We start from the raw sequence: 108,179 nt of genomic DNA, 5'->3' as shown, positions 1-108,179 counted from the left end.
TAATCAGCGGTCACGTTGGACCGTTTTTACTGGTCACGATGGGCCATAATACCCACAATAGTTGATGACGGGCGCTTTGCAAGGGGCTTGCCACTCCCCTACCCGACATAACAAATTCGCGATAGCCAAGTAGTGCATTGCTCCGTTCAGTGCCGAATTGACCAAGCAACCAATCCATATCCAGCCACACGGGTGCAGCTTCATGTCCTGTGACGATGGGGTAGCTGCTCCAGAGCCAATCTTCGAGGATATTCACCATGTTGGCGCGAAGCGGGTTCAACACGATATAGCGCGACAGTTCCAGCAAATATGTGGCTTTTTTACGTGATTATAGGTGGCCTTTTTGGATGATTATGGGTGGCTCTTTTGGGCGAGAATACGCAATTTAAAGACATACTGCGGCTGAATTTTGACCAAGTAATCCACGTATACTGCTTAATTTATGAGCATCAATATTTTGTATGGGCTGATCATTAGCCAGATTTACGTGACGTTTTCAATTTTTGATCGTGCTTTTTTAAGGCTTTGGCAACATTTTGTCTCGAAATTTTAGTTCCAGCAGCTGTAAGAATTTTGCTGATTTCAGCTAGATTAGTTGTTTTATCTGGATACAGTTCAAGAATTAAATCGATTGAATTTGATTTCCGGCCATCGGGTTTGAGGTTTTCTTCAGCGAAAAACCAATCTTCCGCATCTTCTAGCATGTAAATTATCCAGAGAGGATATGTGGATTTTTCAGATTCATCATCCAATGCACATATAATTTGATTAGCAAATTTCTCCCAACTTGGAAACTTAACTGCCTCTGCCTGAAGTTTGTTACATACAAAGGGGAAGTTGATTTGCATCATTGCCTGCCAACGCGGCGCTACTTCAGCCCATTCCAAATCAAGAGTTTCCGTGATCAACTCCTGAATTTCTGCAGCAATCCCCAGATAGTTACCTATAACTATCTCATGGGTCTTGGCACTTGATGCTTTACTATGCAAGCCAACACATACAGCTCTTCTTCTAGCCTGCCGCTGTGCTTTTGCTTCCCATAGTTCAGGCGGCAATGACTTTTGGGTCTTAACTCCAGCATCGCGCCTATGCTGATTTGTAACGTTGGTAGACCGCGCTAGACGGTTAGAAGTATGCTTAACACAAGGATATCTCCGAAAACAAACACTACACCACTTCAATTGCTCTCTTTGAGGCAGTTGTGGTGCGACTGAAGCCAAAGCTGAGATAAAATCCGAAATTAGGCCGAGAGTGGCACAAGTCATATCGAACACTTCCCTTTCGTCACGATCAAAACAAATTTCAGCGTAGACTTCCCCTACCTTGTTAATCATATTTACCAAGCGCTGATAACTTACCTTTTCATAATTCAAATACTTAGAAAGCGGGAAAGGATATCCCAATTGATAAAATTGCGAATCTACAAATGATCCTTTTGGAAAGATCTTTCGAATTGCTGGGTCTGCCAACTCTTCAACCAACTCTTGAGTGGGGGTAAATCCGCGTGCGCATGTTCTACCAGGTGAATATTCCGAAAAGGCAATCCCCTTGGTTCTAATCATACCAGCAACGTTATTAACCGCTGTAATCATTAGCGGATTCGCACCATAGCAATCAGCCAAGATTGCATCGAATTGATTAAGTACGTAATCAATTCGATTTTGTTTACCTACTACTAAGGAAACATATTTGAATATCCGCCTACTGCCAGGTAATCGATAACTAGCCTCCAGTTTGGCTGCATCTCTAATCGACAATTGACGTTCTGCCTTAATTCCATTCATTTTTTGGCCTTTAGAATCTGTCACCCTATTTCCTAACTTTCTGCTTCGATTGTTATTTTTTTAACATATAGAATAAGTTCAATAAAACGCAATTTCGCTTTTATTTTAAACATTATAGAAAGAAATACATATGAAAAAACCATTGCAAACAAATAATGAAAAGCCAATTACTGCAGCCATCCGAACGATGGGCTCCGGATCGGAGAATTTGATGGGGCATCCAGAACCATTGGATGATATTGAGGTTACACCAAAAAAATCTGCAATCATTAGCTTCTACTGAGTTAGTAGATGTTAAACAACTTCCTGGCGTAGACCAATAATGTCCTTAAAAGAATCTGAAACTACTGTTCTAATGTCAGTCAGTCTTGGTTTTAAACCAAGCACAGAGTTCACACTAATAAATGGTTAAGTACGTCACTATTAGCAAATTTCATGAGATGACGGGGTACACCGAGGATGCTATTCGGACTAAAATTCGTGATGGTGTTTGGTTCGAAAATAAAGTTTGGATCAAAGCTCTGGATGGAAGAATTTTAATTATTATTGAGGGGTATAACGAATGGGTGGAATTAGCACTGGCATCAAGGTGGCGTCCGCAACGAGCTATGAAATCGCCTTTACCTACAAAGGTGTTAGGTGTCGAGAAAGGGTTAAACTCAAGCCCACTCCCGCTAACCTAAAAAGAATAAAAAATCATCTTGCTGCAATTAACGATGCAATCGATAAAGAAACATTTGATTACAGCATTACATTTCCTGAATCAAAACTTAGATTTAAGTTTACATCTCACCAAGGTGAGACCCTCTTAGTTGAAGATTACTTAGATAATTGGCTCCAAGAAAAAGCTAGAAAACTGAAGGCGTCTTCTCTCCTAGACTACACAAAAGTAGTCAACAACTTAGTTATTCCTAAATTTATCGGTAAAACACTGACGGAGATCAAACGACCCGCTATAAAAAAATGGCTACTAGAAATGACATGTGGAAATAAGCGGTTAAGTAACATTCAAAGCATACTTAGAACCGCACTTCAAGATGCAGTCGATGATGAATTAATCGAAACCAATCCCATGTATGGCTGGAAGTATGAAAACAAAGAAGCACCAAAGAAAGAGGATGACGTTCAGCCATTCAGCCAAATAGAACAAACTGCAATTTTAAGCGCACTTGAGGGGCAAGGTAAAAATATGGTGCAATTTTTCTTTTGGACAGGATTACGCACCAGTGAGTTAGTTGCATTGGATTGGGGCGACATTGACTGGAAGCGTGGCACTATAGTTATAAATAAGGCACTTACTCAAGCTGCCGATGATTGTGAGCAACCAAAAACAAGGTCTGGAAATAGGGAAGTTAAAATACTCGCGCCAGCGTTGCAAGCATTAAACCAACAAAAACAGTACACTTATTTGAAAAATGCAGAGATATTTCAGAACCCAGCTACCTTTGAGCGCTGGAGTGGGGATCAAGCCATCAGAAAAAATGTTTGGATTTACGCTTTAAAACGCGCAAAAGTTAGATATCGCAGACCTTACCAAACCAGACACACCTATGCCAGCATGATGCTTACCGCTGGTGAGTCTATTACTTGGTTGGCCTCGCAAATGGGACATAGCGATTGGGGAATGTTACGCAAGGTATACGCAAAATTCATCAAAGACTCAATCCCAGATGCGGGCAACAAAGCCGTTCAAATGTTTAGCGCAAATGTTGTCAAAAATGTTGTCATTTCAGCCCTAAATAGCACCAAATAATGTCATATTTTTTGACAACATAAAACACTAAGTCATTGATTTTATTACAATAAAATGGTGGAGCTGGCGGGAATCGAACCCGCGTCCGCAAATCCTCCACAGACAGTTCTACATACTTAGCCTTGTTGTTTAATTTAACGTGCAACACACCAACAGACAAGCAGTTTGCACGCGAGTTACATTAAGGTTAATGCAGTGCTAAGTAACCCAACACAACACGTATCCCGTGTATATGACACTACGTATGGGTTACCCCAATCCAACCCACGGGAGAGCTGGTGTAGCGTCCAGCAGAACTAAGCTGCTAGAGAGTAAGTTTCGTCGTTTGCGACTATACTTGTTTCAGCTGTATTTACGAGGTAATCTGAGCCTCGGTATGCCCTGCACTGCTTTGTAACCCACGTCGAAACCTGGTCAGCCCCAAATCAGTCTTACTATGACGTACTTACATAACGCTAAGTTCATCAATGAATGAATTATACGCTTAAAGCCGCGCCTCTAAAAGCACTATGCGTATTTAAGCAAATTCACTAGCTTGATTTACGCAGCACGCATAGGGTTGATTTTTAAGGGCGGCGCATAATGCAACAGATGGAGCGAATCATTCTGAATCGCCAAACTGATAAAAAGGATTAATATCATGTGGACAACACCAGCAGCTACAGAAATGCGTTTTGGCTTTGAAGTTACAATGTACGTAATGAACAAATAAGCTTTAACGCTTAATCAAAAGCCCGCTTAATGCGGGCTTTTTTGCGGCTATGAATCTTGTAGAATGTTATCCACCTCTGCCATTAAGCGGTAAGTTTCATAGAGGTCATAAATAGTTTTTTGGTAATGTTCCGTACTATCCAGATCAACTAAAAAACACCGTGCAAGTCAATAGGGACGGGCTTTGCAGGGTGGGTGTTTTAAGCTAACTGGTTAACGTGTTATCTATTTTCCAGCACTTCTAAAAACGCATCGCCATATCGCTCAAGCTTAGCCTGCCCAACCCCTGTAATTTGGCTCATTTCAGTGAGGCTACCTGGTTTTTGATTGAGTATTTCTAGCAGCGTACTGTCATGGAATATCACATAGGGCGGCACGCCTTGTTCTTTGGCCAGCTCCATACGCTTGGCTTTCAGTGCATGCCATAATGGGTCATCAGCCACCTCTTCGTAGCCTTCTTTGGCACGAGTGCCACGTTCTGCCTTGCTGACTTTACGGGTAGCAACGACTTCTACATCTTGGCGTAACCAAACTTCCGCCTCGCCTTTTAGTACAGGTTTTGCAGACTCGGCTAACTTCAAACCGCCGTATGCTTCAATATCGCTTTCCAAATAACCACCTGCGACTAACTGCCGATAAACACTGCTCCATTGTGATTGCGTTATGCCTTTTCCAATGCCAAATGTGCTTAAGCTTTGATGATTGAATTGTTGAATTTTTGGCGTACTTTTGCCCAATAACACATCGATTAAATGTACGACGCCAAAGCGTTGCCCTGTGCGATATACGCATGAAAGTGCCATTCGAGAGGCTTGTGTGGCATCCCATGTATCCACTGGGCTTAGACAGTTATCGCATTGCTCGCAATGGCCAGCGTGGGTTTCGCCGAAATAGCGCAACAAGGTTTGGTGGCGGCAGCTGGTAGACTCACAAAAGCCTAATAAGGCATCTAGCTTTTGTCGCTCGACAGCTTTGCGTTCTTCTGGCGCATCGCCTGAGTCTAACATTTTGCGCATACTGACTACATCGCCCAAGCCATAAGTCATCCAAGCATTTGCTGGCAAGCCATCGCGTCCCGCACGGCCTGTTTCTTGATAATAGCCTTCCATACTTTTAGGTAAATCCAAATGCGCAACAAATCGAACATTGGGCTTATCTATGCCCATGCCGAATGCCACAGTAGCGACCATAATCACGCCTTCTTCACGTAAAAATCGGCGCTGATTTTGATTGCGCACACTAGCATCTAATCCAGCATGATAAGGCAATGCATCCCAGCCGCGTGACTTTAGCCACTCGGCAGTTTCCTCTACTTTTTTACGACTTAAACAATAGATAATGCCAGCGTCATTGGCATGTTCGCTATCTAAAAAAGCTTCCAATTGTTGCCGTGCGTTAGCCTTTTGCGTGACGCGGTATTTAATGTTTGGGCGGTCAAAACTAGAAACAAACTGCCGTGCTTCTTCAAGCTTTAGCCGTTCAACAATTTCAGCGCGCGTCGGTGCATCCGCCGTGGCAGTCAGCGCAATACGTGGCACATGCGGAAAACGTTCGTGCAATACAGTAAGTTTACGATACTCGGGACGGAAATCATGCCCCCACTGCGAAACGCAATGCGCCTCATCAATCGCAAAAAGCGCAATGCCAGCGCCCTCTTCTATTTCGTCTAACAACGATAAAAAACTAGACATTAAAAGTCGCTCAGGCGCTACATACACAATCTGCAAGTGTCCACGCATCAGCTGCGCTGTGATTTCGCGCGCTTCATCGGCATCTTGACTAGAATTCAAAAACGCTGCGCGTACGCCTAACTGCTTAAGCGCATCGACTTGGTCTTGCATTAAGGCGATGAGTGGCGAGACCACAATACCAACGCCCTCACGCAGCAAAGCTGGCAATTGGTAACACAAAGATTTACCGCCGCCAGTTGGCATCAATACTAGCGCATCGCCACCAGTCGTAACATGTTCGACAATGGCCTGTTGCTCACCGCGAAAAGTTGAATAACCAAAAACGTCTTGTAGGGTTTGTAATGCGGGAATATTTGACATGGGCGGTATTGTACACCGCGCAGGATTGACGTTAGCCGACGATTCTACAAATCGTGATCATAAAAAAGGTGAGTAACAAGTTACCCACCTTATAAGGTTATATCTAAGTCTGTTGCTAATAATAGTTATTAAGCCTTCATATTCCACACATGCGAGTTGGTATGCCACTGTCCGTCAGAACCCTGCTCCAGCACACTCATTGTAATGCCACCGAAAGAAGATGACTCTGCGCCGCTGGCACTCCATTTAGAAATTTGGTAGATCACTTTATCTGATCCACCAAACTCAATAATCTCTAAAGTATGATTATGCACACCATTTTCCAAAAAACCATTAAACAACGCCTCTATTTCGCCGCGCCCCGCAAGGGTTATGCCGTTGCCTGGAGATACCGTAGCATTTTCAGTATAAAAACTAGCGAGCGTCTTTATGTGTCCGCTGTTTAATGCTTTATTCCATGCAGCATTAGCTAATTCGATGATTGATTTAGTGTCTATTGGCATTTCAATTTATGTAGTGACTGATCATTTTAATGATGATGCAACGTTGCTTAGTAGCATCATCATTATGTTAACGGCTAAAACCGCGAATTTAGAAGCAAGCTAAAACTTAATTACATGCTGCTTGACCTTCAACTTTATGCTGCTCTTCATCTAAAATTACAACACGACGGTTAGGCGCTAAACATTCAACCAATTTTTTGCCTTTAACGCCTTTACAGTCAACTACTGGCTCTGACTCACCTTTACCAATTACTTGTAGGCGACTTGCATCAATACCTTGCGAAACGATGTACTCTTTCACTTGATTAGCACGTTTTTCAGATAGTTTTTGGTTGTAAGCTTCTGAACCAATACGGTCGGTATAGCCGCTCACCATCACTAATTTGAATTCTGAATGCTCTTTAAGTTTAGCCACAACGCCATCAAGAATTGGCTTAGAGCCATCTTGCAATTTAGACTTGTCAAAACCAAATAGCTTTTCAGCTGAAATTGTTACCGTTTCAAATTTAGGTTTACACGGCTCTGCCACTGGCAAAGGAGCTGGTGCTGGAGCCACTTCAGCCACTGGCTCAGGTGCTACATATGGGGCAGCTACTGGTTCCGCCGCTGCAACCACTGGCATAGGCGTTGGCGCACCAAAGCGGAAAATACCGCCTAAGCTTAACAAGGTATTGCTGACTGTTTCACTGTGGCTAACATTCGTTCCGTCTAAATTATTATCCAAGCCGCCTTTAGCGCGACTCCATTGCTGACGTAGGTCAGCTTGCAAACCAAAAGTGTCGCTCACTAAATATTGTGCGCCTAAACCCACATTCGCCATCCAGCCAGTTTTAGTGTTACTCAAGTCATTGTTGGGAGCAGGAATAGAATAGCCAAGTTTATTGCGCGCTACGCCAGCACCTACTAATACAAACGGACGGAATTTATCACGACTCAGCATGTATAAAGCATCCAAACCCAATGTAGTTTGTTTGTATCGACCACTCGCGCCAGTAATGCCGTTTTCATTTGAAGTGTTATAGCCTAAACCACCTTGAATATCCCAGCTAGGACTTACTTCTTTACCAAACTTGATAAATGCACCACCGCCATTACCAGCATTTAGGTCATTGTCAGTATCCATATAACTAATGCCTGGTAAAGCATACCAAGCACCGCGATACATATCTTCCGCTGAAGCAGAAAGTGCAGTTAAACCTAATGTAGCTACGACTGCGATTTGAATAAGCCTGTTGTTCATATTAATTTGCCTTTATTTTAAAGTGATGGTGTTTGTGTTTAACTCAGCATGAGTAGTTGTATGCATAATACTTACGCATGCTTAAACACTCTGTGCGGCAGGCAACATAGGCATTGATATTCTTAGTTTAGTTTTTAGTTAGGTATGTGAACAATAATGCTAATAAAAAAAGCCTAGTCATTTCTGACTAGGCTCTATATATTTACCAGCAAACTCTACATGCTACTGAAATCTAGCTCACTGAAGATTTGTTTGCTGAATACCTGCTAGTAACCATTTGGCATTTTCATCATGCAGATGTTTTTGTATGTGCCACACTTCATCTATGTTTTCTGGCGTACCGTTATTCTCACTGAGCTGACCGGTGAAGCGTACGCTAGCGACTGAGAATACCGCATCATCATTCACTTCGAGTAGCTCAGCTTGAATGGCTATGACTTCAGTTTTTTGTACCGCATTGCCACGTTCTTGCATTTGCATAGTAATTTCGGCAAACACTTCAGGCGTGGTGTACTCACGAATATCGTTACTATCTTTGTTGTCATTTGCCGCTTGCAGGCGAATAAATGAGGCTTTTGCACTACGAATAAAACTATCTACAGGAAAGTTTTCTGGGATATTACTATTAACAGAATTAGCTGCACCAAAACCTGACGCTCCGCTTCGAGCCTGTGACTGCGAATCCTGTGTTTGATAAGCAGATTCTCCAGCATACTGCATCACAGTTGAAGGATTAAAGCTATTTGCTGGCTGAGGTTTTTTGAATTTGGAAATCAAAAACATCACCACGCCTGCAGCAAGCAACGCCATTAAAATGCTGCTGAAACCACCGCCCATGCCACCCATTCCGCCCGAAAACATCGACATTAAACCCGCACCAATGGCCAAGCCTGCTAATGGGCCCATCCACTTATTGCCTGCTGGTTTAGTTGCTGGCGCAGCTTGCGCGTCTTGTGTATTTTGCGCTTTACGCGGCTGTTGGCTTTGCATAGAGCGCTGTTTACCAAAACTACTTCCACCACCAAAACGCTTAGCCTCTGCTACCGTTGCCAGTAGGCTCGTGGCCATCAGTGCAATCATTAAGAACGTTAAAAACTTTTTCATGGTTACCTTAATTCAATTATTAAACAAAAATATGTGCGAATTTTAATACAGCACTTTTATCATGGGGGCTAATGTGGCGCTATCAAGTGTTGGACTAAGCTATTTAAAAACCCGACTGCCGCATAGTTAACTTAGCAAGTTTGACTGGGTTTAGAAGCCTTAATGAGTTTTACTTATTATGCGCTCGCATAATTCTGCCTTTTTCGCGTTCCCAATCACGCTCTTTTTCTGTATCGCGTTTATCGTGCTGCTTTTTACCTTTGGCTAGGCCAATTTGTAGTTTTACGCGGCCTTTTGAAAAATGCATATCTAGCGGCACTATGGTGTAACCTGCACGCTCAACTTTAGCAATTAATTTTAGAATTTCTTCACTATGTAACAATAGCTTACGGGTTCTAATAGCATCTGGACGGATATGTGTAGACGCTGCACCTAGCGGCGTGACATGGCAGCCGATGATATAAATCTCACCACGCTGAATAATGACGTAAGCCTCTTTAATATTGACGCGGTTTTCACGGATGGCTTTAACTTCCCAGCCCTCTAAAACAACGCCCGCCTCGTACTTATCTTCAATAAAGTAATCAAAAAAGGCCTTTTTATTTTGTGCAATGCTCATAAAACTAAATATTTCTTGTCGAATGACTTAAAATAACATTTTACTCTAGTTCTGGTTTAGAACTAATCCGATTTATTTGTCAATTTTACGTAACAGCTTGATTTAACATTTAGGAAACTTTTGGAAACATATGGCGCAAGTTCAGAAATCAGTACTAATCAACCACTCTGCAAGCCGCATGTATGCGCTGGTGGATGACGTGACCAAGTATCCTGCATTTTTGCCATGGTGCGGCGGTGTCGATTTAATCAAGCAAGATGAAGTATCAACCATTGCCACTCTGCATATTGCTTATCATGGCATACACCAAAAATTCACCACAGAAAACCATAAAACCTACCCTAGCGCGATGGACATTAAACTTAAAGATGGTCCATTCAAGCAGCTTGAGGGCATGTGGCGTTTTATAGAATTAAGTGAAGACGCTTGCAAAATAGAGTTCATGCTCAGCTATGAGTTTGCCAATAGTTTTTTAGAGAAAATCATCGCGCCAGTGTTTAGCCATATTGCCAATACCTTTGTCGATAGCTTTGTAGCACGTGCGGATGTCGTGTACAAAACTAAATAGTATAAAAATCAATCAATTAGAATCAACGTATTAGAAATATTGGGAAAATGAAATGACCAACAGTGAAATGATTGTAGAAGTCGCTTATGCGCTGCCTAAAGAACAATTAATCATACCGATTAAGGTCACTGAAGGCATTACTGCCGAGCAGGCAATCAAATCTTCTGGAATGATGGCTAAGTACCCAGAAATTGATTTAGCCGTCAACAAAATCGGCATCTTTGGTAAGCTAACTAAATTAGACACACCATTGCGTCATCTAGACCGTGTGGAGATCTACCGCGTATTGATTGCCGACCCAAAAGAAGTGCGTAAACAACGTGTTGCCGATGGGAAAGTAATGAAAAAAGGCGGCGGAGATGCACAGCCAGAAGTTTGATGGTGATTAATATAAAGCTTTTAGTTTATAAAATTCAAGCTTAATATGACTACTACGCAATAGCATCTCGCACTATCGCGCTATCTACATACTGCTCCATTTGGATGATTTTGCTATCTCTGAGCTTGTAGAGGTGCGCAAAGGTCGCCGACATGGATTTTCCCGTTTTTCGGTAGGTTCCCGAGTACACACCAAAGGCCGAGACTTGATCACCGTCTGCCAAATAGGTATGCACCTGAGCTTTATAGTCTATCCATTCTGTCGCTAGCCTTTGGAACACGTTAGCCATAATCTCATCTGGGCCTGTGTAGGTTCCTGCATATGGGAAACCTGCTGCCTCGGTCCACTTAACATACGGATCTAGGGCAGCGAGAAGATTTTTGCCATTCTCTTCTGAGACTCCTTCGTAGGTTGAGCGAATGATGTCTAAGTTGGTTGGCATGGTATTAACCCCACTTCATTTCACCTGTGGCGACTTTTGCGCCAATTTGTAACGCAATCCCCATACCTGCATCTGGATAACGTTTGGTCATTGCTACGATAAGATCGGCACTGTTCGCTGCTTTTGCTAGCTCTTCTTCAAAAGCTAATAGATAGTTCTTGGTATAAGTAATCGCGAATACGTCGATCGATGCACCTATGTTCATATGCCCAGGAATCACAACCACTGGCTTGTGTCCGGCCATCGTATCCAGTGTTTTTATCCATGCAGCACGGGCTTCAGCACTGTTGGTATCAGCTGTCCATACATGCACGCCTGAGAACACCATCACACCGCCAAAAATGGCATTTATTGAAGGTACCCAGAGATAACGGCGATTAGCTAAACCATTGGCATTAATAATCTCAATCGCTTTGCCCTCCAAGTGCAGTTCTGTACCATCAAATGCTTCTGGCATCACAACGTCAGCTAAGGTTTGTGGGCCATTTTCCTTAAGTTGTGGCCCCCACGTCGCCAATTTCTTATCTATACTGGCTTTAATTGCCGCAATAGTTGCTGAAGCCGCAATCACTTTCGCATTTGGGAATGCTGCTTTAATCGGCAGCAGGCTGAAGTAATAATCAGGATCACTTTGACTGATGTAGATAGTCGTTAATGTTTTGCCTGTGGCTTTGATCGACTCAACTAAAGCTTTACCGTCCGGGAATGTGAAGCCAGCATCGATTAATATTGCGTCACTTTGACCTGTAATTAACACTGGCGCACGAAAGAATCCATGCTCTCCCGCAGGAAAATGCTTCCAGCTCAGGCCTGTATTTGCGGCAAAGACACTTTCGCTGGCTGTCATGGCCATCGCAACACCTGTTGCTGCTATAGTTTTAAGCACATCACGTCTTGTTGTCATGGTTTTCTCGCTTTCTATAATATTAAAATATGTTAATAAGTGTGCTAACCAGCACTTAATGCAAGTTCTGTTGCATTCAATTGGTTAATCAATGCCTCAGAATTTGTGTAGATTTCTCTCGTATCGATCTTCCAGCGTTCTTTACCTGAGTCCGCAATAAAAGTTGGAACACCGCGCGCGCTAAATGTTTGTAAAAGAACTTGCGCTCGACCAATACGTATACTCTTAGCTTCGAGTAAGTTTGAGTTAACATTCGCCATCATCATAGCTGCCTCGTTCAGCTCAAGCCTTTCCAAGATAGAAGCGAGTGTTGATAAGTTAGTTATATCTTGACCATCCACGTATCGTGCATGCTGTATTGCTTTTAGGGTTTCAAACTCTCTAGTGGGTTCTGTTAATGATACTGCGGTAAGTGCTAGCGTAGCTGGACCGCTATCGATACGTTGTAGGCGATCACCAAGAACAAGCTCTCGATAGCGCTCAGTGAATGTTTGCCCCGTTAAGCGGGCAATGCGCTGATCATTGCTCCATGCAAATGCAGCAAAGTCATCATCTATTAATTTTGGCTGTTTACTAGAAAACAGGCCTGTCGGTAGCATTTCAATCGCAATGTCTGGATCATTGGCAATACTTGAAAGCGTTGGTGTGATGCCGTAACACCAACCACATAATGGATCATACAAGTAGATTAGGGTCTTTTTCATAGCAATTCCTATATTGATGTGACATATTATAGGTGTTGCCTATTGATATTTAAATACATACATGGTAAATATACTGTATGTTAAATGCATACAATAAGGCTTCTGGTAGTTTGGGTGATTTAGGCAACCTAAGGCGCCTTGTTTACTTTGTAGCGGTGGTTGAGACGGGCTCCTTTACGGCAGCCGCAGATAGGCTTGGTATCACCAAAGCTGTGGTTAGCCAGCAGGTCGCTAGGCTTGAACAAGAGTTCAGAACCTCGCTACTGATTCGTACTACACGAAAAGTACAAGCCACTGAAGCGGGCTTGGCTTTTTATCAACGTTGTATGCTGATTTTACGTGATGCTGAAACTGCGTTTGATGAACTGTCTGACGGAGTTGCGGAGCCATCTGGTGTGTTACGTTTAACGGCCCCATTTGATTATGGCATCAATATTATCGTACCTGCGATAGTCGCCTATACCCGACGCTACCCTGACTGTAAAGTAGATGCTGTATTTAGTGATAAAACGCTAGACATGATGTCGAGTGAGTTTGAACTTGCAATCCGCGTTGGGTGGCTGACGCAAACTGGTTTACAAGGGCGAAAAATAGGCTCATTCCGACAATTATTAGTTGCATCACCAAGTATGCAATCACAGATCGAACAACTTAGTGACCCAGAAGACCTTACTAAACTTCCTTTTATTGCCAACTCGGCTTTGCGTGAGCCGTTGCGTTGGAATTTCTCGTTGAATGATATTGAGCACAAAAATGTCAGTATGCAAACTTCTATCTTTTTGGATGCTACGCTTGCGGTGCGTGAAGCTGTGTTAAAAGGTGCAGGACTCGCTGTATTCCCTGACTATGCCATCGCAGACGATCTCAAGTCTGGCAGACTCATGCACGTGCTACCCCAATGGAGCTTACCTACTGGTGGCATTCATGCCGTTTTTCCGTCAGCACGATTTAGGCCAGCAAAGGTAAGAGCTTTTGTTGATTTGTTGGTGAACAATAAGCATCAGTGACATACCAACTTACTAATTCATTCGCATTTAATAGCTCAAAGTAGAAAGTCACCATTCGCATACATGGCCATCATAACCACTTCAGATGATGGTCATGCTTAACCTAGGGTTAGATTTTTATAAAATTACTCATTGCCAACGCACCAAACGGTAGTTGCATCAGTGGGCCGCCTACATCTAGTGCACCTAAATCAACAGGGAAATAGCCTGTGGTTTCAAGTAAGTTTCTAACCTCCGCTTTTGCGTCAGCATTGTCACCTGAAAGGAACAATGTACGATGCCCACCTGAAGTTTCTGGTGTTGATAATAAGTTTGCATCTAAGTGATTGAACGCCTTAACCACGCGTGCGCCTGGCACTAAATCGCGGAATACTGCGCTCGAATACTTATCAAGGTTAATCGCCTTGATGCCATAAGCAGCGAGTGGGTTAGTTGGGTCTTTTGCATCAGCCGAGTTAGGGTCTAAGAAAAGTACTGGATTTGTTGCATCGATCACAATACGATTATTCCATGCAGGCAAGTTACCTAATAACGATTCAAGCGCCACCCAAGGCACCGCGATAACAACGATGTCTTGACTTGCTGCTTGTTCAATTGTAACTGCTGTAATAGTAGGGCCAAGCTCAGCGACTAGTGATGCCAAAGACTCAGGACCAGATCTGGTCGCGATTGTTGCCGAAAGACCTTTCTTTGCAAGGGCGCGAGCCACGTTAGAACCTAGAGCACCAGAACCAATAATACCGATTTTCATTTTATTTTCCTTTAATAAATGGGGCATTCATATTTAAGCGATCAGTGCCCCTAAGACTGACGCTTGCAAAAAGCTAAAATCTGACCTGCTGCTTTAAGTTTGTGTGTTAATTACATAGTTACATATTGCTATAAAAAAAGGTCCTACCACACCAAAGGAAGTGTGAACTTCCCTAACCTTGCCACTTCTGAGGCAATATCAGCGATAGTGACTTTTGAAAGCTCACTCTCCAATGCCAATCGCGCTTTTTCTAAAGTTGGTTGAATGGCTTCTTGTATATTCCCGCCAACCGCACAACCCTCGAAAGGCGCCTCACGATGTAAAGTAAATATTTCAGTATCCTCGACTGCCTCATAAACATCTAGAAGTAGAATGTTCTCACTTGGTTTTGCTAGTAAAGCACCACCGCCCACGCCCATTTGAGAGGTCGTCAGTCCCGCATTATTCAATTGCGATAACAATCTACGAATGACCACTGCACCAGTATTAGCTGAATGGGCAATATCTTCTGAACGTACTGGCTTACCTCCCATCACTGCAATGGAGACAAGTGTATGAACGGCAACGGCAAAGCGAGAACTAGTTGGCATAATTGTTTATTTATTACTGTGTAGCTGATACTATTACACATATATTTTAACCTGTCTACAATTTTCAATAATATTGACTGATCAGCACCTTCATCTTGTAAATGATAAGCTTTAATTTTATTTAACAAACCAATACCACGACCTTCTTGGCGTAAATAAACAACCATCCCGCTACCTTGTGCAGCAATGTTTTGCATAGCTTTTTTCAACTGAGCTCCGCAGTCACAACGCTGGCTAAATAAAGCGTCACCAGTCAGGCATTCGGAATGTACTCTTACAAGGACAGGGCTATCACTTGAGAGTTTGCCCAAAGTGAGCACTAAATGCTCTTTTCCAGTGTCACTCTCCAAAAAAGCATGTAAGGTAAAATTAGCCCATTTCGTAGGTAATTTGCAAGCATCAACAAACTTAAGTTTATGAATAGATTTTAATTCGGTGGCTATCAATTTAAATACGTCCTTCAGCTTTCAGTCTTTTTCCTACCTTTTTAATGCCTTCTTCGCCTATTCTCAGTGCATCTTCAGTAGTGTGCACCGAGTAGCTACCTGTAATTAATGGATGAGGATGCCGCTCTGCTGAACCAAGCACAAAGCTAACAGACCCTTGCGCTTCAATAGTCAGTGAAGTCGATTTTGAATCAAAGATTGCTATTTCATTCGATAGCTGCTCACCAGAAACACGAACACTACCCTCGTTAAGCGCTATCCATAGCACATCATGATTTGCTGGGGGATCAAACGTCCATTGTTCTCCATCAGCCAAGCTAACATGCAGATAAGTTATTGACGCTATCTTTGGTAGCGGGCTACTGACACCCTGATACTCACCAATAATCACTCTAGCTGGGCCAGTTTTTGGTATCTCGTGCGGCTCAATGTAAAGGCTTTCAGGTTCAGCATTCTCAATCGCTGCTGGTAGTGCAAGCCAAAGCTGAAAGCCTCGCAAACGTGTTCCCACTTGAGGTACTGGATCAGCAGTGTGCCATACACCACCGCCCGCCTGCATCCATTCGACAGTGCCTGCCGTCAATAATCCAGCTTTACCTGTTGAATCCTCATATTTCACATTACCTTCAATAATAACGGTCACGGTCACGATGCCAGAATGTGGATGATAACCGAATAGATTTTCTCTGCTGGCATCCATGTTAAACATATCTAAAAACACAAATGGCTTAATAAGTTCACCCAAATCTCCCGGGCTCACCAATCGAGTGACTGGTCCATGTTGATGGCCTTTAGTTCTATGGAGAACCTTACGTTCTAAGGTTTCTTTTCTTTCAGCTATATTTAACATGTTTATCACTCCAAAATCAGCACAACGTAACTTAAGATACGTTATTTAATCTATTAATAATTGAATAACTATGGCGCTTAAGAGTTGTACTTAGGCAATAAGCTTAATGGCTTTTTTAAGTTGTCCATCTGCTGTCTCCATTGCATTTTTTACAGCATCTTCACCTTTTGCTACACCTTCAGCACGGATGAATGTAACATCGTGTAAACCAATAAATCCTAGAACTGCTTTTAGATAAGACTCTTGATGGTCCATCACTTCCATTGGACCAGAGGTATAAACACCACCGCGTGAAGATGTGATAAAGACTTTTTTACCAGGAGGCAATAAACTTTCTGGCCCATTTGCGCCGTATTTAAATGTACGACCAGCACGTGCAATATGATCTATCCACGCTTTTAGTGACGAAGGAATACCAAAATTCCACATAGGTGCTCCGATCACAACTATATCAGCTGCGAATAATTCATCAACCAGCTCATCAGAAAGTTTAAGCGCTTCAATTTGTGCCTCATTACGTTGTTCAGGTGGCGTAAAGAACGCACCCACGGTTAAACCACTTAAATGCGGCAATGGCGATGTGGTTAAATCTCTCGTTACTATCTGTGTTTCCACATACTTTTCCTTGAGCTCAGCGAGAACTTTTGCAGACAGTTTGCGCGATACAGAGTAATCGCCAAGTGGACTGGTTTCAACGTTTAGAACGGTATGTGACATTTTATCTCCTCATTAGTATAAAAAAGTAACCTAATAATATATAATTACTAAATTGAAAACAAGAAGGCACATTTTGTTTACTTGGTTACGTAAAGGTAAGTGATGAAATACGCAGAAAACAATATAGATAAAGACTCAAGCCAAGACCACAGGGGTTGTCCAGTTCAAGACTTATTATCTAGATTGGGGGATAAATGGAGCATGCTTGTTATCGTCGAATTGGCGAATGCAGACAATAACTGCTTACGATTCTCTGAATTACAGCGCGGTGTAAGCGGAATTTCGCAAAGAATGCTATCAACAACGCTAAAAAATTTTGAAAGAGACGGTATTGTTACCCGTCATCTTTACCCTGAAGTACCACCAAAAGTTGAATATACGCTGACCGAGCGTGGTCAAGGTTTTTTGATTCCAGTAAAAAATTTAGTAAATTGGATGACTAATGAATGGCCAAATATAGAAGCATCTCGACAGAGTTATGATAATAAAACTCTAAAAAAATAAAGTCAGCTTAAACTTCGATATAAGTTATTAAGTCATCTTTGCCATTCAGCAATGTGCCAAGTCCTGATAACGGCTAAGACTATTGGACCGCTTAGGGGGAGTTACTCTCTAGCGGTAGTAAATTTAAATGGTAGCTTCGTGTAGTTATGGGGGCGATTTTGAACTGGAATGAGTGGCTCTCTCTACCAGAATATACACTTCAATCGCAATACTTTTCTACATCTCTTTGCGCATCCGCTTTGCCTTGACCAATATCAGCATCACCTAAATATTGCTTATTACCGTTTTCATCGGTTTTTGCAATTCTGCCACCATTCGTAAATGTCGCTAAGTTTTGTTTTGCCGCAGTACAGTTCGCTTGTTTAGTATCTAATTCGGCTTTCTTTTGTAGATCAACCTGCTTTTGTTTTTCAGCATCCTGAGCACGTTTTTGTGCAGCGTCTTCTTTGCTTAACGGCGCCTTGTCATCTTTAGTTTTAGCATCAACAGCTTTTCCATCAGACTTAGCTTTATCTTTGGCTAAAGTTGCCGCCTTATCGCGATTAAGTGCTGCAGTCACATCACCCTCAACAGGAGCTAAAGGCGCAAGACCTGTGGGCTTCGCAATTTTTTTACCATACAAGGCCTCTTGCTTTACGTTAGAAGGTGGCGGCACATCGCTATAACGAATGACACCATTTTTATCCTTCCATTTGTAGATTTCGGCCGAAGCTAAAGTCGGCAATAAAACAACACATAATAATAAAATACGTAATCTCATAGCCTATCCTTTAGGTAACTACTTTGCAGTTTAGCTCAACGCATTGCTGATACTACTCATTTAAAATAATAGTATTGCCAGTTATTCGTTCAAGCAAGCTTTATTTGAAGCATGCTGAATAAATTAAATCGAGCTACAGGATATATTTAATCGTACTTAACATCCAGCTTCATATGATGAATGTATGCATCGCCTCTAAATGCCCCTTCAACGTACTCTATCAATTTATTTTCGCCCGAATATATACGTCGCTTTTGGAGTAAACATGGTGCGCTTTCCTCAAAACCAAACGTTTTGGTTTCGACTTCTGAGCTTAGCATGGCTTCCATCGACTGCTCTGCCCAGCTTAGCCTAATTTCACACACATCTTGCAGAAAAGCATAAATTGAGCCTTTCGCATCCCAATCAGCTAACTTCGGCGCTACAGCTAAATCATACCAAGCAACTTCTCTCGTCATAGGCACTTCATCTGCCAGCCTCACCCGTACTAAGCGCAAGAATGATGCATTAGAAGGCCTCTGAAAAATAGAGGCAATTGTTCTATCTGAGATTACGTCATGGCTTTCAAGTCTACTAGAAGGCGTTTTTCCCATTTCTAGCATTTCTTCAGTGAAGCCTTTTAAGCGACCCAATGGAGTGCTCATTCCAAGCGGTTTATTCACTGAGGTTCCACCTCTACCATTTGCGCTTAACAAGCCAGCTTGCCTAAGCTCGTCATAACAACGCTTAATAGTGGTACGACTTAAGTTCAGCGCATCAGCCAAATCCCTCTCAGATGGCAAACCCAAGCCGTGAGCGATTTCTCCAGTGTCTATCAAGTGTACGATATGACGAATCAGTTGCTTGTAATAAGGCTCTGATGTTTTATCATCAACAGTTAATCTGTCAATGATTTCTCGTGCAGTTAATTTTTGGCGCTTAACTTTCATAACTATCATCAATTTTGTAAAATATTTCAAAATTGATGATACAAGCATTAATCACTGATGAATATGCAGCTAACAGTATTTAACAATTTAAGAATTTTTATAGCTAACACTCGCGCCTTTTGCCTTAAATCTGTATAATTTCGTTTTGGGTACAAGGATTTTCGCATGCGTTTACTGCAACAAGCTCTTACGTTTGATGACGTTTTATTAGTGCCAGCTTACTCTAATGTGCTGCCACGCGAGGTTTCACTCGCCACTCAACTCACTCGCAACATTCAATTAAATATTCCTCTTTTATCAGCGGCTATGGACACTGTGACCGAAGCGCCACTGGCTATTGCATTAGCACAAGAAGGCGGTTTAGGCTTTATTCACAAGAACATGACAGCCATGAAACAAGCTGCTCACGTTGCGCGTGTAAAGCGTTTTGAATCTGGCGTAGTGAATGATCCGATTACGATTCAAAGTCACATGACAGTGCGTGATGTGCTTGAACTGAATCACATGCATAAAATTTCTGGCATTCCAGTGGTAGATAACGGCAAAATCGTTGGTATTGTGACCAATCGCGATTTACGCTTTGAAACAAACCTTGATCAGCCAATTAAAAACATCATGACACCAAGAAATAAATTGGTGACCGTGCGTGAAGGCGCGCCTAAAGATGAAGTGATTCGTTTATTGCATCAACATCGCTTAGAGCGTGTTTTAGTGATTGATGCTGAAGATACACTTAAAGGGCTGATTACTGTTAAAGATATACAAAAATCAACAGACCATCCTCTCGCATGCAAAGATGCTCAAGGTAGATTGCGCGTTGGTGCGGCTGTTGGTGTGGGCGAAGGTACTGAAGAACGTGTTGCAGCCTTATCTGAAGCAGGTGTTGACGTGATTGTAGTGGATACCGCTCACGGACACTCACAAGGCGTACTAGACCGTGTGACATGGGTTAAAAAACACTTCCCTCACATTGAAGTCATTGGCGGCAACATTGCTACTGCAAGCGCTGCCTTAGCGTTAGTAGATGCTGGCGCTGATGGCGTTAAAGTAGGTATTGGACCAGGTTCAATCTGTACAACACGTATCGTGGCTGGCGTAGGAGTTCCACAAATCAGTGCGATTGCCAATGTGGCCAAAGCGCTTGAAAAATCTGGTGTGCCTTTTATTGCAGATGGTGGCATTCGTTTCTCTGGTGACATCTCAAAAGCACTTGCAGCTGGCGCGTATAGCGTGATGTTAGGCGGTATGTTTGCAGGTACGGAAGAAGCGCCAGGCGAAATCGAGTTATTCCAAGGCCGCTCATATAAATCGTATCGCGGCATGGGTTCTATCGGCGCAATGCAAAAAGGCTCTAGCGATCGTTACTTCCAAGACACGAATAGCGGTGCAGATAAACTAGTTCCTGAAGGCATCGAAGGTCGCGTGCCCTACAAAGGCAGCTCACTTGCAGTGATTCATCAGCTAATGGGTGGTTTACGCGCTTCTATGGGCTATGTAGGCTGTGCAACTATTGACGAAATGCGCAATAAAGCTGAGTTTGTACAAATCACTTCTGCTGGCATGCGTGAATCTCACGTGCATGATGTGCAGATTACAAAAGAAGCACCAAACTACCGCGTTGACTAAACAACCTTGCTTGAAATAAGAGTGGTTATTTTAACCACTCTTATTTTTTTAACCTTCTCCATTAAGCGCACGCTATGCACTCAAAAATCCTCATTTTAGATTTCGGCTCTCAAGTCACTCAACTTATCGCGCGACGCGTACGCGAAGCGCACGTGTATTGCGAAATTCACTCATGTGAAGTGTCTGACGAGTTTGTACGTAACTTTGGTGCTGATGGCATCATCCTTTCAGGTAGCCATGCTAGTGCTTACGAAGAAGAGTCTGACAGTGCTCCCCAAGCTGTATTCGAGCTTGGTGTACCTGTGTTGGGCATCTGTTACGGTATGCAAACCATGGCGCAGCAACTCGGCGGTAAAGTAGAGGCTGGCCATAAACGTGAGTTTGGTTACGCACAAGTGCGCGCTCGCGGCCACTCAGCCCTATTCCGCGACATTCAAGATAGTACAAATGCTGAAGGCCATGGCTTTATTGATGTATGGATGAGTCACGGTGATAAAGTGACTGAAATACCAGCTGGGTTTAAAGTGATTGCTAGCAATGACACTACGCCAATTGCAGCAATGGCTGACGAAACACGTAAATTCTACGCCGTACAATTTCACCCAGAAGTGACACACACTAAGCAAGGTCAAGTCATGCTTAACCGCTTTGTGTTAGATATTTGTGGCGCCAAATCTGACTGGATTATGGGCGACTACATTGCTGAAGCTGTGGCAAAAATCAAAGCACAAGTCGGCGATGAGGAAGTCATTCTTGGTTTATCAGGTGGTGTAGATTCTAGTGTAGCTGCAGCATTGATTCATCGCGCAATTGGCGATCAGCTTACTTGCGTGTTTGTTGACCATGGCCTACTTCGTCTGAATGAAGGTGATTTGGTGATGGAGATGTTTGCAGGTCGCTTAAATGTGAACGTAATTCGCGTTGATGCGGCAGATCAGTTCATGGGGCATTTAGCGGGAGTGAGCGACCCAGAAGCTAAGCGCAAAATTATTGGTCGTGAGTTTGTAGAAGTATTTAAAGATGAAGCAGCTAAACTCAAAGCTGGCACTGGCGGCCATAAAGGTGCAACATTCCTCGCACAAGGTACAATTTATCCTGACGTGATTGAGTCTGGTGGCGCAAAATCTAAAAAAGCCGTGACGATTAAAAGCCATCACAACGTAGGCGGCTTACCTGAGCAATTAGGCTTGAAATTATTAGAGCCGCTACGCGACTTATTTAAAGATGAAGTACGTGAACTTGGCGTAGCGCTTGGCTTGCCAGCTGATATGGTATATCGTCACCCGTTCCCAGGACCAGGTTTAGGCGTACGTATTTTAGGCGAAATCAAAAAAGACTTTGCTGATTTACTCCGTCGTGCCGACGCAATCTTTATCGAAGAACTACGCAATACCAAAGACGAAGCAACCGGCAAAACTTGGTATGAACTGACTAGCCAAGCTTTTACTGTGTTCTTACCAGTAAAGTCTGTAGGCGTAATGGGCGATGGTCGCACTTATGATTACGTTGTGGCGTTACGCGCAGTGGTCACTAGCGACTTTATGACGGCACATTGGGCGGAACTACCCTACTCACTTTTAGGTCGCGTTTCAAACCGCATCATTAATGAAGTGCGTGGCATTAACCGTGTGGTATACGACGTTTCTGGCAAACCACCAGCAACGATTGAATGGGAATAACTTGAGTCGCGGCTTTGTCAAAGAGGATGATGTAGAAAGAGCTGGCACTGATTTACCTGAACGTCGGGTAAGTGAGTTTCCTAACTATGTCACTCCATTTGGCTTAGCGCAGTTACAAACGCAAGCCACTGCTTTAGAACAGCAACAACAAGCGCTGCTACCTAATAAAGATGACCCTGTCACGCAGCAAACTTTGGCACCTTTAAAGCGAGATTTGCGTTATTTAGAAACCCGTTTGGAAAGTGTGATTTTAATCGACCCAGCTACACAGTCAAAAGAAACAGTTCTATTTGGCGCGACGGTGAATGTTGAAGATGAAGAAGGTAAGGCTCATTACTTCACTATTGTAGGTGAGGATGAAGCAGACATTGCATTAAATAAAGTCAGCTGGGTTTCGCCAATTGCAAAGGCGTTAATTGGACACAAGGTTGGTGAAACAGTCAGTTGGCAACGCCCAGCTGGCAATTTAAATCTAGAGATTCTAGCCATTAATTACCTAGTTATTAATGACTGAATCTCTTCAAAGAAAGTATATTAAATGAACGTGAATACCGCGATTGAAACACGTCGCTCAGTCAAGAGTTTTGACCCGCATCATAAAATGACGCAAACTGAAATTGATCAGTTAATGACTTTAGCCATGCTGTCACCCACAGCGTTTAATATTCAAAACTGGCGCTTTGTGTTAGTCACAGATGCTGTATTACGTCACCAAATACGTGCCGTGAGCTGGAATCAAGCGCAAGTGGAAGAAGCTTCTTTGCTGATTGTATTAACCGCAGATTTAAAAGCATGGGAAAAACAGCCTGAACGCTACTGGAAAAATGCACCTAAAGCGGCTTCAGATATTTTAGTACCAATGATTGGTCATTATTACGCAAATAACAATCAGCTTCAGCGTGATGAAGCCATGCGCTCTTGTGGCATGGCTGCGATGACGATTATGCTCGCGGCAAAAGAAATGGGCTATGACACCTGCCCTATGGATGGTTTTGACTTTGATGCTGTGGGTAAATTACTTAATCTGCCTGCCGACCATACACCAACCATGTTCGTGGTAGTAGGTAAAGCGTTAAAAGAAGCGCAGCCACGTAGCGGCCAACTAGCCATGAATGAAGTCGTGATTAGCAATACATTTTAGTCTAGAAAATCTATACTTTTAAAAAGTAAACTTTTAAGAAATACACTTAAGGATTCAACCGTGTTAATTAGCAACAATATCACCGTGCAATTTGGCGCAAAGCCGCTTTTTGAAAACGTTTCCGTTAAATTTGGCGACAACAACCGCTATGGTTTAATTGGTGCTAATGGTTGCGGAAAATCAACCTACATGAAAGTGCTGGCGGGCGTTTTAACACCAAGCGCAGGCAATATTTCAATTGATAGCCATGAACGTATGGCGTTTTTGAAACAAGATCAATTTGCTTACGAAGATCAGCGTGTACTCGACGTCGTGATGATGGGGCATGAGCAAATGTGGAATGCTAATGTAGAAAAAAATGCCATCTACGCAAACTTAGAGGCAACCGAAGACGACTACATGCGTGCGGCTGAGTTAGAAGGCGTATTTGCTGAGTATGATGGCTACACAGCTGAGGCACGTGCTGGCGAGTTGTTAATGGGCGTAGGTATTCCTATTGAGCAGCATAATGGATTAATGAGCGCTGTTGCACCAGGTTGGAAATTACGTGTATTGCTTGTGCAAGCGCTGTTCTCTAACCCAGACATTTTGTTACTGGATGAGCCAACCAACAACTTGGACATTAATACCATTCGCTGGTTAGAAGATGTGCTGAACAATCGTGATTGCACCATGGTCATTATTTCGCATGACCGTCACTTTTTAAACCAAGTATGTACGCATACTTGCGACATGGATTATGGCAAAATTTCGATGTATCCAGGCAACTATGATGATTACATGGAAGCCAGCACCGCAGCGCGTGCGCAAGCAACCAAAGATAATGATAAAGCCAAACAAATGGTGGCGGATTTACAAGATTTTGTACGCCGCTTCTCTGCCAATGCCTCTAAAGCTAAGCAGGCTACTAGCCGTGCCAAGAAAATCGATAAAATTAAAATTGAAGAATTTAAACCTTCAAGCCGCCAGTATCCATTCATTCGCTTTGACTACGATGAACGTGAGAAACTTTACCGCAATGCAGTTGAGTTGAAAAAACTCAGCCATGCCTTTGACAAACCGCTATTTAACGATGTGGATATGATGTTTGAAGCGGGTGAAAAAGTCGCCATTATTGGTGAGAATGGTATTGGTAAAACAACCTTCTTGCGTTGCTTGGCAGGTGATTTGCAGCCTAAATTTGGTGAAGTAAAATGGGCAGAGAAAGCCAATATCGGTTACTTTGCGCAAGACCATGAATACGAATTTGAAGATGGTGAAGAATTGTTTGATTGGATGACAAAGTTCAGACAACCTGGTGATGATGACCAAGTGGTTCGCAGCATGCTAGGCCGTTTGCTATTTGGTGGTGATGACACTAAAAAATCAGTTAAAGTACTCTCTGGTGGTGAAAAAGGCCGCATGCTTTACGGCAAAATGATGCTGGCTAGAACCAATGTCATGCTGATGGATGAGCCAACTAACCATATGGACATGGAGTCTATCGAAGCGTTAAACACGGCTTTAGATAAATACAAAGGCACCCTGTTCTTTGTCAGCCATGACCGTGAGTTTGTAAGCTCAATCGCGACGCGCATCATTGAAATTAAAGCGGATGGCATTGTAGACTTTACTGGCAACTACGAAGATTACTTGGCGAGTCAAGGCGTAGAGTAATGCCTAAAGGCCTAATCACAACGCTCTGGGTCATCTGGCTCGCTGTGATTTGGTTTTTATCTTTTGTAGCGCATGCCATAGCGTTTAAAGATGGTGGAATTGAGTGGCTAGCCATTTTGCTAGGGATTTTCTGGCTGATTTATTTGGCTGGCTTATGGCTTGAGCAATCTCGTATTAGCGATACTGCTTGGGCAATGCTACTCGGCTATGCGATTGGCTGCATACGCATGCTAGATATGATTCCAAACCAGCAGGAATACGCGCACTGGCTGCGATTCATTCCTAGAAGTGTTATTGGAGTTGTAGCGCTCGCTTTTATTCTGATATTTGTTGGCGTATTGCCCTTAATCGCAAAAAACATCATTGAATCTCATCAAGCCAAAAACCGTGTGTTGGGTCGCGATGCTTAAGTAAAGTTTGACTAGTTCATCATGCACTAAGCCCACTTAGAAATCGCCTTATCAATGTTAAGGCGATTTGACCTGTATCAATGCAAGTAAAGACCTTGAAGCGCATATTAACAACAGGAAGCTAATCAATCTAGCTTTGTTAATTTCAGCTGAAAGGGTATTCATCATGCAATTGCTCATCAATCTTTTTTCTACCGATTATGGTCTGCAAAGCCTTGCCGTTATTGTCTTTATTTTAGGAATGTGTGTTTGGTTTGCTTTGTATTTCAAACGCCATATCGATGAAGACACTAAAAAAGCTAATGCTGATGAGAAAAAAATGAGTCAGTTAAAATAGTGACCTATAAAGCCATCGATAGGCGTGATGGCTTTAGCTTTGCAAAAAGATAACCTTACTTTCTGCCCTCTTACGTCTTAAGCCTTTAACATCCAACTAAACGTTTTAACTACCTAACAATGTTACGGTTAAACTTTACACCACTTAGAATGTTTCGTCCTCACCCTGCAAATTAACAATTTTTAGATTAATATTTAGCTGTTTATGCCAGTCAACTTATAGCTAATTAGCATTAATATCCGATTGAAATGTTCATTTACACATCATTACCAACGAATTACAAACAACTTCACCTGTTAAATCTCGATTTAAATTAATACTCAACCTACTGTTTTTAAATATTAATTTAATATTTATTGTAAAAATATTAAATTTTAGTGAAAAAACATTTTGCAACATGTTCGATAATGTGCGATTATGTTTACTAATGAAACAAAGTAACATTTAAGCAAGTGCATATTTAACATTACGTGTTTAATAGCAAAACGATTAACTAATCGTTTTGTTTAATAACATTAAGGTTTAAGGAGTTGGTGATGAAAGATCATTTGGCAGAACGCAGATTAGAAATGATTACCGCTGTATTGCATGCAAGAGGTGAATGTCGCACCAGACAGCTAGCTGAGCAATTTAATCTTTCTGAAATGACTTTGCGACGTGATTTCCACACTTTGGAAAAGCGTGGTTTATTAAGGCGCGTTCATGGCGGCGCAGTTTTACTCAATAGTGATGTTAATTACTCACAACGACTTGAATATGAGCAAATTCAAAAGCAGGCAATCGGCAGAATGGCGACCACTTTACTTAAAAGCGGACAAACTATTTACATAGATGCTGGTACTACAACACTAGAAATGGCGCGTGCAATTAAACAAGGTTTGCCAAATGTCACTCATCTACAAATTGTGACGCATGGCCTGACAATTGCCTCTGAGTTAGCTGGGCAAACACCCTATAACGTGCAATTGATTGGTGGTGACGTTTATCAGAATGCGTTGAGTACGGTTGGTCCAATCGCATTAGCACAAATTAACAACCTACACATTGATACGTTCTTTATGGGTTCAGTTGCAGTCAATCAGGCGCAAGGCTGGGGTAATTCAAACCATGTGGAAGCTGTGGTTAAGCGTGCCGTTATTGAGCATAGCAAGCAAGTATGTGCATTAGTTGATAGCTCTAAATGGGGACAGGAATCTTACGCGCCAATTGTCAGCTTAGGTGCAGTTTCAAAATGGATTGTAAATCATGGTTTGAATCAGGAAGCAATTGATGCAGCAAAAACGGCAAAAATTACCATGATGTTTGCAAGTGGCACTTAAGTATTATTGATAATAAAAGTAGCGCAAATAATTTTTCGCTAATGTAATAAATTAGGAGAGACCGTGATGATTCAGTTAGGTATTCAAAGCATTCAGTTACGTGGGCAGGCAAGCAACAAATCAGAGGCTATTAAATTGGTTGCCAGCTTATTAGTGGCCAATGGCAATATGCAAGCCGCCTACTCAGACAGCATGCAGCAACGCGAAAAGATAGCAAATACTTATCTGGGGAATGGCATTGCAATTCCACATGGCCTACCAAAAGATAGAGAATTAATTTTACAAACAGGTATCGCCGTTGCGCAGTTTCCTGAAGGCGTAGAGTGGAATAGTGGAGAAGTTGTCTACTTAGTGGTGGGTATTGCCGCACGGTCTGATGAACACATTGAGTTACTTGCAAACTTAACTGACGTTTTGGACGATGAGACGATTATTCAGCGCCTAGCAAAAACAACAAATGCGATGGACATCGTTGAATGCTTAACAAAATCACGTGACAGCAACACTCAAGCAATCGAAAGTAATGCAAGCAACAACGCACATATTGATGACTTTGAGAAATCGATTGATGTTGAATTAAACAGTGATGGTGGTCTGCATGCCCGCCCTGCTACTGCGTTTGTGGAAATTGCTAAGCAGTTTCAATCAGAAATACGTGTACGCCATGGCAGTAAAATTGCCAATGGTAAAAGCCTAGTTTCGCTATTAAAGTTAGGCGCTAATAAGCGTGTAACTATTCGTATTATGGTGAGTGGTAGCGATGAAGACTCAGCATTAAAAGCCTTAGTTGATGCAGTGAAATTAGGTTTAGAAGATGAAGCTGAATCTGGACATGCGTTACCAATTAGCACATCGCAAGTGCTATTAAATTTTGCAGCGCCACCAATCGCAGGTATTGCAGGTTCAATTGGTATTGCGATCGGTCCAATTCGTCATTTCCGTCATGAGAAAATTGTTGTTGCAGTAACTGCACAATCTCCAGAAATAGAAGAGACTCGCCTAAACCATGCCATTGCATCGGCAAAAATACAATTACAAAACTTACATGATGAAGTCAAAGAACGTAGCGGCGCTGCACATGCTGCAATTTTTCTAGCCCACATAGAATTTTTATCTGACCCAGATTTACTCGAAGCCGCAATTTACAACATTAGCATTGGGCATAGTGCAGGCTGGGCGTGGCGCGACAGCTATGGCAAAAGAGCCTCTGAAGTAGCTGGTTTAGAAGATGCTTTATTGAAAGAGCGCGCCAATGATATTTTAGATATTGGGCGCAGAGTATTACGACTACTGTCAGATGCTTTAGAAGAGTCGCCCACCGCCATGACGACACCAGCCATATTAGTAGCTGAGGACTTATCCCCTTCTGACACAGCTAAACTTGATCCAAAAATGGTACTTGGTATTTGCACCGCTGCTGGAGGACCAACTTCACATACAGCTATCATCGCTCGTTCGCTTGATATTCCAGCCATTGTTGGCGCTGGCCCTGCTGTGCTTAACCATCAAGATGGCGTCATTGCAATCTTAGACGGTCATTCAGGTAATTTATATTTAAATCCAAGTGAAGACGACCTTGTGATTGCATGCAACGCACAACAAGATCAACAAGCTCAGCGTTTAGCTGAAAATCTTGCTTGCTATGAGCCGGCCATGACGACTGATGGTCATCGTGTTGAGGTGGTAGCCAATATTGGCTCTGCTGCTGAAGCCGAACAAGCCGTGAATGCTGGATCAGAAGGTATTGGTTTATTACGTACTGAGTTTTTATTTTTACAGCGTGCAGAACCGCCAAGTGAAGAAGAGCAGTACACATCCTATTGTGAGATGACTAAAGCTTTAAATGGTCTGCCGCTTATCATTAGAACACTGGATATTGGTGGCGATAAAGAAGTGCCCTACCTATCCCTTCCCAGTGAGCAGAATCCATTTTTAGGTGTACGTGGTATTCGCTTATGCTTAGCCAGACCTGACTTATTCAGGCCGCAACTACGTGCTATCTATCGTACTGGCATGACAGGCCCAATCAAAATTATGTTTCCTATGATTGCCACCGTTGAAGAACTGCTAACAGCTAAAGCCATGGCCGAAGAAGTGCGTAAAGAGATGAATGCCAACCCAATTGAAATCGGCATCATGATAGAAGTGCCGTCTGCAGTTCTGATGGCACCAGAACTAGCTCGTCATGTGGATTTCTTCTCAGTGGGTACGAATGACCTGACACAGTATGTATTAGCAATGGATAGGTTGCATCCTAGTTTATCTCGCCAAGCAGATGCCTTACATCCAGCGGTATTGCGCATGATAGACCTAACTGTAAAAGCTGCTAAATCCGCAGGCATTTGGGTAGGCGTTTGCGGTGGCATTGCGGGTGACCCAAAAGGTGCAGCCATTTTAACTGGCCTTGGTGTAACTGAGCTTAGCATGAGCATTCCTAGTGTGGCCGCCGTTAAAGCTAAAGTAAGAAAGATGTCATATGCAGAGAGTGTTGCATTAGCCAAGCGAGCATTGTCTTGCTCTACAGCCACAGAAGTCCGCGCGCTTTAATCAGTTTGCATTAAATATTCGTACAGCATACATGGAGACCGAAATGGTGCAATTAAGCAATATCGCAACAATTACTTTAAACCCTGCCATTGATAAAAGTGTAGCAATTTCAAACTTTACTGCAGGAGAAGTGAATCGCGTGAGCTGGGAGCAATCTGACCCAGGTGGAAAAGGCGTGAATGTCGCTTCTTTTTTAGCAGATTTAGGTTTCAGCACATCTGTGACAGGCTTTATTGGAATTGATAATGCCTCAATTTTTGAGAAGTTGTTTAATCAAAAAAATATGACAGATCACTTTGTGCGTATCCCTGGTAGAACTAGAGTTAACGTCAAAATTATCGATGAAGTAAAGAAAACAATCACCGATGTAAATTACTCTGGACAGTCACCCACCGAGCAGGATCTTATTGATCTAAAAAAGAAAATTCATAATCTGGTATTTGACCATGATTGGTTTGTATTATCAGGTAGCCTTCCAAGTGGCATCCCAACCGAGTTTTATGCGGCAGTAATTAAGTATCTAAAAAATGCAGGTAAACATGTCGTGTTAGACACAAGCGGCGAGGCTTTAAGAGATTCGATACATGAAGTGCCGTATGCCATTAAGCCGAATATTGCTGAACTTGAAGAATTGCTAGGAAGAACGTTAACCACTGAGCAAGATGTTTTAAACGCAGCTAGAACGTTAGTGAATACAGGCATTGAGTATGTGATTATCTCGATGGGTAAAGACGGTGCCATGTTTGTAAGTGGCGCTGAATCAGCAGTAGCAGTACCGCCGCCGATTGTAGTAAAGAGTACGGTTGGTGCGGGTGACGCAATGGTTGCTGGATTTATAGCGGCCAAAATAAAGGGATTTTCACTTGAAGATTGTGCCAGATTATCTACAGCAACCGCTATGGGTGCCTTAACCCAGCTCGGTCCTAAACTGGCAGAAACGCAAGTGCTCGAATCCTATATGCAACAAATCAGTGTGCGGAAAATAGTCGATTAGAACTATCCCACGCTTAATGTTCAATGGAGAAGCAAAATGGCTAATATTATTGCGGTAACAGCATGCCCCACAGGTATTGCGCATACCTACATGGCAGCAGAAGCATTAAAGAAAACGGCAATTACGATGGGGCACAGCATAAGGGTTGAGACCCGAGGTGCAACTGGTGGTGAAAATACCTTAAGCGAAGAAGAGATTCGAACTGCAGAGATTGTAATTATTGCATCTGATGTGCATCTCGAAATGAACCGATTCGAAGGAAAAGTAATACATGCAGTCAGCACCAGTGATGCGATTCGAGATACTGAGCAAGTGCTAGAAGCTGCACTTGCATTAACTGAAACTCAAGCAGCTAAATCTACCGTTGCAGCGCCAGCAGTTGAAGCTCCAGACAACTCAACAGCACGTAAAAAAATTGTCGCCATTACTGCCTGCCCAACAGGCATAGCGCACACTTTTATGGCCGCAGAGGCTTTGAAAAAATGGGCTAAGACTAATAACTGCGATATTCGCGTTGAAACACAAGGCTCTGTTGGCGCTAAAAGCCAATTAACTGATGAAGAAATTGCAGAAGCGGATGTCGTGGTGATTGGTGCTGATACGCATGTGGACGATGCTCGCTTTGCAGGTAAGATAGTCTATAAAACTTCAGTTGGCCGTGCATTAAAAGAAACAGATAAAGTGATTCAGGAAGCTTTTTCTGCACCTAAACAAACAGCACAGACTGCCGCTGCAACAACTGCTAAAAGCACACAAAAGGCCAGTGGTGTTTACAAACATTTATTAACAGGTGTGTCTTATATGTTGCCTTTGGTTGTTGCTGGCGGCTTGATAATTGCACTGTCGTTTATTTTTGGTATCGAGGCATTTAAAGAAAAAGGCACATTAGCCGCAGCGTTGATGAGTATCGGCGGCGGCGCAGCGTTCGCATTGATGATTCCGGTACTTGCAGGTTTCATTGCCTACTCTATTGCGGATCGTCCGGGTTTAGCACCAGGTTTGATTGGAGGAATGTTAGCAAGCCAACTGCAAGCCGGCTTTTTAGGTGGGATTCTAGCTGGCTTTTTTGCAGGTTATGTAGCACTTTGGATGCGCGACAACATCAAGTTGCCAGTTCATTTTGAAGGACTAAAACCTGTATTAATTATCCCGCTATTATCAACATTACTAGTTGGTTTATTCATGATTTATGTAGTTGGCGAGCCAGCAAAAGCGATCATGGATGGACTTACCAGCTTTTTAAAAAATATTGGCTCGGCAAACGCGGTATTACTCGGACTTTTATTAGGTGGCATGATGGCGGTTGATATGGGTGGCCCAGTCAATAAAGCCGCCTATACCTTTGGTGTTGGTCTGCTTGCCAGTAATACCTTCTTGCCGATGGCTGCAGTAATGGCTGCAGGCATGGTGCCTCCTCTAGCGCTTGGATTGGCTACCTTTGTGGCTAAAAATCGATTCACTGCAGATGAACAGATTGCAGGAAAGGCATCTGCTGTTTTAGGTTTGTCGTTTATTACCGAAGGCGCAATCCCATTCGCCGCCAACGATCCATTGCGTGTCATTCCATCATGTGTTGCTGGTGCGGCTTTAACTGGTGCAATGTCTATGTATTTTGGCTGTGAATTGCACGCACCTCACGGCGGGGTTTTTGTTCTCGCCATTCCCAATGCAGTGAGCCCATTGTTAGCGTATATCGCTGCCATTGTGTCGGGCACATTGCTGACGACTGTATTACTCGTTCTATTTAAGAAGCCTATTTCTCAAGTTGCTGTCGCTTAAAACTTGCATGAAAAACACTTCAACTATTAAAACTAAATAAACAGGAAATAACATCATGATTAAACAATTTTTCAGCTGCATAGCAGCTGTAGGGTTACTGCTTGGCTCAAATTTTGCAACGGCACTAGATATTTCACCCTACATTCGTGCTCAAGCTGGCGTCAATACTGAAGGCAGCTCTGCTGCATGCTTTAAACTAGCAGGTGCTGCAGCTAAGTATCGCATGGGTAACGAATGTGAAATTTATGCTGAGTTAATGCTGGGTCAAGAGCTCAATAAGTTCTCAGATAGTTCGTCAATCAATGCACATGTCATGCTCGCTGGGTACCAACCGTTAACGAGTAAGAAAATGCTTGATGACTCAAGTAGTGACTTCAGATTTGCTCAGTCTTACTTAAGCTGGGACAAAATATCACTGTTAAATGGCGGTAACTTATGGGCTGGTCGCCGTTATTACAAACGTGAAGACGTTCATATCACCGACTTTTTCTACTGGAACCCACAAGGACTAGGCGCAGGTATTGAAGATGTGAATGTTGGTAAGCTTAAGTTAAGTTATGCGTTATTTCGCGAAGATAATCAAGACCAAAAACTCCTAAGCACACGACATGACTTTCAGCTACGTGGGCTAGATGTTAACCCTGATGGACAATTAGAGTTTGGGTTAAGTTATATTCCTAAAAGTAACCATACAACAACAGGCGATGCAGGCTGGGCTATCACTGTACAACATAGACAAAGCAACATGATGGGCGATGGCAATAATAAACTGGCTGTGCAATATGGTGTTGGCCCTGGTATTGGTTTAGGTGGCACGGGTTCTATTGATAATGGAACCGATGTAAAGCGCTTTCGTGTTGTTGACGGTTTGTATGCGCAGATTACCCCTAAGCTAGGTGGTCAAGTGACTGCAGTGTATCAGAAAGATACCTCTAATACTGGTAACCAGACTTGGACATCTTTAGGTGGTCGTGTGAGTTATGGCGTAACAGAGCATTTTAAAATGCAAGCTGAGTTAGGTCAGGATTGGGTGTCACCTTCAGGCGGAGAAACTCGCCGACTAACTAAACTTACTATTGCCCCATCATGGGCGATTGCAAGTAACTTTTGGTCACGCCCTGAGCTTAGACTTTTCTGTACCTATGCTCAATGGAATGATGCTGCCAGCGCTGCGGCAATAGGTTCTAGTGATGCCGCAGTTTCTTCGTTAGCCCCAACCAGCGTATTTGGTGGCGCGAATCATGGTGCTACTTTAGGTTTGCAATTTGAGGGCTGGTGGTAGCGTGCAATTAAGCTAGAAAATAACTCTACTAAAAAGGCCCTCGACATGGAAAAACAAACATTTTCACAATTCTTATTAGATGAGCAGCGGCTACGCGGTATTCATGATGACGAATTTGTACTGCTATTGAATGACATTGCAACCGCCTGTAAATCAATCTCTAGAGCCGTTTGCAAAGGCGCCTTAACGGGTGTTATGGGTAGCCTTGAATCTGAAAACATTCAAGGTGAAACGCAAAAGCAGCTTGATGTGATTACCAACAATATTTTTATTGAGGTGAATCAGGTTGCTGGCTATTACGCTGGAATGGCTTCAGAAGAGATGGATGAGCCCTATGAAATTCCAGTCAATCTTCGTAAAAGTGGCAAATATCTGCTGTTGTTTGACCCACTAGATGGCTCTTCTAACGTCAATGTGAATATATCGGTAGGCACAATTTTCTCTATACTCCGTTGTCCTGAAGGTGTGGATAATCCTAAAGTAAAAGATTATCTGCAGTCTGGTATCACGCAAGTATGTTCAGGCTATGCACTTTATGGCTCTTCAACAATGCTGGTGATTACGACTGGCTTTGGCGTGAATGGGTTTACCCTGGATAACGATGTCGGTGAGTTTTATCTAACCCACCTCAATATGCGTGTTCCAGAAAATACGCATGAATTTGCAATCAATATGTCTAATCAAAAGTCATGGGAAACGCCAGTTAAAAACTATATTGAAGATTGCTTAAAAGGTCTAGATGGCCCCCGAGGCAAGCAATTCAATATGCGCTGGGTTGCATCCATGGTGGCGGAGGTTCATAGAATTTTAATACGCGGTGGAATTTTTATGTACCCAATAGATAGCAAGCTAAAAGATAAAGGTGGAAAATTACGCTTAATGTATGAAGCCAATCCAATGAGCTTTATTATTGAACAGGCTGGCGGACTATCGTCTAGTGGCCGCCAAAGAATTGTGAACATCAAACCTAGCGCGCTTCATCAAAGAGTTCCCGTCATTATGGGGTCAAAAAATGAAGTGGAAATGATGTGTAGTTACTATTAAGAATAGTAAGCAAGCATGCCATGAAAGAAATCTTCAAATTTTGACTTATAACGGCATATATGACACTATCTATGCATCATATTTTAGTAAAAATTTTACTAAAACGTAACATTCAAACCGTAAAATACTACCGTTTCTTAAGTCAACCAGTAACTTTTGGCAACTTCTAGCTTGATAGATATTGCATTATCGTTCGGTAGCTGATTTAAATAAATTATGTGAAAATTTCAGAATGGATTTGTCATAATCAAGCTAACTTTCCGTACAATAGCGTATATCAGTCAGACATATTCTAAGACTTTAATTTTGGTCGCCGCGTCATGTCAAAAAACGTAATTAGCAAGCAAGTCGCAATGTTAGAGCATTTCAATACCATTATTATCGGCTCTGGCCCAAGCGGATTGTCCGCGGCTGTGCGTGCAACTGAGCAAAAATTATCTTACTTACTGCTCGAAGCCGAACAGGAGCCAGCGAGCACTATTCGCAGTTATCTTCGTGGCAAACTCGTCATGTCAGAGCCGCGTGCGCTGCCTATTCGCAGCCCCTTACCTTTTACCGCCTCGTTGCGCGAAACCGTACTCGATACGTGGGAAAAGACGATTATTGATTACAACTTAAATATTCGTTACGGTTCAAAAGTGATTGGGATACACCGCCGCGAAAAATGGTTGGAATTAGAGCTAGTTGATGGCAGCAAAATCACCGCAGATCATGTAGTGCTAGCCATTGGTGTTCAAGGCAACTTACGGCAGTTAGAGATTCCTGGTGGCGATGTCCCGCAAGTGCAATATCAATTAGATGATCCACAAGCTTATCAGGATGAAACTATCGTAGTCATTGGTGGTGGTGATAGCGGCGTGGAAAATGCGCTCGCGCTTACTGGGCGCAACCAGATTATCATTCTCAACCGCGCAGATGACTTTAGCAATTGTAAGGAAAGCAACCTTAGCCAACTAACAGAGGCGCGAAAAAGAGGCGCTTTAGATTGGTTGCTAGAAACGAAACCTCAAGCGATTGAAGTGAATACCAAAGGTGAGTTTCCTATCACTGTGATTGCCAACACGCCCAATGGCATAGAGCGCATTCCATGCCACCGCGTCATTGCGCGGCTAGGTGCCCTGCCCTCAAGACCTTTACTTGAAGGCTTTGGCGTAGGTTTTCCAACAGATGACTATGCAGCCCTTCCTTCATTATCCTCACATTATGAGTCTAGTGTGCCAGGTCTTTACATCATTGGTGCACTGGCTGGTTATCCGCTAATCAAACAAGGGATTAATCAAGGTTATGAAGTCATTGAGTACATCTTAGGCAACCCAGTAGAACCTGCTGATACGGCTTTATTGCGTGATAAGTTCGCCAGCTTTTGCAATGACCGTGGCGTAGATGATGTGTTGGAAAAAATACGCAAAAGCGTGCCATTGCTGAAAATGCTTACGACCTTGCAGCTACGTGAGTTAGTGCTGCAAAGCAACATCTTGCAGCCAGAACCTGGCGATATTATTTTTAAACGTAATGATTACAGCACCACCTTTTTCTTTATCGTCGAAGGTGAATTAGATGTATTAATTGATGAAGACGATAAACCAGACGCTAAACTTAATGCGGGTCAATTCTTTGGTGAAATGGCACTTGTGTCAGGCCGCCGCAGAGCAGGTACAGTTCGCGCCAGTACTAAATGCGTGTTGATAGAAACGCCAAGACGAGTCATGCAAAAACTCGTTGATTCAGTACAATCCATGCGCCGCGTACTTAATGAAGTGGCTATTAAGTGGGTTGTACACGTGTGTATTGGTCTCACACTCAGTGAAGAAGATCTAAATGATTTAGCGAGCCATGCAACGCCGAAAAGTTTTGCCGCAGGTGAAGAGTTATTCCATGAAGGTGATCAAGCGGATGGGCTATATTTGATTCAAAGCGGCTCAGTCACTGTTTCGCGCATCATAGGTGGTCGAGAGGTTGTACTTTATTACGTAGCGGCAGGCAACTATGTGGGCGAATGGTCTCTGGTTTCTGGAGAACCGCGTTATGCGACCGTGCGAGCAGCCGTAGCTACAGAAGCCGTATTGATTGATGCAAGTAGAATGAGTGACATTATTGCGCGCAATCCAGAAATTCGTAGTGAGCTAGATGCGCGCTATCTTAAACATTTGCAAGAGCAAGAAAAACGTCAGCAACTCGAACCTGCTGACAACCCAAGCTCATTAAGCAATCAATCAACCCCATCAAATCTTATCTCATTTCTGATTCAACAAGGTGTGGGTGAAGCCACTGATGTATTGCTAATAGATGAGTCACTCTGTGTGCGCTGCAACTACTGTGAAGACGCTTGCGCTGATACGCACGGCGGTGCAACAAGGCTAGATAGAGATGCAGGGCCAATCTTTGCAAACATTCGCGTACCAACCTCATGTCGTCACTGTGAACATCCGCACTGCATGAAAGATTGCCCACCTGATGCAATTCACCGCGCACCGCATGGCGAAGTTTACATCGATGACAGCTGTATTGGCTGTGGCAACTGCCAACAAAATTGCCCTTATGATGTGATTCAAATGGCGGTGATACAAGACCAGCCTGAACGTAGCATATGGCAAATCTTATTGGGCATTCAGCCCAAAGCTGTTCCTATCGTCGGCGGCTCTAAAGTTGCAGTTAAGTGTGATATGTGCAAAGACATTAAAGAAGGCCCTGTATGTGTCCGTGCCTGCCCAGTTGGCGCGGCTCTGCGTGTGAACCCTGAAGAGTTACTCAACTATGCTGGCGGCTCTAATAGTGACAGCGTCACAAATGAAGTCTTTTTAACTGAATCTGACAGAAATTAGAGAAACTTCATGCAGCGCGGCAATATATTCGACTACAAAAACTATCGCTACTTCAAGCTAGCCATCATCGTCATCGCTATTGCGGTAACAGCCTATATGCTATTTGAACCCGCTGTTGGTTATTATGGTGGAAGCTGGCTGGGTTATGGTTTGGGCACAGTTTCGGCCGCTTTAGTGTTTTGGATGACATGGTATGGTGTGCGCAAACGTCGCTATCGAAGTAGCGGCTCAACACAAGGATGGTTATCCGCCCATATTTATCTAGGTACAGCACTCACAGTCACCGCCACGCTCCACAGTGGCTTTCATTTTGGTATCAATGTTCACAGTCTCACTTATGCTTTATTGATAATTGTCGTTATCAGTGGTTTTTTTGGCAACTATGCATATATGATATACCCGCGATTAATGACCGAAAATATGGGTGAAGATAGCTTAGATGGGCTGCTATTGCGGATTGCAGAAACAGATAAGCTCGCTCGACAGATTGCTTTAGTCATGCCTGACGACATCAACTTCACGGTAGATCGCGCATGCCGAGAAACCTATATTGGCACTGGTTTACTCGAGCAACTAAGAGGCTATCAACCAGATTGTCCAACCGCTGTTGCCGTAGAAAAACTGACAATACTTGGTAACCATTTAACTGGCGAGCAACGTAAGTTGTATCGCGAGCTATATTCCATCATGGTGCGGCGACAGTCTTTAGTCAAACGCGCTAGACAAGATTTAATGTACCGAGCCAGACTTGGCTTTTGGCTTTACTTTCACACACCCTTTGCAGTTGCCCTACTAGCTGCCATGGTAGTGCATATCATTGCTGTATTTCTTTATTGGTAAGTCATGATTAATTGTCTTTTAATCAAAATTTCACATAATAAGCGCGGCATGCCCGTGCGTAGCTATCGCACTCTCACCGCAGAAGAGTTATCCATTGGACGAGGTGCCGAATGTAGCATTCATTTACTCGATCCGCGTATTTCTATGCATCATGCCGTGATCAAACGCTTAGATGATGAACAGCTGCATTTGGTGGCGGTCAATGGTGAGCTTGAAGTAGATGGTGCGATATTACAAAATATTGCACTCACGCACGGTACGCAAGTGATGATTGGCCCTTTTCAATTAAGGGTCGAGCCTGCTCCGCCTGATGTGAATATTGCAGTGTCATTAACATTAGTGCATCTTTTGCCCGATGACTTCCAAGACTTAAAAGCACGAACACACGAACCACTTCGAGGCGCATCAACCTTTAAAAAAAGACTAGCGCTAGCGCTAGTAGCATTTATTGCACTTATTTTTCTAGCATTACCATTAGCGCAAAATCTGATTCCTAATCTCCATGCAACAATGGCGAAGCTCCCTTTAGGCTTTGACCGTGCATGGAGCCCTGGACATATTTCTAATTCACACCTGCATTTTGGCTCACAATGTTTTAATTGCCATGAGGTATTAACTCAACAAGTGACCGACAAAGCCTGCATAAAATGTCATAGTAATGTTGCCCCACATATTCCCAATCCAAAGTTACAAGAACAAGTATTTAATCACAATAAGCTGTTTATGGATGGCATACGCTGTGCTGAATGTCACCGCGAACATAAGTCGCCGTATCCACTGGCGCGACAAGATAACAGCACTTGTGTGAGGTGCCATGGCAATATTAAAGCGGTTGACAGCCATACCAAGCTAACGAACATTCATGATTTTGATCGTGATCACCCTGCCTTTAAACTCACGTTTTTAACAGGGGATAAAGAGAAGAAAATTGAGCGTATCTCACAAACTGATAAAGCACGACTAGTCGAGAAGTCAGGCATCAAATTTCCACACTCTCAGCATTTTGGTAAAGTTCAGGGGCCAAATGGCATTTGGGATGTACGCGAAATGACGTGTACAAATTGCCATCAGCAAGAAGGCAAGGAAATGCGCTTTAAACCAGTTTCTTATAATCGCGATTGTATGACGTGTCATGCCAACCAGCTAACAATGGGGCCTCCAGAGGCGCTCATCACTGTGCCGCATGGCTCAGAGCAAAACGTGATGAATGCCCTAAAGGTTCAAGCACCTAAACAACTTGCACATTACTCAGAGTCTTTAAAAACAGATGGTTGCGCATATTGCCATGAGATAAATGACTTTAAAGCTAAAACTAAAACAGAAGTAAAGATTGATTCTAAAGTTAAGACCAATTCTGATGATGGCTTGCCATGGCACGTAGCGCCGTTGAATATCAACCAAGATTGGTTCAGCAAGGCGCATTTTAATCACGCTTCGCATCAAACTCAAAAATGCCAGTCTTGCCATGCCGTAGAAGAGTCTGACTCCAGTGCAGATGTCGCAATGCCTGACCGCCAATCATGCTTACGCTGTCATTCTGGCAATAGCCCAAAGCCTAAACGCATTGCGAGTAGCTGCATGTCTTGCCATGACTTTCATGACTCACATGTGATGCATGAGTCTTTACCAGTACCAAAGTAAACCAACAGCTTAATCATTGGCAATTGTTTATCATTAATGGTTAAGCCGCCAAAAACTAAGACAATAAAAAACCCAGCACTCAGCTGGGTTTTTTTATTTAAAGCTAACTCTATAAGAATTAACCTTTAATTGAACGTTTACGCTCATGCTCTAACAAGTAACGTTTACGGATACGAATAGTTTTTGGTGTAATTTCAACCAACTCATCATCATCAATAAACTCAACTGCAGATTCCAATGACAACGCGATTGGTGTAATCAAACGCACCGCTTCATCAGTACCTGATGAACGAATGTTAGTCAGTTGTTTACCTTTGATTGGGTTAACAATCAAATCGTTATCGCGGCTGTGAATACCAATAATCATACCTTCGTACAATTTATCACCTGGAACTGTGAACATTTTACCGCGATCTTGCAACTTCCAAAGGGCGTAAGCAACCGCTTCGCCACTTTCAGCTGAGATCAACACACCGTTACGACGGCCTGGCATATCTGCTTTTACTGGCGCGTAGTCATCAAACACATGACCCATCAAACCAGTACCGCGTGTCATTGTTAAAAATTCACCTTGGAAACCAATCAAACCACGTGCTGGGATTCTATATTCCAAACGCGTACGACCGTTACCATCTGACTCCATATTTTGCATTTCACCACGACGACGACCTAATTCCTCCATCGCTGCACCTTGATGCTCATCTTCTACGTCAACCGTAAGGATTTCATACGGCTCACATTTTTCACCATTAATTTCACGGTAAACTACTTTTGGCTTACCTACCGCCATTTCGAAACCTTCACGACGCATATTTTCTAATAAAATCGTCAAATGCAACTCACCACGACCTGAAACGCGGAATACGTCTGCATCTTCAGTATCTTCAACACGCAAAGCAACGTTCACTAAAAGCTCTTTAGTTAAACGGTCACGAATTTGACGTGAAGTAACGAATTTACCTTCTGTACCAGCTAATGGTGAAGTGTTCACCATAAAGTCCATGGTCAAGGTTGGCTCATCCACGCCTAAATGTGGCAAGCCTTTTGGATTTTCACGGTCACAAACAGTGAAGCCGATACCAATATCATCTAAACCAGAAATAATTACAATATCGCCAGCTTCAGCTTCTTCAACCGCAACACGCTCTAAACCACGGAAACCAAGCACTTGGTTGATTTTACCTACAGCGATTTGTTTATCTTCATTCATCACTGTCACGGCTTGGCCAGGTTTGATTTTACCGTTAGTGATACGACCAACGCCTAAACGACCTGTATAAGTAGAGTAATCTAATGCAGAAATTTGTAATTGAAGTGGTGCACTGTTATCACCTACTGGTGGCGCTACGTGGCTTAAAATCGTTTCAAACAAAGCGCGCATATTGTCGCTTGGTGTTTTCATGTCCAACATGGCATAACCATTGATTGCAGATGCGTAAACCACTGGGAAATCTAACTGCTCATCAGTGGCGCCTAAGTTAGCAAACAAATCAAAAGTTTGGTTCACAACCCAATCCGTACGCGCACCTGGACGGTCAACTTTATTAATTACCACGATTGGTTTTAAACCAAGCGCTAAAGCTTTTTTCGTCACAAAACGTGTTTGCGGCATTGGGCCTTCAACGGCATCCACTAATAAAACAACACCATCCACCATGCCTAATACGCGCTCAACTTCACCACCAAAGTCAGCATGACCTGGGGTATCTACCACGTTAATATGCGTACCTTCATAGTTCAAGGCTGTATTTTTAGCCAAGATGGTAATGCCGCGTTCTTTTTCAATATCACCACTATCCATAACACGTTCAGACACTACTTGGTGTCCTGTAAACGTACCTGCTTGATGTAAAAGTTTATCAACCATAGTCGTTTTACCATGGTCAACGTGGGCGATAATTGCGATATTTCTTAAATTACGAGACATGAATTGCTACCAGTTCTATTGAAAGGCGGCGATTTTAACACAATAAACGCCTATTTCCTTTCACTAATACAATTATTATTTGACATTCTGTTTTAAATGGTTATACTGCGCGCTTCATTCGCATTACGGCAACTTTGTAATGCTTGAATCATTGCCCTGACCCTTCTGTTGCTCGTGAAATATTGAAGCAACTATTCAAAAGGTTAAATTCGCAAGTTTGAATTTAATTTTTACTGGTTAGCGGCTGTGCCCGTGCGCTGGTAAAGATTATATTAGCTTGTTTATTATTAAGTTAAAACGAAATGTCGTTCATTCGGCTTTAAGTGATTAATTTAACTAAACCAAATATTCTCTGCGTTTATATTGCTCTTGAACATATGCTCAACTAATTGCATGTGCTCAAATGATATGCCCGTTTTTACTTAGCGCCCTTTTTATTGTTTTTATGAAACAGCTTTTGAAAGGGACTACTTTGTCTTTTGAATCACTAAATCTTGATAACGCCTTACTTCGTGCAATTGAAGAATCTGGCTACACCACACCAACCGCTATCCAATCACAAGCCATTCCTGTTGTGACTGCAGGCCACGATTTGATGGCTTCTGCCCAAACTGGTACAGGTAAAACTGCAGCATTTATGTTGCCAGCGCTAAATTTATTAGCCACTCCACACGAACTAAAAAGCCGCGGCCCACGTATCTTGGTATTAGTACCAACACGTGAACTTGCTACACAAGTGAACGAAGCTGCGCGTAAATACGGTAAATTCATCCGCGCACGTACAGTGAGTATCGTAGGCGGTATGCCTTACCCATTACAAAACAAATTACTATCACAACCATTAGATATTCTAGTGGCAACGCCAGGTCGTTTACTTGACCATATGGAACGTGGTCGTATCGATTTATCACGTTTGCAAATGTTGATATTAGATGAAGCAGACCGTATGTTAGACATGGGCTTCTTGCCTGATGTTGAGCGTATCTGTGAGCAACTATCAGCTGAGCGTCAAACACTATTGTTCTCTGCAACCTTAGATGGCGACATTGCACGCGTAGCGAAACAAATTCTTAAAAATCCAAAAACAATCCAAGTAGCTGGTCAAAAAGAAAAACATGCCAACATTGAGCAACGTTTGCACTATGTTGATGACATGACACATAAAAACAAATTACTTGAGCATTTGTTGATTGCACCTGAAGTTAACCAAGTGATTATTTTCACCAGCACTAAACGCCATTGTGATGTATTAGCTGAAGATTTATACGCTGCTGGTCACAAAACAGCCGCTTTACATGGCGACATGACTCAAGGTGCGCGTAACCGTACATTGACTAAACTACGTCAAGGCGATGTAAAAGTATTAGTGGCAACGGATGTTGCTGCCCGCGGTATTGATATTAATGGTATCAGCCACGTGATTAACTATGACTTACCAAAATTTGCTGAAGATTATGTACACCGTATCGGTCGTACTGGTCGTGCTGGTAAAACGGGTATTGCGATTTCTTTCGCGTCAAATATGGATCGTCATATCTTACGTAAAATTGAGCAATTCACTGGCAACCGTATGGAGCCAGGTGTAGTTGAAGGTTTTGAGCCAAAACGTGCAATGAAAATGGATGGTCCGAGTAATGGTCGTGGTGATCGTGGCGATATTCGCCGTGATGCACATAAACCAGGTGGTCGCGGAGGCTTTAAACCACGTGATGACCGCGGTGGTAATGACCGTGGTGGTTTTAACAACCGTAATAGTGAGCCTCGTGGCGACCGTCCAAGCTTTAGCCGTGACAGCAGTAGCCGTGATGAAAATCGTGGCAACCGTGATTCAGCGCCGCGTGAAACTAATGGTAACTCAGCTAGACCTGAATTCAACCGCTCAGAAAGACCTTCTGGTGACCGTCCACGTAGCTTTGGTGATCGTAACTCAAGTGGCGATCGTAGCCGCTCTGAGCGTCCAAGCGGCGACCGCAGCTTTGGTGACCGTGCAAATGCAGGCGCACCTAACCGCAGCTTTGGCGATAGCGTAGCTTTCGGCAAAAAACCTTTCTCACGTGATGGCGCAAGTGCTCCACGTAGCGAAGGCAACCGTGATAGCCGTGGTAACCGCCCAGATGCAAACCGTGGTGATAACCGTGTGCTAGGCGCTCGTTATGAAGGCCGCAATGACGCACCTCGTGGTGATCGTTCAAGCGCACCTTCACGTGACAGCCGTCCAGCACGCGCAAATAGCGATTCACGTAGCTTCGGCAACGCGAATGCTGGTGGTAGCGGTGCTCCACGTCGCCCACGTAGCTTCGCTTAAGTTATTTGACGTCAACCTTAATTGAACAGTACCCAACCAATGACAGAAACAGTAATTTTAGACAATCTCGCATTTACAGATTTAGGTTTAGCGCCAGAATTACTTAAAGCGCTAACAGAGTCTGGTTACACCAAACCTACGCCAATTCAAGCTCAGGCAATCCCTGTGGCTTTGGCGGGGGGCGACTTAATGGCGGGCGCACAAACTGGCACAGGTAAAACTGCAGCGTTTGCGCTACCTTTGTTACAAAAATTACTGCCACTGGCAAGCGCAAGTGCTTCACCTGCAAAACACCCAGTCCGCGCGTTGATTTTAACGCCAACGCGTGAACTGGCAATTCAGGTAGAGGAAAGTGTAAAAGCGTATGCGAAACATACGCCACTACGTTCTCTTGTAGTTTATGGTGGTGTTGACATCAAAACCCAAACGCCGCATCTTAAAACGGGTGTAGAGGTTTTGGTCGCCACGCCTGGCCGTTTGTTGGATCATATTGAGCAAAAAACTATTCAGCTAAATCAGGTACAAATTTTAGTACTAGATGAAGCCGATAGAATGTTAGACATGGGCTTTATGCCTGATTTAAAAAGAATTTTGGCGTTGCTACCTAAGCAGCGTCAAAATTTAATGTTTTCTGCCACATTTTCAAACGACATTAAAAAATTAGCCGATGAGTTTTTAACAAAACCTCAGTTGATTGAAGTCGCGCGTAGCAATGCGACTAATGATAACGTGACACAAAAAGTCTACGAAGTCGCGCAAAGTGATAAAGAAACGCTGTTAATACAACTATTAAAAGCTGCCAATGCAAGCCAAGTGATTATATTCACCAAAACCAAAATTACCGCCAGCCGCCTAAGCCGTAGCTTAGCGCGTGAAGGCATTGCCGCCGATGCGATTCATGGCGACAAAACACAACAAGAACGTATTAAAGCCTTAGATGGTTTTAAAGCAGGTACTATCACCGCCTTAGTTGCAACCGATGTTGCCGCGCGTGGTTTAGATATTAGCGAATTACCGATGGTGATTAACTATGAAATCCCAAGTGCACCAGAAGATTATGTACACCGTATCGGTCGTACAGGCCGCGCTGGCGCTTTAGGTATTGCCATTTCTTTTGTGAGCCCAGAAGAAGATAAATATATCGTTGAAATCGAAAAACTGATTAAACGCCAAATTCCAAAAGAGACCGTTGCGCTTGACAAACCAAGCAGTAAAGCACGCTCAACAAGTAGCAAAGAGCCCAGTTATAAATCAAATCATGCGCAAGATGCAAGTGCGACTAAACGCATGCCTCCTAAAAAGAAAAGCAGCGACCCTTGGTTTGACAAGCCTTATGAGGCTTCAATTGCACCCACTAGTTCTGGCGTTACCACCAAACAGATTATTGGTAATAAAGCACCTGTAGCTGCACTACTAGGCGGATTAAGACTTAATAAGTAATTTATAGCACTTGTAACGATGTCCAGACTATCAAAATTTCTAGGGAATATTTTGACCAGTATGGGGCAGTTACTAAATCTCATTTCTTTGCCCCGCTGGCTGCGCAAATCGCTATACATTTGCGCTCTAGCTGGAACATTAGTTTATTTAAGCATCTTTATCACCATTGGCAGCTATGCCAAGCAACTCATCAAAACCCCACCCACACAATCCGCTGATGCCGCTCTCATTTTAGGCAATCGTGCTTATTTATACGGCAAACCTAACCCCTGCCTCACTGGTCGCGTAGATGAAGGCTTGTTGCTAGCTCAACAAGGCTTGGTAAGCACACTGTTAATGTCTGGCGGCTTGGATTACGAGGATAATCGTATTGAAGCACTAACGATGGAGACTCACGCCAGAAACAAAGGTTTTCAAGGGAGAACATTGCTTGAATCACGCTCTAGCTCTACATTAGAGAATTTAACATTTTCGCTCCCTATCTTAGAGGCTACTGGTATCAAAAACATTATCATTGTCTCTGAGCCATACCATATGTGGCGAGTAAAGAAGCTAGTAGAAGCAGGCCACTTGGGGAGGAAAATTAATGTGGGTTACGCCGCAGCACCAAGTCAATGTTGGATTAGTTGGGGCATGGCATTCAAGGGCGCATTGCGCGAACCGCTAGCGGTTATTAATAACTATGCTAAAGGCTACTTCTAGCACTTTCAATCAAAGCGGCGTCATTCAATCTAAATTAATTCGTACGTCTACGTGCAACAAACCCCATCAATATTAGCCCCGCAAACATCATGCTATAGGTTTCTGGTTCAGAACCAACTTCAATGTTTCGGCTAACAGACGATACCGCGTAATTTACAAAGTTATCGTTCCCATTTGAAGATACTCTTGAAATAGCGCTCAAAAATGCTTCATGAGTGCGCCCATAACCCAGCTTAGTAGAAGGAGTACCCTGTGAATCGTCACTCTGAAAAAAGTCACTAAGGTTGCTAGCGTCAAGTGACCGGGGTTTTGTATATCCGAACAGAGTAAGGGCATTGTTAATATTCAAACCACCATCCAACGTTATTGGATTGGCGTAATAATCGGCAAAAGGAATGAAGGTTTTGGCCCCAGAGAATATATCGTTAGGCAAATAAGCCATATCGGCAGCTTGAGTTTGATTAGCTTCGGCAACCGCGGGTAGGCTTAAAACCAAGAACAAAGTTAAGCAGAAAGTAAGAAATTTAATTCTCATGGGGTTACTCCATATATTTAAGATAAAACCCCTAATGTGTTTATATCTTTAGATATTCAAAGTAATTTTTGTTTAAGAATTAACTTAAATAAACTCGATACTAAATGATACAAACGATGTATGGCTTGTTTTTATTGAATATATTCAAATTTTCTATATTCATTTATGCCATTAACACGAAAAATACCACAAATTTGCACTAGTTATCAAGAATTTTCTAGTAGAAAGTTAAAAATAACACTAAAAATATGTTACAAAATGTTACACAAACCCTTATCTAAAGGCATATGTCTATTATAAGAACATAAAAGCCACAACCACCCACTTTTATACAAATAATTTGTATATTATCTCACTTTTACTTCATAACAATAAACATCAACCCCATTCGCTGGCGAAATTAAAGTCGCTGGAATTTTGACACCTTTACGCCAGTTATCCACAGCCTCTTGCTTACCAGCACCTGTCACCATAAAAATCACTGCATGCGTATTATTTAAGCGATTCTGACTAATGGTGATGCGTTCTGCAGGGGGTTTTGGAGAGTTAAATACTGGCACGGCATCTGCACTGTTATCGACCACATGATTTGGAAATAGAGAGGCGGTATGGCCGTCCTCACCCAAGCCTAACAAAACCATATCAAAGGTTGGTGCCCCAGCAAGTGTTTTAGCATAAGCTTTCGCCCCTTCTATAGCTCCCAATTCCGCAGGTATATCGTGAACTTGCTGTGCGGGAATATCGACATGATTAAGCCAAACCTGATTTGCCATCAGGCTATTTCGATCTTCATGGTCAACAGGCAAACAACGCTCATCGCCATGGTATACATGCCATTTTGACCAATCCATCGGTAAATCACGTAACGCCCCGTAAATTGCTTTAGGTGTGTTGCCGCCAGCGAGAACAATTAAAAACCTACCACGCTTAGCAATAGCTTCATTTGCGCTCTTTACAATAGCGTCACAAACATCATGCCTTAGCGACTCTATACTCTCAAAGGATTGCCATCTGCCAGTATTTTTTTCCTGCATTATTGCTCATTTCAATATCAAAAATTAATCAGACCGAATTGGACACGAAATCGAGAAAATTGTCATGCTTTTTATACTTTTTCCATCAAATCACTGTATGAATTTGCCTGCTTGCTTTATCATATATGGCTATTGTAAATAGCTTCTATTCGGAACACACAATGTTAATTAAAGACAGTGAAGTTGTTGACCTTAATACACCAACAGGTGAAATGCGCGCACATATATTTCGCCCTGCAGCGCCAGGTAAATACCCTGCTATTTTGATGTTTTCTGAAATATTTCAAATCACTGCACCGATTCGTCGAACAGCAGCCATGCTAGCTGGTCACGGCTTTATTGTTGCATGTCCAGAAATTTATCATGAATTTGAGCCGCTAGGTACTGTACTCGCTTACGATGAGGCTGGCACGACACGTGGCAATGAACTAAAAACCACCAAACCTGTAGATGCTTACGATAGTGACGCTAAGGCTGTATTAGATTATCTTAAATCACGTAGTGACTGTACAGGCCGTTTAGGTGTGATGGGTATCTGCATAGGCGGACACCTTGCTTTTCGAGCTGCTATGAACCCAGAAGTGCGGGCTGCAGTATGTTTTTACGCAACAGACATTCACAAAAAATCCTTAGGTTTAGGCAAAAATGATAATTCATTAGAGCGTGCTGGCGAAATTAAAGGTGAGCTATTACATATCTGGGGACGCCAAGATCCGCACGTACCGTTAGAAGGTCGTAATATGGTGAAAGCACGCCTCGATGAGGTTGGCACACGCTACACGTGGCATGAGTTTAATGGTCAACACGCATTCATGCGTGATGAAGGTCACCGTTACGACCCTGCACTGTCACGTTTAAGCTGGGATTTATTGCTTGAACTGTTCAATCGCCGTTTAGGCTGGGGTGATTTGGATATGGAGTCAGATGTCTCGGCTGAAGCGCGCCATTAGAAATAATCAGTTTTACTAATGCACTTAATTAAATACACACAATTAAATTTCACACTTTTTTAAAATCCAATTTAAGGTTTTTCTCACATCATGGTTAAAAAAATAGATCCTTGTACGCTGGTATTGTTTGGCGCTAGCGGCAACCTATCACGAGTCAAATTAATGCCTGGCCTGTTCCGCTTAGATGCTGCTGGTCGCCTGCCAGAACACATGGCTATCCTTTCAGTAGGCCGTAGCGAAGTATCACGCGAAGATTGGTTAGCAGACATTAAAGGCATGTTAGATGCCAAATTCAAAAACGGTTACGATCAACAAGTGTTTGAACGCTTTATCGCGCGTAACCATTACTTTGCGAATGCTTCTAGCGACCCAGATGCTTACAAAAAAATGAGCGCTACCTTAAATGATGCGAAGACCTTTCCGCAAAATTTTGCTTACTTCTTATCAGTACGTCCTACTGACTTTGCACCAGTTGTTGAGCAACTTTCACAAGTAGGCTTGCTGGATGAGAGCCAATACTGGCGCCGCGTGTTGATTGAGAAGCCATTTGGCACTGATTTAGCTTCTGCTCAAGATTTGCAATCTAGACTAACCAAGCACTTAAAAGAGAGTCAAATCTACCGTATTGACCATTACCTAGGTAAATCAGCAGTACAAGGCATAATGTTGACACGTTTTGCCAACGCGATATTTGAACCATTATGGAACAAAGAGCATATTGACCATGTGCAAATCACTAATAACGAAACTTTAGGTGTGGGCGAGCGTACAACCTTTTACGATGCCACTGGCGCATTGCGCGACATGATGCAAAGCCATTTATTACAAACCTTGGCGCTTACTGCGATGGAGAAACCAAAAGACTTGCAGCCAGAAAGTATTCGCGCAGAAAAAGTTAAGTTACTTCAATCGATTCGCCCCGTTGATGTTAGCAATATCAATAAACAAGCGTTCCGCGCACAATATAAAGCTGGACGTGTATGTGCTGCTGATGGTCATGGCGAAAACGTACAAGGCTATTTAGAAGAACTTAAACGTGATGGCGTTGATTTAAGCATTACTGAAACCTATGCCGCAGTGAAATTTTTTATTGATAACCCACGCTGGCAAGGCGTGCCGTTTTATGTGCGCACAGCTAAACGCATGCATGAAGGTAACACTGCAATTTCAATTCGCTTCAAAAAATCTCCATTGCAATTAGTCGATGGTCAACACCAAAACTGGCTAACGATCAATATTCAGCCGCGTGAATGCATCAAACTAGAAATCGAATCAAAAATTCCTGGTTTAGATATTGCCACACGCACTTTAAGTATTGATGCGCCTCAACGTCAAAAAGAAGATGAAACTATTGACTCTTATGAGACGCTGATGCTGAATCTAATGGAAGGCGATCCATCACAGTATCTACACATTAGCGAAGTAGAAGCGCAATGGCGTTTGGTTGATCCAATTGTTAAAGCTTGGGCTGCAGACAGTACGCCATTACACCAATACGCCGCTGGCAGCCGTGACCCTGAAGAGTCTAGCGTGATTTTTGAAACAAAAGATCAATTCTGGCGTTACAGTATTGAATTAGGTGGGGATAAGCATTAAGTGAATTGCTGATGTTTTGAGAAATCAATGGGGCTTGTAACTCATTGATTTCCATAACTGAGTGGCCTCTAAAAGCTAGGTTCAATCAAACTTAAATTTATTGCCAAAAATGCTCTTCTTGCGCTAGATTTCTGCTACGCCTTTATGCTATCTTGAAAGAATATTTGCTGCATTAGGCTCGATGGTCACTTGCATCAAAATTTTTGTTTAAATCTACTAAAAGGATAACAATGATGCATATTAAACAGCCAGAAATCAAACATAACCATAGAGTGCGCTCCATCACCAAACTAGCATCAACACTAGTATTGCTTGCAACAATTACCCAAACATTCAACGCGGTTGCAGAGCAGTTTTTCACAGTGACAAAACCGCTTATCTTTAAAGAAGGCAACGCCAAACTAAAAACTGTGCTCTCAAAAATTGAAGATGCCAGAGATGTGATGGAGGGCAGATACCTAGTAGGCTCCGCCGATTTAAACGACGATGGGCGTGTAGAAATTATCTTGCAAAGTAGTGATTCTATGAATTGTGGCTCGGGCGGCTGCCTGACCGTGGTGATTGAGCAACCTGTCGCCACCAGTACAAAAACCTATACGCTGCTGTCACAAAATTTAGGTAGCAGCCTCTCGGTAACCAATGAAAAAGTAGGTAACTATCGCGCGTTAGCAGGCTTGATGCAAGATGGCAGCATTCAAGTAGCCGATAAAAAAGGCACACCGCTTTATGGCAAGCAGATGGTGTATGCGATGAATAACGCTAGCGCCCCAGTTGATACTGCCAAAACTGAAATTGTTGCGCCTGCTGCTAATTCATCCGCATCACAAACAAACAATTCAGCAACAGATAAATCAGCGCCTAGCATTGCAGGGATTAGTTTAGGTATGACTGCCGCAGAGGCTAAGCGCATCATGACTGCTCATTTTAAAAGTTACAATAATCAAAGCGATCCAGTGTCAGAATTAGCATTTACAGGTGCCATTTCGACCAAAACAGCCCCCTTTGTTTGGCAGTTGATAGCAGAAACCCCCACTTACAACAGTGCTAGCAAAACAATTCAAAGTGACAGGTTAGACGTTAGTTTATCTCCACCACCAGATGCACGAGTAGTAAAAGTCAAACGTTTAATAAGGTTTGCTGTTGGAAATGAAGTTGATGTTAGCAATCTACATGATCAATTGAACAGCAAGTATGGGGTAGCTAATAACACCACAGGTAGATCGCTATGGTTCTTTGATTCTAAAGGAAACCTTATCAAGGCACCGAGCGCTATTAAGGCAGAAGGTAACTGTAAAGTTATTGATGCTCACTCTAAATTTAACAATATCTTCAACAATATAAATGTTTATAAAAAAGGACAGCCAATTTTTGGTTTAAATCCAGCCTGTGGAAGCGTATTAGAAATGGATCCGGCAAGTAATTTGAAAGGCCCAACTACAGTAGTAACAACTGCATTAATAGACAACAATGGATTTTTGAATGCAATTGTGGATGGCTTTGCTTATCTTAGCGGGCAATCAGATGCTGCCGCAAATCAAGATGCCACAAAAGCCAAAAGCCGCGCCGTGCCTAACCTTTAAATGGCTGATTAAATGACGCTAAAGACTTTAATCGCTCAATAATAAAAGGGTAGGAAATAATGGAAAACTTTACATGGCATGATGGTAAAACGTTTGAATTTTGGACGAAGACTGGTGAAGTGCTCAGCACCAATAAAGTGAGCGAAACGCATGTAAGCTCCAGTGGTGGCGGTGGACATGTTGACCCGCAATATGGCGGCCATGTGGCCGCTGCACAAGTCAGCAGCACCGTGACTATTAATCATGAGTTTTGGATTAAAGAAGAAGACGGTACTGAGCGTGCTGTCCAGCTGTACGACAATGATATTCCGTTAAAGGTAGGTCAAAAAATTACACTCATAGCAGGCAAACTTCTTGGTGCAGAAAAAGGCTATTACGTCGTGCTGTATAACCATAATGCTAAAAAGCATTGGATTATTTCAGATGCAACAAGATTATATAACCATATTTTTCCTAAAACGCATCTTTACGAACTAGATTTAATACTATGGCTATTTAACATTAAAATTATTGCTTACGTGATTGTCCCTTTGCTTGTGTGGTACTACATTAATGGCTATGTGGCTCTTGCCATTTTCGCTTGGGGTATTTACAGTACTTTTTCAAAACTGATGAAAGATAGCAAAAGTGCAAACGCGCTGGACGCGCAATTAGAAAAAATGGCTAAAGAAATAGCGCAGGCTAATCAAGCTTAGGTGCAAGAACCAAATATATTGCACTGAAATATAGCAGAGTTAGTCCACTCAGACTCATGCATTGATTTGTACGGGAGTGTCATTTATTTAATACTTAAAAACATTTTTAAAAGGGGCATAGTTTGGAAAATTTTACATGGCAACATAAAAAAATTGAATTTTCGAAGCAAACTGGTGAAGTGTTTAGTAATCATAAATTCAGTGAAACACATGTAAGTTCAAGTGGCGGCGGGGGATATGTTGATGCTCAATATGGTGGAAATGTAGCTGCGGCAAGCGTGCATTCAACAGTGACCACTGTTCACGAGTTTTGGATTAAAGATGAGGCGGGTAAGCAGCATGCGATTAATCTGCGCGGCAAAGATATTCCGTTAGCAGTTGGTCAAAAAGTGACGTTGGTTTTAGCAGGGTTTGTAGGTAAAGACAGATATTACGCATCATTGTTTAACCACGACGCAGAAAGACACTGGCAAATTCTCGGTGGAGCAGAGTTGATTAATCTTTTGTTTTTCCCAGAACAATCTGTGATGAAATTTCTTATAAAAGCTTGTATAGCGATAGCAATTTATATATTAATGCTTAATTTTACGAGTGGTTATGTGACTGTAGCCATTCACATTGGGCTAATTTGTTACTGTGTAAATTGGTACAGAAATAAATCTAAAAAAGCGAAAGAACTCGATGCACATTTAGAAAAAATAGCTAAAGAAATAGCACAAGTTAATCACGCATAAGTATATGCTCACTCAGCCAAGTAGGGTGGGCAGATTCTGCTCACGCGTTGACGCCAACTTCATTCCACAGCGTGTGGCAAACGAGTTGCCCATCCTACAAAAAGCCATGTAAGGATTAAATCAATGTGGTCTATGATTTTATAAATGAATGTGGACTCCATTGATTGGAAGTTCCCGGTATCCAATTCAAGGATTTTTAAACACCAAAACCACCCCCCCATATTAGCTCCGAGCGGAAAAATACCTCTGGAAGCCGCTCAGAATAAGGCTCGCAGGCTGATTAAATAATATGCAGCTTATTTTGCCTATTTTTTAAGCAGTTTTAATGCGTTTAAGTTTGTTGTACGCTAACAAAACTTACCAGCTTAAACGGTTGTTTCATGCATCCAATATAGCGTTGAGTGCGGTTTGATTCCATTCAAATATTGAGCGAATTGATTCAATTTTATCCGCGTTATTTCACACAAAATAACACAATGCACTTTATAATGCCCAACTAAAGTTGATTGGGTAATTTTATTTTTTTTGAGTATAACTATGAGCATAAAATCAGATAAATGGATACGCCGCATGGCGGAGCAACATGGCATGATAGAGCCGTTCGAGCCAAATCAAGTCAAACAGAATGCCAATGGCGAGCGTATGGTGTCATACGGCACTTCAAGCTACGGTTACGATATTCGCTGCAGCAAAGAGTTTAAGCTGTTCACTAACATCAACAGCACCATTGTTGACCCAAAAAACTTTGATCCAAATTCATTTGTTGAAGTGAATGCTGATTACTGCATCATTCCGCCAAATTCATTTGCGCTAGCACGTACCGTAGAGTACTTCCGCATTCCACGTAATGTACTCACGATTTGCCTGGGCAAATCAACCTACGCACGCTGCGGCATTATCGTTAACGTCACACCATTTGAGCCAGAGTGGGAAGGCTATGTCACATTAGAGTTCAGCAACACCACACCGCTACCAGCCAAAATCTACGCAAATGAAGGCTGTGCGCAAGTCTTGTTTTTTGAAGCTGATGAAGATGATGTGTGCGAAACTAGCTACAAAGATCGTGGCGGCAAATACCAAGGTCAAGTTGGCGTGACCTTGCCTAAGATTTAATACTTGTAGTATTCAATACCTGTAAGATTTAATTAAGGATTTCTATTTAATGAAATTTCGTTTCCCCGTTGTCATTATCGACGAAGATTTTCGCTCAGAAAACTCATCTGGTTTAGGCATACGCATGCTTGCCAAAGCCATCGAAACTGAAGGTTTTGAAGTGCTTGGCGTCACTAGTTATGGCGACCTCACCTCTTTTGTACAGCAACAAAGTCGTGCGTCAGCATTCATCCTGTCGATTGATGATAATGAATTCATTGAAGGAAATCGTGATGCGCTCGATAACTTACGAAAATTCGTAGACGAAATTCGCTACCGCAATGAAGAAATTCCTATTTTCTTGCACGGTGAAACACGCACGTCACGCCATATTCCAAATGAAATTTTGCGCGAACTTAACGGCTTCATTCACATGTATGAAGATACACCTGAGTTCGTTGCTCGCTATATTCTGCGTGAGGCTAAAGCTTATTTAGATAGCTTACCACCGCCATTCTTTAAAGCGCTGACCGAGTATGCAGCTGATGGCTCATACTCTTGGCACTGCCCAGGTCACTCTGGTGGTGTGGCATTTTTGAAATCCCCTGTCGGGCAAATGTTTCACCAGTTCTTTGGTGAGAATATGCTCCGCGCAGACGTTTGTAATGCGGTGGATGAACTAGGTCAATTACTTGACCACACAGGTCCAGTGGCGGCTTCTGAAAAAAATGCTGCACGCATTTACAACTGCGACCATTTGTACTTTGTGACTAACGGCACTTCAACCTCTAACAAAATGGTGTGGAACTCCACTGTTGCGCCAGGTGACGTTGTGGTTGTAGATCGTAACTGTCATAAATCTATACTGCACGCCATAATTATGACGGGCGCAATTCCCGTATTTTTAATGCCAACACGTAATCACTTTGGCATTATTGGACCGATTCCAAAAAGCGAGTTTGAATGGGAAAACATTCAAAAGAAAATCGACCGCAATCCGTTCATCATTGATAAAACCTCTAAACCACGTGTGTTAACCATTACACAATCTACTTATGACGGCGTTTTGTATAACGTAGAAGAAATTAAAGACATGTTAGATGGCAAAATCGATACGCTACATTTTGATGAAGCTTGGCTTCCACACGCCACTTTCCATGATTTCTATGGTGACTACCACGCAATCGGCGAAGGTCGCCCACGTTGCAAAGAAAGCATGGTATTTTCAACGCAATCTACGCATAAATTACTCGCTGGCTTAAGCCAAGCAAGCCAAATTTTGGTACAAGATGCAGAAAACAATAAACTAGACCGCGACATCTTCAACGAAGCTTATTTGATGCACACATCAACTAGCCCACAATACTCTATCGTGGCAAGTATTGATGTGGCAGCCGCCATGATGGAAGCGCCAGGCGGCACAGCGTTGGTCGAAGAAAGCTTGATGGAAGCGCTTGATTTCCGTCGCGCAATGCGCAAGGTCGACGAAGAATGGGGTACTGACTGGTGGTTTAAAGTTTGGGGTCCTGATGATTTGTCAGAAGAAGGTTTAGAAGAGCGTGATGCTTGGATGCTTAAAGCCAATGATGCTTGGCATGACTTTGGCAATCTTGCGCCAGGCTTCAATATGCTTGATCCTATCAAAGCTACTATTATTACTCCCGGCTTAGATATCAAAGGTAACTTCTCAGATAAGTTCGGCATTCCTGCCGCCATTGTGACCAAATACTTGGCTGAACATGGTGTGATTGTTGAGAAGACTGGACTTTATTCATTCTTCATCATGTTTACCATTGGCATTACCAAAGGTCGCTGGAATACCATGGTTGCCTCTTTACAGCAATTTAAAGATGACTATGACAAGAACCAACCGCTATGGAAAGTATTGCCTGAGTTCATACAAAAACAGCCACGATATGAAAAAATTGGTCTACGCGACTTATGTGAACAAATCCATGCTGTGTATAAAGCAAATGATGTTGCGCGCTTGACTACTGAGATGTATCTATCTGACATGGTACCAGCGATGAAGCCAACCGACGCATTCGCAAAAATGGCGCACCGTAAAATGGATCGTGTGCCGATTGATGATTTAGAAGGTCGCATTACCGCTGTGTTGTTAACGCCCTATCCACCTGGCATTCCGCTACTTATTCCAGGTGAGCGCTTTAACAAAGTGATTGTGAATTACCTTAAATTCGCGCGTGAATTTAATGAAAAATTCCCAGGTTTTGAAGCTGATAATCATGGCTTAGTAAAGCAGGTTGTAGATGGTAAAGCGACTTACTTTGTAGATTGCGTAGAGCAGTAAATATAGGTCAATAATAAAGTTCAACAAATATGGCTCAAAAAGTCTAGAGCTAAGTAAGGCACAGCGTATCAACACTGTGCCTTATTTACTTTCGGATGTAAGTAATATAGCTAAACGGTAAATATTGCGCCGAAATATGCAGCTCGCGCGAGGTTTCTTGCCATAAATTTAAATCAAATTCAGGGAAAAATGCATCCCCATCAACAGTTAAATCCACCTCAGTAATATAGAGTTTATCCGCTAGCTTTAAGGCATCTTGATACAACTCCGCACCACCAATCAAAAATACTTCATCATCGTTTTGGCATAAAGTGACTGCAGCTTCTAATGAATGAGCAATGAGCGCACCTTCTAATTGGTAACTTTTATTACGCGTGACTATGACCGTAGTACGCCCAGGCAGCAAGCGCCCTAGCGACTCGTAAGTTTTACGCCCCATGATGATGTGATGCCCAGTAGTTAAGGCGCGGAAGCGCTTTAAATCCTCTGGCAGGTGCCATGGCAAGGTGTTATTAATACCGATGACTTGGTTATTGGCGATAGCCACGATGATAGAAAGTTGAGTCATAGCTCTATTATACTAGATGTTTTGAAGGAAACCTTTTAGACTAGAAACATGCGATTTCAGTACCCAAGCTCATTTTTAAAGCTGTTATTAGTAGGCTTTGCCTTCGCAATTGTGCCATTGTTATGGGTATTCGCGAATGCCAATATTGCTTTTGATCACCTAGCAAAGCAAAGTCAAATTACTATTTCAAACGCGGTTATCACCACGCGCTCTGGACGCGTCTTACAAGAACAACTAAGCTTAATGGAACGTAGTAGTAAGCAGTATTTTGTACTTCAAGACAATGTTCTATTCAATAACTATAATCAAGCCCACATTAAGTTTGATGACGCCATTTCTCAGCTTGAAGCTTTGGCTAATAGCCCATCTCAGCATAAAAATCTACAGTTATTGAGCGCAAAAACGTCTCAATTACATCAATCCATTCTAGGCAGCAAGTCAACCAATAGTGCAGATTTAGGCTTTTTAAATAGCTTTAGTCAAATCACACAATTGGTAGAATCCATTGTGCAGGAAAACAATTTGGCAATAGATGCTGCATCCAGCCAACTGACGCTCACCGTACAACACACCCAAAAAAAACTGTTTATGCAAAGCTTAGTACTTATCCCACTTGCATTATTAGTGGCTGGTGCAATTACTTACTTACTCGCTAGACCTATTAAGCGCATGGATGCGGCCATTAGGCATCTAGGTAAAGGAGAATATGACCAACCCATTGCCATTGATGGGCCCGGTGATCTGCGCCTTCTCGGACAGCGCTTAGATTGGTTGCGAACCGAACTTAAAGAAGTAGATGAGCAAAAACAGCAGTTTTTAAGGCACGTATCGCACGAACTTAAAACACCACTTACCGCAATAAGAGAGGCCACTGAATTATTATACGATGGCATTGGTGGCACGCTGTCAGCGCAGCAGTCTGAGATTACTTTGATTCTGCGAGAAAACAGCATCCGCTTGCAGAGAATGATAGAAAATTTGCTTAATTACACGCGCATGGAATCAATTGAAGCCAAATTAACATTAGAGAAATTAGACTTGTCTGTAGTCATTAATAAAGTGATTCATGCCCATGCGCTCAGTATCAGAAATAAAGAGCTGTCAATAGAAACTAACTACAATGTTAAGACTGTTATTGCCGATGAAGAAAAATTGACCATTATTTTAGACAATCTTATTTCAAACGCTGTAAAGTACACCCCGCAACAAGGCTTAATTTCAGTGCAGACAAGATTTGAAAAAGAAACTTGGATGATTGATGTCAAAGATAATGGCCCAGGCCTGGCAGAGCTTGATCCAGCGCAACTATTCGACCCGTTTTATCGGGGTAACACATTGCATAAAAGCTTGATCGGTAGCAGTGGTTTAGGGCTTACCATCGCAAAAGATTTAGTGAATGCGCATCAGGGCATCATCAAACTTGCCGAGTCAAGTCAAGGCGCGCATTTTATTATTAGCATTCCTAAATTGGAGATTAAATGAGCATCAAAGTATTCATCAGTTTAAGTGTTTTAGTACTATCGCTAGGCGCATGCGTAAGTGTGACGAATAAACCCTCAGATAAAGAACCTAGCGCGACTAAAGTGTTAGAGATTAAAAAAATAGAAACGGCCGCTTCAAAACAAGACCGCGTGAATAGTTTATTGCTTTTTATTGACCGTTTTTCAAACGATACTTTGGATGCGCAACGAAAATCATTCAATGAAGCGAATCGTGCGCTTGTAGAAAATAAGTTAGATCTAACAGAGCGCATCAAACTTGCCATTATGCTTTCATTACCGAGCAGTCGTCTACGTGACACAGCAAAGGCTCAAATCCTTCTGCAAGACTTACTTCAAGGGAACAGCCTAAATACCACAGAGTCTGCATTAACAAGTTTGTTTTATGAGTACGTATTTGACGATATTAAGCAATCTCAAAAAAATAAAGATGACTTGAAAAAGCTCGATTTGAATCAACAAAAGTTAGAAGCTTTACAACAAAAATATGATGCTTTAGATAAAAAACTAAATGATTTAAAGAATATTGAAAAAACGATTAGTGATCGTGATAGCAAAGCGATTAGCAAGCCTGTGATTAAACCGTAAGCACTACAAGACTATGCAAACTCCAAACATTCTAATCGTTGACGATGACAAAGACATACTCAAGCTCATTAGCATGCGTTTGAAGGCTGCTGGTTATGCGACAGTTGCCGCAAACAACGGTGCTGAGGCCATGTCGGCCATCATGCTACAGCGGCCTGATTTGGTGATTAGCGACTTACGCATGCCCGCAATGGATGGCATGGCATTGCTGGACGCCATTCAACAATCTCACCCTAGCCTGCCCGTTATCATGTTAACAGCGCATGGCTCTATACCAGATGCCGTTAATGCAACTCAGCGTGGTGTATTTAGTTTTTTAACTAAGCCTTTTGATAGCCAAGCGCTATTGCAACAAGTCGCGTCTGCACTGCGTTTGAATGGCACGCAGACTCATACCGCCTCAAATGAAGATGATAGTTGGCGTGCGGATATTCTAACGCGCAGCTCAACAATGGAAAGCCTGCTTGGCCAAGCCAAGCTCGTTGCTAATACCGATGCTAGCGTGTTTATTCATGGAGAAAGTGGCTCTGGGAAAGAGTTGCTGGCACGTGCAATTCATCGCTACAGCGCACGAAGCGCAAGACCTTTTGTGGCAATTAATTGTGGCGCCATTCCAGAAAATCTACTTGAATCAGAGTTATTTGGTCATAACAAAGGCGCCTTTACTGGCGCTATCAATAACCATGTCGGTCTTTTTCAAAGTGCTGAAGGCGGTACATTATTCTTAGATGAGATTGGCGACATGCCTCAAGCCTTGCAGGTTAAAGTCTTGCGCGCATTGCAAGAGCGCGTAATACGCCCCGTAGGCAGCACGACTAATATAGACATAGATTTACGCTTAATTTCAGCGACGCACCGCAACTTAGTCAATGAGATGAAGGAAGGTCGCTTTCGTGAAGACTTGTTTTATCGCATCAATGTGGTTAGCTTAGAAATTCCATCCTTGGCTAATCGTCGTGAAGATGTTAGTCTTTTAGCGAATCATTTTCTGCAAGTGTTTAGTCTGAAATACAAGAAGAAATTACATAGCTTTGCACCAGATGCCATAGAAACACTGATTACAGCGCCTTGGCCAGGCAATGTAAGACAACTACAAAATATTGTTGAGCAAACCGTAGTGCTTGCGACTACCCAAGTCATTCCAGTCAATTTAGTACAAAAAGCATTACAAGAAGGCAGCAACTCAGTGGTTCCGCTGGATGTTGCTCGCCAGCAATTTGAATTTAATTATCTGATTAATATACTTAAAACAACAGAAGGTAATGTGACCCAAGCTGCAAGACTTGCTCAACGAAACCGTACTGAATTTTACAGATTATTAGAGCGTCACAATATTCAAGCACGTACATTCAAGAACGCTAGCCAAGACGAATCCTCCGATTAAGTAATATGTCGCTTAAACGCGACATAAAAACTTAAACCATTTCAATCAGTTACCTAAATCACTCCCTATGCGTCGTGCATAGGCGACATATTATTTTTTATACAAATTCACAAAAATTCATAAGCAATTGATTTTATTGAAAAATAAAAGTTGGCACGATAATCGCTAATATAATAGGGCAAGATCTTTTTAATTAGCATTAGGAGCAATATCCATGAAATTAAATACAAATTCTATCATTCGCCCTATTTCAGCAAGTGTAGTTGCCTTGTTATTGATGGCAGGACTTAATAATTTAGCATTGGCTGATAACGCAGCTGCGTTAAAAGACTCGATTAAAACTGCAGAAGTTAAAGTTGTAGATATGAAGGAACCTAGTACGTCTGCAAAGGCGCCTTCAAATGATGACTTTAACAAATTAGATGCCAATAAAGATGGAAATATATCTCTAAAAGAGGCTGTAAAAGATAAAGCGTTAGCGACTCAATTTGATGCAGCAGATATAAATCATGATGGCATGCTATCAGCTGATGAGTTTACGAGCTACAAAACTGCGTCTGCTGCCAAAACTACAGAGGCTGCTCCAGCAACAACTACGAACTAGATCGTTATTTCTAATTCTTGAGAAAGAGCTTCAGTATTAAGTAAGTGTTTGAGCACTTGTAACTCACTCCCCCTAGAGTTACAAGTTTTAATGGGTGCCCTATCTTTTAGGGCACCCTTTTTTTTCTCGTAACAATTCTAGCTAAACTCCCCCTAGTTATTTATTAAAATTATTTGTTAAAGTTTAGAATTCTGAAAATTAGGCTGCAAAGCACCCAGCTGTTTGTGGTGCTATAATCAAAATAGCTTCGGGAAACTTTGAGATAGTAAATTTATGCGTAACATTATATTAACTATACTTACAGTATTAGCTACAATATTTACATTCCAGAATATGCATCCTGTTGAGTTAATCTTCATCACGTGGTCTGTTCAGACGGTTTCTGCCCTAGCCATCATCATCTCGTTAATATTAGGCATACTCATTGGTGCACTACTTGTATTACCAACTGTTTTACGCAGCAAACGTGCCACTAAGCAGTCCAAAAAATATGCCTCAGACCTAGAAAATACCATGAAACAGCAGCCAACACATATAGAGAAATCAACTACAGACTTTCCTAAGCTTTAGATTTTTGATGGGTATTAGTAAAATACTGCATGAGTTGCTTCATAAAGCGCTATCAGCAACATGGTTCACGATGGGAGCACTCCAATCAACTTGACTCGAGTGTATGGACTTCACCCGTTTCGATAGACATATCATAATGTCAAAATTGGAATGGAGAGTTAATAACTTACGCATTACTTAAATAAGGTTTTTATGTCAGACGCAAACTTAACAACATCGCTATTCAAGCGTTATATGACTGCCACAAGACATCGTTTTAGCTTAATTGAAGATAAGGCTGATGATGAGCAAATTGATACGAGTATCCGAGCTGGTGTCGAGCTTAGAGGCACTAACTTATGGGTATTAATATTTGCAATTTTTGTTGCATCTATTGGTTTAAATGTTAACTCAACAGCAGTTATTATTGGCGCCATGCTCATTTCACCACTCATGGGGCCCATTATGGGTGTCGGTTATGGCGCAGGTATATATGACACTCAGCTCATCAGAAAATCATTTAGAAATCTTGGTATTGCTACTCTGATTAGCTTACTGGTTTCAACACTTTACTTTCTATTAACGCCTCTGTCTGATGCGCAGTCAGAGCTATTAGCAAGAACCACACCTACTATTTGGGATGTACTGATTGCTCTTTTTGGTGGGCTTGCAGGCATAATTGGTGCCACTAGAGCTGAAAAAACCAACATTATCCCTGGTGTTGCTATTGCAACAGCCTTGATGCCGCCACTATGTACTGCCGGTTATGGTTTGGCAAATGGGAATTGGAATTTCTTCTTTGGTGCGTTCTATTTATACTCTATCAACTGCGTATTTATTGCCTTTGCTGCTGTGCTGATTATTTGGGTTCTTAATCCTACACGCAAGTCATTTGTTAATCAAAATACTGAAATACGTGTTCGCCGTGCGCTTAGTGCGATAGTTTTGTTGACGATGTTACCAAGCGTCTACCTTGCGGTCAAATTAGTAAAACAAGAGGTATTTAGTTCAAAAGCTAGGGAGTTTATTAGCAAAGAATTAACATTTAAAGATGCCCATCTCACAGAGCGCAATATTGACGCGACAAAAAAACAAATAGAAGTGACATTAATTGGTGATTTAATTAGCAAAAAAGAACTAAACGGCGTTGAGGCTCGAATGGAGAGTTACGGCCTTTCTGGTGCCTCACTCATCGTTCACCAATCGAAAGACAATACGGTTGATATTACCGCCTTAAAATCTAATATCGTGAGCGAGTTATACAAAGATAACCTCTACAGCTTAGAAGAAAAAAATAAAACCATTCAGAATTTGCAATCCGAATTACAAAAAACTTCTGCAAACAGAGCTGAATGGAAAAACATGGCAGCTGAATTACATGCGCAATATCCGCAGATTAGAGAAGTCTTATTTTCTGACGCAGTGCAGTGGAAAGCTGGCAGCTCTGATCTCAAGGACAACCTAATCGTATTAAACGCAACGGCATCCAGTAAAATAAGTAATAGTGAGCGCTATAGAATTACTGAGTGGCTAAAGGTTAGAACTAAATCGGAGAATGTTAAGCTGATTATTGATTAGAGAGTCAAGGAAACAGACTTATTCTGAGACTATTTGAAACTAAGCATTAGACAGAAAATGGATACGAAATTGGTTCATGATACTCATAACCTTCAATTTCAAAATCGTCTACTGTAACCCATGTTTCCAAATCTTCTAGCGTCTTAATATCTGGATTAATAATTAACTTGGGCGATTGAAAAGGCTCGCGTTTGAGTTGCACATCCCTCATCAAATCGAGTTGATCTTCATAAATATGTGCATTTACTATCTTATGATAGGCTTTACCTGCTTTATGCCCAGTAATTTGAGCCATAATTGCCAATAAAAAGTAAACTTGGACCATATTGAAGTTTAGCCCCAGCGGAACATCGCAGCTTCTTTGAGTACTATTTAAGTACAAAGTATCACCAAGTAACGAAAAGTGATGGCTATACATACAAGGACGTAGACATCCCATATGGAAGGCACCAGGATGATAGAAAGTGTAGATTTCTCCACGATCATCAACGCCATCACGTAGATCTTGGTAAATTTTTCTTAATAAATCTACACTACCACCATCTGGCTTTGGAAAGTTTCTACCAATTTTACCGTAAATAAAACCACAATCATCCTCCCCTTTTCTATGAGGATTTGAAAGCCAAGCATTATTTTGATTTGCGTTGGCATCCCAAGTACGAGTACCAATTTTTCTAAAGTCTGCAGCGTTGTCGTAGCCTCGAATATAGCCAATCATTTCAGCGATTGCTGACTTGAAATAACTTTTCCTTGTGGTCACAAGCGGGAACTCTCCGTGTTCAACATCGTAAGTTAAGTCAGCGTTAATGATAGTTAGGCAACGCTTACCAGTTCTTTCATTTTCAATCCAAACGCCTTCACTAATGATTCGTTCGCAGAGTGCTAGGTATTGTTTCATTTTTAAATCCGTTGATAATTTCGGTATTGATAAAAGTGAGTACTCAATCAATACACACTATGCTACAGCGACTAAATTCTTTGGCGAAACTTTTCACAGACTTCTTCGGATAGACCAAATTAAAATTTTCCCTGCAATCAATATTCACTTTAAGTGTTTTTCACAATAAAATCTTTAATGGCTGCATCACTTGCATCCATCACGATAAATTTCTGTGGCAAACTTTCTATACCTTGCAAGCTGGCAGGACGCTCAGGCGCTTTGCCTAAAGCTTCTATAATAGAATCTTCAAACTTAGCTGGCAATGCAGTTTCTAGCACCACCATAGGCACGTTTACATCACGAAGCTCTAAAGCTACCTTGATACCATCTGCGGTGTGCGTGTCAACAATCACTTGGTATTTATCAGCGGTTTCACGAATAGTTTTCATGCGGTCTGCATGCGAGCTACTACCCGACTGAAATCCATAATCTGCAATTTTGGCAAAATAGCCATCTGCATTTAAATCGAAACTACTACCTGAATCAACTTTACTCCAAAGTGCACGCGTTTTTGTGCCATCACGTCCAACTAAGTCATAAACAAAACGCTCAAAGTTAGAGGCCTTGCTGATATCCATTGACGGACTAGAAGTATGGTAAGTATTGGCTGAGCCACGTGGGCTGTAAACACCAGTTTTAAAAAACTCATCTAACACGTCGTTTTCATTCGTTGCTACGACTAGCTTATCAATCGGCAAACCCATCATGCGGGCAATATGGCCAGCACACACATTACCAAAATTGCCGCTTGGCACAGCAAAGCTGACTTTTTGTGCATTATTACTTGTCACGGCAAAGTAACCTTTAAAGTAATAAACCACTTGCGCAATAATGCGGCCCCAGTTAATTGAATTCACTGCGCCAATTTTGTATTGTGCTTTAAACTCAGCGTCATTTGAAACCGCTTTTACCATATCCTGGCAATCATCAAACACACCATTCACGGCGATGTTGTAGATGTTATCGTCTTGTAAACTAAACATTTGTGCAGATTGAAAACGACTCATTTTTTTATGGGGCGAAAGCATGAATACACGTATGCCTTTTTTACCGCGCATCGCATATTCCGCCGCAGAGCCAGTATCGCCAGAAGTTGCCCCTAAAATATTAGTGGTTTTACCTGTTTTGGTAAGTACATATTCGAACAGATTCCCTAGCAACTGCATCGCCATGTCTTTGAATGCTAAGGTAGGGCCATTTGAAAGACTCAGTAGATACAAATTATCTTCGAGCTTCACTGTTGGCGTAATATCTGCCGCATTTTGCCCTGCGCGGGTATATGCATAAACATCTGCACGATAAGTTTTATCAATAATCGCTTTTAAATCAGCTGCTGGAATATCATCAACCAAACGACTTAAAATGGCGAATGCCAAGTCTGCATAACTCAAGCCACGCATGGCGGTTAAGTCAGCATCAGTAAATTGCGGATAGCTTTCTGGCAGGTAGAGACCACCATCTGGCGCTAGGCCACCTAATAGAATTTCGCTAAAACTTAAAGTAGGCGACTGCCCACGAGTAGAGATATATTTCATTATTCACTAACCTAATTTACTTAACTATAGTTACTTGCATGTAGCTACTTATTGATAGTTACTTGCCTAATTCTTCCATACGCAATTTAACCACTTTGCCTACAATTGCGGGTAAAGCTTCAATTTCAGCGATACCTGCATCCATATTCTTTTCTACGGTGATATGCGTCAAAATCACAATATCGGCTTCAGTTTCATTGTCATCTGGCTCTTTTTGCAACATCGCATCAATTGAAATATTGCGATCTGCCAATATTTTCGTCACACCAGCTAAAACGCCTGGCTTGTCAGAAACACGCAAGCGCAAGTAGTAAGCACTATTCACTTCACTAATAGGTAGAATCGGCAAATCATTAAGCTGACCAGCTTGAAAGCCTAGATATGGCACCCGTTGCTCAACACTTGCGCTGCTTAAACGTGCAACATCCATTAAATCTGCCACCACTGAACTAGCCGTTGGCTCAGCGCCAGCGCCAGCACCGTAATAGAGAGTTGGACCGACTGCATCGCCCTTCACAACTACGGCGTTCATAGCACCGTTTACATTAGCCACCAAACGCTTCTCTGGGATTAAAGTCGGGTGTACACGCAACTCAACACCAGCTTCAGTACACTTAGTAATTCCAAGCAATTTCACTCTGTAGCCTAGCTCTTCAGCATACTTAATATCGGTTTGTTGAAGCTTAGTGATGCCTTCTGTATAAGCTTGCTCAAACTTCATTGGCATGCCAAATGCAATCGCAGACATAATCGTTAACTTATGCGCAGCATCAATGCCTTCCACATCAAAAGTAGGGTCAGCTTCTGCATAACCTAAACGTTGCGCTTCGCCTAATACATCAGCAAACGCCAAGCCTTTTTCACGCATTTCAGTGAGGATAAAATTAGTAGTGCCGTTAATAATGCCCGCCACCCATTCAATTTTGTTTGCACCTAAACCTTCACGCAAGGCTTTGATGATGGGTATGCCGCCAGCAACTGCCGCTTCATAAGCCACAATCACGCCTTTGGATTGCGCAGCAGAAAAAATCTCATTACCATGCGTGGCTAACAAAGCTTTGTTAGCAGTCACAACATGTTTGCCATTTTCAATGGCTTTAAGCACAAGCTCTTTGCTTAAGGTGTAGCCGCCAATTAGCTCAACCACAACATCTACATTAGGATTATTCACCACCGCAAAAGCGTCATTGGTAATATCAAGCTTGCCACCTGTTATCGCTGTAGCATGATCGAGATTTCTATCCGCCACTTGCACAACGTTAATCGCCACACCAGTACGACGGGTAATTTCCTCTGCATTACGTGTTAAAACTGTATAAGTACCACCACCTACAGTGCCGATGCCCAAAAGGCCTACATTAAGTTGCTTCAAACTTTAGCTCCATGCTTTTTTCTATAATTTTCTAAAAATCTTGCGATGCGATGAATCGCTTCGGTTAAATCGTCCACATTAGGTAAAAACACCACGCGGAAATGATCAGGTGTACGCCAGTTAAAGCCAGTACCCTGAACAAGTAATACCTTTTCTTCTAGCAATAAATCCAGAATGAATTGCTGATCGTCTTTTATCGGATAGATTGTTGGGTCTAACTTTGGAAACAAATACATTGCCGCCGCAGGTTTGGTACACGTCACACCAGGAATTGCAGTTAACAACTCATAAGCTGTGTCACGCTGCTTGCATAAGCGACCTTCTGGTGCGACTAAATCATCAATACTTTGATAGCCACCTAATGCAGTTTGAATGGCCAACTGACCTGGTACGTTGGCACACAAACGCATAGAGGCCAACATGTTTAGGCCTTCAATATAATCCTTAGCATGTTTTTTTTCACCGCTTAATATCATCCACCCTGCACGATAACCACATGCACGATAGTTTTTTGATAAACCGTTAAAGGTCACAAACAACACATCATCTGCCAATGAAGCAATTGATGTGTGCGTATTACCATCAAACAACACTTTGTCGTAAATTTCATCAGCAAAAATCACCAAGCCATGATGACGTGCAATTTCAATAATGCCTTCTAAGGTTTCACGCGGATACAAAGCGCCAGTTGGGTTGTTTGGATTAATCACCACAATGCCGCGTGTATTTGCGGTGATTTTCGCTTCCATATCCTTCAAATCTGGCAACCAGCCAGTTTCTTCATCACACAAGTAATGACGTGCTGTACCGCCCGCCAAAGTGACTGCAGCTGTCCAAAGAGGATAATCTGGCATTGGCACTAACACTTGATCACCATTGTTAAGCAGGCCTTGCATTGCTATGACAATCAGCTCAGAAACACCGTTACCGATAATGATGTCATCCACTGTTACACCAGCAATATGCTTACTTTGCGTGTAATGCATAATGGACTTACGCGGCTCAAACAAACCTTTGCTATCAGTATAAACACCCGCTTTGCTCATGTTGCGCATCACGTCTTGCATCATCTCTTCAGGCACATCCAAGCCGAACACGCCTGGATTACCAATATTCAGCTTGATAATGCGCTGACCTTCGTCTTCCATTTGACGAGCGCGCTGCAGCACGGGCCCACGAATGTCGTAACATACGTTAGCAAGCTTATTAGATTTGGCTAGCTCTTTCTGCTGACCTGGATTGATAGGCTGAACAATATCTTGTTGTGTTGCAGAGCTTGATTGAATTGGCTGCATAGCGCGCTTATTTTTGCTTTAAAAGCACAATAGTTAAAGGCGTTAGTTTACATTAGAATGGCAGTATCTATCAATTAAACCCGGCAATGAAACACTCACCATGAAACTACATTTAACCACAGCTGAAAATAACAATTTGATTACTGGGTATAGCGAAAGTTATATCGAAGTGAATAAGCGGCGTCACACTGGAAGTTTAATTGTCATGCCGCAAGAGCTTATTCTTGATTGGAATGTAAAAAGCTTTCCTGATTTATCAGAACAACATTTGTCAAAAATTGCTGAATTTAATTCAGAAGTGGTGCTGTTGGGAGTAGGAGAGAAGCACCAGTTTTTACATCCTAAGACCTATCAAGCCCTTGCTGCCAAAGGTATTCCGATTGAGTGTATGACCACTGCGGCAGCTTGTAGAACCTATAACATTTTGATGAGTGAAGGCCGCAATGTACTGGCGGCCCTGATTTTATAAGGTGTACTCTACAGCGCTATCTGACTGGACTCAGTGTAATTTGCAAACCTTTGTCAGTGATTTGCATATCTTTCGGGCTGTATTGCGTTGAACCCACGGTTAAATCTTGCGGCTTGACTGTGTACAAAGGCAATCCGTTTAACATTTCACCACCCAGTTTTTGCGCGATTAAATTGAAAAGTTCGCCATATTTACTACCCAAACCATCTAAATTTAGACTTTCTACTTTTGGATCATCCAATACAATTGAGTTCGTCGCCGCATCAAAGCGTAGCTTTCCAGAAATATCCATCTTTCCTGTCAGCACTTTATTACTTAAAATACTGCTCAATCTAGTATCTAGACTGGTGACCATACGTCCAGTCTTATTATCAAACTTCACGGTTGAATTACTTAAATTGACATCAAATATCTTTAGCAATGATATTGGAATCGATAGGCGCTCATTTAGTTTTTTCTGTAATTGCGCCTCTGATATATTAACCGTGCGGTCGCCCATCATGGCGCAACCGCTCAGAAACGTAGTAATCAAGCATATAACCAACAATAAGAACGACTTAAATTTCATGACTTACCATTAGAAGTGATTAATCTCGATTTAAGAACGCAAACTAAAGGTTTTTTGTTGACAAGGTTAATGTCGCATTTGTACCGCCAAAACCAAAACTATTAGACAATGCCGTTTCAATTTTAACGTTATCAATGCGCGTGCGCACAATATTCAAGCCTTCTGCACCTGGATCTAAATTATCGATATTCGCAGAAGCGGCAATAAAGTTGTTTTCCATCATCAGCAATGTATAAATCGCCTCATTCACACCAGCTGCTCCTAAAGCATGACCTGAAAGCGACTTAGTCGATGCAATTGCAGGATTTTGTTTTCTGCCATTATCGCCAAATACTTCGCGAATCGCTTCAAGCTCTTTAGTGTCGCCTACTGGCGTGCTTGTACCATGCGTATTAATATAATCAATGTTGTCAGCAATGCCTTCTAACGCTAGGCGCATACAGCGTACTGCACCTTCACCGCTAGGTGCAACCATGTCATATCCATCAGATGTCGCGCCGTAACCAATGACTTCTGCATAGATTTTTGCACCACGTGCTTTGGCGTGCTCGAACTCTTCCAACACAACAATACCGCCGCCACCTGAAATCACAAAACCATCACGATCAGCATCATAGGTTCGAGAGGCTTTATCTGGTGTTTCATTATATTTACTACTGAGCGCGCCCATTGCATCGAATAAAAATGACATTGTCCAATGCTCTTCTTCACCGCCGCCAGCAAACACAATATCTTGTTTACCTAGTTGAATCTGTTCAACACCCGCACCGATACAATGTGCACTGGTAGAGCATGCTGAGCTGATGCCGTAATTCACACCTTTGATTTTTGCACCTGTGGCCAAGCAAGCAGCAATGCCACTAGACATGGTTTTTGTCACCATGTAAGGCCCTACACGACGTATGCCTTTTTCTGCCAAAATATTGGTTGATTCCAACATGCTTTCAGTTGAAGTGCCGCCAGCGCCCACAATTAAGCCTGTGCGAACATTTGAAACCTGCTCTTCTGGCAAACTAGCATCCGCAATCGCTTCTTGCATAGCAAGCCAAGCGTAAGCATGCCCTTTAGCCATAAAGCGCAGCAGTTTGCGATCGATCAGCTCTTCAACATTAAGATTTTTAATTGATCCAGCCACATGAGAACGCAAACCGCGCTCAGCATATTCAGGTTGATAAGTAATACCTGATTTGCCAGCTTGTAAACTAGCCAGCACCTCAGCTTTGTTATTACCCAGACTGGATACAATCCCCATTCCAGTAATCACTACACGACGCATTTCGTGCTCCCTCAAATTATTTTTTTATTGTATTAAGATAATGCTTAAAAATTGTCTGTTCGCGTGAATAAACCTACACGCAAATCATTAGCCGCATATATTTCACGACCATCTAAACTCATGGTGGCATCAGCCACACCCATCACTAATTTACGCATAATCACACGTTTTAAATCAATAGTATAGGTTGCCATTTTAGCGGTTGGCAACACTTGTCCAGTAAATTTCACTTCGCCAGCACCAAGTGCTCGACCACGACCAGGGCCACCCGCCCAACCTAAATAAAAACCAACTAACTGCCACATGGCATCTAAACCCAAGCAGCCAGGCATCACAGGATCACCAGTGAAATGGCATTGAAAAAACCATAGATCAGGGTTGATATCTAACTCGGCAATAATTTGACCATTACCATACTTACCACCATCATCAGTGATAGAAACAATGCGATCAAACATTAGCATTGGTGGCAATGGTAATTGTGCATTACCCTCGCCAAACATTTCACCCCTGCCACACTTAAGTAACTCTTCTTTTGTAAAGCTGCTTTGTTTTTGCATGTTTTTTATTCTAAAAATAATTATCTAAGCTGCTATTTTCGCCGTAAATCCAATTTAGCGAAAGCCTTATTCACGCTTTACCAGCATTTTTTGTTGTAAATCAAATTATAACATCAACAAAATATGGTGGTTATTTACAACTACAACAACCAAATATTGGCTATATACAGCCGAGTGCGACTCATCACTGATGACTAAGCTATTGAATAAATGATAGTTAATTTTAGGCATATGTATTGCTTAAATACATCTTAGCGAAGATCTCCAAATTATCGCCCATTCAACCCGCAACATAATAAACTGTGTTGCGGGATTTTTTATGGCATTAAGTTGCTTTTCGATTACCAAAGTAGCCGTACAGCTAAGATTAAAATAGGATCCTACTTAAAATATAGTAGCGCCGCAAAGCCAATCGTGCCGAGCATTCGACGCATCTAACATGAGAAAATTTATTAGGAGATTCAGCTCAAATTTAACTGGATACTTTCTTTAAATACTGCTTAAGTTTAATAAATTTTAATTAGGTGTATACAGATCTGTTTACACCTTCAAATAAAACAATTACACTAGCTACATTCTGTTACAAATTCCAACAAATCAATTACTACTCATCACTTACTTAGGGCACATTAAATGAGCGATATACAACTAGCCGATTGGCGCAATCATGCACTTACCTTAGAGTCTGAAGTTAACAAAGTGATTGTGGGCCAGCACACTCCAGTTCGCTTGATTACTACTTCAATTTTTGCACGCGGACATGTGTTGCTTGAAGGTGATGTCGGTGTTGGTAAAACCACACTGCTGCGTGCATTTACACGTGGCATCGGTGGTGGCTATCAGCGTATTGAAGGTACCATTGACTTGATGCCTAACGATTTGGTGTATCACACCTATCTTGGTGAAGATGGTAAACCTCACGTGAGCCCTGGCCCTATTTTGATGTCTGGTGAAAATTTATCCGTATTCTTCTTTAACGAGATTAACCGCGCGCGCCCTCAAGTTCACTCTTTATTACTACGTGTCATGGCAGAACGTACACTGACCGCATTTAACAAAGAGCATCATTTTCCACACATGCTGGTTTTTGCTGACCGTAACCAAGTTGAAAAAGAAGAGACTTTCGACATTCCATCAGCTGCACGTGACCGTTTTATGATGGAAATTCCAATTGTGGTGCCAAATGACGACAGCATTATGGAGTCACTCGTATTTGATACGCGTTTCCACGATGCAGATGCTCTAGTTTCAAACGTACCTGAAAATATTTTGCAATTTGACCAGTTAAACAAGTTTGCTAGCACTTTACAGAACAGCATTTCTGCAAGCCCTACTTTACGCAGTTATGTACTTAACTTATGGCGTGCAACTAAAACGCCAACAGATTTTGGTGTAAAAGTTTCTGGTGTAGATATGAACCGTTTGGTGTTATCTGGTGCCAGTCCACGCGGTATGGCGATGGTGTTGCGTGCAGCGCGTGTAAATGCATGGTTGAATGAACGCACTGCCGTATTACCAGAAGATATTCATGATGTGTTCCATGCAACTGTTGCGCATCGTTTGGTATTCAGCCCAGTGTATGAAATGCGCCGTACTGAGATTGCACGCGATATGTTGAGCGGCATCATTCATGCGATTGCAGCGCCTTAATTTAAATAATAACTAGCTAATGAACGCAATCACTCAAAGCTTTTACAGTTTAGATTTAAGTCTGACATGTCTGGTTAAAACCCGACATAGACTCATTAAGTAGGTGCAATTCAAATGTCACAAGAGCATATAAAAGAATTCAGCTATCACATTGCGTGGCGCTCACGCTCACGTAGACCAGGCAGACACAAAAGCAACCAGCGCGGCATGGGCATGGAGTTTCGCGGACATACCACGCTGCTCGCTTACCCTGATCCGCGTCGCATAGACATACGCCAAACCATACGTGACCCGCTTGAGCAAGTGCATGTGCGTATTTTTAATCAAAAAAGCGTCACGCCAGTGTTTGTACTGTGTGATATGTCTGGCTCTATGCAATACGCCAGTACTAAGCAAGATGGCAGCACTCAGAAAAAGATTGAGATTGCTGCAGATATTGCGCAGTCAGTTGCACAATCTGCCACTCGTAATCGCGATTTAGTTGGGTTTATCGGCTTTGACGATGTAGTGCGTGAAGATTGGTTATGCACACTCTCAGCAAGACCTCATACCACCGTTGAAATGGCTGAAAGCTTAAGAACTTACGAAACAGAAGAAGTAGGCAGCCGTGGTGTAACGGAAATCGTCAGGTTACTGCCCCGCGAACGCTCACTCATTTTTATGGTGTCAGACTTTCATATGCCAATTGCCGATTTAGAAGAGTCGCTGGTGTTAATGCAACGTCATCATATTGTGCCTATAGTGTTATGGGATTCCTCTGAATATAGCGATTTGCCAGAGTTTGGCATCACCAATGTCACTGACCCTGAAACCGGTGCAAAACGCACTTTATTCTTACGAAAATCCTATCGCGACCGTATTCTACAAAGCTTTACAGATAGACGTATAGCCATTGAGAACTTGTTTTTACGCTACGACATGCAGCCATTTTTTGTAGAAAACAGCTTTGATGCTGACCAACTGTCCGAATACTTCCACCAATATGTGGCAGCTTAATTAATGAGTACATTTATGCGAACAAGTATACAAACAAAATTTTTCTTAGCGGTGAGCATGCTTGTATCGCTCATCAGTCAGCCCGCTTTAGCGGATGTTGTGCTGCCAGATATTAATCCAAAATATGTCACTCTTAAAGAAGACAATCCTACACGAGATGCAGGTTATGTTGTCGGTGATATATTGGAAAGAACCATCACAGTTACCGTTAAACAACCATATGAACTGGTCAAAGAGTCTATCCCTATTGTTGGCTACGAACACCGCTGGAAAGGTCAGATCTCAGGCATCGAACTTTCTAAAGTCAGTTCAGAAGAAATAAAACATAGTGATAGCGTAACGCACGTTATCCATTTAAGTTACCAAGTGTTTACCACTGGCAAGTTAGCGAAACCAGCCGCATTAAGAGCTGAAATTCTTAAAATGAGAAACACCGAGAAAAAAGAAATATTGCAATATCGTGTTCCCTCTTTCAATTTCCGCGTTTCGCCACTTTCTGTGTTTGGGTCTGTAAAACTAAACGAAGAGCTGAGCCCATTCACCCCCCCCTTTCTTATCGATTCAAGTAAGCAAAAGTTGACTTTGAAAATACTCATTGGCTTACTAGCATTATCATTGCTAGGGCTGCTTTATATTTTCGGCATGCATGCTTGGTTACCTAGAATGGGCGCACCATTCGCAAAAGCGTACCGTGATATTCGCAAGATGCCAGACACTGCTGCAGGCTTGCAGCAAACTACAGCACGCATTCATGAGTCGCTAAACAAAACAGCTGGTACAAGTTTATTTGCTAATAATGTCGATAGTTTTATTCAAGATAAACCAGCTTTTTCACCAGTGAAACAAGATATAGAAAAGTTTTTTGCTTTGTCTCGCAAAGTGTTTTTTGAACCAGATTCCGCACAAAACTTAAATGAACACTCAAAAGCTTGGTTAATGAAATTTTGCCGCCAATTGCGCGATTGTGAACGTGGCTTGAGACCAGAAGCGAGCGCATGATGGGATTTATGCATCCATTAGTGTTATGGCTACTGCCAATTTCACTGCTGCCAATTTTACTTGAGCGGTCGAATAGTCGCAGCTATTCATGGGTAGATATGCTGCCAAGCGACCCGCTTTCGAATTTAATTGGTTTACTACTTAAAGTCTTAGCGACAGTTAGTTTAATAAGCATACTTGTTGGCTTAGCAGGCCCACATAGCTTAGAGCAAAAGGTCGAGCGTATTGGCATAGGCGCCCAAATTGGCATGGTAATTGATAGAAGTGCCAGTATGGATGACCCCTTTTCTGAAGGTGCAGCTGAAGGTCGTGTCGGCGAGTCTAAGTCTGTAGCCGCGGCCAGACTGATGACTGAGTTTGTTAACTCTAGGCAAAACGACATGATAGGTGTGATCACCTTCAGTAACTCAGCCATGTATGTTCTACCGCTCACTGAGAGTCGTGAAGCAATTCAAGCTGCAATTAAAGCCACCGCTGGAAACTCACTGTTCCAAACAAATATTGGTGGCGGCTTAACCAGCGCTGTAAGTTTGTTTGAAAACGTTCCAGATTCAGGTTCACGTGCCATTATTCTGCTGTCTGATGGCGGTGGTCGTATGGGTGGTGTTGCGCAACAAAAACTGCGCGAGTGGCTGCAAAGGTACAACATCACACTGTATTGGATTGTATTAAGACAGCCTGGTGGCCTCAGTATTTTTAATGAGTATATACCTAAAGAAGAAGGGCCTTTGCCTCAAGAGATTGAACTGTATGAATACTTTAAAACGCTACGTAGCCCATTTAGCGCTTATGAGGCTGAAGACCCAAAATCACTCGCAAAGGCGATAGCTGACATTAATGAAAAAGAGAAAAAACCAATTAAATATATGGAAAAAATTCCCGGCCACGACTTTACACAGCTCTGCTACATCATTGCAGCACTCATGATTGCACTGTTACTTGGCGTTAAATATCTGGAATTTAGAACATGGAAAATAAATATATGAGCCTTCGTTTAAAATCTATCACTGTCAAACAACTGACCATTACACTCATTTTAGTTGCTGTGGCATCAGCAGTTGGCATTTCAGCAGAACTCAATCGTATACGTCAAATTAATGCATTTAATCTTGCAGTCAGCACTGGCAAAAATCCGCAAACTGACAGGCAAAGCTATGAGGCTAAATTTGCAACCGCTTATTGGCTTGCAAATAATGATCGTCATAAGGAAGCTACCCTTTTGTTCTCTCAGCTTACTGAAAAAGGTACGCCCAGCCAACGTGCTGCGGTACATCACAACATCGGCAATATGTTTTTCTTAAAGAGCTTAAGAGTTAGCGGTGGTAATGACCCGAAGGTGAGAGATGAAGTCGAATACCTATTAACTCAAGCTCATAGCTCATATAAACAAGCACTCAAAATAGATAATAGTAACTGGGGCACACGTCGCAATTTAGATCGCGTCATTACCTTGTTACCTGAAACAGTCACACCAGGTGTTGGCGAGTCTGACTCACCTGGTCTGATTATGGGTAATATTCCCGTTGGCTTACCATAGAGATTGATTCAATGAAAAAGCTTATCGCCTATTTTAAAACGCACCGTGACTCGGCACTTCTTGGTAGTGCCATGTTAATGCTCGTATTGTCCATGTGCCACCTCACTGTGCCCGTTAAACACAATATCTACACGTATTTATTGGTCGCTGATATTACGCAGAGCATGAACACTATAGACATGTCCGAAAATGGTAAGCCTATATCGCGTATGGCGCATACACAAAACATGCTACATGAAGTTATCTCTTCGCTACCTTGTGGTACTAAAGTCAGTGTTGGCTTGTTTGCAGGCGTCAGCGTTGCTGCACTATACAACCCAATTGAGGTCTGCGATAACTTTGCAGCCATTCAAGACACTATTGACCATCTTGACTGGAGAACGGCTTGGTCAGGTAATAGCCGCATTCGCGAAGGCATGTTTAGCATTACAAGGGCCATTCGTAGCTTTCCTGAAACAGCGCAAGTAGTATTCTTTACTGATGGTGAAGAAGCGCCCAAATTACATGCGTTTAACACCAAAGATCTTACTAACTTTCAAGGTGCAGATGGTTGGTTATTAGTTGGTGTAGGTTCTGAAAAAGGCGCTGCTATTCCAAAACTAAGTGAAAAAAATCAATTGATTGGATATTGGTCAAATGAAAGCTTTGCACTGCAACCTGGTATTGCACAAATTTCTGAATCAAATCTTGGCGTGAGAGATGATAATGTAGCAGGTGAACAAGATCGCTTTATTTCAAAACTGAACTCTGAGTATATGAAAAGTATCGCTAAAGAAGTAGGCTCAACTTATGTGGATGGTGAAAATGTTCACACCATATTAGACGCCATGAAAAATCAAAAACCGGCACGTCGCGATGTTGCACCATTCGATTTAAGCTGGGTGTTAGCCTCTTTGGCTGGCTTATTACTTCTAGCCGCCTACTTTAGCAAACATCCAATTCAGCAAATTGGCGAAGCGCTTAAGCTATATAGAAAAAATGCAATTAGAAGACAACATACTAAAAACGAACTAGCGATTGCGCACGACAATCACATCAATTAATAACATTAAAAACTCTGTTAATCAGGTAAATTAGGGTGATGGTTAACAGCGTTTTTATGCCAACGTAAATAAACTCTTAGCTGGCGAAATGACTGTGTATCGGCATTATCTTGCAACAGCAAAATGTAGCGATTTTGCCAAATCTTGAACCATTTAAACTCCTCTGGTACAACATGTAAGATAGTTAGATAAGCACTGACAAAGCTATCTGGCATTACCTTTACAGCAAACCGCTCGTCATTCTTTTGCGTCAAATGACATTCACCTGCTTTATTTATCTGCAGTAACTTACAAGACCTACGCAGACTTAATAAGCCATTAAGCATGGCAAAATGTGTAGTCAATATCACTATTGCTAGCAGTAAAAGCATACTTAAACTAAGCGGAATAGGTGTCAATAAAAGCATTGCGCTGAAGAACAGCCCCGCTGATATCAGCAATACCATTAACTTGCTCGAGGGCTTGAATATAAGGGTAATAGGCTTCAAGATATAATATACTTAGTTCAATTTATAACATTCATTAATCAGAAGAGTAGCACATGGCAAACAATGACTGGCAAGAATATCAATTCATTCAAGGCGCAGTATTTAATAACGAAACCGTCACCTCATTCGGCAATATAGAAAACGAATTAGTATGTACGCAAAATCAGAACATTATTTGCGACTTGTCACATCTAGGCTTGCTAGAAATTAGTGGCGATGATGCTGTTACCTTTTTGCAAGGTCAAGTCACTAATGATGTTAGGTTGCTCGATGACACCCATGCACATTACACAGGCTACTGCAGCCCAAAGGGACGCTTACTTGCGCTATTTTTTGCTTTTTCACACAATCAAAAACTACATTTAGAATTCAACCAAAAGCTACTAGAACCCATCGCTAAGCGCTTGAAAATGTTCGTGATGCGCTCAAAAGTAACGATTAACGATGTATCTGATGCTAACGTCAGAATCGGTTTAAGTGGCAATAACATCCCTGAGTTACTTGCTCCGTTTTTTGTAACAATGCCTAAACTTGCTTATGAGAGCATGAGTACTGAAAATGGCACTATCATTTGCCTACCTAATGCAGGGATGCCCCGCTACCAGATTATTTGCAATACGGAACAGGCAAAAAGCTTATGGCAAGCACTGAAAAAAGACTGTAAACCAGTTGGTAAATCTTGTTGGGAATGGCTAGAAATTCAAGCAGGCATCCCAGATGTTTACCTGAGCACCCAAGAGGAATTCGTACCGCAGATGCTAAATTTGGATGCGCTAAATGCCATTAACTACAAAAAAGGCTGCTACACGGGGCAAGAAATTGTGGCGCGTACACATTATTTAGGTAAAGTAAAACGCCGTACACAGCTAGCGCATATTGCCAGTGACGTTAGCCCAGCCGTTGGTGATGATGTCATGGATGCGAATCAACAAGCCATTGGTAAGATTGTGCGCAGTGCGCAAGCGGTAGAAACAGGGTTTGTGGTGTTAGCTGAATGTCGATTAGAGAACTTAGCTCAGTCTGATATTTATTGGAAAAATATTGCCTTGAGCATCAAGCAACTACCCTACTCATTAGAAACTGTTGATTAAAACGTTTGAAGTGTTTATTAAGTGGTCGTGTGAGAACGGTTCTTGATGCTTGCTAATTAGCACTTATCACATGAAATTTTACTAAGAAAATTATGGTAAAGCCTTAGCATTAGTAGTTCGTTGCATCACCGTATCTTTAGTAGGCGTTTGGTTTGAAGCTTCACTAGGATTAGAGTTTTGATTAGGTTGAACTGACTGAGTATGCGTTGAATTATCAAGCACTTGGTAAAAAACCTCATCTTGCTTAATCATACCTAACTCACTTCTAGCACGTTCTTCAATAGCCGCGCTACCACTTTTTAAATCACGTACTTCAGCATCTAATGTTTCATTACGTGCTTTTAAAGCGCCATTTTTCTCTTGCTGAGTGGCAAGCTGACGACTTAAATCCCATACTCGCAACCAACTCCCCTTACCTAGCCACAGCGGATACTGCAGCAAGGCAATGAGGATAACGAATATGAGCGTTAAGGCTTTCAAGTCAGATAAACTCAATTCCAATTGCATTCAAACTGAGAATAGGCTTGCCTTCGACGATAGTACAATAAGTACAGCTAGAAGACTCAACGTCATGTCGGGTTGAATGCATTTGGAATTACTTGAATAATTGGTAAAACGCGCCGATACCAGCATAGCTAGATGCATCGCCCAACTCTTCTTCAATACGCAACAATTGATTATATTTAGCAATACGCTCAGAACGGCACAATGAACCTGTTTTAATTTGCAGCGCATTGGTTGCTACTGAAATATCGGCAATGGTCGTATCTTCTGTTTCACCTGAACGATGCGAAACCACGGCTGTGTAACCCGCACGTTTAGCCATTTCAATGGTTTGGAAAGTCTCAGTCAATGTACCGATTTGGTTTACTTTAATCAACACTGAGTTAGCCACACCACGCTGTATGCCTTCACGCAAAATTTTCGTGTTAGTCACGAATAAGTCATCACCCACTAATTGCGTTGTTTTACCTAAGCGGTCTGTCAATAGTTTCCAACCATCCCAGTCAAATTCACCCATACCATCTTCAATACTGATGATTGGATATTTATCAACCCAAGTGGCTAAGTAGTCAGTAAATTGTGCTGAAGTTAAAGACAACCCTTCTGACTCTAAATGATATTTACCATCTTTATAAAACTCAGTACTTGCACAATCTAAACCTAAGTAAACATCTTTACCTGGCTCATAACCTGCCGCTGAAATCGCTTCTAAAATCAATTGGATAGCCGCTTCGTTCGACGGCAGGTTTGGTGCAAAACCACCTTCATCACCCACAGTGGTTGCTAAACCTTTTTTATGTAACGTTTTTTTCAATTGATGAAATACTTCCGCACCGCAACGCATCGCTTCACGGAATGAAGGCAAGCCAGCTGGAATAATCATAAACTCTTGCATATCCACGCTATTATCAGCATGCGCACCACCGTTGATGATGTTCATCATAGGCGTAGGCAATTGCATTGCACCAGAGCCGCCTAAATAGCGATACAAAGGCAAACCACTTTCTTCAGCCGCCGCACGCGCGCAAGCCATAGAAACAGCGAGAATAGAGTTAGCACCTAAACGGTCTTTATTTTCAGTGCCATCGAGCTCAATCAATGTTTTATCGATAAAGCTTTGTTCTTCAGCATCTAGACCAATGATGGCTTCTGTGATTTCGGTATTTACGTTCTCAACTGCTTGCAGAACACCTTTACCTAAATAGCGAGCTTTATCACCGTCACGTAACTCCATCGCCTCTTTAGCGCCTGTAGAAGCACCTGATGGCACTGCGGCACGGCCAATCACGCCGCTTTCAAGCAATACATCACACTCTACTGTTGGGTTGCCACGAGAATCTAAAATTTCGCGGGCGATAATATCTACAATTGCGCTCATAACTACTCCTCAATATACAAATTAGTTTTCTAACTTAGCGACTCAAAATTTGGTGACTCTAAATAAAGAATCCGCAATGATTTATACGTGTTTATTAATATGCTTTATAAAGCTTTACTTAACGCCTTTGTGAGCCAATGCTGCATTCACATAAGCAGTAAATAGCGGATGGCCTGAACGTGGATTAGAAGTAAATTCTGGGTGAAACTGCACCGCCACAAACCAAGGATGTGTTGCTTTTGGTAGTTCAATCATCTCGCACAATTGCTCAGTTGGCGTTCTGGCAGAAATCACCAAGCCAGCTGCTTTTAATTGCTCCACGTAATTGTTATTCACTTCATAACGATGGCGATGGCGTTCGTTCACTTGAGCACCATAGATGCTTGCAGCCAACGTGTTTGGTTCAATTGGACAAACTTGCGCGCCTAAACGCATGGTACCGCCAAGGTCAGAGTTTTCATCACGCTTTTCAATTTTACCGCTGGCGTCTTTCCATTCGTCAATTAAGCCAATCAGCTTATGTGGCGCTTCTGCGTCAAACTCCGTACTGTTAGCACCTGTTAACCCTGCTACGTTGCGGGCAAACTCAATCACAGCTAATTGCATACCTAAACAAATACCAAGGTACGGCAGTTTATTTTCGCGCGCATATTGAATTGCAGCAATTTTACCTTCTGTACCACGTACACCAAAACCACCCGGAATTAAAATTGCATCCATAGCTTTTAAGCAGTCTGTGCCAGAGTTTTCAATCTCTTCACTATCCATAAAGTGAATTTTGACTTTAGACTCAGTATGAATACCTGCGTGAATTAAAGCTTCAGTAAGCGATTTATAGCTCTCTGTTAAATCCACATATTTACCAACGAAGGCAATGTTAACGGTATTTTTTGGGTTTTCTATGCGCGTAACAATATTTTTCCACGCTGTTAAATCAGCTGCTTTAGCCAAAATATTAAGCTTGTGGCAAACAATCTCATCCATCATTTGCTCATGCAACAGACCTGGAATCTTATAAATGGAATCTGAATCAATCGCGCTAATCACTGCCTCATATGCAACATTGGTAAATAAAGCAATTTTGCGTTTTTCATCTTCTGGAATTTCGCGCTCAGCGCGGCATAACAAAATATCTGGCTGAATACCGATTTGACGTAATTCTTTAACTGAGTGCTGTGTAGGTTTGGTTTTAAGCTCGCCAGCAGTTGGAATCCACGGTAATAAAGTTAAATGCACATAACAAGCATTGTTACGGCCCTCTTCAAAACCCATTTGGCGAATGGCTTCTAAAAACGGCAGTGATTCAATATCACCCACCGTGCCACCGACTTCTACAATCGCCACATCGGCGCCTTCTGCGCCGCGTTTAATATGATTTTTAATTTCGTCAGTGATATGCGGGATGACTTGTACGGTTTTACCTAAATATTCGCCACGACGTTCTTTTTTAATGACTGTTTCGTAAATTTGACCCGTGGTAAAGCTGTTACGCTTTGCCATACGCTGTGAAATAAAGCGCTCGTAATGGCCTAAATCCAAGTCGGTTTCTGCGCCATCGTCAGTGACAAACACTTCACCATGCTGAAATGGCGACATCGTGCCAGGGTCAACGTTAATATAGGGGTCAAGTTTGAGCATGGTCACTTTAATACCACGCGATTCAAGAATAGCGCCAAGGCTAGCGGCAGCGATGCCTTTACCAAGAGAAGAAACTACACCGCCGGTTACGAATACATATTTGGTCATGGAAAGGCACTTATTATTTGTTGCAGACGGGATAAGATTTTACCGCAAAACAGATGCCTCACAAAACGTTATGCAAAATAAAAGTGTATTAATTGACTTGATATTTTCAATCATGCTTAAAATAGGTTTTTGTAGGAGCGACGCATTGTCGCGATTTGCACTATAACTTCGCGACGAGACGTCGCTCCTACAATGAGTTGCATAGCTGTACTTGATAAAGCAGGCGCAAGATTTGTAGTTTAGCCCGCGATTACATCGAGGCTACGCTTGTTTGTAATTCTTTATACTCTATTTTTCATTGCTTTTACCAATCCCATCTACAATGGGTGCCTTCGCCCAACTTCCATAAGTCTTGAATTTTTCTTGCACATCCAACATCTCTTGAGCGCTTAAAATATGCGGCTCTCCCGCCTGTAAGGCAAGTAAATACTGCTCGCACAAAGTTTCCACTTCCTGGGTAATGTCCAGCGCTTTTTCTAAAGTTTCACCCACGGCAATCATGCCGTGATTGGCTAACAAACAAGCTTTGCGGTCTTTTAATGCTTCAATGGCGTTATCTGAAAGCTGCTGACTGCCAAACAAGGCATAAGGCGCACAGCGGACGCTATCTCCACCAGCTAGGGCAATCATATAGTGGAATGGGGGCATGTCCTTACGGAAGGTGCTGAAAGTGCTGGCATAGATACTGTGCGTATGAATCACCGCATTGACTTGTGGCTTATTCTGCAAAATATCCAAATGGAATCGCCATTCACTTGATGGCGGACGCCCCCAACTTTATTGCCTGCAAAATCCATCCACACCATGTCGGATGGAGTCATTTTATTTGCTGCCAACCCTGAAGGCGTGATTAAAAAACCTGCTTCACCCTCAGCATTATTCGCACGCACACTGGCATTGCCCGCCGCGCCTCGGTTTAGACCCATGCTCACCAACTGCTGGCTAATGTTTAATAATTGCTCACGTTTGTTTTGCATAGTTAATGTTTATTTTAATTAATTATTTAAAGAATGCTTTTTAACTGACTTGGCGAAAATACACCATGTTCGGTAATAATCCCTGTCACCAAACGCGCCGGCGTAACATCAAATGCAGGATTAGCCACGCGAGTATTCACGGGCAAGATATTCACCTCAGCAACTTCGCCTGTGGCTAGCATACCTGTCATCCAAACAACTTCACGACCATCGCGCTCTTCTATCTCAATTTCTTGCACACCATTTAGCATAGTCCAATCAATCGTTGGCGACGGCACTGCAGCATAGAATGGTACGTGATTATCAAACGCGGCAAGTGCTTTTAAATAGGTACCTATTTTATTGCATACATCGCCTGAACTGGTTACGCGATCAGCCCCGACGATGACCATATCTACTTGACCATGCTGCATTAAATGGCCGCCAGCGTTATCACTAATCACAGTATGCGGCACGCCATGTTGCGCTAATTCCCAAGCCGTTAAACTTGCACCTTGATTGCGTGGACGGGTTTCATCTACCCATACATGCACATTAACCCCAGCATCGTGTGCGGCATAGATAGGCGCAAGCGCTGTGCCAAAATCCACAGTGGCCAGCCAACCTGCATTGCAATGCGTGAGAATATTGAATTGGCGGCCATTCTGAACGTTTAAGTCTTGAGCATGCAGACTCTGGATTAAACTCAAACCGTGTTGACCGATAGCCTGATTGAGCAATACATCTTCCTCACAAATCTTTGCAGCTTCTTCCCATGCGGCTTGCAAACGAAGCGCTGTAGGCATCGGCAAAAGCAGCAGCTTCATGCGCTCTACCGCCCAACGCAAATTAACTGCTGTCGGTCGGCTTTGTATTAACTGCGTTGCGGCAAGATGCAAATGTTCATTGCTACAATCTTCTTGCATAGCTAAGGCTATACCATAAGCGGCTGCGGCACCGATTAACGGCGCACCACGAACTTGCATGGTTTTAATTGCAACAATCATTTGCGACATGTTGTTAATTTCAACAATTTTAAATGTATGTGGTAATTTTGTTTGGTCAATAATTGATACGAAGCTACCACCAACCGCCATACCATCATTAGGCCAAATTGTGCGAAATTTTTGATTGTTTATTATCATAAATAGTTAATTCAAAAGTTGACTTTCGAAAAGTTCCCTGAAATAAAAAATATACTCCACATTATCTGTGGATAACTTTGTGAATAACTGTGACTTGAAAATGTAACATACCAATTTATAAGGCTTTTTTCAAATCGCTTAAATTTTAACCTATTATTAAACCCTTATAAATCAATTAGTTAAATTAATCACATTGTTTTATAAGGGTTTTTACCAATACTTAAAGTAGCACATGAGGTGGTGTGCATAAGTCAGCTAATTTTGGCAAAACTTTTAGGGCGTTGGCGCTAGTTATATCAAGCACTTGAGCCACATTGACACCTCTTAAATCAGCTAAAACTTGTGCGATTTTATTCAGTTCTAGCGGAGTATTTCTACCCTCCGCTCCCACCCACTCGGGTGGTATATCTGGAGAATCTGTCTCTAATACGATAGATTCTAATGGTAGTTTTCTCGCAAGCTCTCGAATTTTTAAAGCACGGCTGTAAGTCATTGCGCCGCCAAATCCCAATTTAAAACCAAGCGCAATCAATTGTTCCGCCTGTTGAAAGCTGCCATTAAATGCGTGGGCGATACCGCCGCTCAGTTGGTATAGACGAAGATATTTTAAAACGTCGTCAATCGCATTTCTAACATGCAGAATGACGGGTAAATCATGCTGCTTAGCTAGCTTTAATTGCTCTGTGAAAAAATAAGTTTGTAGCTGTAGATTACTTTTAGTGACGAAGTAATCCAAGCCAATTTCACCTATCGCCACTGGATTATTATTGTCAATATAAGTTTTTAAAGTTTCAATATCACTCAATTGTGATTTATCAACATACATGGGATGAATTCCAAGCGCGTAGGTGCAATGTTGATGCTTGAGACATATCTGAATCACACTATCGAAGTGTTCGCGTGCCACAGCAGGTATAACGATGTTTGAAACCCCTTGTTGCAAAGCCTGCTCTGCAATATTGTCTCTATCCGCATCAAACTCAGGCGCATCAAGATGGCAATGGGTATCTATCAGCATATGGCTAACTTAGTTTTTAACAGGTTTTGCACGCAAACGAATATCGCGCCCAATTTGGCGTACATCAATGATTTGCAGTTCCGTTGCCTGCTGCATTTCTACCAACTCAGGAATAGCAAACATCGCCTTGGCATCTGCGCCCATCAATTTTGGCGCGTAGTAGAAAACAAACTCATCAATCAAACCTGCTTGCATAAAAGCGCCGTTTAAGCCCTGCCCTGCTTCTAACAACACTTCATTAACACCACGCGAGGCTAGATTAGCAAGTAGCACATGTAAATCTACACGACCATTTTCGTGAGGAAGATGCAACAATTGAGCGCCAATAGCTGTTAACAAATCGGCTTTATGGTTAGCGTCTTGCGCATAAGCAATTAATACGGGGCTTATAGAAAGCAACTCAGGATTAAGCATTTTACAATCTGTTGGCGTTTGCAGATTGCTATCGACAATGACTCGTAAGGGCTGGCGACTTGTATTTACCAAGCGAACATTCATGCTGGGATTATCTGTCAGCACTGTGCCAATGCCAGTCACGATGGCACATGATTGCGCACGCCAATGTTGAACATCCAACCTTGCTGGCTCACCAGTAATCCACAGGCTTTTGCCATTATTAAGTGCCGTGCGACCATCTAAACTCGCCGCCACTTTACAGCGCACATAAGGCATGGCAGAGGTCATGCGTGAAATAAAACCAAGGTTTAATGACTTAGATTCAGCTTCCATCAACCCAACATCAACCTCAATACCATTTGCTTGGAGGCGCTTGATACCATTACCCTCCACTAAAGGATTCGGGTCTTGCATGGCCACGATTACTCGCTTAACACCAGCATTAATCAAGGCATCGACACAAGGCGGCGTGCGACCGTGATGATTACATGGCTCTAGAGTGACATATGCATCAGCACCTTCCGCGTTCATGCCAGCTTCGCGTAAAGCAAACACCTCCGCATGTGGCTCACCAGCTTTTAGATGCGCACCCTGCCCTACAATTTGATGATTTTTAACAATGACACAGCCAACGCGGGGGTTGGGCTGAGTGGTATACAACCCCTGCTCTGCTAGGCGCAACGCAAGTGCCATGTAAGTGTGATCGGCTGCAGTAAACAAGGTATTAAATCGCCATTAGGCAAATTTAGTGGGAAGAAATACGACTATTAATTAAGCGATTATTTTCATCAAAGAAAAGTAGTAAGCCATGATAAACATGCATACACTTGCCTAAGTCATACTCAACAGAGTTGCCGTCTTCATAGCTTGGACGGCCTAGTAACACGCCAACCGAGTCTTTGCTAGTACCTTTAGATAGAACATGTTGTTGTAAGTCATAAGCCATATCGCCACGCTTACATTCTTGCTCTATTGTCGCCGCGCCTTGCATCCATTTCACTTGGTCGAATTTTTCATCGCCAAAAACGATGCTATCTTTCATCATCCACCATCCGAAAAACACCACCGTGACCAACACCGTAAATGCGGTAAAAACAATGGTAGCCCAGTTAATAAATTTCATGTTTACATCCTAATGGTTAGCATTGTGTAAATCAAATTTGACAAATAAAATGACTTACAAATCTCGAATAGCATCATTAAAATCACCCACATCCGAAAAGCTTCGATATACCGATGCAAAGCGAATGTAGGCGACTTTATCCATCAATTTAAGCTCATGCATCACACTTTCACCTAAATCTCTGGCTGGAATTTCACGCTCGCCTAAACTCAATAACTTTTGTGAGATTCTATCTAAGGCACGATCTACATATTCAGTAGGCACAGGACGTTTATGCAATGCGCGCGTGAATGACAAGCGCAGTTTTTCACGATTAAATTCCTCACGCGTACCATTGGTTTTAACCACTTGCGGCATATGCAATTCTGCCGTTTCGTAAGTGGTAAAACGCTTATCACAAACACCACATTTGCGGCGACGGCGTATAGAGTCGCCTTCGTCATTGACGCGTGAATCAATGACTTGTGTATCTGCATCACCGCAAAAAGGGCATTTCATTGATGAACTGTGACCTAGTTCTGATAAACAGGAAAGCGCGCAGTCAAAGCATGTACTTTTGCTTTGGTCGCTGCGATCACCGCTTCATCCGTTGGGTTATCTAACACGTCAGCAATCAAGTTAGCTACTTGGCGCGCTTCATCTTCTTTAAAACCACGTGTGGTAATTGCAGGTGCGCCGATACGAACACCTGAAGTCACAAATGGGCTTTCTGGGTCATTTGGAATCGCATTTTTGTTCACAGTGATATGCGCTAAGCCTAGTGCAGCATCTGCTGCTTTACCTGTTAAGCCTTTTGTACGCAAATCCACCAAGAACATATGTGACTCTGTGCGACCTGAAATAATGCGTAAACCGCGCGCAGTTAATGCTTCAGCCATTGCTTGTGCATTTTTAATCACTTGCGCTTGGTAGGTTTTGAATTCTGGTTGCGATGCTTCTAAGAATGCAGTTGCCTTAGCAGCAATCACATGCATCAATGGACCACCCTGCAAAGCTGGGAACACGCTTGAATTCAATGATTTTTCAAACTCAGCTTTAGCCAAGATAATACCGCCGCGAGGACCACGCAAAGTTTTGTGTGTGGTTGAGGTCACAAAATCCGCATGCGGCACTGGGTTTGGATAGACACCAGCGGCAATCAAACCTGAATAGTGCGCCATATCAACCATGAAATAAGCACCAACTTTTTTAGCGATTTCAGCCATGCGCGCCCAGTCAAAGCGCAAAGCATAAGCAGACGCACCGCCGATTAATAATTTTGGTTTGCATTCAATGGCAATGCGCTCCATTTCATCGTAATCGATTTCTTCTTTATCATTTAAGCCGTATGGCACGATGTTAAATAGTTTGCCTGATAAATTTGCAGGTGATCCATGTGTTAAGTGACCGCCGTGACCAAGGTTCATACCCATGATGGTATCGCCCGGTTTTAGAATAGAGAAATACACCGCTTGGTTAGCTTGTGAGCCTGAATGCGGTTGCACGTTGGCATATTCTGCGCCATACAAAGCTTTCAAGCGGTCAATGGCCAACTGTTCAACTTGGTCTACATATTCACAACCACCATAAAAACGTTTGCCTGGATAACCTTCTGCATACTTATTAGTTAGCTGAGAACCTTGCGCCTGCATCACTGCTGGGCTAGTGTAGTTTTCAGAAGCAATTAACTCGATATGCTCATGTTGACGAACAACTTCGCTGTTGATCATAGCATCTAAGGCTGGATCTGCTTTATTAAGGGTATTGGTATAGTTAAATGGTGCTTGCGACATGGTTTTAGTTTTCCAAATGCTAGATTATTTTAATGAAAAAAATGTTTGCGCATTTTAACACGCTCAAGCACTAAGATTAAAGGCAAAAGATTTAGTTGCGTAACTGTAGCAAGCTATAATATAAATTAACTTAAATATCTATTTGGAGTAACACCATGAAATGGACTGAAAGCCTAAGAATTGCTGAAGAGCTTTACGACAAACACCCTGATATTGATCCGAAAGCGGTGCGCTTTACCGACTTAATGGAATGGGTAATGGCGCTTGACGGCTTTGATGACACCACTGAACATTGCGGAGAGAAAATACTAGAAGCGATTCAATTAGCTTGGATCGGCGAAGCTGAATAGTTCTCAGCTTTAAACTAAAAATGTTTAATCACCATCGTGTTTAGCTACCATGTTTGAAGCTTTACTGTGGTTATTTATAAAGCACTTTATCTGCGACTTTCCATTGCAAGCAAACCCATGGATGTATCGCAATAAAGGTACATACGGCCATGCTGGCGGCTTAGCACATGCTGCATTGCACGGCATTGGAACATTCATCATTTTTTCTTTTTGGCTTGGCGCTAACGCTTGGATATATGCGCTAGCCGATGCCGTGATCCACTACCATATTGATTGGGCAAAAATGAATGCGGGTAAACACTACAATCTTAAGCCTGATAACAGTGAGTGGTTTTGGATTTTATTAGGTTTTGATCAGCTTCTGCACCATCTCACCTACTTCGCATTAGTCGCAATTGCATTTAAACCTATTGCAAACATGTAATTAGTCCCAATAAAAATAGCATGTCTAAAAATACTATTTTTGTAGTTGCCATTTGGATAATGCTAGCAAGCGTCATCTACTACCTGTCGGATAATATTCAAAATCCTAACAAAATTAATCGATTAGGTGAGATTAGTACCGTTGTATTAAAACGTGGGTTAGATGGCCATTACCGAGCCGAAGCGCTCATCAACGGCGAAAAAGTCAATGTACTGGTCGATACTGGCGCCACAGGTGTAGCTATTTCACAAGGGGTTGCAGACAAACTTAATCTTAAAAGTATAGATGCCATCCGCACCAACACTGCCAACGGAGACAGCGTGGGTTATATGGTGCGTTTGCACTCAGTAAAACTAGGTGGCGTTGATGCCAATGATGTATCGGCGATGATTGCGCCTGGCTTAGATGGCGACGTGTTGCTCGGCATGTCGTTTCTAAACCGCATGGATGTTAGGCTTTATAAAGGCGAGATGACCATTAAACAGGTGGATTGATTTTGTAGCGGCGCCCTAAGTGCGACTATGTAGATTTTTGTAGGAGCGACGCCCTCGTCGCGATTTGCACCATTGCTTCGCGACGAGGGCGTCGCTCCTACAATAAAGTTAGGTAATCACAGTCGGCGTATCGCGACCTGTTTTTTCTTTAAGTTGCGAAATCTGCAATCCAATCTTAATCATCTCGGCTAAAGCCACTTGCGCATCTAAATGGTGATTTTTTACATCAGGATCAAAAGCTTCTAAATAAATACGAATTGTCGCGCCCTCTGTCCCTGTGCCAGATAACCTGAACACAATACGCGAGCCGTCTTCAAACAAAATACGAATACCTTGATTATTACTGATAGAGCCATCGATTGAATCGTGATAGCTAAAATCATCACAAGTTTTCACTTTATATGCGCCAAACGACTGATCAGGCAAGCTAGTAAATTGCGATTTAATATGGGCAATGACACTATTGGCCGCCTCAGTTGGAATCGCCTCATAATCATGACGTGAATACACATTACGGCCAAATTCAGCCCAGTGCGACATCAAAATCTGCTCAACTGATACAGCTTTTTTCGCCAATATATTCAACCAAAACAACACCGCCCACAAGCCATCTTTTTCACGCACATGGCTAGAGCTTGTACCAAAGCTTTCTTCGCCACACAAAGTAACTTTGCCTGCATCCATCAAATTACCAAAAAACTTCCAGCCTGTTGGTGTTTCATAGCATGGAATATTGAATTTAGCCGCCACACGATCCACTGCGCCGCTCGTAGGCATAGAACGTGCTACGCCAGCAATGCCATTCGCATAAGCAGGCACTTGGGTTGCATTTGCGGCAAGCACTGCAAGGCTATCAGAAGGTGTGACAAAAAAGTTTTTACCCAAAATCATATTACGGTCGCCATCACCATCTGAGGCCGCGCCAAAGTCAGGTGCGCTTTCACCTGCAAACATGATTTTCACTAAATCTTCAGCATAGGTTAAATTGGGGTCTGGGTGACCGCCACCAAAGTCTTCTGAAGGAATGCAATTCATTAAGCTAGACTCTGACGCACCTAATCGATTGACAAAAATCTCTTGTGCATAAGGGCCAGTCACGGCGTGCATAGCGTCGAACTCCATTTTAAAGCCACTTGCTAGTAATTTTTTGATTGCTGAAAAATCAAATAACGCTTGCATTAAATCTGCGTAGTCTTGCACTGCATCTATGACTTCTACAGTAAATTTTCCATCGTTGAATATTGATTTACCTAATACATCAATATCCACTTCGGGCAAATCTGCGATTTTATATTCTGTGATTTTTTTACTTAAATCAAAAATTGAATCAGTGATTTTTTCAGGCGCAGGACCGCCGTTGCTGATGTTGTATTTAATGCCAAAGTCACCGTTAATACCGCCTTGATTATGGCTCGCGGACAGCACAATACCGCCAAACGTTTTGTATTGCCGAATGATGTGTGAACATGCTGGTGTAGATAAAATCCCCGCTTGACCAATGAGCACACGAGCAAAGCCATTAGCTGCCGCCATACGAATTATAATTTGAATCGCTTGACGATTAAAATATCGGCCATCACCACCCAGCGCCAATGTCGCGTCATTGGGCACATCAAGCGTATCAAAAATACTCTGTACAAAATTTTCTAAATAACCTGCTTGCTGAAAAACTTTTACTTTTTTTCTAAGGCCTGAAGTGCCAGGTTTTTGGTCATTAAAAGCAGTGGTTTTAATTGTTTGGATTTGCATAGCATTACCTAAAGAACATGACTGAATTGAGTACTATTATAGCGAGCAAAATGCCCCTTGGTAGCGGCGTTTGAGATGATTCGTGAAATTAAATTGGAAGCCTTTAGTTAAGCTTTAGCTAAGGCTCTATCAATAATGTCTAGCGCTTCATCAAATACTTCATCTTGAATAGTCAAAGGATATAAGAAGCGAATTGCATTACCGTAAACGCCGCAAGTCAGTAGTATCAAACCCTCAGCTAACGCCGCCTGTTGTACACGTTTTACTGCATCCATAGATGGTTTATTGGTAGCTGGATCGAAAAACTCAGCAGCAATCATCGAGCCCAAGCCGCGCACATCTTTAATTGCAGGTATTTTAGCCTGCGCTGCTTTAAGGCGTGCTGTGAGTTTGGCACCCAATACATTTGCACGCTCAACTAGCTTCTCCTCTTCAATAATATCTAGCACGGCGTGAGAAGCCGCAATCGCTAAGGGGTTGCCTGCGTAAGTTCCGCCTAAACCTCCTGGTGCTGGGCCATCCATCACTTCAGCCTTTCCACAAACTGCTGATAGCGTGGTGCCGCCTGCTAAGCTTTTAGCCATCGTGATAATGTCTGGTATCACGTCGTAATGTTCTGCTGCAAATAACTTACCTGTACGACCAAAGCCCGTTTGTACTTCATCATAAATGAGCAGAATTCCATGCTCATCGCACTCTTTGCGTAATGCTTGCATCAACGCTGATGGTGCCGCATAGAAACCACCTTCACCTTGTACTGGCTCAATCACAATCGCGGCTACACGTTTAGGATCAATATCTGCCTTGAATAACAAATGCAGCGCGTTGATAGAGTCTTCAACACTAACACCATGCAAATCAATCGGGAATGGAATGTGATAGATCTCAGCGGGGAATGGCCCAAAACCAATTTTGTAAGGAGAAACTTTACCTGTCATGGCGCTAGTCATAATCGTACGACCATGAAATGCTCCAGCAAAGGCAACAATACCTGGTCGCCGAGTGCTTGCACGAGCGATTTTAATTGCATTTTCTAAAGCTTCTGCACCACTTGAAAAAAAGCAGGTCTTCTTAGCATGTGTGCCTGGTGTGAGCTTATTAATGCGTTCTGCCAAAGTAACATAACTTTCATAAGGCAGCACTTGGTAGCAAGTGTGCGTAAACTTTTGTAACTGCGCCTCTATAGCAGCGACTATCTTTGGGTGTCTGTGCCCAGTATTGAGTACCGCAATACCACCTGCAAAATCGATATAACGCTTACCCTCAACATCCCACACTTCCGAATTCAATGCACGCTCAATAAAGAAATTAGCCATCACGCCTATGCCGCGTGGCGTAGCTGCTAGACGTCTATTGTGTAAATCTTGATTAGAAATTGCTGTATTAGTCATACTCTCGTCCTTACCTCTAGTGTTTTGAGTTCTAGTTTTATCTTATTAAATTAAGTGACAGTTAAATTAATCGTATCCATGTTGTTTTAAGCTCAGTGTACTTTTCTAAGGCATGTAGAGATTTATCGCGACCGTTACCTGATTGTTTGTAGCCGCCAAAAGGCACGGTGATATCGTCTTCGTCATAGCTGTTCACATGTACCGTGCCAGCCCGCAGGGCGCGTGACACCATATGTGCACGCGTCAAATCTTGCGTCCAAATCGCTGCTGCAAGGCCATATTCTGTGTCGTTAGCAATGGCTATCGCCTCTTCTTCTGTATCAAAAGCAATGATAGAAAGCACTGGACCAAAAATCTCTTCAGCGGCGATTTTCATATCATTGGTCACGTCATCAAACACGGTCGGGCTAATATAAAAACCGCCTGTTTCGGTTAATACGCGTTCGCCGCCCGCACATAGTTTGGCACCTTGTGCTTTACCACTTTCAATGTATTTCAATACATTTTCCATTTGCACACAGTCTACAATTGCCCCCATGGTTGTGTTGGCATCTAAGGGGTCACTCGGCTGATAATCAGGCAAGTTAGTCAGTAGTTTTTTAACGAACTCATCTTTGATTGAGCGCTCAACCAGTAAACGTGAAGGCGCATTGCAGCTTTCGCCCTGATTGTAAAAAATTGAGCCTATAGATGCGGCGGCAGCTTTATCCAGATCTTTGCAATCGGCAAATACGATATTAGGTGATTTACCACCTAGCTCGCACCACGCACGCTTGAGGTTGCTTTGACCTGCCATGATTTGGATTTTCTTACCCACACCTGTAGAACCAGTAAAGGCAATGCAGTCCACATCCATATGCATCGCTAATGGAGAGCCTGCATCTGGGCCAAAGCCTGGTACTACATTTAAAACGCCTTTTGGTATTCCAGCTTCTATCGCCAAATCACCGAGTCTTAATGCTGTTAAAGGAGATTTCTCAGAAGGTTTCAATACAATACTATTACCAGTCGCTAAGGCTGGTGCAATTTTCCAGCAAGCCATTAATATAGGGTAGTTCCACGGCACAATCGCACCAACTACGCCAATTGGCTCACGTGTAATCATGGCAAGTGTATGGTCTGCTGTTGGGGCAATTTCATCGTAGACTTTGTCAATCGCCTCACCAAACCAGCGCAAACTATTGGCCGCTGAAGTAACATCTACACTCAAGCTGGCCGAAATAGGTTTGCCCATATCCAGCGTTTCTAGCAGAGCCAACTCAGCTTTGTGTGCTAACACCAAATCAGCAAAACGAATCATGGTTTGTTTACGCTCACGAGGTGATAAACCAGACCAGCACCTATCTTTAAAAGCAGCGCGTGCCGCAACAACAGCACGGTCTACATCCGCGGCTTTACTGCTAGCAACATCGGCCAATTTTCGACCATCAATCGGTGAGAAGCACTCAAAAGTACTACCATCAAGCGCATCCACGCGCTGGCCGTCAATAAAAGCACGTCCATCGATTCTTAAATCTTTCGCTCTTTCATGCCAATCAATTTTAATTTCAGCCATATTTATAACCCCGCCATACACACGTATTTTAATTCTAGATATTCATCAATGCCGTGATGCGAACCTTCGCGCCCCAAGCCTGACTGCTTAACGCCACCAAAAGGCGCCACTTCATTTGAAATCATGCCAGTATTCACGCCCACCATACCGTATTCAAGCGCCTCTGCCACGCGCCAGATTCTGCCTATATCTCGGCTGTAAAAATAAGAAGCTAGGCCAAATTCGGTACGGTTCGCTAACTCAATGACTTCTGCATCGGTCTTAAAGCGAAATAATGGCGCCACGGGGCCGAAAGTCTCTTCGCTAAAAATTAACGCATCATCACTCACATTGGCTAGTACGGTAGGTTCAAAGAATGTACCACCTAAAGTATGACGCTTGCCACCTTGTAACACTGTTGCGCCTTTGGCAACCGCATCTGCCACATGGCTTTCAACTTTCTCTATCGCTGATGTATCAATCAGCGGGCCTTGCGTAACACCCTCTTCACTACCTGCACCTACTTTTAATTGTGCTACTTTGACGGCTAGTTTCTTGGCAAATTCATCGTACACGCCCTCTTGCACAAACAAGCGATTTGAACATACACACGTTTGTCCAGCATTACGGTATTTGCTAATCATGGCACCTTCAACTGCTGCGTCTAAGTCTGCATCATTGAAGACGATAAATGGCGCATTGCCACCCAATTCAAGCGATAGCTTTTTAATTGTATCGGCACATTGGCGCATTAAGATACGTCCGACTTCTGTTGATCCTGTGAACGAAAGTTTGGCCAACACAGGGCTTTCACATAAAGCCGCGCCGATTTGACGTGCATCACCCGTAATCACTTGCAATACGCCACTAGGCACGCCCGCTTCTTCTGATAATACAGCCAAAGCAATAGCACATAATGGTGTTTGTTCAGCAGGTTTAATAATCATGCTACAACCAGCAGCAAGCGCAGGCCCTGCTTTACGGGTAATCATTGCTATTGGAAAATTCCAAGGTGTGATAGCAGCAGTGACACCTATTGGCTGTTTCAGCACCAATAAACGACGGTCGCCCATAGGCGCTGGAATTGTTTCGCCATAGACACGTTTAGCTTCTTCAGCAAACCACTCAATAAAGCTTGCACCATAATTCACCTCGCCACGTGCTTCGGCTAATGGCTTACCTTGTTCTGCGGTCAGCAATTGCGCCAAGTCTTCTTTGTGCAGAATAATTAGGTCAAACCAACGTTTAAGTATTGCAGCACGTGCAGCAGCAGTAAGGGTTTTCCATGATTTTTGCGCAACTTCCGCAGCCACAATCGCGCGTTCAGCTTCGGCACGCCTCATCAGCGGCACTGAGGCCACAACTGAGCCTGTGGCAGGATTAGTGACGCTTATCGTTTCACCTGAGTCTGCACTCACCCATTGACCAGCCAGCAATGTAAGGTTGTTTTTGAGTAATTGGGGATACTTTAATTGAATGGACATAATTTTCTGCTTGATTTGGTTTGATGTAGAAGCGACGAGAGGTCGCTTCTACTTTTTAAATACATCTTTATAAATACAGCTTAAAAAAATACTACTTATTGCTATCGCTATAAGCTTGTGCCTCTTCGCGCTTACGCTTGCGCTCTTGATGTGAGGTATAAAAGCTTGAAGCAATGACTGCAATGGTAACCACGGTAATTGTCACAGTTGCAACCGCGTTAATGGTTGGGTTTAAGCCTAATCTGGCGCGTGAGAAAATCACCATCGGCATCGTTGAATAGCCCGGACCAGATAGGAATGAAGACAAGACAACATCATCAAACGACAGCGTGAATGTCAGCAAAAACGCAGAAACTAGCGCAGGAACTAACAAAGGGAAAGTGACTAGCGTAAACACCTGCATAGGTTTGCAACCCAAGTCCATCGCCGCTTCATCTAATTTACTGTCCATCTCACGTAAGCGTGAAGTGACGACCACCGCTGCATAAGCCGTGCCTAATAATGCATGACCTAGTAAAATAGTAAATAAGCCACGTTCTGGAAAACCGAGCCAATTTTGCACAGAAACGATCATTAATAACAGCGATAAACCTACAATCACATCTGGCATTACCAACGGCATGCTAGACATTGAAGTCAGCAGCGTACGACCCTTAAAGCGCTTATAACGATTTAAAGCAAAGGCAGTAAACGTGCCAAAAAATACTGACATTAACGCAGACAAACCTGCAATTTCAAGCGACAATAGCACCGCTGAAATTAAGTCTGAATCTTGTGCCAGTGCAGCATACCAGCGAAAACTAGCATGTGACCAAACGGTGACCAGTTTTGAATCGTTAAAGGAAAATACAACCAGTGTGATAATTGGCAAATATAAAAATACATAGACAGCAATCATCCAAGTTTTCGCAAATACTTTATTTGAAGCGTTGCTCATTATTTACCCTCCATTTGCTCTGCTTGGGCTTTATTGTAAACACCCATTGGCACTAAGATTAGCAATATCATGACTACCGCAACGGCTGATGCCATTGGCCAGTCATTATTACTAAAGAACTCATCCCACAACACGCGACCTATCATCAAGGTGCTTGAGCCGCCGAGTAACTCCGGAATCACATATTCACCTACCGCAGGGATAAATACCAACATTGAACCAGCGATAATGCCCGCTTTTGAAAGTGGTACAGTAATCAGCCAAAACGCTTTGAATGGGCTGGTACCAAGGTCTGATGCTGCTTCTAGATAACGCATATCCATCTTAGAGAGGTTGGCGTATAGCGGCAAAATCATAAACGGCAAGTATGAATACACCATGCCTAACAGTAATGAAAAAGAGTTGTTCATCATCTCGATTGGCGTATCAATAATATGCAAGCTCATAAGTATATTATTGATGACGCCATTGCTGACTAACAAAGTTTTCCACGCATAGATACGTAGTAAAAATGATGTCCAAAACGGCAGCATAATCAGCATCAACAAAGTCGGCTGCATATGTTTAGGTGAGCGCGCCATGTAGTAGGCAAATGGGTAGCCAATGGCTAAACATAATAAAGTGGTAATGAGTGCGTATTTAATAGAGGATAAATACGTTTTGATGTAAAGCGAGTCAGTGGCAAGAAACTGATAACTGGCAAAATTTAAAGTCAGTCTAGGCCAGCCATGGCTCCAGTCGATCATGTTTGAAATGCTCGTTGACTCCATTTCAGACAAGCTAATTTTAAGCACAATGAGCAGTGGGATAGCCGCAAGCAATAAAAACCAGAAATATGGAACACCAATCACCGCAAGGCGTCCAGCTGAAAGACTGGTGAAGAAACTTTGTGTTTTAGCCATAGCAATTTTCCTTTATGAATTCTTAATGAATTTATGAATGAATTAAAAGTTGAGTCAACCTTACTGCGTTAACACTACCATTGCTAAATTGTTCCAGCTTGCGTATGCGCGATCACCCCAAGTTAAACCACAACTCAAATCGCGCGTATTGTTAAGTTCTTGTGCCTTGATTACTTTGCCACTATCGAGTTTCAAGTGATAGGTTGTGTGAGCGCCAAAGTAAACGATTTCGATGACTTCACCAGCACACCAGTTATAGTCGCTATTCGGCTTATCTTTAGACAACATGATTTTTTCTGGTCGTAAAGCTACCCCTACATCCATACCGGGATGCCCACTCACACCATGCCCTACGTAATGAATGCATTCTGGGCAACGCACGGTCACATGATCAGGCTCATCTTCTTCAATCTTACCTTCGAATATATTCACATTACCAATAAAGTCAGCCACTTTTCGGCTGTTTGGCATTTCATACACAGCATCAGGCGCACCAACTTGCAAGAAATACCCTTCACTCATCACGGCAATGCGTGATGCCATCGTCATGGCTTCTTCTTGGTCATGCGTCACTAGCACGCAGGTCACGCCCACTTCTTCAATGATATTCACCAGTTCAAGCTGCGTAGTCTCTCGTAATTTTTTATCTAAAGCACCGAGAGGTTCATCTAATAACAATAACTGAGGGCGTTTTGCTAGGCTACGTACCAAGGCAACGCGTTGCTGCTGACCGCCAGAGAGTTGATGCGGCTTACGTTTCGCATATTTATTGAGTTGCGCCAAGCTCAACATTTTTTCGACGCGGTCGGCTATTTCATCTTTAGGCATACCGTCGCGCTTTAAACCAAAAGCTACATTTTCCCAAACACTTAAATGAGGAAAGAGCGCATATGATTGAAACATCATGTTGATTGGTCGCTGAAACGGCGGCAGATTGGTAATATCTTGATTCGCCAGAAAAATCTTACCTTTAGTAGGAGTTTCAAAGCCTGCCATCATGCGCAATAACGTAGATTTCCCGCAACCTGAACCACCAAGTAACGCGAAGATTTCACCCTTCATTACCGTGAGTGAAACGTCATCTACGGCTTTCACCGTGCCATCGTAAACTTTGGTGACATTTTCAACACGCAGTAACACTTCTTGCGCAGCTTTATTCGTTTCTTTAGGTGCGGTTGCCATAAAAACCCTTATCTAAGATATTGAAAATCAATGTGTTTGAAAACTAGGTGTTTGAAACTATGTGTTTGAAAATCATGTACTTAAAAAACAGTTACATTAAACTTTTGTAGGAGCGTAATCATTGACGCTCCTACAAAGCTAACAACTAAACGCCAGATTTAAACTTAGTATATAAACGTGTCATGTTACGTTTAGTTTTTGCATCTTCAACACCAGGCGGCACTAACTTAGCAATATCTTCATCAGACAAGAAAATAGATTTGTTGTTTTTAATATCTTCATCAACAAATTCAGTTGCGGCTTTGTTAGGATTGGCGTAGGTCACTGTGTTCGTGATGGCCGCCGTTACTTTTGGCTGCATAATGTAATTCATCCACAGATGTGCATTATTTGGATGTTTTGCATCCGCAGGAATTGCCATTGTATCCATAAACATCAAGCCACCTGTTTTTGGCACTAGCGCTTCGATGTGTTGCTCGGCTTTATTCTCGATTGAACGTTTATGCGCCAAGTTAAAATCACCCGCCCAACCGTAAGCGACACAAATATTTCCGCTTGCTAAGTCATCAATTTGACCACCAGAATTGAATTTTTTAATATCAGGGCGCACCTTCATTAACATATCAAATGCTGCTTGATAATCTTCTGGTGTACCTGTGTAAACTGGCTTACCTAAATAATGTAAAGCGGCTTGAAACACATCGGCTGGGGTATCTAAAAAGGTAATACCGCATGACTTTAATTTACTAGTGTAAGTTGGGTTAAATACTAAATCCCATGCATTGTCTGGCATAGGCGTGTCGCCGAGCGCAGCTTTTACTTTATCTACGTTAATACCAACAGTGTTATAGCTCCACATCCAGTCAATTAAATACGTGTTACCTGGATCTAACTCAGCCATCTGCTTCAAGATACCTGGATCTAGATTTTTCCAATTTGGTAATTTAGATTTATCTAGCTTTTGAAACAAACCACCATCAATTTGCAATTTTGCCCAATTAGAACCCGGCACTACGATGTCGTAACCTGTATTTTTAGCAATGAGTTTCGCATGCAGAATTTCGTTACTATCAAACACATCGTAACGAACTTTAATGCCTGTTTCTTTCTCAAAATTAGCAATCGTATCTGGTGCAATATAGTCTGACCAGTTGTAAATATTGAGGATTTTTTCTTCTGGTTCGCTAGCCGCCGCCACCGTTGGCTTGGCTGCTTCAGCAGTGGTATTGTCAGATTTGCTACAAGAAACCGTAGCTAGACCAGTAATAATCGCCATACCTAGCAAGTATTTACTATAAGATAAATTCATATTCATTAACCCCTTTAATTAGTGAGTGACTGAGAAAGTATTGCTAAAAATTTGCACCATCTTTTGCGCTATAAAACCCCTTATGCTGACCAAATAGATTCGAAGTAATCTTACAATAGGCAGGTTCAAAAACCAACTATACCCACATTTAATTGCATCATAAATATCGCGTATTAATCATAAAGCCCCTGCGCTTTCAAGTCAGCTAAGGTTGCATCTAGGCATTTCTGAATTAGCGCGACCATTTCATCAATTTGTGCTTTAGTAATCACTAGCGGTGGGGCAATGATCATACGCTCACCAACTGCTCGCATAATCAAGCCATTGGCAAAGCAATGGCCACGACAAATCATGCCTACGCCTACATCTTCATCAAAATGTACGTGGTTTGCCTTGTCTTTCATCAGCACGAAACCAGCGACTAACCCTAGTGTTTCAGCACCACCAACCAATGGATGTTTGGCTAGCTCGGCATATTTTTGCGCTAAATATGGGCCAGTTTCATTAAGCACTTTATCGACTAAGCCTTCACTTTCCATAATCTCGATATTCGCCAGCGCCACAGCACAAGCGGTTGGATGCCCTGAGTAGGTATAGCCATGATTGAATTCACCACCCTGCTCAATCAATACTTTAGCAACACGCTTGCCGACCACTACGCCACCTAAAGGAATGTAGCCAGAAGTCACGCCTTTAGCAAAAGTCATTAAATCAGGTTTACAGCCTAATAATTGCGAACCAAACCATTTACCAAGACGACCAAAACCGCAAATGACTTCATCGCAGATCAGCAAAATGCCGTATTTATCACAGATACGTTGAATCTCTGGCCAGTAAGTTTTAGGGGGAATAATCACGCCACCCGCACCTTGCACAGGCTCTCCAATGAATGCTGCAACTTTATCTGCGCCAACTTCTAAGATTTTTTTCTCTAACCAACCGGCCGCTTCAATACCAAACGCATCTCTATCTTGGTTTGGTGCCATGCCGTAATGATAGGGTTGTTCGATGTGCTCTATGCCTGGAATCATGCCGCCCTGCGCATGCATACCTTCCATACCCCCTAAAGATGAGCCAACGAGTGTTGAGCCATGATAAGCGTTATTACGACTAATAATGACCGTGCGCTCTGGCTGCCCTAGCGTTGCCCAATAATGGCGCACCATGCGAACGTTGGTATCATTAGACTCTGAGCCAGAGCTGCTAAAAAATACATGGCTATAATCATCACCAGCCAGCTTGATGATTTTTTCTGCAAGTTTAACTGCAGGCACATTCGTAGTTTGAAAAAAACTATTATAGTAAGGAAGCTCAAGCATTTGTTTAGCGGCAGCATCTACTAGCTCTTTACGCCCATAGCCAACATTCACGCACCATAAACCAGACATTGCATCTAAGATTTTTTCACCTGTAGAATCCCAAATATAGATGCCATCAGCCTTAGTAATAATACGTGAACCTTTATCCGACAAGCTTTTATGATCGGTAAAAGGATGCATAAAGTGCGCTGAATCTATTGCTTGTATTTCTTTAGTATTAATCATAACTTTCTCAATTCAGATGTTTAGATTTTCCAACCACAGCGCTAATAATTCGCGCTGTCTATACTGAATGCTTTTACACATGCATTAAAAGATGTTCACGTTCCCATGGGCTAATCACGCGCATAAACTCGTCGTGCTCAGCATCTTTCACTGCCAAATATACATCTACGAAATCTTTACCCAGCACCTCATGCAAAGCCTGAGAATGCTCTAATTCACGTATCGCTTCAGACAAGCCGCGTGGTAATTGATAATCAGAAGCGTAAGCACTGCCAGTAGTGACTTCTGTTGGTTTAAGTTTTTCTTTAATACCTAAGTAACCACAAGCCAAGGTAACGGCCATCGCTAGGTAAGGGTTAGCATCTGCACCTACAACACGATTCTCTATACGACGACCTGCTGGCTCCGAAATCGGCACGCGGATACCCACAGTACGGTTATCGTAGCCCCATTCAATATTAATCGGCGCAGCACCATTTCGTACAATACGACGATATGAGTTCACATAAGGCGCGAGCAATACCATGGCAGCAGGTAAGTATTTTTGTAAACCTGCAATGTAATGGAAAAATATCGGGGATGCTGTGCCATCAGCGTTACTAAAAATATTCTGCTTAGTTTGAGTATCAATCACGCTTTGGTGAATGTGCATGGCTGATCCTGGCTCATGTTGCATAGGTTTAGCCATAAATGTCGCGTACATGCCATGGCGCATCGCCGCTTCACGCAATAAACGTTTAAAGAAGAACGATTTATCAGCCAAAATCATCGGCTCATCGTGCAAAAAGTTAATTTCCATTTGCCCTGCGCCAAACTCATGAATCAGCGTATCAAGCTCTAAACCCATCAATGCTGAATAGTCATAAATATCTTCAAACAATGGGTCAAATTCGTTCACCGCATCAATACTGTATAACTGGCGGCTAGTTTCTTTGCGTCCACTGCGGCCTACTGGCGGGCTTAAAGCAATATCAGGGTCTGGGTTACGCTCAAGTAAATAAAACTCTAGCTCTGGCGCCACGATTGGTGTCCAGCCTAAGTCTTTATATAAATTAGTCACACGGCGAAGCACGTTTCTAGGCGCAAAATCAATTGATTTACCGCTATGATCTACGCAATCCATAATCACTTGCGCGGTTGGGTCTACTGCCCAAGGCACCAATCTAAGTGTGGTTGGGTCTGGAATAAGCACCATGTCTTTATCGGTTACACCAAACACACGGTCATATCCCTCGTTACCATCAGGCGACTCGCCCGTCACCGTCATACCAAACACCGCTTCTGGTAAACGCATCGCGCGGTCTGTTGAAAACTTCTCGCGAGGTAGAATTTTGCCACGTGCTACCCCTGTTAAATCTGGCACCAAACACTCAATCTCGGTAATGTTGTTTTCCGTCAACCACTTATCCATATCCACATGATTCATTGCTACTTGTTCTGTCATTTTTACTCTCCAGTACTACTTTATTAACAGCTTATTGATGTGTTTTTTATTGTTTGCATCTTTGTAAGCGTTAATCTGGTGGTTCGTGCCTTCTCAATCTAAATCTACAAGCGTCACCAAAGGCTCTGAAAATAGCCAAATACTGTGGGTTTTCCATCACTTTCCACTCAGGGTGCCACTGCACAGCTAAAGTAAAGGCCTTGGCTTTTTCTACACGTATAGCTTCTACCAAACCGTCTGGTGCATAGGCCTCTGCCACCAAACCATCGCCAAGCCTATCTACACCTTGACCGTGTAAAGAGTTCACCATCATCTGTGTTGCACCAACTATTTTAGCCAACTGACCATCAGCCACTAAGTCAATGTGGTGTGCTTGCGCATATTGAATATCGATAGAAACATCTTTAATTTCTCTATGATCTTTCAAGCCAGGGACTTCCTGAACGGCTTGATGCAAACTACCGCCAAACGCGACATTCACTTCTTGAAAGCCACGACAAATAGCCAATAAAGGTACTTCGGCTTTAATGGCAGCTTGCACGAGTTTTAAGGTAAGCGCATCGCGCGCTGGGTCTAATGGTAATTCGGGATTATGTACTTCTTGATCGAAGTGCGAGGGATGTACATTTGAAACTGAGCCTGTTAGCAAAATACCATCAGCGATAGCCAACAAATCTTCAATCTCTAACAAATCCCCGATTGAAGGTACGACTAAAGGCAGTGCGCCAGCGGCCTCTGCCACCGCCACTAAATATTTATGACCCACCACATGAAATGGATGCTCACCAAGCGGCTTAACATCCGCAGGGATTAAAACTACTGGTTTACGTTTTATTGTCATCATTTTCAGATTGAGTTTTATAAGCTTACACTTTATGTACTTACGCTATATCTATCTACACTACTGTAATTGCATTACCTCATGGCTAAGTATACTATTCCTAAAATTGGTAATGCAACAAGAGCCATTTAGATTATTTAGATAGAACCACTTTATCACATATAACTCGGCTACAACCACTTGGAATACTCTACTTCATGAAACAACTTGTGCTTTCAGAATGGCTACTGACCCAGCTTAACCATTCAGACTTTCCCATCCGTATGCCAAACCACAGGCGAATTTACGAAGTAATTCGCCGTGCAATCACCACCCAAATTTTACCCGCAGGGGAACGCCTACCTTCCACAAGAAGCTTGGCAGAAGATTTAACCGTTTCGCGTAACACCATACTAGCGGCTTTTGAGCAGCTACTTGATGAAGGTTATGTGGCATCGCAAACGGGCAGCGGTACCTATGTTACCTACAATCAGCACGATGGCTTCTCAAAGAACATATCTCTTCACAGTACTGTAGAAGAACAGTCAGCAGAAGTTAACGTTGAGTCCAATGCGGAAAATACCTCTCTAAGACTTGAAGCTTCCAATGGCTTATCTAAACGCGGATTAGCAGCCTGCGGCTCAATCAAAGCCAGCAATACTAAAACTAACAACGAAGTACAGCCATTTACCCCAGGCGAGGACGATTACGCAGGTTTTCCTTATGCGCTATGGCGTCGATTACTCAATCGGCAATGGCGCACGCCAGACCCTGCCCTGCTTGACTCAAGCCACGATGGCGGTTACTTACCACTACGAAAAGCCATTGCTGATTATTTACGCGTATCACGTGCAGTCAACCTCACCTTCGACCAAGTGCTGATTACTTCAGGCACGCAACAATCCATTGATTTATGCGCACGCTTACTCACAGACCACGGTGATTGTGCATGGGTAGAAAACCCAGGTTACTGGGCGGCACGGCGTGTACTGGAAGTGAATGGCCTACAACTACACCCAGTCAATGTAGACAAAGAAGGCATGGCGCCAAGTACTAAAGATTATCGAACTATACCGCGTTTGATATACACCACGCCCTCGCACCAATATCCCAAAGGCATGGTCATGAGTTATGGCCGCCGCCGCTTATTGTTAGATTATGCGCAAAACTGTAAAGCATGGGTTATTGAAGATGATTACGATAGCGAATTTCGTTTTGAAGGTCGGCCAATTTCATCCTTACAAGGTATGGATCAAAATGGCCGCGTGCTATATTTAGGCACATTTTCAAAAGTCATGTACCCCGGCATACGCTTAGGTTATTTAGTAGTGCCACCAAATTTGGTAGAAAGCTTTAAAAGTGGCTTGTATGAGCTACAACGCCCCGGGCAAGTCGTCATTCAAGCCGCACTAGCAGAGTTCATCGAAGAAGGTCACTTCGCAAGCCATATCAGAAGACTACGACAAATTTACGGTGAACGTAGACGGCTATTGCAAGCAGCATTAGCCCCAATAGCCACGGTAGGCGCAAGACTTTCCACAGTAGACTCTGGTCTGCACTTAGTGGTGGAATTTGACTCAGTGTGTGACGACGTACACATAGCTGAATTAGCCTCATCACAAGGCTTGCGCGTATACCCGCTATCGCACTACTGCATGGGCGAAAGCACAGAGAAAGGCTTGATTATCGGCTATGCGTATTCCGCCACGGAGCATATTACGGAATATGGAAGTAAGCTGGCAGAGGTTATACAAACAGCTTTGAGGTAGTGAGCCTCATTTAAAACTCTGAGAGTTAGCAATTTTGAATTGCATCCGTAATTACTACTATTTGGTATACAAAACTAACAATAATCAACTGTAATATTTAAAAAGAAAAATCACATGTCAAAATTAACATTTACGATACTATTACTCGGGTGTATGCATTCATAAAATAGAAGTTAGGTTAATAAGAAAATGGATATTCAAGAAAGAATTAAATACGATACTGAAGACTTGAAGTCTTACTTTTTAAAGTTGTTTATTGTAATGGATACTCCAGAAGTATTTTCAGATTCCAATCACTTTAAACAGTACGTAAAATCAGACATGGTATGTAATATCTACGGGTGTTTAGACTTTTGGTTATCACAAACATGTGAACATAAACACTCAGCTTTTGCTCTCCAACTGTCCTATAAGGACATTAAAGCAAAAAATGATCTAGCTGTGTATCATAAGTATTTAGAAAAAATCGTCGGCATTGATATGTCAAAATGCATAGATGATTATAATAATTTACAAGATTTACGAATGGTAAGAAATTGCATTATCCACGCAGGATCTCACACTGAGAAAGTCGAGCTTAATAAAATTAAAGGGGTTAATGTTTCAGGAACATTGGTCACTGTTACTAAAGACTATGTATTTGATACTTTAGTTAACGCTAAAAACTACCTGTTGTTTGTAAATAAGCCCTAATCAAGCATTCTAGCAGGGCAATTATTTATGCCCTGCTAGAATGCTACACATGTCTCAGCCAAGTAGGGTGGGCAACTCGTTGCCCACGCGTTACATCCTTCAACATTCCAATAACCGCGTGGGCAGAAATCTGCCCACCCTACAATAAATGTCCGCCTACAAGGTCGCTATATATGGTTTTGTAGGAGCGAC

Annotated in this window: 100 protein-coding genes, 1 other RNA gene and 2 pseudogenes; 52 read left to right on the top strand and 51 right to left on the bottom strand. The window is 42.5% G+C overall.

The features are described from left to right. Window positions 1-10 precede the first annotated feature (10 nt). Window positions 11-307, bottom strand: coding sequence for a hypothetical protein (locus tag PSU78_RS10540; protein ID WP_300387749.1), 297 nt, complete (start codon window positions 305-307; stop codon window positions 11-13). A gap of 166 nt (window positions 308-473) precedes the next feature. Next, the gene (locus tag PSU78_RS10535) at window positions 474-1,808 is read right to left on the bottom strand and encodes a hypothetical protein (RefSeq protein WP_300387747.1); all 1,335 of its coding nucleotides are present in this window, start codon (window positions 1,806-1,808) and stop codon (window positions 474-476) included. 106 nt (window positions 1,809-1,914) lie between these two features. On the opposite strand from PSU78_RS10535, the gene PSU78_RS10530 reads away from it, so the two are divergent. Further along, window positions 1,915-2,067 (top strand): hypothetical protein, encoded by a 153-nt coding sequence (locus PSU78_RS10530; protein WP_300387745.1) that lies wholly within the window; start codon window positions 1,915-1,917, stop codon window positions 2,065-2,067. Between the two features lie 279 nt (window positions 2,068-2,346). Next, window positions 2,347-3,537 (top strand): DUF3596 domain-containing protein, encoded by a 1,191-nt coding sequence (locus tag PSU78_RS10525; RefSeq protein WP_300387743.1) that lies wholly within the window; start codon window positions 2,347-2,349, stop codon window positions 3,535-3,537. A gap of 55 nt (window positions 3,538-3,592) precedes the next feature. On the opposite strand, the gene ssrA is transcribed toward PSU78_RS10525, so the two are convergent. Beyond that, window positions 3,593-3,959, bottom strand: a transfer-messenger RNA (tmRNA) gene (gene ssrA, locus PSU78_RS10520). A gap of 218 nt (window positions 3,960-4,177) precedes the next feature. Here ssrA and pqqA point away from each other — a divergent pair. Continuing rightward, a complete protein-coding gene (pqqA, locus tag PSU78_RS10515; protein ID WP_012777389.1) occupies window positions 4,178-4,249 on the top strand; it encodes a pyrroloquinoline quinone precursor peptide PqqA in 72 nt (23 codons plus the stop codon). Between the two features lie 220 nt (window positions 4,250-4,469). Here pqqA and recQ read toward each other — a convergent pair whose 3' ends face one another. The 5 genes from recQ to smpB all read right to left on the bottom strand — a co-directional run bounded on the left by recQ (window position 4,470) and on the right by smpB (window position 9,765). Continuing rightward, the gene (gene recQ, locus PSU78_RS10510; protein WP_300387742.1) at window positions 4,470-6,299 is read right to left on the bottom strand and encodes a DNA helicase RecQ; all 1,830 of its coding nucleotides are present in this window, start codon (window positions 6,297-6,299) and stop codon (window positions 4,470-4,472) included. Between the two features lie 128 nt (window positions 6,300-6,427). Continuing rightward, window positions 6,428-6,802: a DUF4440 domain-containing protein gene (locus PSU78_RS10505; protein ID WP_300387740.1), complete on the bottom strand. Its 375-nt coding sequence runs from the start codon at window positions 6,800-6,802 to the stop codon at window positions 6,428-6,430. 106 nt (window positions 6,803-6,908) lie between these two features. Next, window positions 6,909-8,042 (bottom strand): OmpA family protein, encoded by a 1,134-nt coding sequence (locus PSU78_RS10500; RefSeq protein WP_300387738.1) that lies wholly within the window; start codon window positions 8,040-8,042, stop codon window positions 6,909-6,911. A 237-nt stretch (window positions 8,043-8,279) separates the two neighbouring features. Next, on the bottom strand, window positions 8,280-9,146 hold the full coding sequence (locus PSU78_RS10495) for a TIM44-like domain-containing protein (RefSeq protein WP_300387736.1): 867 nt from the start codon (window positions 9,144-9,146) through the stop codon (window positions 8,280-8,282). A gap of 169 nt (window positions 9,147-9,315) precedes the next feature. Beyond that, on the bottom strand, window positions 9,316-9,765 hold the full coding sequence (smpB, locus tag PSU78_RS10490) for an SsrA-binding protein SmpB (RefSeq protein ID WP_300387734.1): 450 nt from the start codon (window positions 9,763-9,765) through the stop codon (window positions 9,316-9,318). A gap of 130 nt (window positions 9,766-9,895) precedes the next feature. On the opposite strand from smpB, the gene PSU78_RS10485 reads away from it, so the two are divergent. Together PSU78_RS10485 and PSU78_RS10480 are read left to right on the top strand one after the other, a co-directional pair. Beyond that, the gene (locus tag PSU78_RS10485) at window positions 9,896-10,333 is read left to right on the top strand and encodes a type II toxin-antitoxin system RatA family toxin (protein WP_300387732.1); all 438 of its coding nucleotides are present in this window, start codon (window positions 9,896-9,898) and stop codon (window positions 10,331-10,333) included. A gap of 52 nt (window positions 10,334-10,385) precedes the next feature. Further along, a complete protein-coding gene (locus PSU78_RS10480) occupies window positions 10,386-10,712 on the top strand; it encodes an RnfH family protein (protein WP_300387730.1) in 327 nt (108 codons plus the stop codon). Window positions 10,713-10,764: 52 nt separating this feature from the next. Here PSU78_RS10480 and PSU78_RS10475 read toward each other — a convergent pair whose 3' ends face one another. From PSU78_RS10475 to PSU78_RS10465, 3 genes are read right to left on the bottom strand one after another with little or no spacing between them, the layout of a single operon-like run. Then, window positions 10,765-11,154 carry a nuclear transport factor 2 family protein gene (locus PSU78_RS10475; protein WP_300387728.1) on the bottom strand — a complete coding sequence of 130 codons (390 nt, stop codon included), beginning with the start codon at window positions 11,152-11,154 and terminating at the stop codon, window positions 10,765-10,767. 4 nt (window positions 11,155-11,158) lie between these two features. Beyond that, window positions 11,159-12,058, bottom strand: coding sequence for an MBL fold metallo-hydrolase (locus PSU78_RS10470; RefSeq protein ID WP_300387726.1), 900 nt, complete (start codon window positions 12,056-12,058; stop codon window positions 11,159-11,161). Between the two features lie 44 nt (window positions 12,059-12,102). Beyond that, window positions 12,103-12,762, bottom strand: a complete 660-nt coding sequence (locus PSU78_RS10465; RefSeq protein WP_300387724.1) for a hypothetical protein — start codon at window positions 12,760-12,762, stop codon at window positions 12,103-12,105. Between the two features lie 77 nt (window positions 12,763-12,839). Between PSU78_RS10465 and PSU78_RS10460 the strand changes: the two genes are divergently transcribed. Then, window positions 12,840-13,769 (top strand): LysR family transcriptional regulator, encoded by a 930-nt coding sequence (locus tag PSU78_RS10460; RefSeq protein ID WP_300387722.1) that lies wholly within the window; start codon window positions 12,840-12,842, stop codon window positions 13,767-13,769. Between the two features lie 109 nt (window positions 13,770-13,878). Here PSU78_RS10460 and PSU78_RS10455 read toward each other — a convergent pair whose 3' ends face one another. The 5 genes and pseudogenes from PSU78_RS10455 to PSU78_RS10435 all read right to left on the bottom strand — a co-directional run bounded on the left by PSU78_RS10455 (window position 13,879) and on the right by PSU78_RS10435 (window position 17,123). Beyond that, on the bottom strand, window positions 13,879-14,520 hold the full coding sequence (locus tag PSU78_RS10455; RefSeq protein ID WP_300387720.1) for an NAD(P)-binding domain-containing protein: 642 nt from the start codon (window positions 14,518-14,520) through the stop codon (window positions 13,879-13,881). A gap of 143 nt (window positions 14,521-14,663) precedes the next feature. Then, window positions 14,664-15,110 (bottom strand): Rrf2 family transcriptional regulator, encoded by a 447-nt coding sequence (locus PSU78_RS10450; RefSeq protein WP_300387718.1) that lies wholly within the window; start codon window positions 15,108-15,110, stop codon window positions 14,664-14,666. Between the two features lie 80 nt (window positions 15,111-15,190). Beyond that, a pseudogene (gene ribA, locus PSU78_RS10445) lies at window positions 15,191-15,532 on the bottom strand (GTP cyclohydrolase II RibA); the annotation flags it as partial. A 25-nt stretch (window positions 15,533-15,557) separates the two neighbouring features. Further along, the gene (locus tag PSU78_RS10440) at window positions 15,558-16,406 is read right to left on the bottom strand and encodes a pirin family protein (RefSeq protein ID WP_300387714.1); all 849 of its coding nucleotides are present in this window, start codon (window positions 16,404-16,406) and stop codon (window positions 15,558-15,560) included. 90 nt (window positions 16,407-16,496) lie between these two features. Then, window positions 16,497-17,123 carry an FMN-dependent NADH-azoreductase gene (locus tag PSU78_RS10435; protein ID WP_300387712.1) on the bottom strand — a complete coding sequence of 209 codons (627 nt, stop codon included), beginning with the start codon at window positions 17,121-17,123 and terminating at the stop codon, window positions 16,497-16,499. A gap of 102 nt (window positions 17,124-17,225) precedes the next feature. Between PSU78_RS10435 and PSU78_RS10430 the strand changes: the two genes are divergently transcribed. Then, window positions 17,226-17,627 (top strand): helix-turn-helix domain-containing protein, encoded by a 402-nt coding sequence (locus tag PSU78_RS10430; protein WP_300387710.1) that lies wholly within the window; start codon window positions 17,226-17,228, stop codon window positions 17,625-17,627. Between the two features lie 199 nt (window positions 17,628-17,826). On the opposite strand, the gene PSU78_RS10425 is transcribed toward PSU78_RS10430, so the two are convergent. Next, window positions 17,827-18,387 carry a DUF4124 domain-containing protein gene (locus PSU78_RS10425; protein WP_300387707.1) on the bottom strand — a complete coding sequence of 187 codons (561 nt, stop codon included), beginning with the start codon at window positions 18,385-18,387 and terminating at the stop codon, window positions 17,827-17,829. A 146-nt stretch (window positions 18,388-18,533) separates the two neighbouring features. Beyond that, complete coding sequence (locus PSU78_RS10420; protein WP_300387705.1) at window positions 18,534-19,316, bottom strand: GntR family transcriptional regulator; 783 nt, start codon at window positions 19,314-19,316, stop codon at window positions 18,534-18,536. 165 nt (window positions 19,317-19,481) lie between these two features. Here PSU78_RS10420 and guaB point away from each other — a divergent pair, with 165 nt between their 5' ends. The 16 genes from guaB (at window position 19,482) to PSU78_RS10340 (ending at window position 40,433) form a co-directional block, all read left to right on the top strand. Continuing rightward, window positions 19,482-20,942, top strand: coding sequence for an IMP dehydrogenase (guaB, locus tag PSU78_RS10415; protein ID WP_300387703.1), 1,461 nt, complete (start codon window positions 19,482-19,484; stop codon window positions 20,940-20,942). 74 nt (window positions 20,943-21,016) lie between these two features. Next, complete coding sequence (gene guaA / locus PSU78_RS10410) at window positions 21,017-22,621, top strand: glutamine-hydrolyzing GMP synthase (protein ID WP_300387701.1); 1,605 nt, start codon at window positions 21,017-21,019, stop codon at window positions 22,619-22,621. Window position 22,622: 1 nt separating this feature from the next. After that, complete coding sequence (locus PSU78_RS10405; RefSeq protein ID WP_300387699.1) at window positions 22,623-23,135, top strand: GreA/GreB family elongation factor; 513 nt, start codon at window positions 22,623-22,625, stop codon at window positions 23,133-23,135. Window positions 23,136-23,159: 24 nt separating this feature from the next. Continuing rightward, on the top strand, window positions 23,160-23,762 hold the full coding sequence (locus tag PSU78_RS10400) for a nitroreductase family protein (RefSeq protein ID WP_300387697.1): 603 nt from the start codon (window positions 23,160-23,162) through the stop codon (window positions 23,760-23,762). 60 nt (window positions 23,763-23,822) lie between these two features. Then, window positions 23,823-25,418, top strand: a complete 1,596-nt coding sequence (locus tag PSU78_RS10395; protein ID WP_300387695.1) for an ABC-F family ATPase — start codon at window positions 23,823-23,825, stop codon at window positions 25,416-25,418. Beyond that, window positions 25,418-25,828 (top strand): hypothetical protein, encoded by a 411-nt coding sequence (locus tag PSU78_RS10390; RefSeq protein ID WP_300387694.1) that lies wholly within the window; start codon window positions 25,418-25,420, stop codon window positions 25,826-25,828. The genes PSU78_RS10395 and PSU78_RS10390 overlap by 1 nt, the downstream gene beginning before the upstream one ends. 166 nt (window positions 25,829-25,994) lie before the next feature. Continuing rightward, window positions 25,995-26,165: a DUF3149 domain-containing protein gene (locus PSU78_RS10385; RefSeq protein WP_300387692.1), complete on the top strand. Its 171-nt coding sequence runs from the start codon at window positions 25,995-25,997 to the stop codon at window positions 26,163-26,165. A 536-nt stretch (window positions 26,166-26,701) separates the two neighbouring features. Further along, window positions 26,702-27,484 carry a DeoR/GlpR family DNA-binding transcription regulator gene (locus tag PSU78_RS10380; RefSeq protein WP_300387690.1) on the top strand — a complete coding sequence of 261 codons (783 nt, stop codon included), beginning with the start codon at window positions 26,702-26,704 and terminating at the stop codon, window positions 27,482-27,484. A gap of 66 nt (window positions 27,485-27,550) precedes the next feature. Continuing rightward, window positions 27,551-30,031, top strand: a complete 2,481-nt coding sequence (ptsP, locus tag PSU78_RS10375) for a phosphoenolpyruvate--protein phosphotransferase (RefSeq protein ID WP_300387755.1) — start codon at window positions 27,551-27,553, stop codon at window positions 30,029-30,031. Window positions 30,032-30,062: 31 nt separating this feature from the next. After that, window positions 30,063-31,025, top strand: coding sequence for a 1-phosphofructokinase (pfkB, locus tag PSU78_RS10370; protein ID WP_300387688.1), 963 nt, complete (start codon window positions 30,063-30,065; stop codon window positions 31,023-31,025). Between the two features lie 36 nt (window positions 31,026-31,061). Beyond that, window positions 31,062-32,804 (top strand): PTS fructose-like transporter subunit IIB, encoded by a 1,743-nt coding sequence (locus PSU78_RS10365; protein ID WP_300387686.1) that lies wholly within the window; start codon window positions 31,062-31,064, stop codon window positions 32,802-32,804. Between the two features lie 55 nt (window positions 32,805-32,859). Further along, window positions 32,860-34,086: a carbohydrate porin gene (locus PSU78_RS10360; RefSeq protein WP_300387684.1), complete on the top strand. Its 1,227-nt coding sequence runs from the start codon at window positions 32,860-32,862 to the stop codon at window positions 34,084-34,086. Between the two features lie 45 nt (window positions 34,087-34,131). Beyond that, the gene (locus PSU78_RS10355; protein ID WP_300387682.1) at window positions 34,132-35,130 is read left to right on the top strand and encodes a class 1 fructose-bisphosphatase; all 999 of its coding nucleotides are present in this window, start codon (window positions 34,132-34,134) and stop codon (window positions 35,128-35,130) included. 320 nt (window positions 35,131-35,450) lie between these two features. Further along, the gene (locus tag PSU78_RS10350; RefSeq protein WP_300387680.1) at window positions 35,451-37,952 is read left to right on the top strand and encodes a cyclic nucleotide-binding domain-containing protein; all 2,502 of its coding nucleotides are present in this window, start codon (window positions 35,451-35,453) and stop codon (window positions 37,950-37,952) included. Window positions 37,953-37,961: 9 nt separating this feature from the next. Continuing rightward, a complete protein-coding gene (locus PSU78_RS10345) occupies window positions 37,962-38,792 on the top strand; it encodes a hypothetical protein (protein ID WP_300387678.1) in 831 nt (276 codons plus the stop codon). A gap of 3 nt (window positions 38,793-38,795) precedes the next feature. Next, on the top strand, window positions 38,796-40,433 hold the full coding sequence (locus PSU78_RS10340; protein WP_300387677.1) for a cytochrome c3 family protein: 1,638 nt from the start codon (window positions 38,796-38,798) through the stop codon (window positions 40,431-40,433). Between the two features lie 118 nt (window positions 40,434-40,551). On the opposite strand, the gene typA is transcribed toward PSU78_RS10340, so the two are convergent. Continuing rightward, window positions 40,552-42,360: a translational GTPase TypA gene (gene typA / locus PSU78_RS10335; RefSeq protein WP_300387676.1), complete on the bottom strand. Its 1,809-nt coding sequence runs from the start codon at window positions 42,358-42,360 to the stop codon at window positions 40,552-40,554. A 472-nt stretch (window positions 42,361-42,832) separates the two neighbouring features. Between typA and PSU78_RS10330 the strand changes: the two genes are divergently transcribed. From PSU78_RS10330 to PSU78_RS10320, 3 genes are read left to right on the top strand one after another with little or no spacing between them, the layout of a single operon-like run. Next, window positions 42,833-44,665, top strand: coding sequence for a DEAD/DEAH box helicase (locus PSU78_RS10330; RefSeq protein WP_300387674.1), 1,833 nt, complete (start codon window positions 42,833-42,835; stop codon window positions 44,663-44,665). A 39-nt stretch (window positions 44,666-44,704) separates the two neighbouring features. After that, a complete protein-coding gene (locus PSU78_RS10325) occupies window positions 44,705-46,105 on the top strand; it encodes a DEAD/DEAH box helicase (RefSeq protein ID WP_300387672.1) in 1,401 nt (466 codons plus the stop codon). Window positions 46,106-46,123: 18 nt separating this feature from the next. Continuing rightward, on the top strand, window positions 46,124-46,807 hold the full coding sequence (locus tag PSU78_RS10320; protein WP_300387670.1) for a YdcF family protein: 684 nt from the start codon (window positions 46,124-46,126) through the stop codon (window positions 46,805-46,807). A 34-nt stretch (window positions 46,808-46,841) separates the two neighbouring features. On the opposite strand, the gene PSU78_RS10315 is transcribed toward PSU78_RS10320, so the two are convergent. Together PSU78_RS10315 and pgl are read right to left on the bottom strand one after the other, a co-directional pair. After that, entirely contained in the window at window positions 46,842-47,342 is a 501-nt protein-coding gene (locus PSU78_RS10315) for a hypothetical protein (protein WP_300387668.1), read from the bottom strand. A 347-nt stretch (window positions 47,343-47,689) separates the two neighbouring features. Beyond that, entirely contained in the window at window positions 47,690-48,376 is a 687-nt protein-coding gene (gene pgl, locus PSU78_RS10310) for a 6-phosphogluconolactonase (RefSeq protein WP_300387666.1), read from the bottom strand. 161 nt (window positions 48,377-48,537) lie between these two features. On the opposite strand from pgl, the gene PSU78_RS10305 reads away from it, so the two are divergent. From PSU78_RS10305 to PSU78_RS10275, 7 genes are all read left to right on the top strand, one after another. Then, window positions 48,538-49,326: a dienelactone hydrolase family protein gene (locus PSU78_RS10305; protein ID WP_300387664.1), complete on the top strand. Its 789-nt coding sequence runs from the start codon at window positions 48,538-48,540 to the stop codon at window positions 49,324-49,326. Between the two features lie 90 nt (window positions 49,327-49,416). Then, window positions 49,417-50,922, top strand: a complete 1,506-nt coding sequence (gene zwf, locus PSU78_RS10300; RefSeq protein ID WP_300387662.1) for a glucose-6-phosphate dehydrogenase — start codon at window positions 49,417-49,419, stop codon at window positions 50,920-50,922. A gap of 230 nt (window positions 50,923-51,152) precedes the next feature. After that, the gene (locus PSU78_RS10295) at window positions 51,153-52,502 is read left to right on the top strand and encodes a hypothetical protein (protein ID WP_300387660.1); all 1,350 of its coding nucleotides are present in this window, start codon (window positions 51,153-51,155) and stop codon (window positions 52,500-52,502) included. A gap of 59 nt (window positions 52,503-52,561) precedes the next feature. Continuing rightward, window positions 52,562-53,197, top strand: coding sequence for a hypothetical protein (locus PSU78_RS10290; protein ID WP_300387658.1), 636 nt, complete (start codon window positions 52,562-52,564; stop codon window positions 53,195-53,197). Between the two features lie 122 nt (window positions 53,198-53,319). Further along, window positions 53,320-53,931 carry a hypothetical protein gene (locus PSU78_RS10285; RefSeq protein ID WP_300387656.1) on the top strand — a complete coding sequence of 204 codons (612 nt, stop codon included), beginning with the start codon at window positions 53,320-53,322 and terminating at the stop codon, window positions 53,929-53,931. A gap of 537 nt (window positions 53,932-54,468) precedes the next feature. After that, window positions 54,469-55,044 (top strand): dCTP deaminase, encoded by a 576-nt coding sequence (gene dcd, locus PSU78_RS10280; RefSeq protein ID WP_013147810.1) that lies wholly within the window; start codon window positions 54,469-54,471, stop codon window positions 55,042-55,044. Between the two features lie 49 nt (window positions 55,045-55,093). Continuing rightward, window positions 55,094-57,334, top strand: coding sequence for an arginine/lysine/ornithine decarboxylase (locus PSU78_RS10275; protein ID WP_300387654.1), 2,241 nt, complete (start codon window positions 55,094-55,096; stop codon window positions 57,332-57,334). A gap of 85 nt (window positions 57,335-57,419) precedes the next feature. Here the strand turns inward: PSU78_RS10275 and PSU78_RS10270 are convergent, their stop codons facing one another. Continuing rightward, window positions 57,420-57,902 (bottom strand): dihydrofolate reductase, encoded by a 483-nt coding sequence (locus PSU78_RS10270; protein ID WP_300387652.1) that lies wholly within the window; start codon window positions 57,900-57,902, stop codon window positions 57,420-57,422. A 48-nt stretch (window positions 57,903-57,950) separates the two neighbouring features. On the opposite strand from PSU78_RS10270, the gene PSU78_RS10265 reads away from it, so the two are divergent. The 6 genes from PSU78_RS10265 to PSU78_RS10240 all read left to right on the top strand — a co-directional run bounded on the left by PSU78_RS10265 (window position 57,951) and on the right by PSU78_RS10240 (window position 64,104). Further along, the gene (locus PSU78_RS10265; protein WP_300387650.1) at window positions 57,951-59,384 is read left to right on the top strand and encodes a HAMP domain-containing sensor histidine kinase; all 1,434 of its coding nucleotides are present in this window, start codon (window positions 57,951-57,953) and stop codon (window positions 59,382-59,384) included. Further along, entirely contained in the window at window positions 59,381-59,989 is a 609-nt protein-coding gene (locus PSU78_RS10260; RefSeq protein ID WP_300387648.1) for a hypothetical protein, read from the top strand. Before PSU78_RS10265 ends, PSU78_RS10260 begins: the two co-directional genes overlap by 4 nt. A gap of 13 nt (window positions 59,990-60,002) precedes the next feature. Further along, window positions 60,003-61,373, top strand: coding sequence for a sigma 54-interacting transcriptional regulator (locus PSU78_RS10255; RefSeq protein ID WP_300387646.1), 1,371 nt, complete (start codon window positions 60,003-60,005; stop codon window positions 61,371-61,373). Between the two features lie 214 nt (window positions 61,374-61,587). Beyond that, window positions 61,588-61,977: an EF-hand domain-containing protein gene (locus tag PSU78_RS10250; RefSeq protein WP_300387644.1), complete on the top strand. Its 390-nt coding sequence runs from the start codon at window positions 61,588-61,590 to the stop codon at window positions 61,975-61,977. Between the two features lie 273 nt (window positions 61,978-62,250). Next, window positions 62,251-62,547 (top strand): lipopolysaccharide assembly protein LapA domain-containing protein, encoded by a 297-nt coding sequence (locus PSU78_RS10245; RefSeq protein ID WP_300387642.1) that lies wholly within the window; start codon window positions 62,251-62,253, stop codon window positions 62,545-62,547. Between the two features lie 192 nt (window positions 62,548-62,739). Further along, window positions 62,740-64,104 (top strand): TIGR00341 family protein, encoded by a 1,365-nt coding sequence (locus PSU78_RS10240; protein WP_300387640.1) that lies wholly within the window; start codon window positions 62,740-62,742, stop codon window positions 64,102-64,104. A gap of 46 nt (window positions 64,105-64,150) precedes the next feature. Here the strand turns inward: PSU78_RS10240 and PSU78_RS10235 are convergent, their stop codons facing one another. From PSU78_RS10235 to PSU78_RS10220, 4 genes are all read right to left on the bottom strand, one after another. Beyond that, a complete protein-coding gene (locus PSU78_RS10235; RefSeq protein WP_300387638.1) occupies window positions 64,151-65,002 on the bottom strand; it encodes a thymidylate synthase in 852 nt (283 codons plus the stop codon). A gap of 149 nt (window positions 65,003-65,151) precedes the next feature. Then, window positions 65,152-66,579: a threonine synthase gene (gene thrC, locus PSU78_RS10230; RefSeq protein WP_300387636.1), complete on the bottom strand. Its 1,428-nt coding sequence runs from the start codon at window positions 66,577-66,579 to the stop codon at window positions 65,152-65,154. Window positions 66,580-66,637: 58 nt separating this feature from the next. Continuing rightward, window positions 66,638-67,951, bottom strand: a complete 1,314-nt coding sequence (locus tag PSU78_RS10225; protein ID WP_300387634.1) for a homoserine dehydrogenase — start codon at window positions 67,949-67,951, stop codon at window positions 66,638-66,640. Continuing rightward, window positions 67,948-69,246: a pyridoxal phosphate-dependent aminotransferase gene (locus tag PSU78_RS10220; protein ID WP_300387632.1), complete on the bottom strand. Its 1,299-nt coding sequence runs from the start codon at window positions 69,244-69,246 to the stop codon at window positions 67,948-67,950. The genes PSU78_RS10225 and PSU78_RS10220 overlap by 4 nt, the downstream gene beginning before the upstream one ends. Window positions 69,247-69,346: 100 nt before the next feature. On the opposite strand from PSU78_RS10220, the gene PSU78_RS10215 reads away from it, so the two are divergent. Then, the gene (locus PSU78_RS10215; protein WP_300387630.1) at window positions 69,347-69,715 is read left to right on the top strand and encodes an Mth938-like domain-containing protein; all 369 of its coding nucleotides are present in this window, start codon (window positions 69,347-69,349) and stop codon (window positions 69,713-69,715) included. Between the two features lie 16 nt (window positions 69,716-69,731). Here the strand turns inward: PSU78_RS10215 and PSU78_RS10210 are convergent, their stop codons facing one another. Genes PSU78_RS10210 through fabA form a run of 3 tightly spaced genes read right to left on the bottom strand, consistent with a single transcriptional unit; the run spans window position 69,732 to window position 72,119 of the window. Further along, window positions 69,732-70,283: a DUF1439 domain-containing protein gene (locus PSU78_RS10210; protein ID WP_300387629.1), complete on the bottom strand. Its 552-nt coding sequence runs from the start codon at window positions 70,281-70,283 to the stop codon at window positions 69,732-69,734. Between the two features lie 43 nt (window positions 70,284-70,326). Beyond that, a complete protein-coding gene (gene fabB, locus PSU78_RS10205) occupies window positions 70,327-71,559 on the bottom strand; it encodes a beta-ketoacyl-ACP synthase I (protein WP_300387627.1) in 1,233 nt (410 codons plus the stop codon). A gap of 44 nt (window positions 71,560-71,603) precedes the next feature. Beyond that, entirely contained in the window at window positions 71,604-72,119 is a 516-nt protein-coding gene (gene fabA, locus PSU78_RS10200; RefSeq protein ID WP_300387625.1) for a 3-hydroxyacyl-[acyl-carrier-protein] dehydratase FabA, read from the bottom strand. Between the two features lie 633 nt (window positions 72,120-72,752). Here fabA and PSU78_RS10195 point away from each other — a divergent pair. From PSU78_RS10195 to PSU78_RS10170, 6 genes are all read left to right on the top strand, one after another. Then, on the top strand, window positions 72,753-73,769 hold the full coding sequence (locus PSU78_RS10195; RefSeq protein WP_300387623.1) for a MoxR family ATPase: 1,017 nt from the start codon (window positions 72,753-72,755) through the stop codon (window positions 73,767-73,769). A 114-nt stretch (window positions 73,770-73,883) separates the two neighbouring features. Beyond that, complete coding sequence (locus PSU78_RS10190) at window positions 73,884-74,765, top strand: DUF58 domain-containing protein (protein ID WP_300387622.1); 882 nt, start codon at window positions 73,884-73,886, stop codon at window positions 74,763-74,765. 3 nt (window positions 74,766-74,768) lie between these two features. Beyond that, window positions 74,769-75,764, top strand: coding sequence for a hypothetical protein (locus PSU78_RS10185; protein WP_300387621.1), 996 nt, complete (start codon window positions 74,769-74,771; stop codon window positions 75,762-75,764). Further along, window positions 75,764-76,750, top strand: coding sequence for a vWA domain-containing protein (locus tag PSU78_RS10180; protein WP_300387753.1), 987 nt, complete (start codon window positions 75,764-75,766; stop codon window positions 76,748-76,750). Before PSU78_RS10185 ends, PSU78_RS10180 begins: the two co-directional genes overlap by 1 nt. Next, a complete protein-coding gene (locus PSU78_RS10175) occupies window positions 76,747-77,301 on the top strand; it encodes a hypothetical protein (RefSeq protein WP_300387620.1) in 555 nt (184 codons plus the stop codon). Before PSU78_RS10180 ends, PSU78_RS10175 begins: the two co-directional genes overlap by 4 nt. 11 nt (window positions 77,302-77,312) lie before the next feature. Next, the gene (locus tag PSU78_RS10170) at window positions 77,313-78,344 is read left to right on the top strand and encodes a VWA domain-containing protein (protein ID WP_300387619.1); all 1,032 of its coding nucleotides are present in this window, start codon (window positions 77,313-77,315) and stop codon (window positions 78,342-78,344) included. 17 nt (window positions 78,345-78,361) lie between these two features. On the opposite strand, the gene PSU78_RS10165 is transcribed toward PSU78_RS10170, so the two are convergent. Then, window positions 78,362-78,832 carry a protein YgfX gene (locus PSU78_RS10165; protein WP_367186346.1) on the bottom strand — a complete coding sequence of 157 codons (471 nt, stop codon included), beginning with the start codon at window positions 78,830-78,832 and terminating at the stop codon, window positions 78,362-78,364. A gap of 53 nt (window positions 78,833-78,885) precedes the next feature. Between PSU78_RS10165 and PSU78_RS10160 the strand changes: the two genes are divergently transcribed. Then, entirely contained in the window at window positions 78,886-79,923 is a 1,038-nt protein-coding gene (locus PSU78_RS10160) for a folate-binding protein (protein WP_300387617.1), read from the top strand. A 90-nt stretch (window positions 79,924-80,013) separates the two neighbouring features. Here the strand turns inward: PSU78_RS10160 and ftsB are convergent, their stop codons facing one another. From ftsB to glyA, 10 genes and pseudogenes are all read right to left on the bottom strand, one after another. Continuing rightward, window positions 80,014-80,403: a cell division protein FtsB gene (ftsB, locus tag PSU78_RS10155; protein WP_300387751.1), complete on the bottom strand. Its 390-nt coding sequence runs from the start codon at window positions 80,401-80,403 to the stop codon at window positions 80,014-80,016. Window positions 80,404-80,518: 115 nt separating this feature from the next. Then, entirely contained in the window at window positions 80,519-81,805 is a 1,287-nt protein-coding gene (gene eno / locus PSU78_RS10150) for a phosphopyruvate hydratase (RefSeq protein ID WP_300387616.1), read from the bottom strand. Window positions 81,806-81,919: 114 nt separating this feature from the next. Next, window positions 81,920-83,551 carry a CTP synthase gene (locus PSU78_RS10145; RefSeq protein WP_300387615.1) on the bottom strand — a complete coding sequence of 544 codons (1,632 nt, stop codon included), beginning with the start codon at window positions 83,549-83,551 and terminating at the stop codon, window positions 81,920-81,922. Window positions 83,552-83,839: 288 nt separating this feature from the next. Beyond that, a pseudogene (locus PSU78_RS10140) lies at window positions 83,840-84,528 on the bottom strand (class II aldolase/adducin family protein). Between the two features lie 26 nt (window positions 84,529-84,554). Beyond that, window positions 84,555-85,652 (bottom strand): S-methyl-5-thioribose-1-phosphate isomerase, encoded by a 1,098-nt coding sequence (gene mtnA, locus PSU78_RS10135; RefSeq protein ID WP_300387614.1) that lies wholly within the window; start codon window positions 85,650-85,652, stop codon window positions 84,555-84,557. A 220-nt stretch (window positions 85,653-85,872) separates the two neighbouring features. Further along, window positions 85,873-86,670, bottom strand: a complete 798-nt coding sequence (locus tag PSU78_RS10130) for a TatD family hydrolase (protein WP_300387613.1) — start codon at window positions 86,668-86,670, stop codon at window positions 85,873-85,875. A gap of 9 nt (window positions 86,671-86,679) precedes the next feature. Next, window positions 86,680-87,786, bottom strand: coding sequence for a bifunctional diaminohydroxyphosphoribosylaminopyrimidine deaminase/5-amino-6-(5-phosphoribosylamino)uracil reductase RibD (ribD, locus tag PSU78_RS10125; RefSeq protein WP_300387612.1), 1,107 nt, complete (start codon window positions 87,784-87,786; stop codon window positions 86,680-86,682). Window positions 87,787-87,811: 25 nt separating this feature from the next. Further along, window positions 87,812-88,189, bottom strand: a complete 378-nt coding sequence (locus tag PSU78_RS10120; RefSeq protein WP_300387611.1) for a hypothetical protein — start codon at window positions 88,187-88,189, stop codon at window positions 87,812-87,814. Between the two features lie 54 nt (window positions 88,190-88,243). Beyond that, entirely contained in the window at window positions 88,244-88,687 is a 444-nt protein-coding gene (nrdR, locus tag PSU78_RS10115) for a transcriptional regulator NrdR (protein ID WP_300387610.1), read from the bottom strand. Between the two features lie 14 nt (window positions 88,688-88,701). Continuing rightward, the gene (glyA, locus tag PSU78_RS10110) at window positions 88,702-89,961 is read right to left on the bottom strand and encodes a serine hydroxymethyltransferase (RefSeq protein ID WP_300387609.1); all 1,260 of its coding nucleotides are present in this window, start codon (window positions 89,959-89,961) and stop codon (window positions 88,702-88,704) included. A gap of 155 nt (window positions 89,962-90,116) precedes the next feature. Between glyA and iscX the strand changes: the two genes are divergently transcribed. Genes iscX through PSU78_RS10095 form a run of 3 tightly spaced genes read left to right on the top strand, consistent with a single transcriptional unit; the run spans window position 90,117 to window position 91,229 of the window. Continuing rightward, window positions 90,117-90,311 (top strand): Fe-S cluster assembly protein IscX, encoded by a 195-nt coding sequence (gene iscX, locus PSU78_RS10105; RefSeq protein ID WP_300387608.1) that lies wholly within the window; start codon window positions 90,117-90,119, stop codon window positions 90,309-90,311. Between the two features lie 49 nt (window positions 90,312-90,360). Further along, the gene (locus PSU78_RS10100) at window positions 90,361-90,735 is read left to right on the top strand and encodes a DUF3307 domain-containing protein (RefSeq protein ID WP_300387607.1); all 375 of its coding nucleotides are present in this window, start codon (window positions 90,361-90,363) and stop codon (window positions 90,733-90,735) included. A 20-nt stretch (window positions 90,736-90,755) separates the two neighbouring features. Then, window positions 90,756-91,229 carry a retropepsin-like aspartic protease gene (locus tag PSU78_RS10095; RefSeq protein WP_300387606.1) on the top strand — a complete coding sequence of 158 codons (474 nt, stop codon included), beginning with the start codon at window positions 90,756-90,758 and terminating at the stop codon, window positions 91,227-91,229. A 108-nt stretch (window positions 91,230-91,337) separates the two neighbouring features. Here PSU78_RS10095 and PSU78_RS10090 read toward each other — a convergent pair whose 3' ends face one another. The 11 genes from PSU78_RS10090 to PSU78_RS10040 all read right to left on the bottom strand — a co-directional run bounded on the left by PSU78_RS10090 (window position 91,338) and on the right by PSU78_RS10040 (window position 105,549). After that, window positions 91,338-92,978: an alpha-D-glucose phosphate-specific phosphoglucomutase gene (locus PSU78_RS10090; RefSeq protein WP_300387605.1), complete on the bottom strand. Its 1,641-nt coding sequence runs from the start codon at window positions 92,976-92,978 to the stop codon at window positions 91,338-91,340. A gap of 107 nt (window positions 92,979-93,085) precedes the next feature. After that, on the bottom strand, window positions 93,086-94,369 hold the full coding sequence (gene gabT, locus PSU78_RS10085; RefSeq protein ID WP_300387604.1) for a 4-aminobutyrate--2-oxoglutarate transaminase: 1,284 nt from the start codon (window positions 94,367-94,369) through the stop codon (window positions 93,086-93,088). Window positions 94,370-94,430: 61 nt separating this feature from the next. Then, complete coding sequence (locus tag PSU78_RS10080) at window positions 94,431-95,924, bottom strand: aldehyde dehydrogenase (protein ID WP_300387603.1); 1,494 nt, start codon at window positions 95,922-95,924, stop codon at window positions 94,431-94,433. Window positions 95,925-95,926: 2 nt separating this feature from the next. Then, window positions 95,927-97,387: an NAD-dependent succinate-semialdehyde dehydrogenase gene (locus tag PSU78_RS10075; RefSeq protein WP_300387602.1), complete on the bottom strand. Its 1,461-nt coding sequence runs from the start codon at window positions 97,385-97,387 to the stop codon at window positions 95,927-95,929. Between the two features lie 91 nt (window positions 97,388-97,478). Then, window positions 97,479-98,324 carry an ABC transporter permease subunit gene (locus PSU78_RS10070; protein ID WP_300387601.1) on the bottom strand — a complete coding sequence of 282 codons (846 nt, stop codon included), beginning with the start codon at window positions 98,322-98,324 and terminating at the stop codon, window positions 97,479-97,481. Continuing rightward, the gene (locus PSU78_RS10065) at window positions 98,324-99,226 is read right to left on the bottom strand and encodes an ABC transporter permease (protein ID WP_300387600.1); all 903 of its coding nucleotides are present in this window, start codon (window positions 99,224-99,226) and stop codon (window positions 98,324-98,326) included. Before PSU78_RS10065 ends, PSU78_RS10070 begins: the two co-directional genes overlap by 1 nt. Before the next feature lie 60 nt (window positions 99,227-99,286). Further along, the gene (locus tag PSU78_RS10060; RefSeq protein WP_300387599.1) at window positions 99,287-100,408 is read right to left on the bottom strand and encodes a polyamine ABC transporter ATP-binding protein; all 1,122 of its coding nucleotides are present in this window, start codon (window positions 100,406-100,408) and stop codon (window positions 99,287-99,289) included. A 145-nt stretch (window positions 100,409-100,553) separates the two neighbouring features. After that, window positions 100,554-101,717 carry a polyamine ABC transporter substrate-binding protein gene (locus tag PSU78_RS10055; protein ID WP_300387597.1) on the bottom strand — a complete coding sequence of 388 codons (1,164 nt, stop codon included), beginning with the start codon at window positions 101,715-101,717 and terminating at the stop codon, window positions 100,554-100,556. A 173-nt stretch (window positions 101,718-101,890) separates the two neighbouring features. Continuing rightward, window positions 101,891-103,261: an aspartate aminotransferase family protein gene (locus tag PSU78_RS10050; protein ID WP_300387595.1), complete on the bottom strand. Its 1,371-nt coding sequence runs from the start codon at window positions 103,259-103,261 to the stop codon at window positions 101,891-101,893. 73 nt (window positions 103,262-103,334) lie between these two features. Next, window positions 103,335-104,705, bottom strand: a complete 1,371-nt coding sequence (locus tag PSU78_RS10045; RefSeq protein WP_300387593.1) for a glutamine synthetase family protein — start codon at window positions 104,703-104,705, stop codon at window positions 103,335-103,337. Window positions 104,706-104,775: 70 nt separating this feature from the next. Then, entirely contained in the window at window positions 104,776-105,549 is a 774-nt protein-coding gene (locus PSU78_RS10040; RefSeq protein WP_300387591.1) for a gamma-glutamyl-gamma-aminobutyrate hydrolase family protein, read from the bottom strand. 194 nt (window positions 105,550-105,743) lie between these two features. Here PSU78_RS10040 and PSU78_RS10035 point away from each other — a divergent pair, with 194 nt between their 5' ends. Both PSU78_RS10035 and PSU78_RS10030 read left to right on the top strand, forming a co-directional pair. Beyond that, window positions 105,744-107,294 (top strand): PLP-dependent aminotransferase family protein, encoded by a 1,551-nt coding sequence (locus PSU78_RS10035; RefSeq protein ID WP_300387589.1) that lies wholly within the window; start codon window positions 105,744-105,746, stop codon window positions 107,292-107,294. A gap of 189 nt (window positions 107,295-107,483) precedes the next feature. Next, on the top strand, window positions 107,484-107,987 hold the full coding sequence (locus tag PSU78_RS10030; RefSeq protein WP_300387587.1) for a hypothetical protein: 504 nt from the start codon (window positions 107,484-107,486) through the stop codon (window positions 107,985-107,987). Window positions 107,988-108,179 lie beyond the last annotated feature (192 nt).

It is taken from the genome of Methylotenera sp. (assembly GCF_029945705.1).
In the GTDB taxonomy this organism is placed as follows: Bacteria; Pseudomonadota; Gammaproteobacteria; order Burkholderiales; family Methylophilaceae; genus Methylotenera.
This window is presented reverse-complemented; position numbering and strand designations above follow the sequence as displayed.

What these genes read in the sequence shown, in the direction of transcription:
- PSU78_RS10530 (WP_300387745.1), top strand. Translation starts at nt 1,915, where the DNA reads ATGAAAAAACCATTGCAAACAAATAATGAAAAGCCAATTACTGCAGCC.
- PSU78_RS10525 (WP_300387743.1), top strand. Translation starts at nt 2,347, where the DNA reads ATGGGTGGAATTAGCACTGGCATCAAGGTGGCGTCCGCAACGAGCTAT.
- recQ (WP_300387742.1), bottom strand. Translation starts at nt 6,299, where the DNA reads ATGTCAAATATTCCCGCATTACAAACCCTACAAGACGTTTTTGGTTAT.
- PSU78_RS10505 (WP_300387740.1), bottom strand. Translation starts at nt 6,802, where the DNA reads ATGCCAATAGACACTAAATCAATCATCGAATTAGCTAATGCTGCATGG.
- PSU78_RS10500 (WP_300387738.1), bottom strand. Translation starts at nt 8,042, where the DNA reads ATGAACAACAGGCTTATTCAAATCGCAGTCGTAGCTACATTAGGTTTA.
- PSU78_RS10495 (WP_300387736.1), bottom strand. Translation starts at nt 9,146, where the DNA reads ATGAAAAAGTTTTTAACGTTCTTAATGATTGCACTGATGGCCACGAGC.
- smpB (WP_300387734.1), bottom strand. Translation starts at nt 9,765, where the DNA reads ATGAGCATTGCACAAAATAAAAAGGCCTTTTTTGATTACTTTATTGAA.
- PSU78_RS10485 (WP_300387732.1), top strand. Translation starts at nt 9,896, where the DNA reads ATGGCGCAAGTTCAGAAATCAGTACTAATCAACCACTCTGCAAGCCGC.
- PSU78_RS10480 (WP_300387730.1), top strand. Translation starts at nt 10,386, where the DNA reads ATGACCAACAGTGAAATGATTGTAGAAGTCGCTTATGCGCTGCCTAAA.
- PSU78_RS10475 (WP_300387728.1), bottom strand. Translation starts at nt 11,154, where the DNA reads ATGCCAACCAACTTAGACATCATTCGCTCAACCTACGAAGGAGTCTCA.
- PSU78_RS10470 (WP_300387726.1), bottom strand. Translation starts at nt 12,058, where the DNA reads ATGACAACAAGACGTGATGTGCTTAAAACTATAGCAGCAACAGGTGTT.
- PSU78_RS10465 (WP_300387724.1), bottom strand. Translation starts at nt 12,762, where the DNA reads ATGAAAAAGACCCTAATCTACTTGTATGATCCATTATGTGGTTGGTGT.
- PSU78_RS10460 (WP_300387722.1), top strand. Translation starts at nt 12,840, where the DNA reads ATGTTAAATGCATACAATAAGGCTTCTGGTAGTTTGGGTGATTTAGGC.
- PSU78_RS10455 (WP_300387720.1), bottom strand. Translation starts at nt 14,520, where the DNA reads ATGAAAATCGGTATTATTGGTTCTGGTGCTCTAGGTTCTAACGTGGCT.
- PSU78_RS10450 (WP_300387718.1), bottom strand. Translation starts at nt 15,110, where the DNA reads ATGCCAACTAGTTCTCGCTTTGCCGTTGCCGTTCATACACTTGTCTCC.
- PSU78_RS10440 (WP_300387714.1), bottom strand. Translation starts at nt 16,406, where the DNA reads ATGTTAAATATAGCTGAAAGAAAAGAAACCTTAGAACGTAAGGTTCTC.
- PSU78_RS10435 (WP_300387712.1), bottom strand. Translation starts at nt 17,123, where the DNA reads ATGTCACATACCGTTCTAAACGTTGAAACCAGTCCACTTGGCGATTAC.
- PSU78_RS10430 (WP_300387710.1), top strand. Translation starts at nt 17,226, where the DNA reads ATGAAATACGCAGAAAACAATATAGATAAAGACTCAAGCCAAGACCAC.
- PSU78_RS10425 (WP_300387707.1), bottom strand. Translation starts at nt 18,387, where the DNA reads ATGAGATTACGTATTTTATTATTATGTGTTGTTTTATTGCCGACTTTA.
- PSU78_RS10420 (WP_300387705.1), bottom strand. Translation starts at nt 19,316, where the DNA reads ATGAAAGTTAAGCGCCAAAAATTAACTGCACGAGAAATCATTGACAGA.
- guaB (WP_300387703.1), top strand. Translation starts at nt 19,482, where the DNA reads ATGCGTTTACTGCAACAAGCTCTTACGTTTGATGACGTTTTATTAGTG.
- guaA (WP_300387701.1), top strand. Translation starts at nt 21,017, where the DNA reads ATGCACTCAAAAATCCTCATTTTAGATTTCGGCTCTCAAGTCACTCAA.
- PSU78_RS10400 (WP_300387697.1), top strand. Translation starts at nt 23,160, where the DNA reads ATGAACGTGAATACCGCGATTGAAACACGTCGCTCAGTCAAGAGTTTT.
- PSU78_RS10390 (WP_300387694.1), top strand. Translation starts at nt 25,418, where the DNA reads ATGCCTAAAGGCCTAATCACAACGCTCTGGGTCATCTGGCTCGCTGTG.
- PSU78_RS10385 (WP_300387692.1), top strand. Translation starts at nt 25,995, where the DNA reads ATGCAATTGCTCATCAATCTTTTTTCTACCGATTATGGTCTGCAAAGC.
- PSU78_RS10380 (WP_300387690.1), top strand. Translation starts at nt 26,702, where the DNA reads ATGAAAGATCATTTGGCAGAACGCAGATTAGAAATGATTACCGCTGTA.
- ptsP (WP_300387755.1), top strand. Translation starts at nt 27,551, where the DNA reads ATGATTCAGTTAGGTATTCAAAGCATTCAGTTACGTGGGCAGGCAAGC.
- pfkB (WP_300387688.1), top strand. Translation starts at nt 30,063, where the DNA reads ATGGAGACCGAAATGGTGCAATTAAGCAATATCGCAACAATTACTTTA.
- PSU78_RS10365 (WP_300387686.1), top strand. Translation starts at nt 31,062, where the DNA reads ATGGCTAATATTATTGCGGTAACAGCATGCCCCACAGGTATTGCGCAT.
- PSU78_RS10360 (WP_300387684.1), top strand. Translation starts at nt 32,860, where the DNA reads ATGATTAAACAATTTTTCAGCTGCATAGCAGCTGTAGGGTTACTGCTT.
- PSU78_RS10355 (WP_300387682.1), top strand. Translation starts at nt 34,132, where the DNA reads ATGGAAAAACAAACATTTTCACAATTCTTATTAGATGAGCAGCGGCTA.
- PSU78_RS10350 (WP_300387680.1), top strand. Translation starts at nt 35,451, where the DNA reads ATGTCAAAAAACGTAATTAGCAAGCAAGTCGCAATGTTAGAGCATTTC.
- PSU78_RS10345 (WP_300387678.1), top strand. Translation starts at nt 37,962, where the DNA reads ATGCAGCGCGGCAATATATTCGACTACAAAAACTATCGCTACTTCAAG.
- PSU78_RS10340 (WP_300387677.1), top strand. Translation starts at nt 38,796, where the DNA reads ATGATTAATTGTCTTTTAATCAAAATTTCACATAATAAGCGCGGCATG.
- typA (WP_300387676.1), bottom strand. Translation starts at nt 42,360, where the DNA reads ATGTCTCGTAATTTAAGAAATATCGCAATTATCGCCCACGTTGACCAT.
- PSU78_RS10325 (WP_300387672.1), top strand. Translation starts at nt 44,705, where the DNA reads ATGACAGAAACAGTAATTTTAGACAATCTCGCATTTACAGATTTAGGT.
- PSU78_RS10320 (WP_300387670.1), top strand. Translation starts at nt 46,124, where the DNA reads ATGTCCAGACTATCAAAATTTCTAGGGAATATTTTGACCAGTATGGGG.
- PSU78_RS10315 (WP_300387668.1), bottom strand. Translation starts at nt 47,342, where the DNA reads ATGAGAATTAAATTTCTTACTTTCTGCTTAACTTTGTTCTTGGTTTTA.
- pgl (WP_300387666.1), bottom strand. Translation starts at nt 48,376, where the DNA reads ATGCAGGAAAAAAATACTGGCAGATGGCAATCCTTTGAGAGTATAGAG.
- PSU78_RS10305 (WP_300387664.1), top strand. Translation starts at nt 48,538, where the DNA reads ATGTTAATTAAAGACAGTGAAGTTGTTGACCTTAATACACCAACAGGT.
- zwf (WP_300387662.1), top strand. Translation starts at nt 49,417, where the DNA reads ATGGTTAAAAAAATAGATCCTTGTACGCTGGTATTGTTTGGCGCTAGC.
- PSU78_RS10295 (WP_300387660.1), top strand. Translation starts at nt 51,153, where the DNA reads ATGATGCATATTAAACAGCCAGAAATCAAACATAACCATAGAGTGCGC.
- PSU78_RS10290 (WP_300387658.1), top strand. Translation starts at nt 52,562, where the DNA reads ATGGAAAACTTTACATGGCATGATGGTAAAACGTTTGAATTTTGGACG.
- dcd (WP_013147810.1), top strand. Translation starts at nt 54,469, where the DNA reads ATGAGCATAAAATCAGATAAATGGATACGCCGCATGGCGGAGCAACAT.
- PSU78_RS10275 (WP_300387654.1), top strand. Translation starts at nt 55,094, where the DNA reads ATGAAATTTCGTTTCCCCGTTGTCATTATCGACGAAGATTTTCGCTCA.
- PSU78_RS10270 (WP_300387652.1), bottom strand. Translation starts at nt 57,902, where the DNA reads ATGACTCAACTTTCTATCATCGTGGCTATCGCCAATAACCAAGTCATC.
- PSU78_RS10265 (WP_300387650.1), top strand. Translation starts at nt 57,951, where the DNA reads ATGCGATTTCAGTACCCAAGCTCATTTTTAAAGCTGTTATTAGTAGGC.
- PSU78_RS10260 (WP_300387648.1), top strand. Translation starts at nt 59,381, where the DNA reads ATGAGCATCAAAGTATTCATCAGTTTAAGTGTTTTAGTACTATCGCTA.
- PSU78_RS10255 (WP_300387646.1), top strand. Translation starts at nt 60,003, where the DNA reads ATGCAAACTCCAAACATTCTAATCGTTGACGATGACAAAGACATACTC.
- PSU78_RS10250 (WP_300387644.1), top strand. Translation starts at nt 61,588, where the DNA reads ATGAAATTAAATACAAATTCTATCATTCGCCCTATTTCAGCAAGTGTA.
- PSU78_RS10245 (WP_300387642.1), top strand. Translation starts at nt 62,251, where the DNA reads ATGCGTAACATTATATTAACTATACTTACAGTATTAGCTACAATATTT.
- PSU78_RS10240 (WP_300387640.1), top strand. Translation starts at nt 62,740, where the DNA reads ATGTCAGACGCAAACTTAACAACATCGCTATTCAAGCGTTATATGACT.
- PSU78_RS10235 (WP_300387638.1), bottom strand. Translation starts at nt 65,002, where the DNA reads ATGAAACAATACCTAGCACTCTGCGAACGAATCATTAGTGAAGGCGTT.
- thrC (WP_300387636.1), bottom strand. Translation starts at nt 66,579, where the DNA reads ATGAAATATATCTCTACTCGTGGGCAGTCGCCTACTTTAAGTTTTAGC.
- PSU78_RS10220 (WP_300387632.1), bottom strand. Translation starts at nt 69,246, where the DNA reads ATGCAGCCAATTCAATCAAGCTCTGCAACACAACAAGATATTGTTCAG.
- PSU78_RS10215 (WP_300387630.1), top strand. Translation starts at nt 69,347, where the DNA reads ATGAAACTACATTTAACCACAGCTGAAAATAACAATTTGATTACTGGG.
- PSU78_RS10210 (WP_300387629.1), bottom strand. Translation starts at nt 70,283, where the DNA reads ATGAAATTTAAGTCGTTCTTATTGTTGGTTATATGCTTGATTACTACG.
- fabB (WP_300387627.1), bottom strand. Translation starts at nt 71,559, where the DNA reads ATGCGTCGTGTAGTGATTACTGGAATGGGGATTGTATCCAGTCTGGGT.
- fabA (WP_300387625.1), bottom strand. Translation starts at nt 72,119, where the DNA reads ATGCAAAAACAAAGCAGCTTTACAAAAGAAGAGTTACTTAAGTGTGGC.
- PSU78_RS10195 (WP_300387623.1), top strand. Translation starts at nt 72,753, where the DNA reads ATGAGCGATATACAACTAGCCGATTGGCGCAATCATGCACTTACCTTA.
- PSU78_RS10190 (WP_300387622.1), top strand. Translation starts at nt 73,884, where the DNA reads ATGTCACAAGAGCATATAAAAGAATTCAGCTATCACATTGCGTGGCGC.
- PSU78_RS10185 (WP_300387621.1), top strand. Translation starts at nt 74,769, where the DNA reads ATGAGTACATTTATGCGAACAAGTATACAAACAAAATTTTTCTTAGCG.
- PSU78_RS10180 (WP_300387753.1), top strand. Translation starts at nt 75,764, where the DNA reads ATGGGATTTATGCATCCATTAGTGTTATGGCTACTGCCAATTTCACTG.
- PSU78_RS10175 (WP_300387620.1), top strand. Translation starts at nt 76,747, where the DNA reads ATGAGCCTTCGTTTAAAATCTATCACTGTCAAACAACTGACCATTACA.
- PSU78_RS10170 (WP_300387619.1), top strand. Translation starts at nt 77,313, where the DNA reads ATGAAAAAGCTTATCGCCTATTTTAAAACGCACCGTGACTCGGCACTT.
- PSU78_RS10160 (WP_300387617.1), top strand. Translation starts at nt 78,886, where the DNA reads ATGGCAAACAATGACTGGCAAGAATATCAATTCATTCAAGGCGCAGTA.
- eno (WP_300387616.1), bottom strand. Translation starts at nt 81,805, where the DNA reads ATGAGCGCAATTGTAGATATTATCGCCCGCGAAATTTTAGATTCTCGT.
- PSU78_RS10145 (WP_300387615.1), bottom strand. Translation starts at nt 83,551, where the DNA reads ATGACCAAATATGTATTCGTAACCGGCGGTGTAGTTTCTTCTCTTGGT.
- mtnA (WP_300387614.1), bottom strand. Translation starts at nt 85,652, where the DNA reads ATGATAATAAACAATCAAAAATTTCGCACAATTTGGCCTAATGATGGT.
- PSU78_RS10130 (WP_300387613.1), bottom strand. Translation starts at nt 86,670, where the DNA reads ATGCTGATAGATACCCATTGCCATCTTGATGCGCCTGAGTTTGATGCG.
- PSU78_RS10120 (WP_300387611.1), bottom strand. Translation starts at nt 88,189, where the DNA reads ATGAAATTTATTAACTGGGCTACCATTGTTTTTACCGCATTTACGGTG.
- nrdR (WP_300387610.1), bottom strand. Translation starts at nt 88,687, where the DNA reads ATGAAATGCCCTTTTTGCGGTGATGCAGATACACAAGTCATTGATTCA.
- glyA (WP_300387609.1), bottom strand. Translation starts at nt 89,961, where the DNA reads ATGTCGCAAGCACCATTTAACTATACCAATACCCTTAATAAAGCAGAT.
- iscX (WP_300387608.1), top strand. Translation starts at nt 90,117, where the DNA reads ATGAAATGGACTGAAAGCCTAAGAATTGCTGAAGAGCTTTACGACAAA.
- PSU78_RS10100 (WP_300387607.1), top strand. Translation starts at nt 90,361, where the DNA reads ATGTTTGAAGCTTTACTGTGGTTATTTATAAAGCACTTTATCTGCGAC.
- PSU78_RS10095 (WP_300387606.1), top strand. Translation starts at nt 90,756, where the DNA reads ATGTCTAAAAATACTATTTTTGTAGTTGCCATTTGGATAATGCTAGCA.
- PSU78_RS10090 (WP_300387605.1), bottom strand. Translation starts at nt 92,978, where the DNA reads ATGCAAATCCAAACAATTAAAACCACTGCTTTTAATGACCAAAAACCT.
- gabT (WP_300387604.1), bottom strand. Translation starts at nt 94,369, where the DNA reads ATGACTAATACAGCAATTTCTAATCAAGATTTACACAATAGACGTCTA.
- PSU78_RS10080 (WP_300387603.1), bottom strand. Translation starts at nt 95,924, where the DNA reads ATGGCTGAAATTAAAATTGATTGGCATGAAAGAGCGAAAGATTTAAGA.
- PSU78_RS10075 (WP_300387602.1), bottom strand. Translation starts at nt 97,387, where the DNA reads ATGTCCATTCAATTAAAGTATCCCCAATTACTCAAAAACAACCTTACA.
- PSU78_RS10070 (WP_300387601.1), bottom strand. Translation starts at nt 98,324, where the DNA reads ATGAGCAACGCTTCAAATAAAGTATTTGCGAAAACTTGGATGATTGCT.
- PSU78_RS10065 (WP_300387600.1), bottom strand. Translation starts at nt 99,226, where the DNA reads ATGGCTAAAACACAAAGTTTCTTCACCAGTCTTTCAGCTGGACGCCTT.
- PSU78_RS10060 (WP_300387599.1), bottom strand. Translation starts at nt 100,408, where the DNA reads ATGGCAACCGCACCTAAAGAAACGAATAAAGCTGCGCAAGAAGTGTTA.
- PSU78_RS10055 (WP_300387597.1), bottom strand. Translation starts at nt 101,717, where the DNA reads ATGAATTTATCTTATAGTAAATACTTGCTAGGTATGGCGATTATTACT.
- PSU78_RS10050 (WP_300387595.1), bottom strand. Translation starts at nt 103,261, where the DNA reads ATGATTAATACTAAAGAAATACAAGCAATAGATTCAGCGCACTTTATG.
- PSU78_RS10045 (WP_300387593.1), bottom strand. Translation starts at nt 104,705, where the DNA reads ATGACAGAACAAGTAGCAATGAATCATGTGGATATGGATAAGTGGTTG.
- PSU78_RS10040 (WP_300387591.1), bottom strand. Translation starts at nt 105,549, where the DNA reads ATGATGACAATAAAACGTAAACCAGTAGTTTTAATCCCTGCGGATGTT.
- PSU78_RS10035 (WP_300387589.1), top strand. Translation starts at nt 105,744, where the DNA reads ATGAAACAACTTGTGCTTTCAGAATGGCTACTGACCCAGCTTAACCAT.
- PSU78_RS10030 (WP_300387587.1), top strand. Translation starts at nt 107,484, where the DNA reads ATGGATATTCAAGAAAGAATTAAATACGATACTGAAGACTTGAAGTCT.